This is a genomic window from Mesorhizobium sp. FG116, assembly GCF_057809835.1.
Genome location: NZ_JBMDKS010000004.1, coordinates 1 through 113721, shown reverse-complemented (window position 1 = coordinate 113721; position 113721 = coordinate 1). Strand labels below are relative to the sequence as shown.

Sequence of the window (113721 nt, the reverse complement as noted above, 5' to 3'; positions counted from 1 at the left end):
CGCCGAAAGTGGCGGCGGCACGCCAGCCCCAGCGTGGGTCAGCAAGGAACGCGCGCGCCAGTGCGACCATGTCGGCGCGGCCTTCGGCAATGATCGTATTGGCGAATTGAGGATCGGCAATCAGGCCCACCGCGCGCGTCGGAATATCGGCGCCCTTGCGGATCGCATCAGCAAGATGCACCTGGTAACCGGCTCCGGCAGGCAACTTCTGCAGTGGCGAGTTGCCACCGCTGGAGCAACAGATATACGCGACGCCTTGTGCCTTGAGCGCCTTGGCAACCTCGATGGCCTCCTCGACATCGAAACCGCCATCCACCCATTCCTTGACCGACAGCCGGGCTCCAAGCATGAGGGTAGGGGCGGCCTTGCGCACAGCCTTTGCAACTTCCACGGCAAAGCGCATGCGGTTCTCGAGCGAACCACCCCAGCGGTCCTTGCGCTGGTTGGAAAGCGGAGAAAGGAACTGGAAGATCAGGTACCCGTGCGCGCCGTGCAGTTCGATGAAGTCGAAACCAGCTCGTTCGGCACGCTTTGCCGCATCGGCAAAGTGCTGGATCGTCTCAAGTACTTCATCGTCCGTAAGCGCGTGCGGCGTTTGCCAGCCGCTGTCGTAGGGGATGGCCGAGGCGGAGACGACCTGCCAAGGATCTTCACGCGGTTGCAGCGGGCCACCGCCTTCCCACGGACGTCGGTTGGATGCCTTGCGGCCTGCATGGGCGAGCTGGGTGCCGAATTTGGTGCCAGGCATTGCAACGCGCTTGGCTGCATCGAGCGCGCGCTTGGCGGCCGCCTCGTTGGCTTCCGAATAAAGGCCGAGGCAGCCATGGCTGATGCGCCCGCGCCGCTCGACATCTGTCATCTCCACGGTAACCATCCCGGCACCCGACATGGCAAGGTTCATCCAGTGATGGAGATGCCAGTCACTCGCCGACCCGTCGTCGGCCGAATACTGGCACATCGGCGCAACCGCGATGCGGTTGGGGAAAGTCAGATCGCCAAGCGTGATCGGCTGGAAAAGCGGCGTCGTCATCAAAAATCTCCGGAATGCGAAGTTTGCTAAGTCGAGGCGCAATGTAGTGGGCGAGAAAGTTGGCTGCCACCAATGGCCTGCTAAAACTGTTGGGCCACCCGGCGTGAATTTCCGGGTCGATGAGGCAACAACATGGGCTTGACGCCCGAAGCCTCACGATTGAAAAGGGCCGACAAGCGGACGTGGCGGAACTGGTAGACGCAAGGGACTTAAAATCCCTCGATCCATGATCGTACGGGTTCGATCCCCGTCGTCCGCACCATATTGATAATAATGAATAAAAATTATTCTCGATCTGCTGAGAGTGACCTTCCAATCGGTGGTCAGGGTATCCATGAGGGTATCCGCGAAGGGTTACTCGCGCTGTGGGCCTTGGGTTAGCCGCACGAAGAATGATGACAAATGATGCATCGAGGCTCAACGGTAGGGCAGGGTAAACTGCCTGGATATCACGATGCATTAAATGCGCCTGTAGATCGGCGGGTGCACGTCATGACAACGCAAAATTTAGGCGCATATGCGGCCATGTGAAACCAGACGTCAATCAGTTGCGACGCAGGTGAAGATGACCATATCGACAAGCCAGCGCCCGCCGTCGAGTTCGCGGATGAGGACGGAATTGCTTTCGTCCTTAGTCGAGACGGCCAGACTGTAGGGAAGGTCGGTGGTGCTGGTGGAGCGGAACACGTAATCGGTGGCCAAGCCGCCTTGGTCGACGAGCGTGAAATCTCCCTTCTGCGCCGCCTCGTCCTGATGAAACGTCAGCTTGGCCGCCGGGACGAACTCGGTGGCTTCCCCAACAAAGGCGTTGCAGGCCGCCGCCCCGCAAACGAACAACGCATAGAATGCCGCTGCAAGTTTCAACATAACCTTCCCCCGTGATGATGCAGATACGCCGGCGAAGTGCCCGAAGTACCAGTGGAGAGTTTGATACCCAATTTCCTCCGCCATAGGCATGGCCCCGTCGCTCGATCAAAAAAGCCGACTGTAGTTACATCTCAGCCTGATCGCTCTAATCCATCTCGGTGGGGGCAGACAAAACGCGTTCCGGCAATTGCCCGTTCAAGAGCTTTACTACTGTCCTTGCTGTTTCGATTTCTGTGCGCATGAAATGCTCAGAATGAAAGAAATCGCGGCCATCGGACATCTCGTACCAGTCGAGGGCAACTGTACCCGTCCCATCGCCGTGCACCCAGACCGAGTAGCAGGCGCGTTCAAACGTTCCCGCGCGTGGCGTTCCAGTAACGGGCAAGGTCTGCTGGCAACGAACCTCATCTAAGGCTTTATCGAAGGCAATGTCGAAAGTGTCCCGTGGGCGGCCATCTGCGAGGTCGAGCACCTTCTTGGGCTGCTGTTTGGCCTGTTGCCGACGTCCCGCCCGCGCCGCCAGCCGGTGCAGGTGTGCTGATTTCTCCAACGCCACCTTGCGGTTCGGGTTGGCTTCAATCTTGGCCTGCCTCTCGCGCGCACGGGCCGTCTCCAAGTGCTGCTCTGGGGTATACTTCATCGGACTCTACCATCATCGATGAATGGAACGATCGGCGTCATCCTGATCAATCCTGATTGCTAGGTCCTATCGTGTCGCAATGAGGTATTGCCAAGTGCGCTCAAGCGCATCATCAACTCCTGCCATGCCGCCGGCATCGCGACAACATCCTTTACTGATATGTTGGGCATCGCAGCAATAGGAGAACTGTTGTCACGATTGGTCACGCAGGGGCGGAAAGAAGACGACCCAATCGCTACGACACAGTATGAAGGGATCAGGCTGGCTGGGGTCGATACCAAGGGGAAAGCCCGATCCTTGGGCGCACGCTGGCTGGCGATGGGGTGTTCTATGGAGGACCCGAGGCGCAGCTTGTAGCGATCGTGCCGATCCCGCTAAACAAAGGCGCAGTGGATTGTTCCATTTCAAGGCATGAACACAGTGTCAACGTGCACATAGACCGCCGCGTGCATATATCTAGCGAAAAGAAGGATGCGCGCCATGAACAATCAAACAAAGCCTGCCGTTTTCACCGTCGCCTCTGTTATCGTTGCAGCGCTGATTGCTATTGCTTTGACCGTCGGCGTGTTCGAAATGCTTCTGTTTGCCGCCTTCGCAGCGTTTGTCGCTGTCATGGCAACGATGGTCGCGGTCTCGCTCGACGTGCGCTATCCGGAAGAATATCAGCCGGTTCGTGCGTCACGTCGCGAATACCGGGACAGACAGTAGTGCGGGTCGCCATCTTCATCAGTTCGTCGTCGTTCGACTGCTTCGCGTAGGGCGCGAGCATAGCGGCTTCTTGTTGCTATTGCGCTGGGTGGTGCTAGTCTGGGCTGGTTGCTATGTGCGACAGCGTGAGGCTCAGCCCGTTTATGTCTAAGCTTGCAAACTTCGCAAGGTCGGGCCTCACCGATCCCCCAAAACTCCCCCGCTTCGGCGGGTTTTTTTTAGTCATCAGACCAACCGGCAGGACGCTGTACCGCACAGATCGCCAATGTTGCGCTTGAGAACGCGACGATTTGATCCGCTTGCCTGTCCAACACTGCTTGTGGTTCCATCCGCCCCAGTTCCTAACTCGTTTCCTGAGGCTATCCATGTATACACATATCCTGATACCGACTGACGGCTCGGAATTCGCGCAGGCCGGCGTCGATCACGGTCTATCGTTGGCAAAACTAATTGGGAGCAAGGTTACGATCGTTACGGCCACCGAACCATTTCCAACGCCTACCGGCACCGCTGCCTGGGTAGTAACGCCCAGCGAAATCAAACATTACGAAGCGGACTGCAAGAAAGCCGCCGAGGATATGCTCGCGTCTATTAAAGCGACTGCGGAACGGATGGGGGTCGTCGCTGACACGGTCCATGTGCCTGACGCTAGGGGTGCGGCTGCCATACTGGCAACGGCGCAGGAAGCCGGGTGCAATCTTATTGTAATGGCTTCTCATGGCCGGCGAGGTGTAAAACGGCTGCTCCTTGGAAGTCAGGCTGCAGAGGTGGTGGTTAACAGCCCCGTGCCAGTACTGATCGTTAAATGATTGCCGACCCATCCGAACTCCAAGCCATCGCCGCAACAAAGCCGACGGCAATTGCACAGGCGAGCAAGGGCATTGCCTCACGCCTCGATAGCGGCAATCTTGTCGCCGGCACTCCCAGCGTAGCCGCCGCTTGCGGTGTGTGTTTTCTGTTACAGCACAAAATGAGAGTTTCCGTTACGGTATATGCTCAAAATTGACTAAGGGGGTTTTCATGCGGATTGCAATTGCGCTCGCAATTATTCTTGGGGCATCGAGCACGGCACTGGCAGCCGATCCCGCAGCGGAACTTCCGGTTGCTTCGACCTATAACTGGTCAGGTGCCTATGCCGGCCTTCATGCCGGCCATTCGTGGGGTGACGGCGATGGCGTCTACACGGTAGGCGGTGTTCGCATCGAAACGGCCAACCTGAATGCAGACGGCTTCATGCTTGGTGGCCAAGTCGGGTACAATTGGCAGTTCGGTTCCGTTGTCGCCGGTATCGAAGGCGACCTCGCCTTTTCCAATGCAGATGGAAACGACGATATTTTCAGTTTCCCCGGTGGTGTCGTGCCTGTCGCAACCACCCATGCCGAGATGGACTATCTTGGCAGCATCACCGGCCGTTTGGGTTATGCCGTTGACCGCGCTTTGTTCTATGCCAAGGGCGGCGTTGGCTTCACGCGCCTGGAAATCACGGATATCTCCCTTGGTGGCTTCAACAACGCAAGCGGCAAGGAGTCGGTGGCAGGCTGGACCCTTGGCGCGGGCGTCGAATACGCGCTCAATGACAACTGGACCGTCAAGGGCGAGTATCAGTTCTATCGGTTCTCCCCGAAGCTGACATTGCTGAACCCCGGTGGTACCGAGTTCAGAACGTATGATGACAATTTCGATGTCCATGCGATCAAGATTGGCTTCAACTACAAGTTCTAATCTGCTTCACAGATGAGATGCAAAGCCCCGCTCCGGCGGGGCTTTATTTTTGTGCGAGGCCTATGCCGCTCAGGATGGCAAGGCGAACAGTGTTTTGCTCTGAGGCAGAAGCAAGAGTTGCTGGTTGGCGCAAATCAAGGCAATAATCCTGCGTTCCGGCGCGCAATAACTCGCCCCATAGACACCTTAGCGACTATTGGTTCTGCCAACAGCATTGCCACCTACCTCGTAGTGGGGCTCTCGCCTGTCAGCCGAGGAGTGTCGAATTCTTTCAGGGTCGCCGTTCTGCGCTATTTGAGCGCGAATTCCGGCACCAAGCCGGCTCCCGCTGTTTCGTCCGGGCCTCGTTGTCACCGACCATCTGTGAATAGCATCAACTAAATGCCAGGACGCCGGCCCTACGTGCAGCTACTATGAGAGCACGACGAGCCTCATGAGGTTTTCGCAGACCGTCAAGCGCATCCCGGCAGGCCCGATATGCCGAACGGTATGTACGTCCTCTAGCCCGTTGGGGCCATGCGCCCTGCAATACTTCTATGGCTTCCCATGCGCTCGCGATCATGCGGACGCCAGTCGTCTTGAATTTCAGTCGAACTGGGTCATGAAAAACGGCATCATTCAACACTTCCTCCCGCCTTTTAGGTGTCATCTGAGCAAGCAAGCTGGCACGACAGCACCTCTCTTCCGATGTGGGCCTCCCGTATACAGGTTTCAAGAATAGCTAAAGCAACCTCCCATGCGGCTACCATCGACGGGCGTTCTTTGCAGATGCCTTGGGCATTGGAGCAATTGGAGGCATTATTTTCATTCACAGGCCTACGTCCGCGCAATGGCGGGAGGTAGCATTCAATCGTGAGAAATGACAACTTTTGACAGTATTTGACATCCAGCCGCTAATGCGACGTCAGGCGAGTCGGTGAGGATGATAGCGAAAATGCGACTTGCCGCTTGGAAGCGCTGCGGAGGGAACTGAAAGTCACAAATGATCATCCATCCAGTCACGACACGCCAGGTAAAGGCAGCAAGGGCCTTGCTTCGGTGGTCCCAGGAAACATTGGCCGTCCGCGCAGGAATTTCGCCAACCACTTTGAAACGGCTTGAAGGGCCCGATGGCGAACTTGGAGGAACCTCCCCGATCAAAACGAAGATCGTCGGTGCGCTTGCGGCAGCAGGGATTGAATTCATAGGTGAGCGGGGCGTTGCGCTGTGGAAGGACTAGTCCGTCAGAACCAATGGCGTACGCTGTGTAAGAAGTGTAATGTCCAGTGCCGCTAATGCCCTCTAGCGGCCACTCGGCCGCGACACCCGCCACCATCCCTAACAGCGGCCGGGTCGCAATAGTCGATGCAGCGGTCCCCGACCGGCATTGATAGCGGACCTATTCGGGGTTAATGCACTTGAGCGGTCAAGGCACTTTGGCCGTTCGGCCGACGCGGATAGTTCACCAGACTATTGCACCCGCGCCGGCCAACCTTGTCCAACCTGACAATGATCGCGACCTATCACGGAAAAATTTCTTGGCAGCGATGCTAAGGAGTCTGGAAGCTTGTGCCTGGCTGCCATGTGTGCTTTTCCGGATAACCGACTGAGGCAGTCCATCAGTTATGGCGCTGATTGGTCAACAGCCAGTATGGTCAGCGTGCGGTTGCGACCATCATTGGTAGTCCATCGGATTGACTGTCCAACACCAAGCCCCAGCAGCGCTGTGCCAATTGGCGTAAGGATTGATATTTTGTTCTGTGCAATGTCTGCATCCGCGGGATAAACGAGTGTCACCCGCCGCTGGTGACCGTCGTCGGATCCATATTCGACCGTCGCTCCCATCTGCACTGTGTTCGACGGAGCAGACCCTTCGACACGCGCCCTCTCAAGTTCGCTGAGGAGTTCATCGGCCAGTTCCGGTAGGCGCTCTATCAATCCATTTGCGAGCTGGGACAATTTCTCATGATCTGCTCGTGTGATGGTTATCGTCGGCTTCTTCATTTTTGATCGCCAGGCTTCCTGTTCTTGCCCTCAGACTAGCCCGAGTGCCCTTTTCGAAGCGTCAGTTTTCCAGTTTCGATGCGCTCAAGAACGTCGCAAACCGTTTCGGCCCGTGTCTTTTCCAAGCCGACCAAGGGCCTGTCCCCGATGGCCGCAGGTTCGTCTCTACGGTTGTCCCAAACCATCCAGAGCCCATCTGGCTGGGTCATACAAACAAAACTAGGCATGACTGCCCCCCTTCGCCACAAGAAACCATCTATCGCCGCTCCCGGCAAGGCAACTTTCAACAATGTTGTTAGACAACCGCCCATTGCCGATGCCTTGGGCATCGGAGTAATACAGAGCCACGTTACAATCGTGCAGCCACATAGCGGCGATACTGGCGGAATAATACTCCTGAGAGATGATACTTTTTGATATGTTCGGAGATGTACGAACCTTGGCTCGTGAGGACATCATGAGCGAGATTGCGCTCGTGCCCGAAATCGGGACTTTACTCCACGATTTTCCAGTACGAGTCCTTGCGGATCACTTTGCCGCTTCGAAACGTGTAAAAGTCGCAGCCTCGCACTTCCATTCTCGTTCCCTCGCGGTTAGTGCCTGTGAGGGTCCATTTCGAGATGCCTGTTTCGATCGACGAGTCTACAAAATGCTCGGCATTGCCGTAGTGGACATCAGGCAAGCCTTCAAAGCGCGTCGACAACGCTTCTCGCACATTTCGTTTGCCTTCGAAACGAGCCCCCCATGGCTTGCTTCCCCTCGGCATCTCAAGGACGCAATCATCGGAAAAGAACTCCATGATGCGATCAAGATCGTGTGCGTTAAAGGCCTCGCAAAGTTCCGTCAGTGTCGATCGAATGTCCATTCGTCCGTCTCCTACGGGTCGGCTTTCCATGCGCGCTCAATGCCTGAAATAGGGTCATCGGCGACTGGTCGAGTCAAGGCCTTACCCTTGGAGAGCAAGCGCTTCGCCGATGCCTTGGGCATCGGAGCAATTTGGAGCCATCTTGATGATCGTGCGGCCGCATGACCCACGGCGCGTGCGGGATAGTTGGCCCGACGAAATGATGATTTTTGTTGACATTTGGTGTTGCAGCCGAAATTGAACTCCGGCGGATAAGCGTCCCAGGAATGGCTCGGTCGGCGCAAAAAACAGCCCCGGCGAAAGGCTTGACCGGGGCTGAAGCGTCGTCTTGCACTGCTTCGGGTGGAAACCCGCAGCACGTCAAGGTTATCGTCAAATGATGAAGGGCACGTTGCGCTAGGACAAATACAGCCACACTCCGGAGCTACACCATCTACCGGGTCGGAGACCTGCCCAAGCAGATGAACTGATGAACTAGCCAAGCCAGGGGTAGAACCGGAGATAGTATGACCTGCCATGCCCAATGCGGCAGGCAGGCGGCGGTGTGGCAGTCGCCACCGCCTTGCCCGATATCAGTTACCGCCGAATGTTGGCACGTCTCACAGCGGCATCAACTGCAACTGCTACGGTCATCTTCCCGCCCCAATCAAACCAATCTCGCCTAAAAGAGCGGCCTCCGGACGGCTTTTGGTTGCGCTCCTCCAAAATGCGGCGCATTATTTATCTGCATGCTTCCCCCCGGAACAATGCAAGTCCCTGCTGAAATTTTATGTCTAAGCCGCAGCAGAGCCTTCCCCTTACCCAAGTCCTTTTGGCCCGCTTCGGCGGGCTTTTTCTTTGCGCTTGCGCAAGCTGAAATTCGCAGGCATGCGCCAAGATATGCGTAAGCACCGATGTCCCTCTATTAGGTGCTTGCTGCTCCATTGCCCCGGTTCAGCCGGGGCATTTTTTCACCGGCCCATCGTTTCCATCCTTCAACCAATTGCCCTGAATGCGGCTTTGGACGCGATGCCGACGAAATAATATTCCTGAGAAATGAGTACTTTTTGAGGAGTTTCGGCACAGGGTCGCAATCGAGTGTCCGCCAGGTAAACGCGCCAAAAAAGGCGCGCCAATGCCGCCGGTAAAAAAATTCCGTTAGCGGCTTGCTACCTCCCACACACCTCTCGCAACATGACCTCAGCCTGCGCGAGCACGGTTTGCACCGCCTCCTGCTCCAGATCGGGCGGATAGCCTTATTTCTTCAGGATGCGCTTGACCAGAACGCGCATGCGCGCGCGGGCCGACGCTTTGTGCTGCCAGTCAATGGTTGCCGATCCGCGCATCTGCTCGACCAGTTCATGGGCGATGATGCGCAACTGTTCGCTGCCCATCGCTTCAATCGCGCTGTCGTTTTCTGAAAGCGCGTCATAGAAGGCCAGTTCCTCCGGCGACAGTCCCTGCTCCTCACCGCGTGCGGCGGACGCTTTGATATCCTTCGCAAGCGCGATCAGCTCCTGGATCATCTCGACGGTCGAGATCGCATTGGCATGGTAGCGGGCGACAGCCTCTTCGAGTCGGCGCGAGAATGTTTTGGTTTCAACCACGTTGGATCGCGACCGGCTTTTGATCTCGCCATTGAGCAGCTTCTTCAACGCCTCTAGCGCAAGGTTCTTCTTTTCCAGCTGCCGGATTTCGGCAAGGAACTCGTCCGACAGGATCGATAGGTCTGGCGACTGGATGCCAGCTGCCTTCAGGATGTCGACGATCTCGGCATTGGCTACAGCCTGGTTCAGGAGTTGCTCCACCGCTAGCGACTTCGCCCGATCCGACATCTTGCCGGTGGCCGTGGTCTTGACCAGCGCCGCCCGCACCGCCTGGAAGAAGCCGACCTCATCGCGGATCGTGCGGGCGGCGTCGCTAGCCGAGGCAAGTGCATAGGCTTTGCCCAGTTCCAGTACCGCATCCTGATAGCGTCGGTGCGCCTTCTTCTTGTCGTCCGGTTTTTCGACCTTGGCGGCTTCCTGTTCCTGCCATTGCAATATCCAGTCGATGGCATCCGCCAGGGCTGCCAGGCGTTGCTGTGGCTGGCCGGTGATGCCGAGGCCGTAGTCGTGGCCGTGGAACATGCCGCGCACGATCTCGTATTTCTCCATCAGAACCGCGACGGCTTCTTCCTCGTCGATGCCGGTCTTGTCGCGGTCGGACTTGGTGTAGTCACCAAGCGCCTTCTTCAGGTTTTGGGCGATGCCGATGTAATCGACGATCAGGCCACCCGGCTTGTCCCGGAACACCCGGTTGACACGGGCAATCGCCTGCATCAGCCCATGGCCGCGCATCGGCTTGTCGATATACATCGTGTGCATGCAGGGCGCATCGAAGCCGGTCAGCCACATGTCGCGCACGATCACCAGCTTGAGCGGATCGGATGCCGATCCTGTCATGACGATCTTGATCGCACCTTTGTCGTCATCGTCGGAATGCCAGTCCGGCCTCAGCTTGATGATCTGATCATAGAGGTCGACACAGATGCGACGGCTCATGCACACCGCCATCGCCCATTCATGCCGGCACCACGGAACTAACGGCTCCAGCCTCGAGGCCGACCAGCGCCCAGATTACCAACACGGGTCTTGGCCCGGCTCGCCCGTACCATTTGATCAACGCAGTACCCAAAAACCCCGTCGAGCCTCAATGCCGCTGCACCGGTCTGGTCAAAGGCGCCTGTCATCATCGGCACGCACGATACCGGCCCGCTGATCCGGTCGAAGGATGGCTTGTGGCTGGCGATCTTGGCGCAGGCTGCGAACAAATCCATGCGCAGCGACCGCATCAGCCCCGGCAAATGGGAGCGTCGCATCGGTATGCGACGACATGCTTGAGTGGACGGTGCGCGCCGGAAGCATCAGCGCAAGGGCGGCCGATCGAGGATAATCGCCGCGAGAAGCAGCGCAAAGCTACAGACCGACAACCCTGTACGCAGCACATGCCAGTTCCACCATGTGGCACGTAGGTTCATCCAATTCGCTGGAACTGAGCCCGCGGTCCAGCTCATCACTTCCGCATTGATGGGCTGATTGAATAAGCGGGTCACCACGCCGCCGCAAATCATCAACAGCAAAGCCCACAAGTACAGCCAAAAAGCTACGCCTTTGCCGCGGGCCAACCAACTCAGAGTGAAAGTGAGGATGATCGAGGCAAACGCCAAGCCGGGCAGCAGCACATTCAGGCCACGCACCGCGCCTTGGTGCATTTCGACAAAGGTCGTGGCCGTGAACCCAGTCGGATCATATCCCCGCCAGATGCCGAAAACGCTGCCTGCGACCATCGCGAAGAACAGCGCTGCTAGAAACTGCAGAAGCATGACGACGGGGGCCATCGCAACTTCCACGCCTCACAGCCGGATTGGCTATGCGACCCATGTCCACTCTACTGGAGCCATGTTCGTCGCAGCGTTACTGTACTGGACTCATGCCAATTGTAAAGTCGCGATCACGACCCTACCGATTGCCGAAGCGGAAATCTCAAGCGGCAGAGACGCGCGAAGCGGTGCCTTCGGCCGCTCAGCAGCCGTTTCTGGCGGGAAGCTAGACAAAGATGTCAACGGCGTTAGGCCGCTTCTACCGCCGAACTGGTAAGAAAGCACCATTGCTGCCAACCGACAAGTGGATTAGCTATATGGCCGCCGTCTAACGTGGGCACCAAGCGTTGGCTTCCTTCCACTAGCGCAAGGTCGAACGAAGGATACCGTTTCTTTAGCGGATTGTTTTTCAGGTGGCGTTCCTTCAAGATTATCCCAAACGTGATTTCCTGGTTGGCAGCGAAGTGACATTTCCGGTGAGTCTCGCCCGATTTTTGAACGAGGAACAACGATGAAACGTATGATGATTGTCGCGGCAGCATTTGTGGCGCTGGCTACCGGGAATGCGCTGGCCGCCGATCACCAAGTCCAGATGCTCAATAAGGGCGAAAAGGGAGCCATGGTGTTCCAGCCCGACTTCATCCAAGCGGCCCCCGGCGATACCGTCACATTTGTTCCGACCGACAAGGGCCACGATGCCGAAACTATCAAGGGAATGATACCGGAAGGAGCCGAGGCGTTTAAGGGCAAGATGAACGAGCAGATTACCGTCACGCTGGGCAAGGAAGGCCTCTACGGCGTGAAATGTACGCCGCATTACGGAATGGGAATGGTGGCGCTGATTGTCGTCGGCACGCCGGTTAACGTCGAAGAGGCGAAGACGGCAAAGCATCCGGGAAAGGCAAAGAAAGTGTTCGCGGAGCTCTTGGATCACGCTTCTACAGACTGAACCGGCCGTGTTCCAAGTAAGTGAATTTTTGATGCGAAGCGACAATGGGATGCCAATGCAGGACACATGCAGAATGCGTTCGAAATCAGGGGCTTTTTCTAGGGGCCAGACCACTCATGGAGCCAAGGTGCCAGTGTGGCTCGTGGCGGTCGCCACGATCCTATCGCTGCTCTTCTTTGCCCCGGCATTTGCTCAAACTCACCAGCACGGCACGGCGGCGACCGATACTGCTCAGGCTTCCCCGTCCTCGGCGTCATCTAACGGTTCTCAGCCTGCACCCAGCGCCGATGCGGCCGCATCCTCGAACACCGTCAGTTACCACAATCCAACCACGTTCACCCTCAAGACCGGCATCGCCAACGGACGCATGGTCTATATCGGGGTCGGCGGCGACATCGACGGCCAAGTCAACCCGACCCTGATGGTGCATGAGGGCGAACTGGTGCAGATCAACTTGATCAACGGCGAAGGCGCCGAACACGACGTGGTCATCGACCAATACGCGGCACGCTCGTCGATCGTCGTTGGGAAGAACGCCTCATCCACTTTCTCCTTCACCGCAAGTAAGGTCGGCGAATTCACCTATTTCTGTTCTATCGCCGGACACCGTGCGGCCGGTATGGAAGGGCTGATCCATGTCATGCCCGGTCCGCGCGAGGCGATGGACTCGAATGCCGCCGACATCGTGCGTGACCCTGCCGACCTGCCCGGCCCCATCGGCCAGCGCCCGCCTCAGGTCGTGCGCGTCGACATGGAAACCGTCGAACTGACGGGCAAGCTCGATGATGGCACCACCTATGTCTACTGGACCTTCGAGCGCAAGGTGCCTGGTCCCATGGTGAGGGTTCGTGTCGGCGACACCGTCGAGGTCCACCTGAAGAACGCCGCCGACAGCGTCATGATGCATTCGGTCGATTTCCACGCGGCTACAGGACCTGGCGGCGGTGCCGATTTCACCCAGATCGCCCCCGGCGAAGAGGCGGTGGTAACGTTCAAGGCGCTGAAGCCCGGCATATACGTCTATCATTGCGCGACGCCGAGCGTGGCCCACCATATCACCAGCGGCATGTACGGGCTGATCCTGGTCGAGCCGGAAGGAGGCCTACCGCAGGTCGACCGCGAGTTCTACGTCATGCAGGGCGAGCTTTATACAGTCGAACCCTTTGGTACGCAGGGCGAAATGGAGATGGACTATGACAAACTGATCTCCGAACGGCCGGAATATTTCCTATTCAACGGGTCGGTCGGCGCACTCACCAAGTCGCATCCGCTCTATGCAAATGCCGGTGAAACAGTCCGCATCTTCTTCGGTGTTGGGGGACCCAACTACACCTCGTCGTTCCATGTGATCGGTGAGATTTTCGATCATGTCTATTCGTTGGGCAGCGTAACATCGCCACCGCTGACCAACGTTCAGACCGTAACCGTTCCGCCGGGCGGGGCAACGATCGTCGACTTCAAGATCGATCGAGGTGGACATTACGTGCTGGTTGATCACGCGTTGTCGCGAGCCGAGCGCGGCCTCGCCGGCTATTTGATCGTCGACGGACCGGAAGATGACGAGATAATGCATTCCGGCCCTGCAAAAGAACCGGCGAAATAAGAACTGCGCAGAGCGAGGGCAGAGTAGCGCCCGCGACGGAGGTAATCCCTCGTGGGCGTTGTCATTTCCGCCACCATCGTCATCGTCGAAATCAGCGCCATGCCTTTTCGTCCACCGATCCATCGTCCGCCTGGCCTGAAGCATCACTCCATTTGGACATCCCCACTCGCCAAATGTAGGTGCCCGGGGTGGCACGACATCTGCGAAATCCGGGAAGGCCTTCCAAGCGGGTTCCAGTGGAGGACGGCCTACTATGGGGTTGTAGTGTAGGCGGACGGACCGAGCAATTCCATCTTTGGCAGGTAGTGGAGACGGTATGGGAAGATGGCATCAACGGTAACCCGGACGCCCGACCCGCAACACGGATCGTAGACGCGCCCCCAGTCGGGCTCCAGCATCTAGAAGTGTACGCACGACTGACCGGGGCGTGAAGAACTCGCCGCCGCGCTTGCCTTCGGAACTGGCGAAGCCCGACAGGAAATACTCGTAGACGCGCCCCAGCAGGTCTCTCGCCTTGTCGGTGCTGTCGTGCATGCCGATGTTGGAAAACAGGTCGATCAACTCGCCCAGCATAGTCTTGTTGAGCGTCGGGCGAGCATAGTTCTTCGGCAGGACGCCTTTCAGGCCGTCGTTCGACGGAGCCTTCTCGATGGCCTCCATCGCCTCGTCTATGAGCTTACCAATCTCCGGCCGCTTGGCGTTCGCCTGCAAATGCGACCACCGGGCCTCCTTCGGCACCCAGAACACGTTGTCGGCGAGATATTCCTCCGGGTCTTCCGTGTCGGCGTACTGGTCCTTTGCCAGTTTCGCCCGCTGCGCCTCGAAGGCGTCGGAGATGTACTTCAGGAAGATCAGGCCGAGTGCGACATGCTTGTATTCGGACGGTTCCAGATTGCCTCTTAGCTTATCGGCTGCCTTGAACAATTCCGCCGTAAAGCCCAAGTCCCCGTTGCCGTTCCCGTTCTTGCCTGCCACGTCGTCCCCCAAATCAGTCGGTGGACCGTAGGCCGAGCAATACGCGGCTGTAAAGGACGACGACGCCTGACAAGCTTCTTGGCGCTCCAGAATTGCGGCAAGCCAGCGCGTGGCCTTCACTGTTGTCTGGGCTCGGTCGACCATGCTGCATCCGCCTCCCGGTGGCGCACACAGCAGGCAAGACGCACCATTTCCGCCTGCACGGCGTCGAAGAAAGCTCGGAGTTCGGTTTCGATCTCTCCCTCAGGGATGCCCACGCCGTGCAATTCATTCCGCGTCCGCGTTACAGTTTGCTTCCAGTAGGCGTCAGCCGCGCCACCGTGCTTCCGTAAAAGGTTTTCAGCTATCCACCGGACACGATGGGAGCGACGTGCTGGCGGGAAAGCTATTAGTTTGCACGTTGGCTTCCATGTCAGAAGGTCCATTTGGTCACCAGCCATCGCTTGCCCTCCAATAAGGATTATCTTCCTCCTCAGTGCCATTCTGAGATGAAGGTGTTCTATGAAGGTGTTCGTAGGAACCCGTGTTCCGTGACCGGTAGGAACCCGTGTTCCGTGACATGTCTGCCGCGGGTTGGAACCCATGTTCCGTGACAGTTGCCTTACGCTTTGCCCTTCGCCTGGCTTGTCTCTCTGCTTCCCGTTCGCGATGACGATCGAGATCGATAGTCAGTTGATCGAGCACGGCATTCATTCGATAGTCCTGCACGAGATAGATCGTGGTGCCCCGATTTGATCGGCCATTGATGACGATCCACTTAGCGTCGATCAGCTCTTGGAGGTACTTCCTAATCGTTTTTGTGGACACACCAAGCGACAACGCCAGCATTCCTTCAGAGGGCCATGCTTTTCGTGAATTGATGTTGACGTGATCCATCAATGCAGAAAAGGCGGACGCGGCACCCGGCCTCACCTTGTGGTCTGCCCGAACAGCCCGCTGTAGATCGAGCTTCCATCCGGTGAAAGTGCGGGTATTTTCGCCATCAGCCTGCGTCTCAGCCCCCACTTTGCGCTTTTGTCCTGTCATTGGCGGCCGTAGGTGCAGGGATTGGCATTCGCCATGCGTTTCAAGCTGGCATCGAGTGGCAGACGCCGCCCAGTCCAACCAGCTATTGGCGGCCTCCTGTCGTCTGGTCCGCCGAGCGGGACCAAGGTGAAACCCGCCCGATGTAGCCGAGCTATGGTTTCTTGCAGTGGCTTTTGATAGAGAGGCAGAGCGTTGGACCTTCCGTTGGCGTCGGTCACTGGACCGCCTCACGGGTTACGTGGCCGACTTTCACATACCGCCTCGCTAGCCAGTGGCAGAAGGCAGCGCGCGGGTATCTGACTGCGCGGTCCGAAGTGCGGATAAAATCAGGACCACTGCCCCGATTGCGGTGCTTTTTCAGGGTTGAAAGAATGACGCCCATAATCTCGGCAGCGTCCGCCGGTTCGAAGCTGATCGGAAGCTCATCATCTTCAGCTAGGCGCCTATATACGTCAGCGCCATACAGGCCTTGACCCGTCCAGTAGGCTAGACGGCATGAAAAGAGTTTGGATGCTCTAGGGTACATATCGTCACCATTCGTTGAAGGTGACGACTAGTTAGACCCGATAGGGAGGTCCAAAAAATCGAAAAACTGGACAAGCACTAAAAGAGCTCTTCGACTATCGCGTCACCATAGTATTTGGTGCGTATTGCGGCCTGCACTCCTGCAATTAGCCATTCTTCAATTCGGTCTTTCCATTCAGTGACGTTGCCCCCCGTTTCTAAACGATTATGAAACATGGCCACGGCGATAGTCTGGTTGATTGATTTCCACGCTGGCGCTTGCTCAAGATTATTTCTATTTGCTCCTTGGAATGCGCGTGCAAGTTGCGTGCGGGAAATTCCCGATAGTGCCTCCACATGGGAGATCGCTTTGTTTTTTGAGTATCCCCGCATCATTCGAAGCGCCACGAGGGCCTCGGCAAGGTCGTTGTTCAATCGTTGAGTTGCGTTTCCTCCTGACTTGGGCAGACGTGCAGCTAACGCATCAAGTAACGGAGAACGTGCATTGTTGGCTGCGCCAATCAACATTGAGCCAACTGATATGAAAGCCAACTTTGCCTCATATGAGGGTGCCTCCAGTGACCGATCAAGACATTCGATTGAGAGAACGCGCATGGCGTTCGCAATGGGACTGTCTCTCGCAATAAGAGAAGCGGGTGGTTTGCTTTTCATTTGGCCATCAGCTTTACATCTGCCGACGGCTTTTGAAGTACGTTCATTGCGTCCGCAGCACGTTGCGCGCCCCGACGCGCGAGGCTCTCGGATTTCGAAACATACCGGGCTGTCATCGCCAATGTTTTCCAGCCGAATGCTTCCCTAAGTTCGTGAGCTTCCGCACCATTAATTGCGGCCCACGTCGCTGCCGTATGCCGAAGAACATGCGGGGTAATCGGTTCGATTTCGGCTTTTGCGCACACCTTGTTCAAAACCTCCCGCAGCATCTTGTATGAAATGCCTTGCGAGCCTTTCCGGCTAGAAAAGACGAAGCCAAGGCGATGAGGCTGATGGTCAATGATCGTCGCGGCGTCCGTGGCCAGCGCTCGTAGACTTGCACCGGTCTTAGTGTCGGGAAGCCGAGCTACCAAACGCGACAGGTCAATCATATCCCAAGTCAAATCCAGTGCTTCAGAGACACGCCAACCGGTCACAGTAAGAAACCGGATGCAATCGGCATGGGCTCCTTCAAAGGTCACCAGTGCCTTCAGAAAGGAAGGTAAATCCGTCTCATCAAGCCAACGTTCGCGGGTTGCCTCCTTGTTTTTCGGTAAGCGCGCGCATGGATTGTCTCTCCGCATGTCAAGTTCAATGGCCCGGCTCATCATCTTGGACAGAACGGCAAGGCTACGGTTTGCATCGATCGGGTTCGATTTCTTTTTTCGCATGAACGCGCGGACCATTTCCGGCGTGATATCAGCCACGCGACGACCTTTGAATTCTGGGAGGAGATTTCGCCTTATCCTGCCTTGGTAGTCTTTTTGCGTGGCAGGCTTCTTGTCGGCGATATGGTTTTCTTCGAAGTCGTCGACGAGGTGTTCAAAAAGCGGTTGCGCCTTTTTCGCCGCTCGGGCAGCGGCAGGATCATCGCCGGCCTTTATCGCCTGGAGCATAATTTGTGCGGCCGCTCGTGCTTTCTCTGCCGGGAAAGTAGCATGGTCACCGATGGTGATCTTTCTTCGCCGCCGCTTTCCTGCATCCGAAGGTAGTTCCTGAAAAACAAAAAAGACCTTCGATAGCGAACCATCGGCTTTGCGACGGACTCTGACAGCGAAGCCGGTCAGCTTGCTATCGCGGATTAGTGTCTCATCACGTCCCTTCAACGAAAGGCGGTTTTGCAGAAAGTCATCAGTCAATACTGGCATGAGGTTTTCTATCCGTCGGCTATTCACGGGTATCCGCTAGGGTATCCATTTGATGTCCCCTTGCATCACCCTATAAGGACCTAAGGTAACCGTAAAGTCTCGAAAAATGCTTATTTCACAGGCATCTATAGAAGCTGTTCGCATCTAATAGCAGACGTGGAGGAAATGACTTAAAATCCCTCGATCCATGATCGTACGGGTTCGACCCCCGTCGTCCGCACCACATTGAAAAGCCACGAAAATGCGTCGACTTGCGGCGCAGCTACTTGTGATCTGGTGGGGGGCCTTAGCCGTTGTCCGGTTTCCGTTCAGTGGCCTGCGCGGGTCATCGAAACGGCGACCAGGGTTGTCAACATTGCCGCCGATGCGACAAGCGCCGCACAGATCAACGTCTGAATGAACCCGACGCTGATACCCGCAGCAACAAATGCAACCAACGCCAGAGCCAATATCACCGCAATAGCCATTTCCACGCACCTTCAGTCATAGTTCGGTTTTCAGTGAACTACATGTCGGCGCTGCGTTCAAGAAATCTGCCCGCCATGCGGCGACGCGCCGCTCGCATAAGGGCGTCCGCGTTCGGGCGCACGGACTAACCCCGGTCGTCGCGCCACCTGACCAAGTTGGCGTTCGCGCGGTGGAGACGCAAGGCGGCCGTTGCAAGACCCCATGGCGTTAGCCCTATACCCCTTGCGCCGGCAAGCATGCCCTGCGCCCCCGCCAATCTTGTGTCAGAGTCTCTGGCTGGATGCCACTGTAGTGTGGCCTTAATCTTAGCCGCTAACGTTAATGTTAGCGGAGAGGCCGCGCTTTCAACTCAAAGCGCGGCCCTTGCGTTCAATCTTCCTCGACGAAGACTTCCTCGCGTTTCTTCTTGATGCTGGGCAGGAATACGATGACCAGCACGGCAAGCGAGATCGCCAGCAGGATCGCGCTGATGGGCCGGGTGACGAAGGTGGTCGGATCGCCGCGCGACAGGATCATGGCGCGCCGCAGATTCTCCTCCAGCAACGGACCAAGCACGAAACCGAGCAGCAGAGGTGCCGGTTCGCAGCGCAACTTCAAGAGTACGTAGCCAAGCAGCCCGAAGAACGCGACGGCATAGAGGTCGTAGACGTTGGAGTTCACGCTGTAGACGCCGATCGAGCAGAACGCCATGATGATCGGAAACAGTACGTAGTACGGGATCGTCAGAAGCTTCACCCAAAGGCCGATCAGCGGCAGGTTGAGCACGATCAACATCAGGTTGCCGATCCACATCGAGGCGATGATGCCCCAGAACAGCGCAGGTTGTTCCGTCGCCACGTTGGGGCCGGGGACAATGCCCTGGATGATCATCGCGCCGATCATCAGCGCCATCACCGGATTGGCCGGAATGCCCAGCGTCAGCATCGGGATGAACGATGTCTGCGCGCCGGCATTGTTGGCCGACTCCGGGCCGGCGACGCCTTCGACGGCACCGCGACCGAATTCCTCCGGCGTTTTTGAAACGCGCTTCTCGACGGTGTAGGAGGCAAACGACGCCAGGATCGCGCCGCCGCCCGGCAAGATGCCGAGTGCCGAACCGATCGCGGTGCCGCGCAGGATCGGGCCGACCATGCGCCTGATGTCTTCGCGCGATGGCAGAAGCCCGCTGACCTTGGCCAAGAGCACGTCGCGGCCCTTTTCGTTTTCAAGGTTGCGCAGGATCTCGGCGATGCCGAACACGCCGACCGCGACGGCCACGAAGTTCAGTCCGTCCGCATACTCGCGAATGCCGAGCGTGAAGCGCGGCGTTCCCGAATAGATGTCGGTACCGACCAGCCCGAGCAAAAGGCCGAGAACGACCATGCCCAGTGCCTTGATGATCGAGCCGTGCGCCAGTGCAATTGAGGAAACCAGGCCGACGACCATCAGCGAAAAATACTCGGCCGCGCCGAACTGAAGCGCGATTGCCGTCAATGGCGGTGCGAACAGGGCGACCAGGAAAGTCGAAACTGTTCCGGCGAAGAACGAGCCGATGGCGGCAATTGCAAGTGCCGCACCCGCGCGGCCCTTGCGCGCCATCTGGTATCCGTCGATTGCCGTGACCGCCGAAGAGGATTCGCCGGGCATGTTGATGAGAATGGCAGTCGTCGAGCCGCCATATTGGGCGCCGTAGTAGATGCCCGAAAGCATGATGAGGGCCGAGACCGGGTCGCCGATCTGGAATGTGATCGGCAACAGCATGGCAATGGTCGCGGTCGCACCGATGCCGGGAAGCACGCCGATCAGGGTGCCGAGCAACACGCCGATCAGGCAAAACAGCAAGTTCCAGAGCGTCGAGGCGGTGGCAAAACCGAGAGCTAGATTGTGAAACAGATCCATAGGCTCGTCCTCAGAATCTCGTCCACGGGCCGAACCGCTCGAACGGCAGTCCGAGCGCGTAGCTGAAGACGGCTACCGCAAAGACGGTGAGACCTGCTGACAACAGCAGGGCAGTCAGCGGTTTCATCTTCTGGCTTGCGAAGCCGGCGATCAGGCTGGTCATGAAGATCGAAGGCACGAACCCCAGTCCGCGCACGGTGAGCCCGAAGAAGATCGGTGCCGGCAGGATGAGGAACATGCCCCGCCAGGCGATATGCCCGATCGGTTCGCTTTCTTCCTTGATTGCGCTGATCAGGACGACGATGCCGAGCAGGACCAGGAGCACCGCGAGAATGAATGGGAAATAGCCCGGGCCCATGCGGAATGCGGTGCCGAGGTCGAGATCGAGAGATTGAGCTGCAAAGAAAATGCCAAGGCCGATAAAGAACGCGGCGCAAAGCCCGTTCGTCTTGTCGATGGAATAGGATTTCATGACGGTCCCCGTTCGCCATTCATTGGAAAGGCTCAGAATTTCAGGGGTGGACGAGGGGAGGCTCGACGGAGCCTCCCGCTCTGCGGGCTATCAGTCCGCGTATTGACCCGCAGCCTCAATGACCGGCTTCCAGCGGGCGATTTCGCTTTCCACCTTCGCCTTGAGACCCGCCGGCGTGGCGTCTTCCTGCGAGGAGGGCGCGGTTCCAAGCTCGGCAAAGCGCGCGGTGACGTTCTCATCCTTCAATGCCACCTGCAGCGACTTGGAGAGACGGTCCACGATTTCCGCAGACGTACCCTTCGGTGCATAAAGGCCGTGCCAGATGGAAACTTCCATGCCATCGACGCCGGATTCCTTGGTCGTCGGTACATCGGGCAGCACGGCAAGCCGCTCCGGCGTGGTAACGGCATAAGCCTTGATGGTTCCGGCCTTGATCTGCTTGGTCGTGTTGGTGGTCTGGTCGCACATGATGTCGACCTGTCCGCCGAGCAGGTCAGTCATTGCCGGTCCGGTTCCTTTGTAGGGCACCGTCACGAGAGGCGTGTCGATGGCGCTCATGAACAGCATGCCGCAAAGATGGGACGCCGCGCCAATGCCCGCGTTTGCGACGGTCACGGTGTCCTTGTTGGCCTTCGCATACTCGACCAGCGCCTTGAAATCAGTTGGTTCAAGGTCTTTGCGCGCAACGACCGTCATCGGTACTTCGGTAACGAGGCCGACATATTCGAAGGCATTCAGCGTGTCATATGGCAGCTTGCGGTAGAGCGTGGCGCTTGTCGCCATGCCGATGTGGTGAAGCAGCAGCGTGTAGCCATCCGGGTCGGACTGGGCCACACGCGCGGCTCCGAGCGTACCACCAGCGCCGCCGACATTTTCAACAAGAACCTGTTGGCCGAGGTCTTTCGACATCGCTTCGGCAACGAGGCGGGTCACGGTGTCGGTTGGCCCGCCGGCAGAGAAGGGCACAACAATAGTGATTGGCCGCTCGGGATAAGTTTGCGCGCCGGCAAACGTCGTGCTGAACGAAAGGGCGGCGACCGCGCCAAGCGCGGCAAAGAGCTTCTTCATCTAGATCCTCCCAGGACTTCCATTTGCCATCCGGTGCAAACCTCCTGCATCCATGATGGTTGGTCACATAAGCGAAGCTCATTCGGCTCTGGGCAAACCGAAACAGGCGGCAAATGGATGGTTGCCGCTATTTCTGGGTGGAGATGGGTAGGAAAAGTGACATCGGCGGAAAATGCATGTGTGAGAATCCACACATGTTCGCGATGTGACCGGTTACGGGGGTGGAAGATCGAAATCGGACAGGTTTTTGTCGAGGCCGTAGCGACGCATCTTGTCGTAGAGCGTCTTTCGCGAAATCCCAAGCGATTGATAGACCGCTTTCAGACTGCCCTTATGGGTCAGCAACGCGCCCGAGATGACGCTCTTTTCGAAGTCCGCAACCTGGTCCGCGAGCCATGAAGACGGGGACATCGGTGCGGCTTCTTCACCCGGCTTGAGATCGAGACCGAGCACATACCTGTCCGCCGCATTGCGCAGTTCGCGCACATTTCCCGGCCACTCACGGCGCGAAATGTCGGCGATCACATGCGGCGGCACGTCGATCTCGTTGAAGCGATAGCGCGCTGCCGCCTCGCGTGCGAGCTGGAGGAAGAGCAGGGGAATGTCCTCCCGCCTGGCCATGAGAGAGGGCAGGCGCAAGGTGACGACGTTCAGTCGGTAAAGCAGGTCGGGGCGAAACCGGCCTGCAGCAACCTCCGGCTCCAGGTCTACCTTGCTGGTGGCGATGAACCGCACGTCCAATGGAACAGGCTCATTGGAACCCAGCCGCGTGATCACCCGCTCCTGAATAACCCGCAGAAGCTTGATCTGAAGATCGTCCGGCATCATGCCGATCTCGTCCAGCAGGATGGTGCCGCCGCGTGCATGTTCGAATTTTCCGTAGCGGGAACGGATGGCGCCGGGAAAGGCGCCCGCCTCGTGGCCGAACAATTCGCTTTCAATCAGGTTGGCGGGAAGGGCAGCGCAATTTATCGCCACGAATGGCTTGCCCGCACGCGAGCTGATGTCGTGAAGCGCGCGCGCCGCGACTTCCTTGCCGGTTCCCGTATCTCCGACAATCAGCACATCGGCGTCAGTGGCGGCGACTGCGCGCAGGCGATAGCGGAGATCGACCATCGCGGGCGTGCGGCCGGGCAGTCGTCCCTCAATGTCGTCCCGTTTGCCGGCAACCGCGCGAAGCAGCCGGTTTTCAAGGACAAGGCTTCGCCAGTCGAGCGCACGACCGACGACAGCGCCAAGGTTCTGCGTGGTGAAGGGCTTCTCGATGAAATCGTAGGCGCCTTCACGCATCGCCTTCACGGCCAGTTGGACGTCGCCATGGCCGGTGACGAGAATGACCGGAATGTCCGGATCGATTTCGTGGATGCGGGCCATGAAGGTCATGCCATCCATGCCTGGCATGCGAATGTCGGTGACGACAATGCCGTTGAAGCCCGGATTGACCAGATCGAGTGCGCGTTCAGCGCCAGCCAGATCGCGCACCGCGAAACCTGCAAGGTCAAGCGATTGTGCGGTTGATCTGCGAAGCTCGTCTTCGTCATCCACCAACAGGACTTGTGGCTGCGTCATTCCGCAGCCTCGGAGGCGATGGCTTTCATTGCGGCCAGCTCAATGCGGAATACCGCTCCACCGTCTGCATGATTCTGAACTGAAAGATTCCCACCAAAATCCTTGATAATATTATAGGAAATAGACAACCCGAGACCAAGACCCTTGCCGACGCCCTTGGTGGAAAAGAACGGGTCGAAGATTCGCGACGCTATGGCGTCCGGCACGCCCGGCCCATGATCGCGAACGACGATCTCGACGCTTTCGCCAATCCGGCTGGCAGTCAGCTCGATGGTTCGGTCTTCCAAACCCTCAACCGCATCGGCCGCATTCGAGAGGATGTTGACGAGTACCTGTTGAAGACGGACGCTGCCGGCCCGCACGACCAGCGGTTCCTTGCCCAGATCGATCTTGACGTCCGCGTCCGCCGCCTTGAGCCGCCATGCAACGATTTCCAGTGTGTCGCGAACGACTTCGTCGAGTTCGACCGGTCCCAACCGCTCATTGGGTTTGCGGGCGAAATTCCGCAAATGCCTGCTGATCGACGCCATGCGATCCGTCAGCGCGAGGATACGCGCGACATTGTCGCGCGCCTCGCTGGTTCGCTTGCGGTCGATCAGGATCGCGGCATTGTCGGCATATGTCTTGACGGCTGCCAGCGGCTGGTTGAACTCATGCGACAGCGCTGCCGACATTTGGCCGAGCGCTGCGAGTTTTCCTGCTTGGATCAGGTCCGCCTGTGTCTGGCGAAGTTGCACTTCCGTGGCGCGCCGCTCAGCAACCTCAAGTTCGAGCTGGCTGTTCACGGAGGCAAGATCGGCGGTGCGTTCCTCCACGCGATGCTCCAGCTCTTCCCGCGCCGTGCGCTGCATTTCCATGCGCTCGGCCAGGCGCGCTCGGCGTTGCAGCACGACTGCGCCCAGCAACCCGGCAAGACCGAGCAAGAGCAGCGCGGCAAGTACGCTGGTGAGGGCTTGCGAACGTGCGGAACTGGTATCGAGAAGCACGCTGACGGTCCAGCCGGCCTCCGACATCGGCTCTTCGACGACAAGGTATTCCCGCTCCGATTTCTCCGCCTTGAGGTTCATCATTCGATGTGCGCCTTGCACACCGGCTCGCACGGGCAACTCGCGCAACGTCGCATTGGCGTAGCGGCGGGAGGCGGCCGTTCGGTCCAGCCGCTCTTGGGTAAGCGGCAGGAGGCCGGCGTAGAGCCATTCCGGCCGACCCGACATGAATATGATGCCTTCCGGGTCGGTTACGACGATCTCGTATTCGTCGGATTTCCACGATGCTTCGATTGGCTCGATATCGACCTTGAAGACGACGACGCCACGAATTTCGCCGCCGACATGGACCGGTGCGGAAAAATAGTAACCTCGCTTAAGCGATGTGGTGCCGAGCGCGAAAAAGCGCCCCTGCCTGCCTTCCGCAGCATCCTGATAGTAGGGCCGGTAGCTGAAATTCTGGCCGACGAAGCTCAGCGGCGCATCGTAGTTGCTGGCCGCGATGGTGTCGCCGCCGATCAGCATCACATAGATGTCGGAAGACTTCAGGAGGTGGTTGATTTCCTTCAGATATGCGTTGGCGCGGATGCGCAGCGAGACATTGTCCGGATCGGCGACCAGCGCCACGATGTCGTCGTGATCCGCGATCAGCGCGGGCAATGGTTCGAAGCGGCTCATATGGCCGGTCAGTGCCGCAACGGCCAGCCTCAAGGTCGTTTCGCCGCGCGTCGCAGCCTGATCGAGGTAGGCGCGCGTGGCAAAGGCGTTGCCGAACACGGCGACTACCGTGGCGACTACCGCAAATCCAAGCACGAGCAGCATTGCGCGCGCTTTTGAAACTGGCCTGGTGGCTACTACCATCAACGTGGCTGTCGTGATCCCGTTTAGCCGTACTATACCGGGGTAATGCTTGCGCACAATTAGCGTAAGGCAGGGCTTTGGCTAGTTGCCCTCGACGACCACGTTCAACACCTTGAAGGGCGTGGTGATGATGATATCCGCAACGGAACCAACGGCTTGGCCGATGCCTCTGCCAAGGTTGCTGGCGGGCTGTTCGAAGTCGTCGTCGGCCGAAGCCAGACCGGCAGGCGTCTGCAGCCTGTTTCCAAGCAGTTGCACCAGGATCGGATTGTCCGCGAACTTGGCGTGGTTCAGGCTGTTGCCTGACTTCGCCTGGGTCAGGTCGACGACCACGACACCATAGCTGGCAAGGTCGGCGGCATCTCCATAGTCGCCGACGCGAGGCTTGTCGCCGGAGATCAGGCTGGACAATTTCAGGGCGCGGTCGTCGTCGGAAAGAAGAATGGCAAATGGCTTATCCGGCTTGCCGTAGCGGATCATCTGCTTCTTGAAGACGTCGACGTCGATATCGGGTGAGGCGAGAACGACGTAGCCGAGCTTGCCGCCAAGGTCCCTGTCGCCAGTTATCGCCAGTTGCCGCAGGGCCTCCATCGTCACCCAAGTTCCCATCGAATGGGCGATGATGTCGATGGTTTTTGCCTTGGTTTTTGCAAGCATGCGCAGTGTTGCTTCGAGGTCGTCGCGGGCGGCGTTCGCGCTTTCCTTGTCGTAGATGTAGCCGGTCGTCTTGCCGCTGGAGGCCCATGAAAACAGGACTGGCGTGCCCGAATAATTGGTGTCCTGCGCGATTTGCGTGATGCGATAGACGCCGTCGTCGAAGCCGTTGTTGAAGCCATGCACGAAGACAAGGACACGATCGCCGCGGTGCTGGATGTCAGCGCCGACCGCTTTGGAAAATTCCGGTGCGCCGTCATAGAAGGTAACGCCGGAGGCCGCGAAATGCTTGGCCGGATCGGGCGACGCCGAGCCTTTTGCCCGTTCGATGTTTCCGACCTTGTGGATCTTGGGGACGGTCATTTCAACGCTGGCAAAGGTAGTCGTCAGCGAGCGGTCGCCGTCGAATACCTGACGCGGCTCGGCAGTGGCCTTACGCCTTGTAGTTGCTACGAAAATTTCATGGGTGGCGGCGATTTCGCCGGCGGGGGCGGTAGTCGTCGTCGTGCCGAGGAGATCGTGCGAGCGCGATCCGGCGCACCCGGCGACGAACAAGGCAATGACCAGAATGGAAAATGCCCTCAAACGCACGTTACGTCGCTCCTTGATCGCGGCGCGCGTGCCCAGCGCGTTGCAAACCGAATAACGGCAGAACCGCTGCCGGTCCAGATCAAAGTGCGCGCCCGTGTCGAACTGGCGACCTTAGAGCAGGCCGGCCTGGACCTGCTGGCTTAGCTGGTTGATGCGGTCGGTCACGTCCCGGTCGCTGGCGAAGCCGTCGTCTTCGCGAAGCCTTTGGCCGAGCATCTTAACAAGCACCGGATTGTCGGCAAATTTGGTGTGATTGAAGCTGTCGGTAGCCTTGGCGCTGGAAAGATCGATCACCGTTACGCCGTAGTCGGCGAGGTCGGCGGCGTTCTTGTAGTCGCCGACACGCGGACGCGAGCCTGCGAGGATGCCGGACAAGCGCAGCGCCCGATCGTCTTCGGACAGAAGCAGGATGAAAGGCTTGTCCGGCTTGCCGTAGCGCCGCATCTGGCTCTTGAAGACGTCGACGTCAATGTCGGGCGAAGCCAGCACCACGTCGCCAAGCTTGCCGCTGAGATCGCGGTCGCCGGTGATTGCTAATTGGCGCAGCGTTTCCATGGTCACCCATGTGCCCATGGAGTGGGCAACAATGTCGATGCGGCGTGCGCCGGACTGCGCCAGCAGCCGCAGCGTGACCTCGAGCTGGTCGCGGGCCGCACTGGCGCTTTCCTTGTCGTAGACGTAGCTGGTGGTGGAGCCGCCGGACGCCCAAGAGAACAGCACGGGGGTTCCGGGATAGCCGGAATCGTGCGCGATCTGCGTCAGGCGATAGACGGCCGCGTCGAAGCTGGTGTTGTAGCCATGGACGAACACCATGACACGGCCACCGCGCGCCGCGATATCGGCATTGAGGGCAGACGAGAATTGAGGTGCGGTGTCGTAGCCGATCGCTTCCGAGGCCATGAAGTATTTCGAAGGATCATCGGACTTGCCGCGCTTGCGCCGCTCGATCTGGCCGACCTCGTGTATCTTCGGCACCGTGACGTTGACGCGTGCGTAGTTCAGCGTGGCTGAACGCTCGCCGTCGAACACCTTGCTCGGGTCGCTGGCGCGCTTGCGGGTTGTGGCAATGAAGATGGAATGGTTGCCGGAGATATCCGCGACCGATGCCGTCACCATGGCGCTGCCGAGGATCTCCTGCGGCTGGCGACCGGCGCAACCGGCAACGAGAAGTGCGAGAGCAATTGCAAGGATGGTCTTCAAAGGCACGGCAAATTCCAGTTCGGCGATGGGCTTGGCGATGTAGATCGCACCAGACAATGCCTCACCACGTGCAGAGTGCGGCAGAAGTAAGTCGAGCCGGCTCGAAACCGGCCCGAGAGAGTTAGAGAACTGCTGCGGTGTTGCGCAAATACCAAAATGACGGCAGGAACGATGCCTATCAACCGGAACCAAAAAATGACCAGCTTTGCCGACAGGGTTGCCACCGCCGCGACGGCCATACGCGGGATTTTCCCGGAGACGCCGTTGCAACAGAACGATTATCTGTCGCGAAAGTTCGGCGCGCGAATTTTCCTGAAGCGGGAAGATTTGACCCCCGTGCGCTCCTACAAGATCCGGGGTGCCTTCAACTTTTTCCGCAAGACGCTTGCCGCAGGCAACAAGGCCGAATTGTTTGTTTGCGCTTCGGCAGGGAACCACGCGCAGGGGTTCGCCTTTGTCTGCCGCCACTTTGGCCGAAAGGGCGTGGTTTTCATGCCGGTGACAACCCCGCAGCAGAAGATCGACAAGACCCGCCTGTTTGGTGGCGATTTCGTGGAAATCAGGCTGGTTGGGGATTTTTTCGACGACTGCTACCGTGCGGCGCTGGATTTCACGGAAAGCGCCGGCGCTCACATGGTGCCGCCCTTTGACCATCGTGACATCATCGAGGGGCAGGCGACCGTCGCTCATGAAATCTTTGCGCAGATGGCCGGAGCAAAGGAGCCGGATATCGTCATGCTGCCTGTCGGCGGAGGTGGTCTGGCGGCGGGCATTACCCAGTATTTCAAAGATTTAGATCGACATCCTCGCTTTGTTTTCTGCGAACCGGCAGGCGCGCCAAGCCTCAAGAGCAGCCTGGGTGAAGGCAAGCGCGTCAAGCTGGCCAAGGTCGACAATTTCGTCGACGGTGCGGCTGTGGCCGAGATCGGCCGCGAGAACTTCCGCCTGCTCAAGGATTTTCCTTCCGACGCGATACGCCTGGTGCCGGAAAACAGGCTTTGCGCTACGATGATCGAGATGTTGAACGTGGAAGGCGTTGTGCTGGAACCGGCCGGTGCGCTGGCTATCGACGCGCTCAAGGATTTTCAGAAGAAGGACATCAAGGGCAAGACCGTCATTGCCGTGGTCTCCGGCGGCAATTTCGATTTCGAGCGGCTGCCGGATGTGAAGGAACGAGCACTGCGGTTCGGCGGCCTGAAGAAGTATTTCATCATTCGTTTCCCGCAAAGGCCGGGCGCATTGAGGGATTTTCTCGAAATGCTCGGGCCGGACGACGACATTGCGCGTTTCGAATATCTGAAAAAGTCGGCCAGGAACTTTGGATCGGTGCTGATCGGCATCGAAACCAAGGATCGTCGCAATTTCGACCTGCTCAAGGCGAAGTTTGACGTGGAAGGCGTGCAATATCAGGACATTACGGAAAACGAGACTTTGGCGGCCTTCATCATATGAGCGGCAAGGCAGGGCGAAATGTCTTCATCGTGCTGTTCCGCGGCGTTGGCGGGGCAACGCAACTGCCAACTGCGCCGCTCAGAAAATCGCTGACCGATGCCGGATTTGCGGGTGTTGCGACCTACATCAACAGCGGCAACGCCATATTGTCGTCGTCACTGACGCCCAAGCAAACGAAGGCAGAAATAGCCGCTATCGCCGCACGCGATTTTGGTTTCGAGAAGGATATCATGCTGGTCGAACGCCGCGACTGGCGGCGCATCCTGAAGGGAAATCCTTTTCCCGACGCTGTCGATCGCCCGACCACATTGCATGTGTTCATCCTGGCCAAAAAGCCCGAACAAGCCGCGGTTGACGCTTTGCTTGCCCGTGCGGCCAGCGGGGAACACCTGCTGGTTCGTGACGAGGTTCTCTATCTGCACCTGCCAGACAACTTCAGAACCTCGAAGCTGCCGCCGGTCATCGACCGTATTCTCGGCACGGTTTCCACCGCGCGCAACTGGCGCACGATGGAAGCGCTAGGGAAAATGGCCGAGGCGCTTGGCTAAGCTATCGCGTCTTACCAGCTTCCGGTGTTGGCCATCGAAGCCCATGGCTCGGCCTTAGGTTTGGCGGGGCCCTTTTGCAAAAGCTCAATGGAAATGCCGTCCGGCGATTTGATGAACGCCATGTTGCCATCGCGCGGCGGGCGATTGATGGTGACGCCTTTGTCGATCAACTGTTGGCATGTTGCGTAAATGTCATCGACTTCGTAGGCGAGATGACCGAAATTACGGCCGCCTTTGTATTCTTCCGGGTCCCAGTTGTAGGTAAGCTCGAGCAGTGGCGCCCGGTCGTTGATGCCAGTTGTTTCGTCATTCGCAGCAGCGAGGAAAATCAGCGTATAGCGACCTTGCTCGCTTTCGAAGCGGCGCACTTCCTTGAGGCCCAGCTTGTTGCAGAAAAAGTCGAGTGAGGCATCAATGTCAGTGATACGGATCATGGTGTGCAGATAACGCATTTGGTTCTCCTGGCGAGGTGCCCAACATAGGCAGTGCGCCGGTGGGCTGCAATCGGAACGGTTGGCGACCAAGTCAGCCAAATTGCATGGTCGAGCGGATGAGCCGTGAAAAAAGGCACGTCAGGTCTTGCGCACCATCGAAGTGGCAATGTTATTCTTCTGGCAAGAATCAGTAGCGGTGTTTTCGGCAAGAGGGGGCATTCTTATGGGGGAAAAGGCCTCTATCGCGGGGCGGGATGACATCCTTGGCGATGCCGCCAAGCGCGATGAGAGCGTTGACTCCGTTGACCTCGTTGAGGTTTCGGGCGCTATCAAGTGGTTCGACGTTGCCAAGGGCTATGGCTTTATCCTGCCCGACGACGGCGCGTCCGGCGATATCCTTCTCCATGTGACCTGCCTCAGGCGGGACGGCTTCCAGACTGCTCTTGAGGGCGCGCGCGTGGTTTGCCTGGTGAAGCAGGGCGAGCGTGGCTTGCAGGCATTCCGTGTCCTTTCCATCGATATTTCGACGGCTGTGCATCCAGCGGAAATGCAGGAGCAGCGCACCCACGTTGCTGTCACGCCGGAAAGCGGGCTCGAGCGCGCGCTGGTAAAGTGGTTCAACCGCACCAAGGGTTTCGGCTTCCTGACGCGCGGCGAGGGCACTGAAGATATTTTCGTGCATATGGAGACCCTGCGCCGCTACGGCGTGACCGAGCTTCGGCCGGGGCAGGTCGTCCTTGTTCGCTTCGGTCGCGGCGACAAAGGCCTTATGGCTGCCGAAATTCATCCCGATATGGGTACCTTGCCGGTCTCGCATTAGCGTACCGAACCGAGGATTACCGAATGTTCGTAAAGCGTTGGCCACTGGCGAGCTGGGCCTTGGCCGCATGCGCGACCCTTTTGGCCGTCCTCTTTTTCCTGTTTTCACAACAGCCGGGGGTCGCTGACGGGCAAGCGATGATGCTTCCCGCCGATCCCGCCGCGCTGGTGGCGGTGACGCCGAACGGAGAGCGGACCTTCACCGTTGAAATCGCGGACGAACCGCAGGAGCGTGCGGCAGGCCTGATGTTTCGCGAAACCATGCCCGACGATCGCGGTATGCTTTTCGTTTTCGAGGAAACGCGCCAACTGGCTTTCTGGATGAAGAACACGCCAATGCCGCTCGACCTGCTCTTCATCGGGCCGGACGGCAAGATAAAGGCAATCCTGCCGGGGGAGCCGTATTCGGAGGCAGCCATATCGCCAGACGAGCCGGTGCGTTACGTTCTTGAACTCAAGGCTGGCACCGCCGCAAAACAAGGCATTTCGGACGGCGATCTGATAAAACATCGAATGATCGTTGATGCGCCGATGCCCAGCGAAGCGCCAACCGGCAACTGATCGCTACGGAATATCTCGATGCAGTTCTTCAATCATGACGGTTTTGATTTCGCTTTCCTCGATCGCCAGCCGGCAAAAGGGAAGGGCGATCCCGTGCTGCTCATTCACGGGTTTGCGTCGAGCCACTATGTTAATTGGGTTTCGCCGGGTTGGTTCAAGGCGCTCAACGATACTGGATACCGCGCCATCGCCTTCGACAATCGCGGACATGGCTCTTCATCGAAGAGCTATGAGGAGGCCGACTATACGCCTGACAAGATGGCATCGGATGCGGCAGCGCTGCTTGGACATCTTGGCATCGAACGCGCCCATGTGATGGGTTACTCGATGGGCGCGCGGGTCTCCGCGTTTCTTGCTCTTGCGGAGCCGGACAAGGTGGCGACGCTAGTGTTTGGCGGGTTGGGCATCGGCATGGTGGATGGTGTCGGCGAATGGGACCCCATTGCGGATGCACTTTTGGCCGATGATCCATCGAAAACGACGCACCCGCGCGGGCGCTCGTTCCGCGCATTTGCCGACCAGACCCGGAGCGACCGGCGCGCACTGGCCGCCTGCATAACCACATCGCGGGAATTGCTGACGGAAGACCAGGTTGCGCGGATAACTCAGCCCACATTGATTGCAGTTGGAACCAAGGACGACATTGGCGGCTCACCGGACGAACTCGCCGCTTTGATGCCACGCGCAACGGCGTTCCACATCGACGGTCGCGACCATATGCTCGCGGTGGGCGACAAGAGCTTCAAGCAGCGCGTGTTGGAGTTCTACGCGGAAAATCCGCTTGAGTAGACCGTGGTAAGATACTGAAATTCAGGAGCCTGTACGCTCAAGGGCGGACAGGGACCGGCTGATGTTTTCGCGGGCCTGCGCCTCGAACCGGCCGCGAAATTCCACGCTTAGATAGATAAACGGCCGATCGAGGAAAGAGCGCAAGACAGCACTTCGTCCGGCAGTCCATGCCGCCTCCGGCACCCAGGCATATTCTTTCCGGACTGCCGCCTCATACCTGTCGAAAACGTCAGGCGCGGCGCCGAGGATGGACATGTCCATGTCGAGGAACAGCGCGGCATCTCGCGACGCGGCGGCGCTTTCGAGACGCGGCAACTCGTGTTTTGCCGTGGCACGGATCATCGTGACGATCCGGTCCAGACGCGTCGCTTCCAATTTGCCGGAGAGGCGTAGCCGGGCGAGGTCGGCACTTTGTTCCTCGTTGTCTTTTGCCTGGCTGTCGTAGATCGCATCATGAAACCAGATCGCCGCTTCAACGGCTTGCAGATCCGACAACAGGGGCCGGTATTCCTCTGCCAGTGCCAACAGAGCTTCGATGTGTTCGATGCCGTGGTAGTGCCGGCTGCCGTTCCGATAAAGCGCGGTTAGCTCTCGCTTGAGTGCTTCGTCGACAGGAGGCGCACCGGCTGCCGTCACAGGCCAAGCACTCTGGCGATTTTGGGAGCTGCGTCGTGCCAGTCCTGCACGACGTTGATGTCGCCCGGCAGAGGCGGCAGAAATTCGCGCAGGCTGTTGTCGGCCATCAGGTGGAAGAGATGGGCGTCGGCCACGGCTTCGCGTGCCGAGACAAGATTTGGCGGCTGGTCGTCGACAAAAGCGATCGGGCGTCCGCGCGGGCCGCGCAGCTTGGCCACGGCGGGACCCTTCGCCATTTCGGTGGTGAGCAGCGGGTAGGGCAGGCCGAGCGCATCAAGATGGGCGCGGCGTGTGGCGCGGTGCCTGTGCGGCATGGCCGTCAGCAGGACGATCTCGGCCTGACCGGCAAAGCCCGACAAGGTTTCGGCAGCGCCTTCGGTGATGCCTTGCCATGCGGCCTGGTCTTCGAAGAATTCATCGAGAAGCGCCCAGACTTCGCTCTGGTCGACCAGACGTCCGTTTGCGCGCTCGGCGATATTTCCGGTGAGGCGGAAGGAGGAAAAGGTCAGCCCGAAGCCGCGTTCCTCAAGAAAGCGGGGAAACGGACGGATGAATTCGAGGACGACGTCGTCGACGTCCAGAATGAGCAAGGGCCTGTCGTCGGAAGCCAGTTCTTCAATCTGGCGTGCTGTCTCGGGATCATCGCTCATGTCGAACTCTCATATCTGTCGTCGCCTGCCGGCAGGTGTTTCTGTGCCGCTCCAACGGAAGCTGGAGGGGTTCCGGTTTCCTCTGCGAACCGCAATAACGTCGGCTCATGCGCCAGGATGAACTGCAAGACGCCGGCGAGAAAGCCGGGTTCGGCAGCCGCACGCCTTATCGAAGACGCCTCTATGCCGGTAATGGCAAGGAAACGCGGCAGGAGTTCGGGGTCGGCGGCAATGAAGCCCAGCGCCTTGATGGCGACGGCTTCCGCTTGCTGTTGTCTTGACGCGTTGTCTGGCATCGTTACCTTTCCCATGATCGGGATTGGGAGTCTTGAGTCTCCCGGCAAGTAGTCGCATCTGCCGCCCGCGGCAAGTTGCAGCAAGACCCAAATCAGCGGCCAGCCGGGTGTGGATGTTTTTCGAACGGTTGATTTCCGTTTCGTCAATCATCTTGCGGTAGTGTAGCAACCGGGTTTGGTGCGTTCCGGCTGGACGCATGGCGGTTGCTGCTCTCGCGAATGGCAATCGGGACGGGAAGTCAATGCCGAAAAAAGTGATGATCGTCGAAGACAACGAGCTCAACATGAAGCTCTTTCGCGACCTCATTGAGGCCAGCGGTTACGAGACCGTGCGCACGCGCAATGGCCTTGAAGCGCTGGAATTGGCACGCACCCACAGGCCTGATCTTATCTTGATGGATATCCAGTTGCCCGAGGTGTCGGGGCTGGAAGTTACCAAGTGGCTGAAGGAGGACGACGATCTGCACGTCATCCCGGTCATCGCGGTGACCGCTTTCGCCATGAAGGGCGACGAGGAGCGCATTCGTCAGGGAGGTTGCGAGGCCTACATCTCCAAGCCGATCTCCGTGCCGCGTTTCATCGAGACCATCAAATCCTATCTGGGCGACGCCTGATGATTGCACGTTTCATATTCGAAGGGCGTTTCAGATGACTGCCCGTATTCTTGTGGTTGACGATATTCCGGCGAACGTGAAGCTGCTCGAAGTTCGCTTGCTGGCCGAATATTTCGAGGTCTTGAAGGCAAGCTCCGGACCGGAGGCAATCGAAACCTGCGAGACCAGCAAGGTCGACGTCATCCTGCTGGACGTCATGATGCCGGACATGGACGGCTTCGAAGTCTGCCGCCGCCTGAAGAGCGATCCCGCCACTTCCCACATTCCAATCGTGATGATCACCGCGCTCGACCAGGTGACTGACCGGGTGAGGGGACTGGAAGCGGGAGCTGACGATTTCCTGACGAAGCCAGTCAACGACTTGCAGTTGATGACCCGCGTGAAAAGTCTCGTCAGGCTCAAGATGTTGACCGATGAACTGCGTCTTCGAGCGGCGACGACCCGCAATATCGGCATTGAAGAATTGCTGGGGCGCAATTTCCCTTCGCAAGAAGAGTCTCCGAAGGTGCTTCTGGTGGATGAACGCCGGGCGTCGTTTGAACGCATCCAGGCGATGCTGCGCGGCTCCGTCGAGCTTGATGTCGCGACGGATCCTCACGCCGGCTTCTTCCAGGCGGCGGACTCCAACTACGAATGCGTGATGATCTCGACCGGCTTTGCCGATTTTGATCCGTTGCGTCTTTGCTCGCAGTTGCGCTCGCTCGACAGGACCCGTTTCCTCCCCATCATCCTTGTCGCGGATGCCGGTGAGGAAGACAGGGTCATCCGTGGTCTGGAGCTCGGCATCAACGACTATCTCGTGCGGCCGATCGATCCGCATGAACTGACGGCGCGGCTGCGCACGCAGGTTCGCCGCAAGCGCTACAATGACCAGCTACGCGCCAGCGTCACGCAGACAATCGAGATGGCGGTGACCGATCCGCTGACCGGCCTGCACAACAGGCGATATCTGGATAGCCATCTGCAGACGTTGTTCGACCGCGCGGTTGCGCGCCGCAGACCGTTGTCCGTCATGATAACCGATCTCGACCGCTTCAAATCCGTCAATGATACATACGGCCATGATGGCGGGGATGATGTGCTGAAAGAGTTCGCGCGGCGCTTGCGCCAGAACGTGCGCGGTATCGATCTGGCATGCCGCTTCGGAGGCGAGGAGTTCGTCATCGTCATGCCCGACACTGACGGTCCAGTCGCAGAGAAAGTGGCTGAGCGTATTCGTGCAGAGGTTGCGCATCTGCCTTTCTCGGTAGGCAAGGATGGAAAGTCGATCAATGTCACGGTGAGCGTCGGCGTCTCATCGCTTCTCAAGGGCGCGGACAGCGTCGAGGCTCTGATGAAGCGCGCAGATCTGGCGCTTTACGAAGCCAAGAGCGGCGGTCGCAATCGCGTGGTTGCAAAGGCAGCTTAAAGACTTAAGCCAAGTCAACCGACAGATTTAGCTCGTCAATTCAGAATGGTTATGAATTTACCTTAATCCAAGCGATCCCCGAAGCTTGGTTAAGAAACTGTTGATTTTCCTAAGCTCTTGCGCAACTGTCCATGCCATTGGGAGGACTGTTCCGAGGCGAGGTGAATTCCGGAACTGTTCGAAGAATACCCCATGATGCTCAGGTCCGCCGCATCTCCTGGGTCCGTGGGGTCGGCCGGCCGGCGCTGGCACATAGTGGCCTCCTCGTACCGCTGCCAATCGCCGACCGGCCCCCGTATCACTATTCTCCGCTAGGAATGGAAACGAGGTACCCGCTGCTGCGGATAGCTCGATCCCGGTTTGAGTGACCTTTCGCGCGACAGATTGCCTGTTGCTCGTCGTTCGGCCTGGTGGTTGCCAAGCAGCTTGGCCACAAAAAAACTCAAGCCCGCCGAAGCGGGCTTGAGCTCAATAGTTTTGGCTAACGGTTCGGACTTCTTAGAAATCCATACCGCCCATGCCGCCCATGCCGCCTGGCATACCGCCAGGCATGCCGCCAGCAGCTTCCTTCTTCGGAGCGTCGGCAATCATGGCCTCGGTGGTGACCAGCAGACCGGCAACCGAAGCCGCGTCCTGAAGGGCCGTACGAACGACCTTGACCGGGTCGACGATGCCGAGTGCGATCAGATCGCCGTACTCGTCCTTGGCTGCGTTGTAGCCGAAGGTCGCGCCCTTGTTCTCAAGGATCTTGCCGACAACGATCGAGGCTTCCGCACCGGCGTTGGCTGCGATCTGGCGGGCAGGAGCCTGCAGGGCGCGGCGAACGATGGCGATGCCAGCGGCCTGGTCGGCATTGGCGCCGGTGGCCTTGATCGCGGAGGAAGCGCGCAGAAGAGCAACGCCACCACCGGGGACAATGCCTTCCTCGACCGCGGCGCGGGTTGCGTTGAGCGCGTCGTCAACGCGATCCTTCTTCTCCTTCACTTCCACTTCGGTCGAACCGCCGACGCGGACTACGGCAACGCCACCGGCCAGCTTGGCCAGACGTTCCTGCAGCTTCTCCTTGTCGTAGTCGGAAGTGGTTTCCTCGATCTGCTGCTTGATCTGAGCAACGCGACCCTGGATCTCACCCTTCTTGCCGGCGCCGTCGACGATGGTGGTGTTCTCCTTGGAGATCGACACCTTCTTGGCGCGGCCGAGCATGTTCAGGCCGACGTTCTCGAGCTTGATGCCGAGGTCTTCCGAGATGACCTGGCCACCGGTCAGGATGGCGATGTCTTCCAACATGGCCTTGCGGCGATCGCCGAAGCCCGGAGCCTTGACGGCAGCGATCTTCAGGCCGCCGCGCAGCTTGTTGACGACGAGCGTAGCGAGAGCCTCGCCTTCGACGTCCTCGGAGATGATGACGAGCGGCTTGGAGGTCTGCACAACAGCCTCGAGCACCGGCAGCATGGCCTGGAGGTTCGAAAGCTTCTTCTCGTGCAGGAGGATGTAGGCGTCTTCGAGTTCAGCAACCATCTTGTCGGGGTTGGTGACGAAGTAAGGCGACAGGTAGCCGCGGTCGAACTGCATGCCTTCGACGACTTCCAACTCGGTGTCGGCGGTCTTGGCTTCCTCGACGGTGATGACGCCTTCATTGCCGACCTTCTGCATGGCCTTGGCAATCATTTCGCCGATTTCGGTCTCGCCATTGGCGGAGATCGTGCCGACCTGGGCAACTTCCTCGGAGGTCTTGATCTTCTTGGCCTTCTTGATGAGGTCGGCCACGACTTCGGCCACGGCCAGGTCGATACCGCGCTTCAGGTCCATCGGGTTCATGCCGGCGGCAACGGCCTTGTGGCCTTCCTGAACGATTGCCTGGGCCAGAACCGTAGCAGTCGTGGTGCCGTCACCGGCCTTGTCGTTGGTCTTGGAAGCGACTTCGCGAACGAGCTGGGCGCCCATGTTCTCGAACTTGTCTTCCAGTTCGACTTCCTTGGCGACGGAAACGCCGTCCTTGGTGATGCGCGGAGCGCCGAAGGACTTGTCGATGACGACGTTGCGGCCCTTGGGGCCGAGGGTGACCTTCACCGCGTCGGCGAGGATGTTGACACCGCGCAGCATGCGCTCGCGGGCGTCACGGGAGAATTTTACGTCTTTAGCAGCCATTTCTTACTCCTGGGCTTTGCGCCCGAAATTCTGATTGCCGGTTTCTATTCAAATACGGGCAGGGTGATCAGCCAATGATGCCCATGATGTCGGATTCCTTCATGATCAGAAGGTCTTCGCCATTGAGCTTGACTTCGGTGCCGGACCACTTGCCGAACAGGACGCGGTCGCCGGCCTTGACATCCAGCGGAACGAGCTTGCCGTTTTCGTCACGAGCGCCGGAGCCTACGGCGATGATTTCGCCTTCCTGCGGCTTTTCCTTGGCGGTATCGGGGATGATGATGCCGCCAGCGGTCTTCTCTTCGGATTCGACCCGGCGAACGACCACACGGTCATGAAGCGGGCGGAACTTCGACTTTGCCATTTGATTTCCTCGATGACAGTGATGAGAAACGATTTCCTCCGTCCAGCGAAGCCGGACATTGGTTAGCACTCGCAATAGTCGAGTGCTAACGTGGCGGTGAGATAATCAGGCCCCCGACCAGAGTCAAGGAGCGGCAAGCCGAAGGCGTCGAATTTTAAGCCGAACTTGACTGCCAATCCGCATTTTCGAGGAATGGTGTCCTTGGCATTCCGTTACTACGCAGAAAAATTACGTCCACCAGAGATGCTAGGCGGTGTCGATGGTCACTCCATGTCGGGGCAACGCCGAGTTCGACAGCGCACCGGCCATGCCGACTATTTTTGGAATTGTGCGCCGCAGCATCTTGAAAGATAAGCACGCTTATTATATATCGCGCTCATGGTTACCGAAGGCACAGACAGACTGGGGTTTTTGATCCACGACGCGGCGCGTTTGATGCGCAAGCGATTCGAGGCGCGCGCCAGCAATTTGGGCCTGTCGGCGGCACAATGGCGCTTAATGGTCAGGGTCACGAAGGAAGAAGGCGTTGCCCAGGCAAGGCTGGCCGAACTTCTTGAAATTGAGCCGATCAGCGTCTCGAGGTTGATTGATCGCATGGAAGAGGCGGGCTGGATTGAACGCCGCGCCGACGCATCTGACCGCCGGGTACGTATGATTTTCCCGACGCCCAGGGCGCGCCAGGCCTATGCCCAGGTGAAAAGCCTTGCAGGTGAAGTTTACGAGGAAGCGCTGACCGGCATGTCCGGTGAAGACAGGCGCATTCTTATCCAAGGATTGCGAACGCTGGTCGATAATCTCTCCGACGACGAGACCGCGTTGTGCAGGCAAACAAACAAACTGGAAAGCACCGCACAATGAACGCTGTGACGAAAGTTGACGAGAATGCGACGAAGCTGGAGATGGATGCTCCCGCTAACCAGATTTCCACGACCCCTGCACCACAAGTGCAGGCACAGCCGGCTCCGGCAAAGGCCAAGCGCAGGATGTCCAATCGCTTCGTATTGATGTTCGCGTTGCCTGTGCTGTTGGCTGTGGGCGGCGGCTATGTGTGGGTGACCGGCGGCCGCTATCAGGAAACCGAAAACGCAAATCTGCGGCAGGCGCGCGTGTCCATTGCGGCCGATGCCGCTGGACGCATCGTCAAAGTCGATGTCAACGACAACCAGCCGGTCAAGAAGGGCGACGAACTGTTCACCATCGACCCGGCACCTTACCGTATTGCACTGGCGCAAGCCGAGGCGGCGGTTGCAGGTGCAAGGCTGAACGTCGAGCAGTTGCGTGCCGCCTACAACCAGGCCATGTCGCAGGAGCGTGTCGCTTCGAGCGAGGTGGACTATTTGCAGTCGCAATTCGACCGGGCAACCGATTTGTCGAAGAAGGGCATCAGCGCAATGTCGTCGCTCGATCAGGCGCGCAATGACCTCGACAAGGCGCGTCAGGAGCAGTCTGCTTCAGAGCAGGGTATTGTCAGCGCAAAAGCAGCACTTGGCGGCAATCCCGATATCGAGACCGACCAGCACCCGACGGTACTGGCAGCACTCGCCGCTCGCGACAAAGCTGCTTACGATCTTGCCCAGACAACAGTGCGCGCGCCCGCTGATGGTGTCGTCTATCAGGCGTCGTCTTTCAAGATCGGGCAGTTTGTCGGTACCGGCACGCCCTTGTTTGCGCTGGTTGAAACAGGCGACACATGGATCGATGCGAACTTCAAGGAAACGCAACTTACCCATATGAAGCCGGGCCAGAAGGCCGAAGTTGTGCTGGACACCTATCCCGGCCGCACTTTCGAGGCGACCGTGGAAGCGATTGGCGCGGGCACCGGCGCCGAATTCTCCCTGTTGCCGGCCCAGAACGCCACCGGCAATTGGGTGAAGGTTACCCAGCGTATTCCAGTGCGCATCAAGCTCACGGATGACGATGCCAAGTTGGCGCTTCGAACCGGCATGAGCGCGACGGTCAGCGTTGACACAGGCGTGTCGCGCGGACTTCCGAGTGTCTTCGGACACGCGGTCGCGGCTGAATAACCAACGGCAGGCCGCACCGACCACGGTTCGGCTTGCCTGATTTCATATTCACGTAGTTTCGGAAGCTCGAACCCATGTCACAGGGCGAGACCCATCGCGAAGTGCCGCATCGCGGCCTGATCACCATTTCGATCATGCTGGCGACGATCATGCAGGTGCTCGACACAACGATCGCCAACGTCGCCCTGCCGTCGATGACAGGCGACCTGGGCGCGTCGCAGGATACGATCAACTGGGTTCTTACGTCCTACATCGTGGCGGCCGCCATCATGACGCCGGTCACGGGTTGGCTGTCGGACCGGCTTGGCCGCAAGGAGCTTTTCCTGGTGTCGGTCGTAGGCTTCGTCATCTGTTCGATGCTGTGCGGCGCCGCCTGGAGCCTGGAAAGCATGGTGGCCTTCCGCCTGCTTCAGGGCGTCTTCGGCGCGGCGATCGTGCCGCTTTCCCAGACCTTCCTGCTCGACATCAATCCGCGCGAGCGTCACGGGCAGGCGATGGCCATTTGGGGCGCGGGCATCATGGTGGGGCCGATCATCGGCCCGACCCTTGGCGGCTGGCTGACGGAAAGCTTCAACTGGCGCTGGGTATTCTTCATCAACCTGCCCGTGGGCATTGTCGCTTTTCTCGGCTGTGCGGCCTATCTGCCGAGCGTTGCCAAGCGGCTGCGCGGGTTCGATTTCTTCGGCTTCGCCATGCTCTCGCTTGGCGTCGGCGCGTTGCAGTTGATGCTTGACCGTGGAGCAGAGGTCGATTGGTTCTCATCGATCGAAATCTGGATCGAGTTCGGTCTCGCCTTGACCGGCTTTTGGGTGTTCGTCATTCACACGGTCACGGCTGAGCATCCGTTCATCGATCCGAGGATATTCCTCGACCGCAACTTCGCGACCGGTCTTGTCTTCATCTTCGTGATAGGCGTCATCCTGCTTGCCAGCCTTGCTCTGCTGCCGCCAATGCTTTCCGTCGTGTTCGGCTATCCGACCATCACTACGGGCATGGTGATGGCGCCGCGCGGCGTTGGCACCATGATCTCGATGTTGCTGGTGGGCCGCCTTGTCCGTGTCGTCGACCCGCGCATGCTGGTGGTGACGGGCCTGCTTCTGACGGCCTATTCGCTCTACGATATGTCAGGCTTCTCGCCGCAGATGGATGACTGGCCGATCCTGACCACCGGTGTTATTCAGGGCTTGGGGCTTGGGTTGGTGTTCGTGCCACTGTCCACGGTCGCGTTTGCAACGCTCGATGCACGGTTCCGCACCGATGCCACCGCCTTGTTCAGTCTGGTGCGCAATATCGGATCGTCCATCGGCATCTCGATCGTGACTGTGATGTTGACCCGCAACGCCCAGATCAACCACGGCGAACTGTCGGCTCAGATCAATCCGTACAACCCGAACCTCTGGATCGCGTCACCTGGCGCGGCACAGGGGGATCCCACTGCGCTTTCGCAGCTTAACGGCCTCGTCAACGTGCAGTCGCTGATGATTTCTTATGTCGACGACTTCAAGCTGATGATGCTGGTGACGCTTTTGGCGCTGCCGCTCGTATTCCTGCTGCGCCGTCCGCAATATGCTCCGGCTCCGGGCGCGCAGGCCGCACATATGGATTGATGTAGGAGTAGGGCAGTAGGGCTTGGTGTCCTTACCGTCTTATTTGCCCAGCACCAGCGCCCAATAGCGCCAGTCCGGATTTTTGGCGTTGCTGACATAGGCAAGTCCGAAACGGGTGAAGCGCGCGTCCAGGATGTTGCGACGGTGCGGCGGCGAATTCATCCACATCTCGAACAACCTGTGAATGTCCATGCGCCCCTCGGCGATGTTTTCGGCGGCCGCACCTTCGATATGATTTCCGTTCACTCGCGAGGCAAAATCCTTGCCCCACCCAGTTGTATGGGTCATGCGCTTCGCGCTGGCCATATAGCCCGCCTGCTGCAGCGCTGCCCGCTCCAATTGGCTGTTGGGAGCAAGCCTGGATAAGTTCGCTGCGCTGCGGATGCCGGCTAACGTGCCAACAGCGGAACTGGAGGCGCCGGCACCCGAACCTGTCGACATCGTCGTGCCGCAACCAGCGAGCGCGGACAGGGCCAATAGGCCGCTGCCGGCGATAAACGTGCGGCGATCTCGGCTAAAAGCCGGTTCGGAATCCATAGGTTCAGTATCGAAGCAGTTGATTTTCATCCCGCTTGATAGACAAGCGATCGTGGCTTTTGCCGGGCAGGGCGGAAAGAAGGTAACTGCTCGGCCTATAGTGGCGGCCACCGACGCCAGTTGTCGGCGTTGGGTCAGCTAATGATGCGCAGGTTCGACAGTTCGTTGCCGATTTCTTCGAAATCCTTGGCTAGCGACGCGCCCGTCGCGTTCCAGAATAGCTTTGCAGGTTTGCTTGGATCGGCGGAATCCTTGCGGAACCGCGATTCCGATGAACAGGCTTTCAGCGCTTCGATCGCCTTGTTTTCGCTCGTATTGCTGGTCGAAAGGTCAAGTGCAACGGTCATGACGATGACCTTGCCCGCTTTCGCGTTTTCGCAAAGCTTGGTCATCTGTTCGTTCAGTGCGTTGGTATAGTTGCTACTGGAATAGTTGAGAGCACCGATGGCGCTGGACGTGCCTGAAAACAGACGTGTCGTTGCGGTGCCGTTGTAGCCAACCCCGGTGTAGCCATAGGCAGCATAGGTCGATTTGTTGCCCGCAGGATCGTTACCGGGCGCGGAATAGGTGTTCTCGCCGTCGGTCAGCACGATGACGACCTTGTCGTTACCTTTTTCGGCTTCAGACCGCCCCTGCGTGAACGGCTCGCCATGGGACAAGATGCGCCAACCCCAAGCCATGCCTTCAGGAACATCCGTGTTGCCGTTTGCCGCCATGCCGTCGATTGCAGACTTGATCGTTTCCAGACCCTCGGGCGTGGTGACGTCGGTAAGGGGCGTCAACGGCTTGGTCGTGCAGCTGTAGTTGGGACCTGCGCCCGCTTTCAAGACCGGGGCGTCGTAGGACCGCGACTGGAAATATTTGGCCATGTTGCTTTGGCGCGTTTTGCCGGTGCCGCTGGAAGGGTCATCGTTCCACCAGCTATTGGCCGCGCTATATGTTTTTGGTGTGGCCTCGTCCGGGTCCTGGGTCAGTTTCCAGTGGTTGCCGGGCTCGTCTGGGGCAAACATCGGCACGAACATCGTCGCCGGATCACCAAAGCCGATACCCGTGTTGTTAGGCCCACCGGACGCCGGCGTATCTTCGACATTGTAAGGATAGGGGCGGGCCTCGACGCAGCCCTGCCAACTGGCAAATGGTCCGTAAGTGTCTACGTAGTCATACTCTTTGTGACTGCGCTTGCAGGTGTTGTTCGAGCGATACTCGTCACAGACCACTCGCTCGCTGGCCACGACGCGTTCATGGCTGGTGACCACCTTCATGTCCTTGTAGAGGGAGAAGCGCGTGAGCATTTCTCCTTCTTCGGTACCCCAGCCGGTACCCACCTTGCGCCAGATACCGAAGCCGTCCTTGGATGCGCGCTTGTCCGATGCCGAGAGGGTCGACCAGTCGAAATTCTCGTTATGGACTGGCGACAGGCCGGCAATATCTATCCATGAACTGCTGTCGTTTTGCGGCCCGACATTCACCGACGCGGCAAATGGCACCAGCCCGAATTGTACAGGCTTTTCCACTTGCTTGATCTGGTTTGCCTGTAGCGCCAGCGTGTCGACTAATTGCTTGGCTGCATCCTTCAGCAGGTCGATGCGCCGCTGTCCCGAACCCGTGCCGTAGCTGGTCATGGAGCCGGAGTTGTCGAGAACGAGCGCAACTTCCAGCGTATTTTTCAGGCGCACTTCCGAATCGACGCCGACGGAAATTTTCCGATTCACCGTCTCGGTATCCTCTTTCATCATTTTCGCGAAAGCAGGATAGAAGTAGGGCCTGTAGTTCAGATTGGCGACGAGCTTGAGTGTACCGCCGCCCACGGTGCTGTCGGGCAGCTTGACGCTCAATGTCGTATCGGCCGGATTAACGCCATTAAGGTTCGCGTGAAAGAAGTCGAGCGCGTAGGCGCGCAGCTGATCGTCCGTCGCTCCCTCTACGATACGCCTGGCTGTAGCGATGTTGGCGGCATCGAGCGCATTGGCGACGTGCTGCTTCTGCCGCACCATTTCGCTATAGTCTACCGCAAGGGCAATCCCGCCCATGATAGGAACCATGGCGATTACCGTCATGAGAGCGTAGTGACCGCGCGTGTCGCTCCAGAACGCACGCCAGGATGCAAGCATGATAATCACGGCCCCCGCCGGATGGAGATGTCAGGCATCCATTCTGCCAGCAAATGCTGAAAGACAGGTATTAACGGAGCGTTGATTTGAAGGGCCGTAGTTCAGCGGCCGTTAACCAAAGCCCCGTCTCAGAGAAAAAAGCCCCGCCGGTTGGCGGGGCGATTGGAGGTTCGAACTAATTGATCAGCCTACGATACGCAGGTTGGACAGTTCGTCAGCGATCTTCTTGAAGTCGGCTTCAAGCGTCGAGCTGGTTGCGTTCCAGAACATTTTGTCCGGCTTGCTGGGATCGGTAGGGTCCTTGCGATACCGGGAGTCGGAAGCACACTTCTTCAAAGCGGCAATCTGGGCGGCTTCAGCCGTCTTCTTGGAATCGAGATCCAGGGCCACAGTCATGACAATCAGATTGTTGGCCTTTGCGTTGTCACACAACTTTGCGAACTGCTCGTTCAAAGCCGTCGAGTAGTTGCTCTCCGTGTAAGCGCTGTTGCCTGATTTTACCACGCTGGAACTCGTTCCCATGAAAAGGCGGGTGTCGCCATTCTGGTATTTCGTTCCTGTGTAGCCGTAGGCAGAATAACTGGACTTGTTGCCGGCGTAGTCGTTGTCGCCGAAATAGCCAGGCGTGTAGTAGGTGTTCGCGCCGTCGGTCAGCACGATGACAACCTTGTCGTTGCCCTTTTCTATTTCTGAACGCCCTTCGCTGAACGGCTCGCCATGTGACAAAACTCGCCAGCCCCAAGCCATGCCCTCGGGGACATTTGTAGCACCGAGAGCGGCCATTCCGTCGATTGCCGCATTTATCTTGGTCTTGCCGTCGGTTTTGGTCACGTCCTGCAACGGCGTGATGGCGCTTGTCGTGCACATGTAATTCGGCCCGCCATTGATCGGAGTCGGCAGAGCAGCCAGACTGAGTGGGCCAGGCATTATATATTTGAGGGTGTTTTTCTGCCTTGCGACTTGAACGCTGGCTGTTGTGCTCGTTGACGTATCGCCGTTGTCATCCCACCAACTGTTGTTCATGCCGAAGGTCTTGATCGAGTTGTTCGATTGTTTTGTCCATATATTGCCGGTCTCGTCGGGCGCGAACATCGGCACGAAATAGCTTTCAGGCTTCGACGTCGTCGGCAAGGTATCGTTGATATTGTAGGGTGCCGGCCGCGCCTCCACGCATCCGCCCCAGGATGCCACAGAACCATAGTCAATAATCGTCTTGCCGTTTTCCTTGTGGGAACCGGTCTGCTTTTTCAAAAGCTTGAAAAGCGAAAACCTCGTCAGCGGTTTATCTTTTTGAGCGGCATCCCAAGTGGAGCCGCGGGCCATCCAGATATCTCCAACCTTCTGTGCGTACTGGTTCGCGTCCCTCGTTTGGGTCATGACTGACCAATCAAGATTTTCATGATGGATAGGTGAGGCGCCGGTCGTGTCCATCCAGGCGGAAGTCTCGAATTGCGTGCCGACGTTAACCGATGCTGCGAACGGCACCACCGCGAACTGCACAGGCTTTTCCACCTGCTTCATCATGTCGGCCTGCTTGGAGATCGTGTCGACAAGTTGCTTGGCCGCGGCTTTAAGCAATTCAATGCGGCTCTTCGTCGAAGATGCCACCTTGTCGTCCATAGATCCTGAATTATCGAGAACGAGAGCGACCTCAAGGGAGTTCTTCAGCCGCACTTGTGAGCAAGTCGTGAAACTGAAGTCGCTTGAGGTTTTGCCTATCAGCTTTGCCGCCGCAGGAAGGAAATATGGGGAGTATACCAGGTCCGCACACATTTTCATCTCGCCACCACCAACGGCGTTGCTGGGCAGCGTGACATTCAGTGTCGTTTTACCGGGTTTTACATGGCGAAGATTCGCCAGAAAGAAATCCTGCGCATAGGCTTTAGCCTGAGTTTCCGTAGCCCCCGATTGGAGTTGGCGGGCAGTGGCAATGTTGGCAGCATCAAGCGCATTGCGCGTATCGAGCCGTTGGCGGGACATCTCGGTGTAATCCACCGCAATCGCCAAAGCGCCCATCAAGGGTGCCATTACGAGCGCCGTTACAAGTGCATAGTTGCCGCGTGTGTCTTTTCGGAATTTCAGGAACATCGGCTTCGTGACCCCTGCCAAGCCCAATTCACAGCAACAAAATGACAGAAATGATTAAATTTCGTGTTCGCGGAATCCCATCAAAATGAGGTTTGGCATTTCCCTTCGGTTAACCATGGCTTTTCCAGATCCGAGAGGAAAGCTGGTGACAGTTTCGGACGCATCGGCTAATTCGAGCCTCACAAACGGCTTCCGACCGCGATATTTTCAGCTACAGGTTCGAGAAACAGTATGACGGCCCACCCCGGAATAATTGCCTCGTTCGACAACCTATCGCCCCGCTACGCTGCGATTTTGTGTGATGTGTGGGGTGTCGTGCACAATGGCGAAACGCATTTCCCAGCCGCTGCGGCTGCCCTGGCAAAGGCACGCGCCGAAGGTCTGGCAGTCGTCATGATCACCAATTCACCGCGCCTGAGTGGCGATGTGATCGACCAGATGCGCTTTATTGGCGTGCCGGACGGCAGTTTCGACAAGGTGGTGAGTTCGGGCGATGTAACGCGCGATCTCATCGCGGAAGGGCCGAAGAAAGTGTTTCACCTCGGACCTGATCGTGACGCCAACATCTATGACGGTCTTGGTGTCGAACTGGTCGAGGAGTTCGAGGCTCAGGCGATCGTCTGCACCGGCCTTTTCGACGACGAGACGGAGACGCCGGAAGACTACAAGGATCTGCTTTTCCGCTTCCGTTCCCGCAACCTGCCGTTCATTTGCGCCAACCCGGATATCGTTGTGGAACGCGGCGAACGGCTGATCTGGTGCGCGGGCGCGCTGGCCCGCGACTACAGCCAGCTTGGCGGACGCACGCTGATCGCCGGCAAGCCCCATGCGCCTATCTACACGGCGGCCCTCAAGGCCGCATCGGAGATCGTCGGACGCGAGCTTGATCGCAGCGAGGTGCTCGCAATCGGTGATGGAATGATGACGGACATAAAGGGTGCGGCCGACAATGGTTTCGACGTGCTGTATGTCTCTGGTGGCATCCATGCCCGCGACTATGGTGATCCGCTTGCGCCGGACCCGGAACTGCTGGCCGCGTTCCTCTCAAAATTCGGCTACCGCCCGGTGGCGGTGATGCCCCGGCTTCGCTGAAACGGCTTCGCCAAGATGTGCGTCCGCTTGCCCGGAGACCGACCTCTGCCCGAAAATCTGAGGGGCGGCGTCGTTGCGATAGGCAATTTCGATGGTGTTCACCGCGGTCACCAGGCTGTGCTCGGCCGCGCATTGGACCAAGCGCAGAAGCAGGGCGTGCCTGCCTTGGTGCTGACCTTCGATCCGCACCCGCGCAAGGTATTCCGCCCGGATTTGCCGCTGTTTGTGCTGACACCGCCGGCAATGAAGGCGAAATTGCTATCCAAGCTCGGATTCGCTGCGGTCGTGGAACAAGCATTCACACGCGAGTTTGCGGCAAACTCGGCGGAAACTTTCGTAAATTCAATCCTGGAAGCCAATTTGGGCATCAGCCATGCCGTAACCGGCTTCAACTTCCACTTTGGCAAAGACAGGCAAGGTGGACCAGCCTACCTGATGGAAGCGGGCACGCGAAACGGTTTCGGCGTAACCTTGGTCGATGCGTTTCGCGACGAGGATGCATGCATCGTCTCGTCAAGCCGGATACGTTCGTTGCTGTCCGAAGGCGATGTAGCCCAGGCTGCGGGGTTGCTCGGTTACCGGTTTACCGTCCAGGCTGAGGTGGTTGGTGGCCAGAAGCTTGGCCGCACGCTTGGGTTTCCTACCGCCAATATGCGCTTGCCGGCCGAGACGGCGTTGAAGGAAGGCATCTATGCCGTTCGTTTTCGGCGCGCCGACGGAACGCTTCATGACGCTGTGGCAAGCTTCGGTCGTCGGCCGACGGTCGATGACAACGGCGCGCCGCTGCTTGAGACATTCCTGTTCGACTTCTCGGGTGATCTCTATGGCGAGGTCTGCGATGTCTCGTTCTTCGGATACCTGCGCGGCGAAGTGAAATTCGACGGGCTCGATCTGCTCGTCGCGCAGATGAAGCGCGACGAAGCCGAGGCGAGGGCGCTTCTGGCCGGCGTGCGACCGCTTTCGGAACTGGATGCTGCGGTCGCCTTTTGAGCGCGCGGCTATTTCTTCAGCGCCAGGCCGAACGCGATGAAAGTCCATCCCTGGAAAATCAGGTCGATGGCAAGGAACAGCCCAAGTATCCAAATGCTGTTGACCGGCCAACCCATCGCAATGACGAGGCCGGCAAGCACGGTGACGATACCCGCCGTGATGATCCAGCCCGAGCCGCGCTGTTCGCGGTGTTCGTAGCCGACCCAAGCCCTCAGTGCGCCTGATGCCACGAGCGCGACGGCCAGCATGAACGTCAGCACCGTTGAAGCAAGCAGCGGATTGTAGAAGGCGAAAAAGCCGGCGAAGGCATAGAGCAGGCCGCTGGCCAGCCAGTAGAAGAAGCGGCCCCAGGTTTTGACGCCGAAGGCGTGGACGATCTCGATGACGCCGGAAATCAGCATCAACCAGCCGACGAAAAACACCGACGCGACGGTGGCGACGAAGAGGTTGGCAAATGCGATGCCACCAAGGATCAACAATAGAACACCGAGCGCGACGAACCATCCCCACTTGTCGCGCGCCTGCCCGATGGCGTTCTTGAGCGTGTCGTTCTGAAAAGCCATGTTGCCACTCCAAAGACGTTTCAAACTCACGGGTATGAAACTATCGCGTGTAGCGATGCGGGTCCAGCACCACCGGCATTTGCAGGATCATTGCAGATTTAAATCAAATTTTACCGACCTTCGCGCAAGAGTTGCCTTACTCCCAATGTCCGGCGTAACGGCGAGGCCAGCATAAAATGAAAATGATCCCTGCGTTTGCAACAGCGATGCTGCTGGGTTTCACCACGGTGTCCAATGCGGGCGAGGGGATAGGCGGCTGGCTGTCAGGTGACTGGTACCTGACGCTTGGCGCTACCGGCATGGTCGCGCCAGACTTTGAAGGCAGCAAGAAGTATCTGCTCAGCGCCTCGCCGATCATTTCACTAGGCAAGGCCGGCAATCCGGTTCGCTTTTCATCGCGCAACGACAATATCTCGCTCGCGCTGATCGATGACGGCGGCGTGCGTGCGGGACTAGCCGGCAAACTCCTGTGGGGCCGCGACAATGACGCAGATGAGTTGCGCGGCCTCGACCCAGTGCGCTGGGGCGGCGAGGTCGGCGGGTTCTTCGAAGTCTATCCATTTGACTGGATGCGGCTGCGCGGCGAACTACGGCACGGCATCCGCTCGCACAGCGGCTTTGTCGCAGACGTCGCTGCCGACGCCTTCTATGACGTGACGCCTGCCGTTCGCATATCGGGCGGACCTCGCGTGTCTGTCGCTTCATCGAAGTATTTCGACGCCTACTACGGCGTCAGTGCCGCGGAATCCTTGGCATCGGGGCTTAGCGCATATAATCCGGGCGGCGGCATCAAGTCGGCAGGCGTCGGCGGCGCGATTACGTGGAAGGTCACTGACCCGATCACAGCAAGCTTGTTTGGCGAGTATTCGCGTTTGATGGGGCCGGCAGCCGACTCCAGCCTGGTGCAGGAGCGTGGTTCGCGTGACCAGTTCATGATCGGCGTTTCGACCAGCTACCGTTTCGACTTCTCTATGTGATGTGCTGGCTCGATTTTGGCCGGATCAGGCATAAGGTGGCACTTTATTCTTGGGCGGCCATCGGTTAGAAGCGCTGCCATGACCTGCCTGTTGCGCCAGATCGCGTCCGCGATACGAATTACTAGCCCGGTGTTCCGGGCGGCCTGAGTTGAAACTCGGTCGCCGGTGCAGCCGGGAATTATGGCGCACTTCTCTCGCGCTTTTTCCAGAACATGATAGGTCAACGCCCAAAGCCGGTTTCGGCTCGGCAATCCATATGGCGAACTGATGAACGACACAGCGGAAACGATCGACTATTCCAAGACACTCTACCTGCCGCAGACGGAATTCCCGATGCGTGCGGGTTTGCCCGAAAAGGAACCCTTGCTGGTCAAGCGCTGGCAGGAGATGGATCTCTACAAGAGGCTGCGCGAGGATGCGGCCGGGCGCACAAAATATGTGCTGCACGACGGCCCGCCCTACGCCAACGGCAACATCCATATCGGCCATGCGCTGAACAAGATCCTCAAGGACGTCATCACCCGCTCGTTCCAGATGCGCGGTTACGATTCCAACTACGTGCCGGGCTGGGACTGCCACGGCCTGCCGATCGAATGGAAGATCGAGGAGCAGTACCGCGCCAAGGGCAAGAACAAGGACGAAGTTCCGGTCAACGAGTTCCGCAAGGAATGCCGCGAGTTCGCTGCGAACTGGATCAACGTGCAGGGCGACGAGTTCCAGCGGCTCGGTGTCGTCGGTGATTTCAAGAATCCCTACACGACGATGAATTTTCACGCCGAAGCCCGGATCGCGGGCGAGTTGTTGAAATTCGCCATGTCCGGCCAGCTCTATCGTGGCTCGAAGCCCGTGATGTGGTCGGTGGTTGAACGCACCGCTCTGGCCGAGGCCGAAGTCGAATACCAGGACTACGAGAGCGACACGATCTGGGTGAAGTTCCCGGTGGTTGGCAGCGCCAGTTTGGACGACGCTTGCGTCGTCATCTGGACGACGACTCCCTGGACCATCCCGGGAAACCGCGCCGTCGCCTATTCGCCGCGCGGGTCATATGGCCTCTACGAAGTTACCTCGGCAGAGAATGATTTTGGTCCTCGCCCTGGTGAGAAGCTGATCTTTGCTGACTCACTGGCCGAAGAATCCTTCGCTAAGGCCAAGCTTGAGTACAAGCGCCTGCGTGATGTTTCCAGCGATGAGCTCGGCGCGCTGACGCTTGCCCATCCATTCAAGGGTCTTGGTGGCGGTTATGAATTCCCTGTACCGATGCTTCCCGGTGATCACGTTACCGATGATGCCGGCACGGGCTTTGTCCACACGGCCCCCAGCCACGGCCGCGAGGATTTCGAGGCGTGGATTGATGGCGCTCCGCTTTTAAGGGAACGGGGTATCGACACGACGATCCCGTTCCCGGTTGATGATGCAGGCTACTACACCAAGGACGCGCCTGGGCTCGGTCCCGATCGCGAGGGCGGACCGGCGCGCGTCATCGACGACAATGGCAAGAAGGGTAACGCCAACCAGGCGGTTATCGAGGAACTGATCAAGCGTAACATGCTGTTTGCGCGTGGCCGCTTGAAACACAGCTACCCGCATAGCTGGCGTTCCAAGAAGCCGGTGATCTTCCGCAATACGCCGCAGTGGTTCGTCCATATGGACAAGAAGCTTGACGATGGCACCACGTTGCGCAGCCGCGCTTTGAAGGCGATCGATGACACCCGTTTCGTGCCCGAGGCCGGGCAGACGCGCCTGCGCGCCATGATTGCCGAGCGCCCGGACTGGGTGCTGTCGCGCCAGCGTGCTTGGGGCGTGCCGATCGCCGTGTTCGCGGATGCTGATGGCAATGTTCTGAAGGACGATGCGGTCAATGCCCGCGTTCTTGAGGCGTTTGAAAAGGAAGGCGCAGACGCGTGGTTTGCCGAAGGCGCGCGCGAGCGATTCCTTGGCAGCCGCGCCAACGAACCATGGGTTATGGTCAAGGACATCCTCGATGTCTGGTTCGATTCCGGATCGACCCACACCTTCACGCTGGAAGATCGTCCGGACCTGAAATGGCCGGCAGATGTCTATCTGGAAGGCTCCGACCAGCATCGTGGTTGGTTCCATTCCTCGCTGCTGGAAAGCTGCGGCACGAGGGGCAGGGCCCCCTACGACACGGTCGTCACCCATGGTTTCACCATGGATGAGGAAGGCCGCAAAATGTCGAAATCACTCGGCAACACGGTCGTGCCGCAGGACGTCATGAAGCAGTCCGGGGCCGATATCCTGCGCCTGTGGGTAATGACGACCGACTATTGGGAAGACCAGCGCCTCGGCAAGAATGTGCTGCAGACCAATATCGACGCTTACCGCAAGCTCAGAAACACCATTCGCTGGATGCTGGGCACGCTTGCCCATGACGAGGGCGAGGACGTGCCGCTTGCCGAGATGCCGGAACTGGAGCGGCTGATGCTGCACCGGTTGTCTGAACTCGATGAGGTTGTTCGTACCGGCTACGACGGCTTCGAGTTCAAGCGGGTGACCCGCGCGCTGCTCGATTTCATGGTGGTCGAGCTTTCCGCCTTCTATTTCGATATCCGCAAGGACGCGCTCTATTGCGATGCGCCGTCCAGCGCAAAGCGGAAGGCTTCCGTCCAGGTTGTTCGGCATTTGTTTGAATGTCTGGTGAAGTGGCTGGCGCCAATGCTGCCCTTTACGACCGAGGAGGCTTGGCTCGATCGGCACCCAGACGCGAGATCGGTTCACCTTGAGCAATTCCCGAAGGTGCCCGCCGATTGGCGCAATGAGGCGCTGGCCGAAAAGTGGCGCAAGGTGCGGCAGATGCGGCGCGTGGTCACCGGAGCGCTCGAAATTGCCCGCGCGGGCAAGGTGATCGGATCGTCGCTGGAAGCCGTCCCAGTTGTTTATCTCGACAATTCCTCGCTTGAAAAGGAAGTTGAGGGCGTCGACATGGCCGAGATCAGCATCACCAGCGGGCTCGACTTCTCCTATGGCGGCGCACCTGCCGGCGCGTTTGCTCTGGACGACGTAAAGGGCGTGGCTGTTGTGGTGGAAAAAGCGGCCGATCGCGGTCTGCGCAAATGCGCGCGGTCGTGGCGCTACACTGACGATGTCGGTAACGACAAGGACTTCCCGGACGTCTCGGAACGAGATGCTCTTGTTCTGCATGAATTGCAGTCAACTGGCAGGCTCTAGACGCGGAGTTGTGCAGGAAGGCAACGCGCAAACGGGTGCGCGTTGCCCTTAACGAACGGTTGAGGTAAAGACCTGAAACTGCGGACGACAAATTGTCGCCGAATTTTCCGTTAGAACAGCGTGGCAAGATGCGTGCCGGCGTTCGGTTGGCAGCGATCAAGGGGTCGTCAAGAGTGAAATTTTTAGGCATGACCGAGAAACGCCATGTTCGCCTTGCATTGATGGCGCCGCTTGCCGTTTCGGGACTCGCCCTTTCGGGATGCATGTCGTCACCGACTTATGGCACCGACAAGACAGCGATGGAGCAGCTCGCCGGCGATGTGAGTGGCGCAATTTCGCTCGCTCCGCCCAAGCGGGAAAAGATCGATTACAATCCCCGTCCCACGCTAGTTAAGCCTGCGCCCGGGCAAAAGGGCGTGTTGCCGGCACCTCAGGACAACATTGTCCAGACCGCGAGCACGCAATGGCCGGAATCGCCTGAACAGCGCCGTGCCCGTATCCGGGCTGACGCGAGCGTCAATTTCGACAGCCCCAATTTCAAGGCTGAAGTGGTTGATGACGTCCAGACCGACCCTGTAGCCGTCAAAAAAGCATTGGCGGAGTCGGGCTCGAGCCATCCGCCGCGTTGGACACCGGGTGATTCCGGGATAGGCGCGAAGGCCCGCCGCGATGCCATCAATCGCAAGCTCGCGGAAGGCAGGCAGGGTAGCCCGACGAATCGCCGCTATCTCAGCGAACCGCCGCTGGAATATCGAGTTGCCGCTTCGACCGCGCCTCAGAACGACATTGGCGAGGACGAATACAAAAAGGATCTGCGGCAGAAAAAGATGGCCCGCAAGAAGGACGGCGGTCTGTTTAGCTGGTTGCCCTGGTAGCCAGCATACTGCCAGACGCGCCGTTGCGTTCTACAACTGCCGGCGCGACACGAAGAAATCCTTGAGCAGTACAGCTGATTCTATCTCGCCCAGCCCGGCATATATGTCGGGTACATGGTGGCATGTCGGTGAAGCGAAGAAGCGCACTCCGCTAACCACTGCGCCACCTTTTTCGTCGGCAGCACCGAAATAGAGCCGGCGCAGGCGCGCAAACGAAATGGCCGCCGCGCACATGGTGCAAGGTTCAAGCGTCACGTAGAGATCGCACTCACCTAGCCGTTCGCTCGACAATTTGGCGCAGGCATCGCGAATCGCAAGGATTTCGGCGTGGGCGGTCGGATCGGCAAGCTCGCGCGTGCGATTGCCTGCCGTTGCCACGACCTCGCCGTTCAAGACGATGACCGCGCCAACGGGCACTTCGTCGCGCCCCGCCGCAGCTTGCGCTTCTTTCAGCGCGGTGGCCATGAAGTCAGGCCGCTTCATCGCGGTTTCCCATTATGTCCTCGCAACCCAAGAGCTATCCTGTTATCTAGCCGCGCAAACGAGCAAACACCACATGAGCGACGACGACAAATTCCAGCGCAAGCCCGGCGCAAAACCGGCTGGCTTTCGAGGCCGCAAGGCTGCCGATGGCAAATCCGGCAAGCCTGCCTTTGCCGGCAAGAAAGCTTCGTTCGCCAAAAGGCCCGACAGGGCAACTGATGGCGACCGGCCAAAGCGTGATTTCAAACGCGACGACAAACCGCGCGAAGGCGAAGCACGCGCCGAGCGACCCTTCCGCAAGGGGCCGCGGCCCGAAGGCAGGCCGTTCGAAAAGCGGGAAGGATTTGCCAAGCCTTATCAGCCGCGCGAAGAACGACAGCCGCGCCCCGAAGGTGAAGAGCGGCCCAAGCGCGATTTCAAGCGCGATGGCAGGCCACGCGAAGGCGACGCTCGCACCGAGCGACCGTTCCGCAAGGGGCCTCGCCCTGAGGGCAGGCCTTTCGAAAAGCGTGAGGGTTTCGCAAAACCATATCGCCCACGCGAAGAGCGGCAGGGCCGCCCCGAAGGCGGAGAACGACCGAAACGCGACTTCAAGCGTGATGACAGGCCGCGCGAAGGCGAGGCACGCGCCGAGCGACCGTTCCGCAATGGACCTCGCCCCGAGGGCAGGCCGTTTGAGAAACGTGAGGGTGGTTTCGCGAAACCGTATCGTGCACGCGAAGATCGACAGGCCCGCCCGGAAGGCGGAGAACGTCCCCGTCGTGATTTTGGCGGCGCTGGCAAGCCGGCAGGTGGTTTCAAGCCGCGGCCTCGCCAAAGCGAGGCACCTGAGGAGACCGGTGAACGCATTGCCAAGCGCTTGGCGCGAGTTGGCATTGCTTCGCGCCGCGACGCTGAAGAACTGATCGCCGCCGGCCGTGTCAAGGTCAATGGAAAGATCCTGGAAACGCCGGCGTTCAACGTGTCGCAAAGCGACGTCATCCATCTCGATGGTATGGAAATTCCTCCGATCGAGCGCACCCGGCTGTTTCTCTTCCACAAGCCGGCCGGCGTGGTGACGACCAATCGCGACCCGGAAGGCCGCAAGACCGTATTCGACGTCCTGCCTGCAGACCTGCCGCGTCTGATGACGATTGGCCGGCTGGACATCAACACCGAAGGCCTGCTGCTGCTCACCAACGATGGAGGACTGTCGCGCGTGCTGGAACTTCCGGCAACCGGCTGGCTGCGGCGCTACCGGGTTCGCGTGCATGGCAAAGTCGAGGAAAGTGCGCTTGCCAAGTTGCGCGAAGGCATTGCCGTTGATGGCGTTTTCTACGGCGCGGTGGAAGCGAGCCTCGACAGGGAGCAGGGCTCCAATGCCTGGCTGACAATCGGTCTGCGCGAGGGCAAGAACCGTGAGGTCAAGAATATCCTTGGCGCGCTTGGACTTGATGTCACGCGATTGATCCGCATTTCATACGGGCCATTTCAGCTGAACGAGTTGCCGGAAGGGCATGTCCTCGAGATCAAGGGCCGCATGTTGCGCGAGCAGCTTGGCGAAAGGCTGATCGAGGAATCCGGTGCGAATTTCGACGCCGAGATCGTCAAACCGTTCTCGAACAAGCCGGTGCGGCGCGTAGAGCAACTGGAAGAAGCAGCACCACGTGCAAGGCCGGCACGCTCCGAAATCGGAGAGGGCGGCCTGATAAAGCGGCGCAAGTTCCGCGAAAACAGTCGCGACGAAGCGCTGGGCAAATTGTCGACGCGCCCGGAGCGGGGTTTTGGCGAGCGTGGTGGCAAGCCGGAACGGTCCGGATTTGGCGGTAAGCCGGGATTCAAGAAGGGTGATCGGGAGCGACCGCCAATCGATCCGCCAGGGCAGCGCAAAGCCAATGTATGGATGGCGCCAGGTGCTCGTCCGCTTGGAAAGGACAAGGCGGACCAGGAGAAGTCGGACACCGATTTCCGTAAAGCTGGCACGCAGGGCCGAGGAAGGCCGCAAGGCGACCGCCCATTTGGCAAGCCACGCGGTGACCGTCCGGATCGGAGTGGCGGCGGACCTTTCCGCAAAGGACCGGGCAAGGGCCCGAAGGCGCGCTAGATGCGCATTGTGGGAGGCGATTTTCGCGGCCGCCCGCTGGCCACGCCGAACACTCACGCGATCCGTCCGACGACGGATCGGACACGTGAGGCCGTTTTCAACGTCTTGGCACATCGATTTCCCGACAATCTTGAAGGTGCAAGGGTACTGGATCTTTTTGCCGGAACCGGTGCGCTTGGCCTGGAAGCATTATCCCGTGGCGCGGGCTATGCCGTGTTCATCGAGGAATCGACGGAAGGGCGCGGCCTGATCCGCAGCAATGTCGAAGCCTTTGGCTTGACCGGAAAGACCAAGATATTCCGCCGCGACGCAACCGCGCTTGGCGAGGCTGGAACGCTTGCCCCTTTCAACCTGCTGTTCGCTGACCCTCCCTATGGCAAAGGTTTGGGCGAACGGGCCCTACAATCGGCGCAGCAAGGCGGTTGGCTGGCACAAGGCGCGCTGTGCGTCGTCGAGGAAGCCGCCTCCGCCCCGTTCGAGCCGGGCTCCGGATTTTCGATTGTCGATGAGCGCAGCTACGGCGAGACGGTGATCCGCTTTATCGAGCTGGCCTGACTTTAGCCGCGTTCAGGCGTCAAATGACGAACAATTCACTTTTAACGTAGCACATGCCTGCCTATCGTCCATCGCATGACCTCCGGAGCCAGCAATGAAATCTGATGCCCATTGGCTCCTCCGGATCGCGCTTGCCCTGGCTTTACTAGTTGTAGCAGCCGGTCCGGCAGCGTCGGAAACTGCCCCCAACGAATGGAAAGTGACCGATTTCCTGCTCGACAACGGCATGGAGGTGGTGGTCATACCCGACAGGCGTGCGCCGATCGTCACCCATATGGTCTGGTACAAGGTCGGCAGTGCCGACGAATTGCCCGGAAAGTCCGGCATTGCCCATTTCTTCGAACACCTGATGTTCAAGGCAACCAGCAATCACGCCGCAGGTGAGTTTGATCGCGCGGTGGCGGCCATCGGCGGCAGCAACAACGCTTTCACATCCTACGACTACACGGTTTTTCACGAGACGGTGGCGCCTGAAGCCCTTGAGCAGATGATGGGGTTCGAGGCCGATCGCATGCGCAATCTCGTCCTCAACGACGAGGTGATTGCGACCGAACGTGACGTAGTGCTGGAGGAACGCCGCTCGCGCGTCGACAGCGATCCTGGATCTCTGCTGGAAGAAGAAGTCAACGCAACACTTTACCAGAACCAGCCTTATCGAATCCCGGTCATCGGCTGGATGCAGGAGATAGAAAAACTAAATCAAACCGATGCCAGGGCATTCTACGACCGCTATTACACGCCGAACAACGCCGTTCTTGTGGTGGCCGGCGACGTGGAGCCCGATGCCGTCAAGGCGATGGCCGAACGCACTTACGGAAAAGTGGCGCGCGGTCCAAATCTTCCACCACGGGTGAGGCCTTCAGAACCTGAGCAGAATTCCAGGCGGACGGTCACTTTGACCGATGCAAGAGTGAGTGTGCCGAGCTTTTCAACGCAATGGGTGGTGCCGTCCTACCACACCGCCAAGCCGGGTGAAGCCGAAGCGCTTGATCTCCTGGCCGAAATTCTTGGTGGAGGGCCGCGCAGCCGGCTCTATCAGGAACTAGTGGTCAAGAAGGGCATTGCAGCAAATTCCGGCGCGTCGTTTTCCGGAACAATGTTGGATGACACGAACTTTTCGGTTTATGGCGCGCCACGCGGCAAAGCCACGCTTGCCGAGGTTGAAGGCGCGGTAAGTTCCGAAGTATCGCGCATTGCCCGCGACGGAGTGTCTGACGATGAGTTGGAGCAGGCCAAGGACCGCTTTGTGCGCTCGATGATCTTCGCACGCGACCGCCAATCGAGCATGGCAAACATCTATGGCAGCACGCTCGCGACCGGTGGAACAGTTGAAGATATCGAACAATGGCCGCAGCGTATCCGGAACGTCACGGTGCAGGATGTAAAGTCTGTGGCCGGGCGCTATCTAGTGCCAGAGCATGCGACGAGCGGATATCTGTTGCCCGAAGCGCGTGCGGGGAACTGAGCTGATGGCTTCTTTTAGAATTTCTGGCAAAATATTGATTTCACAGACGATTGTCTTCTTGTTGTCTGCACTTTTTCTGATCCTGCCGGCGCTCACCGCGCATGCTGCGATGACCATCCAGGAAGTGAAGTCTTCGAAAGGCATCACCGCCTGGCTTGTGGAGGACTATTCGGTACCGATTATCACGCTGCGCTTTGATTTCGATGGCGGAAGCACGCAGGATCCAGCTGGCAAGGAAGGCCTTGCCAACCTTATGACGGGCCTTTTCGACGAGGGCGCAGGTGATCTGGACAGCAATGCGTTTCAGGCGCAGCTGGACGATTCAGGTGCTGAAATGGGAATTTCAGAAGGCCGCGACAGCATTTCCGGCGCCATGCGGACGCTGGCAGAGCGCAAGGACGAGGCGTTTGAACTGTTACGACTGGCCATTGAAAAGCCCCGTTTCGATCAGGCGCCGATAGACCGCATTCGCGGTCAGATACTGGCAGGTATCGTCGCCGGCGAGCGCGACCCTAATACCGCAGCGGAGACAAAGTGGCTGCGCGCGGTATACGGCAACCACCCTTATTCGCGCCCGGACGAAGGTACCAAGGAAAGTCTCGATAATATAACGGCGAACGATCTCAGGGCATTTCACAAGGCAACTTTTGCGCTTAGCGGTCTACACGTTGCAGTCGTGGGGGCGATAGATGCAAAGACGTTGCAACGTGAGTTGGACAAGCTTTTCGGCGGACTTCCGTTGCAACAGTCATTGCGTCCTGTAGCTGACACGGAACTCAACCTCGATCAGCAGCTCCAGGTAGAATACGATCTGCCGCAGACCTCCGTGCAGATGGCTTTTCCAGGCATCAAGCGATCATCGCCCGAGTTCTATGCGGCAACGCTTATGAATGAGATTCTAGGTGGTGGAACCTTCACCTCACGTCTGTTCGAAGAAGTGCGGGAAAAGCGCGGGCTTGCCTATTCGGTCGATTCCGGGCTCTCCAATCGAGCGCATGCCTCAGCGCTTGTCGTGACAACCGCTACGCGATCCGACAGGGTAGGTGAAACACTTGAGGTTTTGCGCGACACCATAAAGCGCATGGCTGAGGAAGGGCCCACGGAAGCCGAGCTTGCCGCCGCCAAAAAGTACATGGTCGGAGCTTATGCAATCAACAATCTCGATTCATCGAGCGCGATCGCCGGCACTCTCGTCGATTTGCAGGTAAACAAGTTGGGAATCGACTACATGGCCCGGAGATCGGATCTGATCAACGGCGTGACGCTGGACGAGGTCAAGGCGGTGGCCAAAAAGCTTCTTTCGGTGAATCCGGCGGTCATGATCGTTGGCCCGGCTTTGGCAGATGGAAGCAAGGGGTGACACCAAGTTTCGGCATAGCATTCGGTGGCGGTGGCGCACGCGGACTGGCGCATATTCACGTCATCGAGGCTCTTGACGAGATGGGTATCCGTCCCGTCGCCATTTCGGGCTCGTCTATCGGTGCAATCATGGGCGCCGGCATGGCGGCCGGAATGACTGGAAAGGAAATCCACGAACACGCTCGCTCGATCCTCTCCCGACGGACTGAAATCGCAAGCCGAATGTGGAAGGCGCGCCCCGGTAGTCTGGCAGAAGTGATGAAGGGCGGGTTGCACGTCAGCCAGTTCAATGTCGAGCGCATTTTGAAAGCTTTTCTTCCGAGCGCGGTTCCTGAAAGTTTTGCCGACCTCAAAATTCCGCTTAAGGTGACAGCGACCGATTTCTTCGGCCACAAGCTTGCTGTGTTCAGCAACGGTGATCTTCACTCGGCACTTGCAGCGTCGGCGGCGATCCCGGCCGTATTCCGACCGGTCGTCCGAGACGGGCGTATTCTGATCGACGGCGGAATCTACAATCCCGTGCCGTTCGATCTTATCGAGCACGATGCCGACATCATCATCGCCGTCGATGTCGTGGGAGCCCCCACGGAAGCCGAGAGCAGGCGGCCGAGTTCCGTAGATCTGATGTTCGGGGCAACCCAACTGATGATGCAATCCATCATCGTCAACAAGTTGAGCCAATGCCGGCCCGATATTCTGATCAGGCCCCCCGTCTCTCGCTTCCGCGTCCTAGACTTCATGAAGATCGAAAGCGTGATGAGCGAAACGGCGTCGGTGAAGGGCGAAGTGAAGCGCGCCGTCGAGGCTGCGTTGAAATCACACTACGAGCCCCACAAGCATTAGTTCGGAAATTCGAGGCTGTTGTGCGCGCTCCGAACAACGGTCGCGCCAGACGGACACATTAAAGCCAGCATATTGGCCAGTTTGGCCAAACGGCTTTAGCCTTCATCTTTCCGCCCATTGCACAAGCAATGGCGGAACAATAGATGGTGCCATGTATGATCCATTTCACTGTTGGGTCGATTCACGGGATTTCGAAATGGCGAATTCAATCGACACGGGCAAACTGACTGATCGTGTCGCCGCATTGGTAGACGCGGCCAAACGGGCTGGGGCGGATGCGACTGATGCAGTCGTCGTCGTTGGCCGCTCCAAGGGCGTTTCGGTCCGTTTGGGAAAGGTCGAGAGCACCGAAGCCTCGGAAAGCGAGGATGTGTCGCTGCGCGTATTCGTTGGTAAGCGCGTGGCAAGCGTTTCGGCAACGACCGGGTCTGACCCCAAGGCATTGGCCGAACGGGCCGTGGCAATGGCGAAGGTCTCGCCGGAGGACCCGTACCAGGGGTTGGCCGACCCGGCACTTTTGGCCAAGGGACCACGCGACCTCGATCTGTTCGACGAGACAGAGGTTTCCGCGGACCAGCTGAAGGAAGACGCGCTTGCTGCGGAGGAAGCCGCGCTTGCCGTCAAAGGCGTGACCAACTCATCCGGCAGCGGAGCAAGCTCTGGTTTCGGCGGTTTGGTTCTTGCAACTTCGAGCGGGTTCCTCGGTCAGTATGTCGCCACGCGCTTTTCGCGCTCGGCCAGCGCCATCGCGGGCGAGGGCACCGGCATGGAGCGTGACTACGATTACTCCTCAAGACAGCATTTTTCCGACCTGGATTCAGCACAGGACATTGGCCGTAAGGCTGGTGAGCGCGCCGTGAAGCGCCTAGGCGCGCGGAAGGCGGCGACAGGGTCTGTTACGGTCATATTTGATCCTCGCGTGGCGCGAGGTATTGCAGGCCATTTGGCCGGCGCAATCAATGGCGCATCCGTCGCGCGCAAGACCAGCTTCCTGCGCGACATGATGGGCAAGCAGGTGGCTGCCAATTCCATCACCGTTACCGACGAGCCACTTCGTCGACGTGGCCAGGCCTCCAGGCCATTTGACGGTGAAGGCGTCGAGGGCGAGAAGTTGACGATGGTAGAAAAGGGCGTTTTGAGCCATTGGTTCCTGTCGACCTCGGCGGCGCGTGAACTCGGACTGACGACCAATGGGCGCGGCTCACGCAGCGGCTCGTCCGTTTCGCCCTCATCCACCAACCTTGCGATCGAAGCAGGCGAGCGGCCACCGGAGGAATTGATAAAGAGCCTCAGGTCCGGCTTCTACGTCACCGAGGTGTTCGGGCAGGGCGTCAACATGATAACCGGGGAATACAGTCGCGGCGCATCCGGGTTCTGGATTGAAAATGGCGAACTCGCCTATCCCGTCTCGGAAGTCACCATCGCTTCCAACCTGAAGACGATGTTCCTCAACATGGTGCCTGCCAGCGATCTTGACCGCAACTTCGGAACGGCGGCCCCGACATTGCTTATCGAAGGAATGACCCTTGCCGGTAGCTGATACAGCCGGCCTTGCCACGGCCCAAGAAGACCTGGAATTGCTGCGCGACGCCGCACGTGAAGCCGGGGCAATTGCCATGCAATACTTTGGCAAGAGCCCGGAAGTGTGGATGAAAGGCGGAACCTCTCCGGTCAGCGAAGCCGACTATGCCGCTGATGCCTATCTCCGGGAAACATTGCTTAAGGCTCGTCCCGACTATGGCTGGCTATCCGAGGAAACGGCTGACGATCTCGCCCGGTTGAATGCGCGCCGCACATTCGTCGTTGACCCGATAGACGGAACGCGCGCCTTTCTGGAAGGCAACAGTACGTGGTGCGTCAGCGTCGCCGTGGTGGAGCGGGGAAAATCGCTGGCAGGTGTCCTCGATTGTCCGGCCAAAAAAGAAGTCTATTGGGCCGTTCCGGGATCCGGCGCGTTTTGCAACGGCATCCCTATCGCGGTTCGGCCGGTTGCCGATCAACCTGAAATCGCCGGCCCGAGGGCATTGATAGATCATCTCCCGGCCGATTTGTTGGAAAGGGTGCGCCGAGTGGCTTATGTCCCATCGCTTGCCTACCGGCTGGCGATGATTGCGTCGGGAGCTATCGATGCGAGTTTCGTGAAACCGAATTCGCATGATTGGGATATTGCAGCTGCGGGGTTGATCCTGAACGAAGCCGGCGGTGGGCTGGTTGACACCGAGGGACTTACCCCCTTGTTCGCTCGCGAAAAGATCAAGCACAGCGCGCTTGCAGCCGGCAGCGGGGAGTTGCTTCGTACGCTGGCAGCGGTCATCGCCGGTACGAAAATCCCGTAAGGATACTCATAGGTTTAAATGTTAGCAGGTTTGCATTAGACCAAGCGGCGATCTTCGAAGATTCAAAGGACAAACATGAGCGGTACTGAAGGAAAGCAGCAGCTTCTACACTTGGTATTCGGTGGTGAGCTTACAAAGCTGGGCAGCACTGAATTCCGTGACCTCGATGCGCTCGACATAGTCGGCATCTACCCGGACTATCAGTCGGCGTCGACGGCCTGGAAGGCCAAGGCCCAGGCAAGTGTCGACAATGCACACATGCGCTACTTCGTGGTACACCTGCACCGCCTCTTGGATCCGCAAAGCAAGGCTGACGCTTGACAATGGAGCAGGAATTGGCGCCGCCACGGGCCGAAAGCACCCTGGCAGGCCACAAACGCAACAGGCCGCTCAAGAAGGCTTGGAGGAAGATTCGCCAGCCATTGGCCGAGTCGCGTTTTGCCAAAGGCGCGATCGCCAGTCTGTTTGCGCAAGCCTTGCGCTTCATTCGCCTGACAAATCCGCCTGCGAAGGGGTCCGCTTCCATTTCCGGCGGCGAGTATGCTGATCTTGAGCCGGGCATCATCGCGCTATGGCATGGTCAGCACATTCTGGCGCCGGTATTTTATCCGAAGGGCCGTCCGCTAGTCGCGATGGTGTCACGCAGCGCCGACGCCGAACTCAACGCATTGATGGTCGAAAAATTCGGCATCGAGGCCGTGCGAGGATCAGGCGGCCGCGAAAATGCCCGCCATCTCGACAAGGGTGGGGCCAAGGCCCTGATCGCATTGAAGAAGGCCCTCGTTGCCGGCAAGAATGTCGCGATGATCGCCGACATTCCGCACGGGACACCGCGCGACGCGGGTTTGGGCATTGTACTCCTGGCAAGATTGTCTGGACGTCCGATCCTGCCCGCGGCCATCACCACCAGCCGGCGTAAGGTGCTGGAGCGTAGCTGGGACAAGACCACCATCAATCTGCCCTTTGGGCGGTCGTCGATCGTCGTGGGAACGCCGGTGTTCGTACCCGTGGATGCTGACGACGCGGAAATGGAACGCAAACGTCAGGAAGTTACCGAGTCGCTCAATGCGGCCACTGAACAGGCCTACAAGCTGGCGGATGCCGGCAAATGAGCGAACGCAGCGCGCGCATGATGTTGTCGGCATACCGCTATATCGGCGCTGCCGCCTATCCCCTGATAGGGCCATACGTGGCCTGGCGCGCGTCGAAGGGCAAGGAAGATCGCAGCAGAGCCCGCGAGCGCTATGGTGTAGCGGGCCGTGAGCGTCCGGATGGACCGGTAATCTGGGTGCACGCGGCAAGCGTCGGTGAGACTATCGCTGTCGTGCCGATGGTGCAGAATATTCTGGGCTATGGCGTCAACGTCGTGCTGACTACCGGCACGGTTACATCGGCCAAGGTGGTGCAGGAGCGGTTGCCGGATCGCGTCATCCACCAGTATGTTCCGCTCGATCTGAAACCTGCGGTCAGCCGTTTTCTCGATCATTGGCAACCGGATCTGGCAATTATCGCCGAATCCGAAATCTGGCCGATGACGATCCTTGAGCTTGGCGCACGACGCGTCCCGCAAGTGCTGGTCAACGGCCGCATGTCGGATCGCTCGTTTGCGTCCTGGAAGAAACGCGCGAGCCTGGCCGAGGCGCTGTTTGAGAACTTGGCGCATGTCATTGCCCAATCGGACGTCGATGGAGAGCGCTTCAGGGCGTTGGGGGCAAGGCCGGTCACCGTATCGGGCAACCTTAAGGTGGACACTGCGCCTCCACCGGCAGACGAAAAGGTCTTGCATTCTCTGATGCGCCAGATTGACGGGCGCCCAACCTGGGCCGCCGTCTCGACCCATGACGGTGAAGAAGCCATGGCCGCCGAGGTTCATGTAACGTTGCGCGGGCGTCACCGGGGGCTGCTTACCATCATAGTTCCACGCCACCCCGAGCGCGGTGAAGCATTGGCGGCCCAAATGGAGGGCATGGGCCTCAAGGTGGCGCGCCGCAGCCTTGGCGGAAAGATTTCGCCTGATACCGACATCTTGCTGGGCGACACTATTGGGGAGATGGGGCTTTATCTGAGATTGACGGAGATTGCCTTTGTCGGCCGCTCGCTGACCTCGACCGGGGGCCAGAACCCGCTCGAGCCAGCCATGCTGGATACGGCCGTTCTGTCGGGGCGCAACGTGCAGAATTTTCGCGAGTCCTATCAGCGGCTGCTTGAAAGCGGTGGCGCGAAGCTGGTCAAGGACCGCAATATGTTGGCGGGAGCCGTCAATTACCTGCTCAGCAACGAGATTGCGCGCCACGACATGATGGCGGCAGCAGCGGCAACCGTGGAAGAAATGCGCGGTGCGCTTGCCGCGACAATGAAGGCGCTGGAGCCTTACATTCAGCCGCTGGTGGTCAAGGCGCGCCTGTGGCGCGCGGGCAGCCAGTAGAATGGCGAGTGAGTCGCCGCCGTTCTGGTGGGAGAAGCCGGATTGGCGCGCCTTTGCACTCTCGCCGCTGTCTTTCACTTACGGTTTTGTTGCCGGGCGGCGCATGCACACGGCGAAGCGGGAAAAGATTGCCGCTCCGGTGCTGTGTGTCGGCAACTTCACGGTTGGAGGAACCGGCAAGACCCCGGTGGCCATCGCCTTGGCGCGGCAGGCCAAGCGGATGCAACTGAATCCCGGCATTCTGTCACGCGGCCACGGTGGCGGCTTTTCCAGTCCGCATATCGTCGATCCATCCCACGACAGCGCCAAGCATGTCGGCGATGAGCCGCTGCTTTTGGCCGAACATGCACCAGTTGCAGTGACACCCAATCGTGCTGCAGGAGCACAGTTACTGATCGACAGGCATGGTTGCGATTTCCTCATCATGGATGATGGCTTTCAAAGCGCGCGCATCCATATCGACTATGCGCTTGTCGTAGTTGATGCGCGTTACGGGCTGGGTAATGGCAGGGTCATTCCTGCAGGGCCGTTGCGGGCCAGGGTGGTCGACCAACTCGTCTACACGAGTTCGTTGCTGAAAATGGGGGAGGGAACGGCCGCCGACCGGGTCGTCCGTCAGGCCGCTCGTGCCGGCAAGCCGATCTACGAGGCGCGAACGCGTCCGCGCGGCAAGAAAGCTTTTGCAGGCAAGCGGTTCCTGGCCTTTGCCGGCATAGGTCATCCGGACAAATTCTTCGATACCGTGGCCGAGACTGGCGCGATTGTGGCGCTGTCGCGCTCCTTTCCTGACCATCATGTCTATGGCGAGGACGAACTTGCCGAGTTGTTGAAGACCGCGCGAGACAACGACGTGCGCTTGATCACGACAGCCAAGGATGCAGCGCGCCTTCGCCACGGAGCAGCGTCTGCTGATTTTCTGGAACAGCTGGATGTTATCGAGATCGACGCGGTGTTCGAGCAGGATTACGCGCCGACCCGCATTATCAATGAAACGGTTGACGCATGGCGGCTACGCCGGCTTAAGGGCTAGTGCTGCCTGGTCCGGAATAAGGTTGCGGACGGCTTTTACCGGCGGCTCCGCCACTCCGGATGCGTCTCCAATTCCCGATTGAAAGACACATTGGCGCTAACGTAGGGCTCCTGCCTTGCAACGCTCCAGTATTTGAGTTCGTCGAGAGGTATGGCTTCACCAGTAACGGCGCAGCGCACGAATGCGCCGGGGCTTGTCACCTGGAAATCCCCATCGAGGTAACGAATACGAGCTTCCCGGCTACCCGGTCCTTCAAAGCGGTTCATCATGTGAGCGTACCAAACCTCATGTGCATGTCATCGCCATAAATCGGCATCGAGGTCAAGCGTCGCCGGGTTGCATACCCGCGTGGTCCGCCACAAGGAAGGTGTCGATCTGTTGAGGATCAACCCCAGCCTGTTTGCCGATACGGCGCGCCAGTTCGACGGCCGCTTTCCTGGGGCGGCCAATCGGGCGGTCCAGCCAATAGGATACCGGGTTGAGGGCACTGCGTTCATCGGCGGCTACGATACGCCCGCTTTCCAGTTGCTGTACTGTGAGAGGAGGGCGTGCCAGCGCGATGCCAAGGCCATGGGCTGCCGCATCCAGCACCAGATTGTAGTCCTCGAAACGGCGGTCATGGGGGCGCGGCCGGTAGTCAATGCCTTGCGAGGCGAACCATGCGCGCCATGCAGAGGCGTCGGAATCATGCACGATCGGATATTTCAGAAGCCGGGCGGCACAGCCCTTGCCAATTTCTTTGGCGAGGGCAGGCGAAGCGATAGGAAAGCAATGCTCCTCGAACAGTTGCAGCGAAACGCGCCCCGGGATTCGGCCGCGTCCGCAACGGATCGACAGATCAATGCCTTCATCGGCGAGATCCGCCTGGCGGATATCGACATCGAGGACAATCCGAAGACGTGGGTCGCCACTCTCAAGAGCGGAAAGGCGAGGCATCAACCACAACCCGCTGATCGAGGGGATCGACGTGAGGCGAACCACCGCCGCACCACGCGGCTCGACCCATCGGTCAGACGTGTCAGCGATCAGGGCAAAGGCTTCGCTTGTGCGAATGTGCAGGCGCTGACCCTCAAGGGTAAGCGAAACGCCGCGCGCGCCGCGCTCGAACAGCTTGAGGCCGAGCCAGCCTTCCAGCTTGGCAATCTGCCGGCTAATTGCGCCATGCGTGATGTTCAGTTTTTCGGCCGCATTCGAAAAGCTGCCGGTTCGCGCGGCGGCGTCGAAGGCACGCAGCGTTTCCAACGGCAGCATCGCATCTAAGCTGTGATCCATAGTCACAGCTCATCCTTCAATTGTTCGTTTGTCAACAGGTGCCAAGCGGTGCTCATTAAGCGGAAGGAATCGGAAGGAAATGACATGAACTCGGCAGCCGACATTCGGGATACCCGCAAGAAGACGGATGCTATCGCAGGCGTTGCTGTCGCACTCACGGTTGTCGGTTGGGCATCGGCATTTCCCGCGATCCGGGCGGGATTGGAAGCATTCGGCCCGCTTGAACTCGGCGCATTGCGCTTTGCAATCGCGGCGGTTCCGGCTGCGATATATCTTGCTATTGCCAGACCCGCGCTTCCCAAGTTGAACGAGTTCTGGCGGTTTGCCTTCGGCGGCGTCGTCTTCGTTGCGCTCTATACGGCCATGCTCAACATTGGCGAGCAGACCGTGACCGCAGGGGCCGCAAGCTTCATCATCAATGTCAGCCCCATCTTCACCGCGATCATGGCAATGTTGGTGTTGGGCGAGCGGTTTCCGCCTGTCGCCTGGGCCGGAACATTTGTCTCTTTTGCAGGTATCGGCATCATCGCAATGGGAGAAAGCAAGGGTATCCAATTCAATACCGGGACGCTGCTGGTGCTGGGGGCGGCCCTATGCTCGGCCACCAACACAATTGTCCAGAAACCCTTGTTTTCACATCATCATCCGCTGAGCGTCGCGGCATGGAACATAGTTCTGGGTGCATTGTGCCTGGCGCCATTCCTGCCAAATGGGCTGGCTGAGATGCAGGTCGCCGATACAGCCGGATTGGGTGCAGTTATATACCTCGCCATCGTGCCAAGCCTGATCGCCTATGCCGCATGGGCAACAGCCCTGTCACGTTTGCCGGCTGCCCGGGCTACGAACTTTCTCTACTGCATCTCGCCGGTTGCGACGGTGATCGGCTTCTTCTGGCTTGGTGAAGTGCCGACGTTACTGGGTATCATAGGAGGGGTTTTGGCCCTGGGCGGCGTGGCAATCGTCAATTTCAAGCGCTAGGCGATAGAATATCTCGCCCTACATCAACGTCTGCCGAACAACCTCTCGATATCGGCAAGCTTGAGCTCGACATAGGTGGGTCGGCCATGATTGCAGGTGCCGGACCCCGGCGTTGCCTCCATCTGGCGCAACAAGGCGTTCATCTCGTCCGGCTTCATCAAGCGACCGGAGCGCACGGAACCGTGGCAGGCCATAGTTGCTGCAATGTAGTGGAGGCGTTCCTTCAGCGTATCTGTTGTGTCGTTGTCGGCAATCTCGTCGGCAAGGTCGCGAACCAACTGCTGGGTGTTCACTTCTCCCAGCATTGCAGGTGTCTCGCGAACAGCCACTGCTCCTGGCCCGAAGCGCTCGATGCCCAACCCGAAACGGGCAAGGGTTTCGGTGTGAAGGGCAAGCCGCTCGACATCTTCTTCCGGCAGATCGACTATTTCGGGTAGAAGCAACATTTGCGAGGGCAGGGGCCGCGAATGCAGCGCGTTCTTGAGTGCCTCGTAGACGAGCCTTTCATGCGCCGCGTGTTGGTCGACAATAACCAGCGAGTCGCTGGTCTGCGCTACGATGTAATTCTGATGCACCTGAGCGCGGGCTGCGCCAAGTTGAGTACCGAGCAGGGCGTCCGGCGCTTCGCTTTGCCCCGCGCGGGCGTCCGCGCTAAGGGATACACCCGCATCGAAACTGGGTTGCGAACTTTCCGCAAAGCCGCCACGGAAATCCATATCAAGCGGCCGTTGGGGTGAGCGGTCAGGATCGAAGCCTGCTGAAGCCTGGCGGAACGACGCTTCATAATTTCGGTAGCCGTTCGATGTGCTGCCGCGATCATATGCAGATCCTTCCGTGCGAAATGCAGCCATCATGCCAGTTGCGCCCGTTGTGGCCGCACGAATACCGGCGCTCGCCAAGGCCTCTCGGATGGCGCCGACGATCAGGCCCCGCACGAGGCCGGGATCGCGGAAGCGCACGTCTGCCTTAGCCGGGTGAACATTTACGTCGACGGTGGCCGGATCGAGCGTCAGGAACAACACCGTGACGGCGTGACGATCCCGGGGCAGGACATCTGAAAATGCTCCGCGTATGGCCCCTGCGATCAGCTTGTCGCGAACCGGTCGGCCGTTGACATAGGCGTACTGCTGCAAGGCATTGGCCCGCGTGAATGACGGAATGGAGACGTGCCCTCGCAACCGCACGCCCTCGCGCTCGGCATCGATCTCAATCGAGTTCTTAGGAAAATCTGCACCCATAACCTGAGCTATACGCCGCAGGCTACCGTCAGAAGTATTGTCAGCGGCTGCGAGTTCCAACGTCGTGCGGTCCGCACCGGCCAGCGTGAAGCGCACGGCGGGGAAGGCAATGGCAATGCGCTTGATCACGTCGCTGGTGGCTGCGGTTTCAGCGCGTTCGCCCTTCATGAACTTCAATCGGGCGGGTGTGGCGAAAAACAGGTCCCGCACCTCGACCGTCGTGCCACGGTTGGCAGCCGCCGGCCTGACAGGCGCGACACGTCCACCTTCAATCCCGATTTCTGCAGCACTTTCACTGCTGGCGGTTCGGGAGCGGATGGACAACCGGGCAACCGAGCCGATCGAGGGCAGGGCCTCGCCCCGAAAGCCGAGCGAACGGATATCGTTGATGTCTTCAGACAGTTTTGAGGTGCAATGCCGGGCCACCGCCAGCGCCAATTCCTTATCCGGAATGCCGGCACCGTCGTCTGTCACGCGGATGAGGTTCAGGCCGCCGCCGGCGGTAACGATCTCGACACGAGAGGCATTGGCATCAAGTGCGTTCTCAACCAGTTCCTTGACCACGCTGGCGGGACGCTCGATCACCTCGCCAGCCGCGATCTGGTTGATCATCGTTTCGGATAGCTGATGGATTGGCATGGCGCGACATTAGCCGGATTCTGCCGGATGATGGAAGCTGCTGGCGCCTCAGCCGAGCCCCCATCCCCGCCCTTTTCGTTCAGGAGCAAATTTCGACGGGCGCGTTTCAATGTTTCTGCAAAGCGCCTTTCGCGAAGAGCGGGCTGTTGAGACGCTTCGCATAAGAAAAGCTCATGGCAATCATCATGATTTTCTCACGTTACAACCCTCATTCATCTGGCTAGCATGACGGGAGGGTATCTACAGGATCGGCCTCAACATGAACGCTCCAACTGCTTCCACAGCCGAACAACCTGCTCGACGTGAGCGGGGCGGACGCAGTGCCCGCCGGGAACTGCGCTCACATGGCCAGCAAGGGCATGGTCGGCCCTACATCATCCGGAACATTCCAACCTACGATATCCTTTCAGAAGAAAATCTGCTCCGCATTGAGCACACGGCAGACCGTATCCTTGCCGAGATCGGCATCGAATTCCGGGATGATCCGGTGGCGCTTGACCATTGGAAACGGGCAGGGGCGGATATTGATGGCGTGCTGGTCAAGTTCGAGCCGGGCATGCTGCGCGAAATTCTGAAGACCGCGCCTGCCAGTTTCACGCAGCATGCGCGCAATCCGGCAAATTCTGTCGAGATCGGCGGCAAGAATGTGGTGTTTTCCCCAGCCTACGGCTCGCCTTTCGTCATGGATCTCGACAAGGGCCGTCGCTACGGCACCATCGAGGATTTCCGCAATTTCGTGAAATTGGCGCAGTCGTCTCCGTGGTTGCATCATTCCGGTGGCACGATCTGCGAACCGGTCGACGTGCCCGTCAACAAGCGCCACCTCGACATGGTCTACGCCCATGTAAAATATTCGGACCGCGCCTTTATGGGGTCGGTGACGGCCGAAAGCCGGGCTGAAGACTCGATCGATATGGCGCGTATCGTCTTCGGGCGCGATTTTGTCGACCGCAACTGCGTCATTCTTGGCAACGTCAATGTCAATTCGCCGCTGGTATGGGACGCGACGATGACGACTGCGCTGCGCGCCTATGCTCGCGCCAACCAGGCTGCAGTGATCGTGCCGTTCATCCTTGGCGGTGCGATGGGTCCGGTAACCAATGCAGGCGCCATCGCGCAATCCCTGGCCGAGACGATGGCTGGCTGCGCGCTGACGCAACTTGAGCGCCCCGGCGCACCGGTAATCTTCGGCAATTTCCTGTCTTCGATGTCGCTGCGTTCAGGTTCGCCGACGTTCGGAACACCGGAACCGGCAATAGGCTCGATGGTGATTGGCCAACTAGCCCGTAGGCTGAAACTGCCGCTTCGGTGCTCGGGCAACTTCACCACATCGAAATTGCCGGATGCGCATGCAATGAATGAAGGCACGATGTCGATGCTGGCAGCGGTCCATTGTGGCGCCAACTTCATCTTGCATTCGGCCGGCTTCCTCGATGGACTTTTGTCGATGTCCTACGAGAAATTCGTGATGGACGCCGATTTCTGTGGTGCTCTGCACACCTATCTCGACGGGGTAAAAATCGACGCCAATCAGTTGGCGCTCGACGCCTTCCGGGAAATCGGCCCGGGCAGCCACTTCTTCGGCAGCGCTCATACACTGGCGAACTATGAGACGGCGTTCTGGGATTCCGAGATTGCCGACAACGAACCATTCGAGAAATGGGAAGCGGCTGGCTCGGAGGATGCCGCCAAGCGCGCCAATCGCCGCTGGAAGAAAGCTCTGGCCGATTACGAGCCGCCGCCGCTCGATGAAGCTGTTGACGATGCGCTAAAGGATTTCATTGGCCGCAAAAAAGCCGAGATGCAGGACGCGTGGTACTGACGGAGTTGCTTCATCATCGAGGGGATAAAGATGAAACTGCCGTTGATCGCCACCGCTGCTTTGCTTTCCATGTCGGCGGGTGCGGTAGCCGGGCCGGCGTCCGATGCAGTGAAGTTCTTCTATTCCTCCGAAAGGTTCGTGGCAGACGCCAAGTATCGGGACCGGTTTGTAGAACCTGTAACGAGGCTCTTCGACCAGAACGACAAGGCATTGCAAAGCCCAGACTCCATGCCATGTATCGATGCCGATCCGGCGCTGGACGCGCAAGATTTCGACCAGGACCAACTGACAAAGACCCTGAAGCTTTCGGAGGTGGTGAACGGAGACGCGGCGGAGGTTACCGCCACGTTCAAGCTGTTTGCGGAAGGCGAAGGGTCAGATCGAGAAATGGTCTGGTCACTGACGAAAGTCGACGGCAAGTGGAAGATTGCCGATATCGCCTCGAAGACCAATGGCTGGCGGTTGAGCGAACTGGAATGCGTTTCGGGCCAAACGGAATAAGCCGTACTTCATCGGGCACGAGTTCTGCCCGGCCTCACCCGTTACCCCCGGCCCCGATAGGGAGCGACGCCGGTTTCTGGCAGCCACGCTCCTTCGGGCGGCGCGCCTGTTTGCCAGAACACATCGATAGGGATGCCACCGCGCGGGTACCAGTATCCGCCGATGCGCAGCCAAAGCGGCTTTGTTGCGGCGACGATGCGCCTGCCGATCATGACCGTGCATTCTTCGTGGAAAGCGCCGTGGTTGCGAAACGAAACCATGAACAGCTTCAGGGATTTCGATTCCACCAGCATGGCATCCGGTGCGTAGTCGATCACGATATGAGCGAAGTCCGGCTGTCCGGTGACAGGGCACAGCGAGGTAAACTCCGGACATGTGAAGCGCACGATGGCGGGCGGGCCGTCGCCTCTTGCGAATGGAACAGTTTCCAGGACCGCTTGTTCAGGACTGTCTGGCGTCACGACTCTGGCGCCAAGTTGGGTAAGGTGTTCGCTCTCTGTCATGGGATGCTCTGAAGTTTCGGGGCATGCAGGGGATGGCACAGCCAGCATCGATCATAAAGTGGGAAAACGATGGCCAGCAACGATCCGCTCCTCCAACCCTATCAGTTGAAACACCTGACGCTGAAGAATCGCGTCATGTCGACCAGCCACGAGCCGGCATACTCCGAGGACGGGATGCCGAAGGAGCGTTATCGCCTCTATCACGCCGAGAAGGCCAAGGGCGGGATGGCGCTGACAATGACCGCTGGATCGGCAATCGTTTCACGCGACAGCCCGGCCGCATTCGGCAATTTGCACGTCTACGACGATGCGATCGTTCCGTGGCTCTCGGAACTTGCCGACGCCTGCCACGAACACGACTGCAAGGTGATGATCCAGATCACGCATCTTGGCCGTCGCACCGGTTGGAACAAGGCGGATTGGCTGCCCGTTTTGTCAGCTTCACCAGTGCGAGAGCCTGCGCATCGGGCATTTCCGAAAACGATCGAAGATTGGGATATCGAACGCATCGTCAAGGACTATGCGTCCGCCGCCCAGCGCTGTCAGGCCGCAGGCCTGGATGGTATCGAGTTCGAAGCCTATGGCCATCTGATAGACGGGTTCTGGTCACCGGCTACCAACCATCGCGATGATGAATTCGGCGGCCCATTGATCAACCGGCTGCGCTTTACGGACATGGTTCTGGATGCGGTCCGTGCCGCTGTCGGCGACAAGTTCGTCGTCGGCATCCGGCTGGTTGCAGACGAAGATTTCGCAGCCGGCCTGTCGAAACAGGAAGGCGTGGAAATCGCGCAGCAACTGGCCAAGTCCGGAAAGGTCGATTTCCTCAACATCATCCGTGGTTCGATCGAGACGGATGCGGCACTGACCAAGGTCATCCCGGTCACCGGCATGCGTTCCTCCCCACATCTTGACTTTGCCAGCGAGGTGAGGGCGGCGACCAAATTCCCCACGTTCCACGCGGCACGCATTTCCGACGTCGCTACGGCCAGGCATGCAATCGCGAACGGCAAGCTCGACATGGTCGGCATGACGCGCGCGCATATTGCAGATCCTCACATCATCCGCAAAGTGATGGAGGGGCGCGAGCACGAGATCAGGCCATGTGTGGGTGCAACCTATTGCCTCGACCGCATTTATGAAGGCGGCGAGGCGCTGTGCGTTCACAACGCTGCAACGGGGCGCGAGGCATCCATTCCCCATACAATCCAGAAGGTAGGCGGCCCACACAGGAAGATCGTTGTGATAGGCGCGGGTGCCGCCGGCCTGGAGGCAGCGCGGGTGACAGCCGAACGGGGCCACGAGGTGGTCGTGCTGGAGGCATCCGGGCAGGCTGGTGGGCAGATACGCCTCGCCGCTCAAAACCCGCGCAGAAAAGAGCTTATCGGTATAGTCGACTGGCGACTGGCAGAGTTGGAGCGTCTCGGCGTCGATATCCGCTACGATACCTGGGCGGAAGCGGACGACGTGTTGGCGCTTGCTCCGGATGTCGTGGTGGTTGCAACCGGTGGTTTGCCACAGAATCCGCCGCTTGCCGCAGGTGATGACCTTGTCACATCGAGTTGGGACATAATGGCCGGCTCGGTCAAGCCGGCAGAGAATGTCCTGCTCTATGACGACAATGGTGGCCACCAGGGCATGGGAGCGGCTGAGTTGATAGCCGGTGCGGGCTCAAAACTGGAGCTTGTATCGCCTGAACGCTTTTTCGCGCCGGAAATGGGGGGCATGAACCATGTGCCCTATATGCGTTCGTTCCACGAGAAGGGCGTTACCATCACCATCAATACGCGGCTGCGCGCCGTGAGGCGCGACGGCAATCAACTGGTCGCGACGCTGGCTTCCGATTTCGCGGAAGGCTGGAGTGCTGAGCGCCGCGTCGACCAGATCGTTGTCGAGCATGGCACGGCGCCGCTGGACGATCTCTATCTTGCCCTTAAGCCGTTGTCTCGGAACCTTGGCGCCATCGACTATGAGCACCTCGTCAAGGGCGGTGACATCTTTCCCACGGGCAATCCCGACGGTAAATTTATCGTTTTCCGCATTGGCGACGCAGTGGCGTCGCGCAACATCCATGCGTCGATCTATGACGGGATTCGATACGGGATTCGCATCTAGCAGACGCGCAACAGGTTTCCGACGCTCATTCCTACCGAGCGCTAGGCAATGTGGCTCTTGACGACCTTGAGCTTTTGCGGGGCCGGCCGACGAGCTTCCAGCCATTTGCGCGCTTGCTCCTGCGGCATCGGGAAGGCGATGGAGTAGCCTTGCACCTGGTCGCAGCCGATTGCCATCAGTGAGTTCAGTTCGGCTTCCGTCTCCGCACCCTCGGCGACTATGGAAATGCCAAGCCCGCGCGCCAATTCGGTAATTGCACGCACGATCTTGGAGTTGTCGCCGTTTTCATTGATGCGCTGGACAAAGCGGCGATCAATCTTGAGACGGTCGATCTCGTTCGGATTGACGTGGCTGAGCGAAGCGTATCCCGTACCGAAGTCATCGAGTTCGAGATGGACGCCGGCGGCACGGATATGGCGCAGCTTTGCGGCAATACCCGTCTTTTCATCGTCAAGTATGACGGACTCGACGATCTCCAGCGACAGCTTTTGCGGTGGTAAGCCAGCCCGTTCGAGCGTGTCGAAAAGGAAGGCATCGAAGTCGATTTCCCGCAATTCCCCGCCTGAAACGTTGACGGCAAGGCGACCGAAAGGGATGCCTGCTCGGTACCACTCGGCTGCCTCACCGATCGCCTTGGTGATGACGATGCGGCCGACGCCGGACATATAGCCGCATTTCTCAGCGATCGGGATGAATTCGCCGGGCGAGATCATGCCGCGCGTCGGGTGCTGCCAGCGGACCAACGCTTCCACACCGGTGATGCGGCCGTCGGTGAGCGAGACTTGCGGCTGGAAATAGACCTGGAACGCCTTTTCAGCGATGGCGACGCGGATGTCCTGTTCAAGCTGCTTGCGATTTTCGAGTTCGCACCGCAATTCCTCCGAAAAGAAGGAGAAGGCGCCGCCGCCTTGCTTCTTGGCGCAGTAAAGCGCCAGGTCGGCATGAACCATGAGATCCTGGGCGTTGTCGGCGTCGACCGGGTACACGGCAATACCGGCGCTGGCACCCGGGAAAATGGTCACGCCCTGGAAGACCACTGGCTCATTGATGTTGGCGAGGATGCGGGTTGCCAGCATGTCGATGTCTTGCGTCGTGCCGGCGCCATTCAGCACCATGACGAATTCGTCGCCGCCGAGCCGCACGCACAGGTCGGAAGCTCGGCAGGAGTCGCGCATGCGCTGTGCGGTAACCACCAGAACATAGTCGCCGGCGGCATGTCCGAGCGTGTCGTTGATCTGCTTGAAGCGATCAAGGTCGAACTGGATTACTGCGATGCGCTCGCGCCGCCGCTTGGCTCCCTTGATGAGGGTATCGAAATGATCAGTCAGGAAGCTGCGGTTGTGCAGGCCGGTCAACCCATCATGGACGGCGATGAACGCCATAGAGTTGCGTGCATCGACCAGTTCGTGGGTCTTGCGCAGGATCGCATTGGACATCGGCCGGAAGATAAACAACGCAACCATGACCAACACGCCAAGGGTAGCGAAGAACAGCTTGCGGTGAAGATCGAGGAGGCTTTGCGAACGGACGTTGGCCTGCTCGTAAAGTCGATTCCCAAGCTCCGCATAGCCGGCGAGGGTGGCGTTGGCGACCGAAGCATCGAGCGGCACGTTGCCGTTCCCACCCTTATAGCCTTCGCCGGCAGGGCCGATATTCAGCGCCGTCTCGAATGCGGAGACCAAACGACGACCGTTCGCGGCAAGACTGACGGTGAAGTAGTCGAGATGAAACGGCTTGGCAAAAAGCACGTCTTCTATCGAGCCGGGGTCGATGCGAGCCGTGGCTTCCTGGTTCACGCCGGTCTGGTCGAGCAAAAGATCATAGTTGGTTTCGAACTGGTTGGTCGCATCCTTGAGAGATGCGACAAGCGCTGGCTGCTTGTCACGGGTCGATGTCTCGGTAGCGCCGGCAAGGAAGACGATACGCTGCGATAGCGTCTTCTGTGTCGCGACGATATCGAGCAGCGCCTTGTCGTGCTGCTGCGCGGTCATCATCTGCTGCAGGAGGATGAACGAAGCAAGCGCCATTGCCGCTATGATCAGCAGGGCGATCCAATATGCGCTTTTTATGAGGAAGACGAGCCTGCCTGAGACGGCTTGAACTGGCTGCTGCGACATGCTCCGGAACGCTTTCAATCACACGGATTCCACTAGCCGGCACCGTTGCAGAAAACAGGTTAACAGGACGAGAAACCGCAGCGTTTGCGGGCCAAACGTAACCAGAAGCTGACGGAATGGTTATCGTCTGCTTTCCATGCTCGATTCACTTTTCATTTGTTTGCCAAATTGGTCGCCGAGGCCTACTGCAAGGACAGAGTTTCACGTCGCATTCGCCGCTCATCGCAGGCGCATTTCGAGTGGATTTTTCATTCGGGCGGCGCGACAGTCGTGCCGTCAATCAGGATAAGATCATGACAGCTGCATTCCTTTCCCATCTCGATGGCGAGCTCGAGGCGTTGAAAGACGCTGGGCTCTACAAGTCCGAGCGGGTCATCACCTCGATGCAATCTGCCGAGATCGCCGTGTCGGGCGGGGGCAAGGTGCTTAATTTCTGCGCCAACAACTACCTCGGCCTTGCCGATAACGAGGACCTGCGCGAAGCGGCGTCAAAGGCGCTCGATCGGTATGGCTACGGCATGGCCTCAGTGCGCTTCATCTGCGGCACGCAGGAAGAACACAAGCAACTGGAAGCGCGCATTTCCAGCTTCCTCGGCATGGAGGACACGATCCTCTACGGCTCCTGCTTCGACGCCAATGGCGGCCTGTTCGAAACGCTGCTGGGCGAAGAAGATGCGGTTATCTCCGATGCGCTCAACCACGCTTCAATCATCGATGGGGTGCGGCTTTCCAAAGCCAAGCGTTTTCGCTACGCCAACAACGACATGGCGGCTCTTGAAGAAGAGCTGAAGAAGGCCGAGGGCAGCCGCTTCAAGCTGATCGCCACCGATGGCGTCTTCTCCATGGATGGCATCATCGCCAACCTGAAAGGTGTCTGCGATCTAGCCGAGAAGTATGGCGCAATGGTCATGGTCGACGACAGCCACGCTGTCGGTTTTGTCGGCAAGAGCGGGCGCGGATCGGCCGAGCATTGCGGCGTCGAGGGCAGGGTGGACATTATCACCGGCACGCTCGGCAAGGCGCTCGGCGGGGCGTCTGGCGGCTACACATCCGGCAAACGGCAGGTGGTGGACTGGCTGCGCCAGCGTTCGCGACCTTACCTTTTTTCGAACACGCTGATGCCGGCGATAGCGGGCGCTTCGCTGACGGTGTTCGATATCGTCGAACAGGGAGACGCGTTGCGGCAGCAGCTCGTCGCCAACGCTGCCCGCTTTCGTTCTTCCATGGGCAAGCTCGGATTTACGCTTGCCGGTGCCGATCACCCCATCATTCCGGTGATGCTGGGCGATGCGGCCCTCGCGCAGGAAATGGCGGCGCAGATGTTGAAGCGCGGCATCTATGTCATCGGCTTCTCGTTCCCGGTCGTGCCGAAGGGACAGGCGCGTATCCGCACGCAGATGTCCGCAGCACATTCGAGTGCCGATATCGACCGCGCCGTCGAGGCATTCGCAGCAGTCGGCCGCGAACTTGGCGTGATTGCCTGATCCAATTCAACAACTTGCAGGACCAATAAAATGTCGAACATGATGCGGGCACTGGTGAAGGCAAAGGCCGAACCGGGCATCTGGATGGAACAGGTTCCGGTTCCGGAAATCGGACCGAACGACGTTCTGATCAAGGTGAAGAAAACCGCGATCTGCGGCACCGACGTGCATATCTACAACTGGGACCAGTGGGCGCAAAAGACGGTACCGGTGCCGATGGTGACCGGGCACGAGTTCGTCGGCACGGTGGCGGATTTCGGCGCGGCGGTGACCGAATACAAGATCGGGCAGCGCGTTTCAGGCGAAGGCCATATCGTCTGCGGTCATTGCCGCAACTGCCGCGCGGGCAGGGGCCATCTGTGCCGCAATACGCTCGGCGTCGGCGTCAACCGGCCGGGTGCGTTCGGCGAATATCTCGCCATTCCGCAGCACAATGTCGTGCCGATCCCCGACGACGTGCCCGACGAGATCGCGGCGATCTTCGATCCGCTCGGCAATGCGGTTCATACGGCACTTTCCTTCGACCTCGTTGGCGAGGACGTGCTGGTGACGGGTGCCGGACCAATCGGCATCATGGGCGCGCTGGTGGCGCAGTGCGTCGGCGCGCGCAAGGTGGTGATTACCGACATCAATCCGGTTCGCCTCGAACTGGCCCGCAAGCTTGGCGTCCAACACGTCGTGGACGCTTCGAGGGAGAAGCTGAGGGACGTCATGCCATCGCTCGGCATGACCGAAGGTTTTGACGTGGGCCTCGAAATGTCGGGCGCCGCTCCCGCTTTCCGGGACATGATCGACACCATGAACAATGGCGGCAAGATCGCTATTCTCGGTATTGCGCCTACGGGCTTCGAGATCGACTGGAACAAGGTCATCTTCAAGATGCTGCATCTCAAGGGCATCTACGGCCGCGAGATGTTCGAAACCTGGTACAAGATGATCGCGCTCGTGCAGGGGCCGCTTGATGTGTCGGGGCTGATCACGCATCGCATCGGCATCGACGACTACATCAGCGGCTTCGAGGCGATGCGAAACGGCAGCGCCGGCAAAGTGGTGATGGACTGGTGAGGCACATCTATTCATTGCCACGCCCGGCTAACGGTTTCTTCCGAATCGCCGGCGCACTTCCGCATGACCACGGAATGGATCCCGGACAGCATCGCCATCGCTTTGCTCGGCTCGCTTCCGGGATGACGCGATGGGTGGGGATCGCCTCGCTGTAGGCGAACCGGTGAGGGGGCATATCTATTCATTGCCACGCTGCCTTTCGGCCCTGGCCATTGTCAAAGAACTGACCTCTGATAGGTCGGGAGGACGGGCGGCCGTTCGGTCGCTCGTTTAGTTAAGTAGTGCGGCCTTGCGGCCGCCCGTCCGGTGGCTTCCCTCAACCGGTGCAACGGCCATGCAGCGAGTAACCGCCGGCAACACGATGCCCGGTTCGAGGGCCGAACTTAGGGGTTCATCACCCAGCCGCCTACCGCAGACGACCAGCCCGGCACCGTCGCCCTTCCCTGATACCCGGTGCGCACCAGGTCTCCCGCAAGGGCGATGGGGATGAGTATGCGGGAAGGTGCTGAAGGTGGGGAAAAATGGAGCGATGGTTTTTTGCGGAGGTGAGTAGGATCAAGGGGTTGGCATCGGGTGTGGATAGGGAATCGGGTCGTTCGATCCACGGCCTCGCACGAGCCTTAACTCCTCCTCGATGGGGGAGGCCGCAGCGAAGCGGCGGGTGGGGGTGACAGGCTGCTCACCCACCCCACCCCTGCGGCGCGACCCTCCCCATCAAGGGGAGGGTAAAGCGCTTGCACGCTGCTGAGCTGGCCATATGCCTAAGCTGAAATCAAGAAGGTGCAGAATGGTCGGCGTCCAGTGCTCACGGTCGATGCTTTTCTGATTGAATTGCCCCGGTAGAGTGGAACTTATGAAAGCGTCAGATCGGCCAACGCCGCTTTACATACGGGTTGCTTGGCGCATCCTTGATGTGCTTGGCCGGGTTACCAGCAAATATGGTGTTGGGTGGGACGTTGCTGACAACCACGGCGCCCGCGCCGATTATGCATCCACTGCCAATTTCGACGGCGTCTACAATGCAGCAATTCGGCCCGATATAGACATTATCTCCTATCTTTGCCGGAGTGTTATTGTTTGACCCGATGGTGGTGAACTGGCTCAAATTGCAGTTGTTGCCTATCACCGTGTAGGGATGAACAACGAGGTTCATCTGGTGGCCGATGTATAGGCCGTAACCGATCTTGGTTCCCGCGGGAATTTGTATGCCTGTCTTCTTGGAAAGGCGATCGCGTGCAACCTTTGCAGCGAAACGGACCAATCCCTGCTTACTTTCGCACAACCTGAACCAGAAGCTGTATCTGAACGACCGATTTCGGACATACTGCCGCAAGAACGATCGCGCGGTGGTGTTCCCGCAATATCGATACAAGTCGCTTTTGATGTAATTGATTATGCTCATGCTCATGCTCATCTCGCTAGAGCAGTGACATTGCGCGTTTTGGCTGCGATCTCAAGTTTCAATCTGAAGCCATAGCTGTTCCGTCGTAAGACAGCTTGCCAAGCCTGACCGCGCTAGCAATTCCTGACATCAAGGAAGCCATATCATGGCTGGTCGGTCGGCTGGCACTCCGGGTCGGAGGCTCTCTTGCTAAAGGTGGCGAAGCCGGTCGCTTCTTGGGCATTTTATCCAAACTTCCGTTCCAGCGCGGCAAGGCCGGTCGTCAGCGCCGCCTGTTCGGATGTCGTAAGCCTGCCGAGCATCTGTTGCTCGAACGCCTTCGCCAGCGGCACCATGTTCCGATAGGCGTCGGAACCGGCCTTAGTCAGCGTGAGATGCTCGAGACGCCGGTCTGCATCGTCCTGCCGGCGTGTCAGCCAGCGCCGCCGTTCCAGTTCCGCAACGGCCCGCGATACCATCGTCTTGTGCATGGCGGACTGCTCTCCGAGTGCGGACGCGGTCATGGTGCCGTGCTGGCCAAGCCCCGCCAGCACGCGCCATTCGGGACGGGTGAGCCCGAAGTGATCCTTGTAAAGCCTTGAAAAATCGCGGCTGACAAGGTCGGCGAGGTGGTAGAGCCGATAGGGCAGGAAAGTTTCCAGATCGAGAATTTCAACTGTCATATGATGCCCTGCCTTCCAATGGGAAACTCGCGATGGCCATGCCGTTGATAGTTACAAAATAGATAGTTACGAATGCAACCAGTTTGGTGAGAACCTTGATCGCCACGGAGGATGCAATGGCTTTTTCCTACATGCCCGGTTTCGGCAACGATTTCGAAACGGAGACGCTGGCCGGTTCATTGCCGCAAGGCATGAACTCGCCGCAGCGGCCTGCCTACGGCCTCTACGCTGAGCAATTGTCTGGTTCGCCGTTTACGGCCCCGCGCGGCACCAATGAGCGCTCCTGGCTGTATCGCATTCGCCCGAGCGTGAAGCACACCGGGCGCTTCAAGGGCGTGAGCTACCCGCATTGGAAAACAGCGCCGAATGTCGGCGACCATGAGCTCGCACTTGGCCAATATCGCTGGAACCCGGTGCCGATGCCGGCAGAGCCGACCGATTTCATTTCCGGTATGCGCTCGATCACCACGGCAGGCGACGCGCTCGGTCAATCCGGCATGGCAGCACACATCTATGTCGCCAACAAATCGATGGTGGACGACCATTTCTTCAACGCAGACGGCGAGTTGCTTGTCGTGCCCCAGGTTGGGCGGCTGAACTTCGTCACCGAAATGGGCGTGATCGAGATGAAGCCCGGTGAAATCTGCGTATTGCCGCGCGGCCTCGTGTTCAAGGTCGAGTTGGTGGACAAGGAGGTTCGCGGCTATGTTTGTGAGAACTACGGCGCCAAGTTCACCATGCCAGACCGCGGACCGATCGGCGCGAACTGCCTTGCCAATCCGCGTGACTTCAAGACGCCTTGCGCGTGGTACGAGGAAAAGGAAACGCCTTGCCGTCTGATCGTGAAATGGTGCGGCTCATTCCACATTACCGAACTTGGTCAATCGCCGCTGGATGTGGTGGCGTGGCACGGGAACTATGCGCCGTATAAATATGATCTTGCTACGTTTTCTCCGGTCGGAGCAATCCTCTTCGATCACCCCGATCCGTCGATATTCACCGTGCTGACCGCGCCAAGCGGCGAGGACGGCACGGCCAATGTCGATTTTGTGATTTTCCCGCCGCGCTGGCTGGTTGCTGAAAACACCTTCCGGCCGCCGTGGTATCACCGCAACATCATGAGCGAGTTCATGGGTCTGATCCATGGCCAATACGACGCCAAGGAAGAGGGGTTTGTTCCGGGCGGCATGAGCCTGCACAACATGATGCTGGCGCACGGCCCGGATGCACCCGGATTCGAGAAGGCATCGCAGGCGGAATTGAAGCCGGTGAAGCTCGACAACACCATGGCGTTCATGTTCGAGACCCGCTTCCCGCAGATGTTGACGCGCTACGGCGCGGAACTGCCAACGCTGCAGGACAACTACATCGACTGCTGGAGTGACCTGAAGAAGCGCTTCAACGGAACGCCGGAAGGCGACTGGAGCTGACGCCCACGCCGGTTGTCTGCGCGAAACGAAAATCGACAGCTTGACGGCGACGCCCGCGGGGCGTTGTCATGGATTCTCGCGGAAGCCGCGAATGGGAGAGGAGCCCTTATGAAGCTTGCAACGTTGAAAGACGGGTCGCGCGACGGAAAACTGGTCGTCGTTTCCCGTGATCTGACGCGCTATACGGATGCGTCTTATCTGGTTCGAACGCTGCAAGCCGCATTGGACGATTGGGCCCGCATAGCGCCGCATCTCGAAACGCTTTCGGAATCGCTGGAAAACGGCGCGGTGCCTTCTTCTCGGTTTCACGAGCATGAGGCGCATTCGCCTCTGCCGCGTGCCTACCAGTGGGCTGACGGTTCGGCCTATGTCAACCATGTCGAGCTGGTGCGCAAGGCGCGCAACGCCGAGATGCCGGCCAGCTTCTGGACCGACCCGCTGATGTATCAGGGCGGTTCGGACAGCTTCATTGCACCGCGCGACAGTATTCGCATGGCGGACGAGGCGTGGGGCATCGACATGGAGGCTGAGATTGCGGTCATCGTCGACGATGTGCCGATGGACGCGAGCGTTGCTCAGGCGCGCGATGCGATCCGCCTCGTGATGCTGGTCAATGACGTCTCGCTGCGGAGCCTGATCCCGGCGGAGCTCGGCAAGGGTTTTGGCTTCTTCCAGTCCAAGCCGTCGTCGGCCTTTTCGCCTGTTGCGGTGACGCCGGACGAACTTGGCGATGCGTGGGACGGGGGCAAGGTTCACCTGCCGCTGGCCGTCGATCTGAATGGCAAGGCGTTCGGCCGCGCCAATGCCGGCGTGGACATGACCTTTGATTTCCCGACGCTGATTGCCCATGCGGCAAAGACGAGGCCGCTGGTCGCCGGCACAATCATCGGGTCGGGAACGGTTTCCAACAAGCTCGATGGCGGCGCGGGCAAGCCGGTGAGCGCCGGCGGCGCCGGCTATTCCTGCATCGCCGAGATGCGCATGGTGGAAACGATCGAAGGCGGGCAAGCCAAGACGCCTTTCCTGCATTTTGGCGACACGGTGCGCATCGAGATGAAGGATGCGTCCGGCCGCTCAATCTTCGGTGCGATCGAACAGAAGGTGGAGAAATACGAAAGCTGATTTGCAACAGCAGGCGGGGCGGGTTTCAGAGGGACGATCCGTGACCTTGATCGACCATTTCCGCCAGATGGCGCGCAACAATCTGTGGTCGAACGACCGTATGTACCGCGCTGTCCTGGCGCTTGCGCCGGGCGAGTTCGAAGCCGAGCGCACCAGCTTCTTTCCCTCCATCAGCGAAACGCTGAACCACATCCTCGCGGTCGATCTTCTCTATCTGGATTTCCTGGAGGAGGGGCCGCTTGGCGCTGCCGCATACGATGACTTTGTTCCGTTTGCGGATGCAAAGGCGCTGGGTGATGCGCAAGCTACAACTGACCGCCGACTGCTGAAATTCTGCGAGCGGATCGATGAGGCGGCGCTTGATCGGCAAGTTTCCACCGACCGGCGCGAGGACGGAAAAATCCCGGAGCGTATCGGCGATTTGCTGGCGCACCTGTTCATCCACCAGATCCACCATCGCGGACAGGTGCACGCCATGCTGTCCGGGACGTCGGTTAAGCCGCCGCAACTGGATGAATTCTTCCTCGACTATGACCTGAAGCTGAGGCGAGGAGAGGTCGAGCGGCTCGATTTGTGAGCCGCCCGAAAGGTCGGCGGCCTACTCTGCGGCCTGAACCTTGATGACGCCGCGGCGGATCTGGTCTTCCTCGATCGACTCGAACAGGGCGCGAAAATTGCCTTCGCCGAAGCCTTCGTCGCCCTTGCGTTGGATGAACTCGAAGAAGATCGGACCGATGACGGTCTTCGAGAATATCTGCAGCAGGATCTTGGTCATGCCGCCGTCAACGACGCCTTCGCCGTCGATGAGGATACCGTGCTTCTTCATGCGCTCGATCGGCTCATCGTGGCCGGTAACGCGGTCGAGGCTCTTCTCATAGTAGGTGTCGGGCGGGCCGGGCATGAATTTCAGCCCGTTGGTGTCCAGCCTGTCGGTGGCATCGTAGATTCCGTCAGTGCCGACGGCGATGTGCTGGATGCCTTCGCCCTTGTACTTCTTCAGGTACTCGACGATCTGGCTCGTCTCATCCTTGGATTCGTTGAGCGGGATGCGGATCTTGCCGCAAGGCGAGGTGATGGCGCGGCTGACCAGGCCGGTGATGCGGCCGTCGATGTCGAAATAGTGGATCTGCCTGAAACCGAACAGGTCGCGGTAGAAATCCCACCACTTGTCCATGTTGCCGCGATAGACGTTGTGGGTGAGGTGGTCGAGGTAATAGAAGCCGACGCCGGCCGGCTTTGCGTTGCGTGCGCCGAGCCATTCGAATTCGTCGTCATAGGCGGAGCCCTTGGCGCCATATTTCTCGACGAAATAGATCAGCGAGCCGCCGATACCGACGATGGCGGGCACGTCCAGCGCCTTGTCGTCGGCCAGGTAGGGCGTTGCGCCCTTGGAGACGGCGTGATCGAAGGCATGTTTTGCATCGACAACGCGCCAGGCCATCGAGGCGGCGCATGGGCCATGCTCGTCCACGAACTTCATCGCGTGCGAACCGGGTTCGGCGTTCACGATGTAGTTGATGTCGCCCTGCCGCCAGACGGTGATGTTCTTCGTCTTGTGCTTTGCAACGGGCGTGTAGCCCATGCGGGTGAACAGCTCGGCGAGCTTTTCCGGCTCGGGGTGGGCGAACTCGACGAACTCGAAGCCGTCGGTGCCAGCAGGGTTCGCTTCGCTGATCTTTGCGGGCGGGGCGTCGTGCGGGAAGGGACCCATGGCATTTCCTCCAATGCGGATACGGCCCGAAAGGACCATTTCACGCATTGTAGTCCCAAGATGGCGCACGGTGCTTGCATTCGCACGCCTCAAATGGTGATACTGCGCACGGAGTGTGTATATATGGCGGGTAATGCGCGATGGATGAGCGGATCGATCAGTTTGATCGCAAGATATTGGCGCTTTTGCAGGAAGACGCGCGGCTGACCAACAACGACCTGTCGGAGCGGGTGAACCTGTCGCCGTCGCAGTGCTCGAGGCGACGGCAGCGGCTGGAAGAGGATGGCTATATTCGCGGATACCGCGCCACGCTCGACCGCGACAAGCTGGGCTTTTCGCTGGTCAACGTGATCTCGGTGACGCTTGCCACTCACAACCGCGACAATGCAAGGCGCTTTGGGGAATTGCTGGCGCGGCTGCCCGAGGTGCAGGAAGCGCATGCGCTGACCGGCGAGATGGATTACATCCTCAAGGTCGTGACGCCGGACCTGAAGTCGCTATCGGAATTCGTCAACGGCGTGCTTCTGCCGCACGAATCCGTGCAGCATGTAAAGACCGCGATCGTTCTGGAAACATTGAAGGAAACCGGCGCGCTGCCGATTTGAAGCGCTGCGAGGACCTCGCGTCAGGCGAAGCCCACCGAGACGCCCTTCTTCCTGAAGTAGGACTGCATCAGCTTGCGGCCCTGACGGTTCGGCTGGACAAGCTTGCTTGTCTCGAACGTCGCTTCCTTGACGCCCTCGCGCGCCATTGCGCCCTTGAGGGTGGCGATGTGGGTGTCGAGTTCCTCGTTGTCGTTGCGGATGGAGGTGTAGATAGCCTCGATAGCCTCGGCGACGGTCGTGTCAGTCATCATTCAATTCCTGGGTCTTGCCAGCAAAAATCGGGTAGTGGGAGAGCGCCTGTCCGCGCTCAGCTCTTCATCTGCTGGATCGCGATGAACAGGTTGCCGCTGCGCGTTCCCGAGCGGCAAAAGGCGAACACGGGCCCTGGAAGTTCATCGAGCGCTGCAGCCTGGTCCACGACATTTTCGGCGGTCATCTGGCCGCTGATGACCGGAATGTAACGAAAGGTCAGGCCAGCCGCCTCGACGGCCGATTGGATGGCCTCATGCGATGGCTGTCCGGGCTGTTCGTTGTCCGGGCGGTTGCAGATGACGCTCTTGAAGCCGGCGGCCTTGATGGTGGCAACCTCGTCCAGAGAGATCTGGCCGGACACCGAATAGTCTTCACTGATCTGGCGGATATCCATGTTCGTCCTCATGATGCTTCGCCTGCGCGCGTTCCGGCGCAGTCTTGCCACTCCCTTTCGCATGGAGCAATGACGAAATCCGGGCCGTGGAAAACTTTGCTGCCGCAGCAGGCTACGGCAGCAAATGGTGCTCAGCTTCCGGCAATCGCGCCTTTGATCTCACTGATGTTGTTTTGCATCATGTCGATATAGGTGGCGGCGGGGCCATCTGCCGGCGACAGGGCGTCGGAATAGAGCGTGCCGCCAACCTTGATGCCGGTTTCGCTTGCGATCTGCTCGATAAGGCGCGGGTTCGAGATGTTCTCGACAAAGATCGCCGCCGCGTGCTGCTGCTTCACCTGTTCAATCAGCCTGGCGACATCGGCTGCGGAAGGCTCGGCATCGGTCGAAATGCCTTGCGGCGCGAGGAAGGTGAGGCCGTATTCGTGCTCGAAGTAGCCGAAGGCGTCATGCGAGGTGATCACGACGCGCTTAGCCTGGGGGATCGCATCAATGGTCTGCCGGATTTCCGCATCAAGTGCATTCAGCTTCGCCGTGTAAGTGTCTGCATTGGCTTTATAAATGTCGCAGCCGGCCGCATCCGCGGCACAGAACGCATCGGCGATATTCTTGACGTAGATCGTGGCGTTGCGCGCGGACTGGAATGCATGGGGATCGACGGGACCGTGGTCGTGGCCTTCGTGGGTTTCTTCATGCGTATGGTCTTCGTGCGTTTCGGCGGCTTCGCCAGCCTCTTCCTCGGCAAATTCAGGTTTGAATTCGATGGAAGTGACGCCCTTGGTCAGTTCGACAACGGCGGCTTTGGTGGCGCTGGCATCGACAAGGCGCTCCAGGAAACCTTCGAAATGCAGGCCGTTGACAAGTACGACATCGGCCTTTGCCATGGCGACAGCATCCGCAGGCTTGGGTTCATAGACGTGCGCATCGCCGTCCGGGCCGACAAGCGTAGTGACCTCGACCCTGTCTCCACCGACATTCCTGGCGAAGTCGCCGATGATGGAAAAGCTTGCCACCACCTTGAGCGGATCCGCCAAGGCGAGCGACGGTGCAGTCGCAATAAATGTTATAACGCTCATGGCCAGAGCGGCACGGAGAGTGTTGTGCATTGGCAAAACTCCTTCTGGATCAGGCTGTTCTGTGGCGGTGGTGAACGATGCGGGCACGCAGCGCGCCGCGTGTCCCAAACAGGACGGATATGAAATAGACGACGCCGGCGGCGAGGATGATGGCGGGGCCTGACGGCAACGAGGCATGGTAGGACAACAGCAGGCCTGCAACACAGGAAACAAAGCCTATGACCACTGCCAGAACGCACATCGGTTCTACGCGGCTTGCCCAGAAGCGGGCGGCGGCGGCAGGCAGCATCATCAGGCCGACTGAAAGCAGCGTGCCGAGCGCCTGAAAGCCGCCGACCAGATTGAGGACGACCAGACCGAGAAACACGAAATGAACGGGAGTGCCAAACCGGCTGACAGAGCGCAGGAACAGCGGATCAAGGCATTCAGCCACCAAGGCGCGCCAGAAGACGGCCAACCCAACAAACGTGACAAAGACGATGCCGCCTATCAACGCTATGGCCTCGTCGTTAAGGGCGAGTACGGTGCCGAACAAGACGTGCATGAGATCAACGCTTGAGCCCCGGATCGAAACCATCAGCACGCCAACGGCGAGCGAGATGAGATAGAACGCAGCCATCGAGGCGTCTTCGCGCTGGATGGTGAAGCGGGAGACGGCACCTGCGCCCAAGGCGACGATAGCGCCTGCAATCAGTCCTCCGATGGTCATCGGCAGGATTTCGAGCCCGAACAGCAGGAAGCCAGCGGCAGCACCCGGCAGGATGGCATGAGCCATGGCGTCACCGGTCAGGCTCATGCGCCGCAGCATGAGAAAGACGCCGACCGGGCAGGCCCCGAGCGACAACATCAGCGAGCCGAGCAGGGCGCGCTGCATGAACGCGAAATCGATAAAGGGCGCGAGCAGCAGGTCATATAGCGCACTCATGATGCCGCCTTGACGTCGTCGTGATGATGGCCAGCATGGTCATGGTCATGGTCATGGTCATGGTCATGGTCATGGTCATGCGAATGCCCGTGTTCGGACGGCTCGCACCAGGGCGCATCTTCTTCCCACGCCTCGTGGAAGCGGCGGGCGCGCAACAGGTTTTCCGGGTGCAGTGTTTCAAGAGTGCTGCCCCATGCCACCGGCTTGCGGGCAAGCAGCAAGGTGTCAGGAAAATTCTGCCGCACAAGGTCGAGATCGTGGGCCACAACAAGGATGGTGCGCTGTTCGCCATGCCATTGCTTGATGAGAGCAATGAGGTCGCCAACGGTCTTGGTATCGACCGCATTGAACGGCTCGTCGAGCAGGATCAGATCGGCATCTTGAACCAGCACGCGAGCAAACAGCGCCCGCTGCAACTGACCGCCGGACAAGGTGTCGATCGGACGCTTCTCGAAGCCGGCAAGGCCGACTGCATTCAAGGCACGGCTTACCGAGGCCCGATCCTCGGATGTATGCCTGCCAAGAAGGCCGCGCTTCGGCCACAGGCCGAGCGAAACAAGATCGACAACGCGGGCAGGGAAGGACCGGTCGAGTTCGGACTGTTGCGGTAGGTAGGCGATGCGCGTTCCTTCCGCCTTGGAGACGCTGCCGGCCATTGGCTTCAGTACGCCGATAATACCCTTCATCAGCGTGGATTTGCCGGAACCGTTCGCACCGACGACCGCCAACAGCGAACCCTTTTCCACGACGCCATCAAGATGATGCACCGCCGGGTGACTGCCGTAGCCCAGGGTAAGGTCGTGAAAGGTGAGGCAGGCCTGTGTCATCGGGTCCAGCAGATATATTGAGGTGGGCATTGGGTATGTGATGTTATTACATTTGTCAACGACGCCGGCATCGAACCATGAGCGGAATCACAGGAAACCCGTCATCCAATCGGAATGGTCACTACGGCATTCGGGACTTGCCCCACGGCGATGCAGTATCTACACAGGCGCTTCCTGAAGCCTGACCGGGCACAAACAAGTGAAGAGGGAAGAAGCATGAGCATTCGCCGCATCGAAGTTGGCCCGCGCATGAGCCAGGCCGTTGTCCACGGCAACACCGTTTACCTTGCCGGTCAGGTCGGCGAAGGCGACGGCGTCGAGGCCCAGACCAAGGATATCCTGGCTTCGATCGACAAGCTGCTGGCAGAGGCTGGCACCGACAAGACCAAGATCGTTCAGGCGATCATCTGGCTGGCGGACATGAACGAATTCGCCGCGATGAACAAGGCTTGGGATGCCTGGGTTCCGCAGGGCCACACGCCTGCACGCGCGACCGGCGAAGCCAAGCTCGCCGCTCCGAAGTACAAGGTGGAAATCATCGTCACCGCCGCAATCTGACCCAATTTTCGGACCGAGGCCGGAAACCGGCTTTCGGTCCGAAATTCGTTCGACGTCGGCTTCCCGCGCGTGCCCCGTGCATGCAAATGGGAGCGCGGGGTGAAACTCAGCTCTGCGAGGGCGTAAACCTCGCCACCAGCGTGTGATTGTCCGCCGCATAGGTGAAACGAACGTGGGTGACCGGTTGGCCGGCACTCCATGTTCGGCGTTCGACGACTAGGCACGGTGAACCGGCGGCGATGTCGAGCGCTGCGGCAGTCGCCTTGTCAGCCGCTGTTGCACGTATGCGGTGTTCTGCACTGTTCCATGGAACCCGCGCCACCAGCCAAGGGCCGGGCGCGACATCGCTGAAGCTTTCATCCGCGGCTTCAGGGACCGATTGCAGGTTGATGACGCGATCTTCGAGGCAGAACGGACGCTTGCCGGCGAAATGCAGGCATTCCAGCACAAGAACCTGTTCCGGCGTATCCAGGCCCAGGAGCGCCCGGTCGCTCTGGTTGCCTTTTCTTTCCCGCCTCGACACGCGCTGGTATCGGTACGGCAGGCCGAGCGCTTCGACCTCAACCCGGATGTCGTGGATTTCCAGAACGGCGGCCTGTGACTGCGGGCGGCGCACGAAACTTCCCGAGCGACGCCTGCGTTCGATCAGGCCGGCCTTGGCAAGCTGCGAAAGCGCCTTGTTCACCGTCATTCGGGAGCAATCATATTGCTCGGTCAGCTCGTGCTCGAACGGAATGCGATGGCCCGGCGGCCATTCACCCGACAGGATGCGTTCGCTGATGTCTGCAAGGATGCGCTGGTGAAGCGATGTGACTTCGCCGCCGGTCTCTTCTGTTTCAGATAGGGCCATTGCGCATCCTGGGTTCAATTACCCTGCCGAGAGTTTCTTCATGACATCGCCAAAGCGCGCCGCAATCGCATCGCGCCGCACGTGCCTGCCGTTACTAACCTGCTTTTTGCCATGAACCCAGACGCAATCGACCTTGGTGGCATTGGCGAAGATCCAGGCGTCCAGAATGGCATCACCTGTTTTTCCAGCCAGCGACACCGAACCGGCATCGAGTGAGATGAAATCCGCCGGGCCGCCGACGGCGAGTTGCCCCGGCGCGGCACCAAGCGCTGCCGCGCCGCCATCCAAGGCGGCATCGAAAAGCGCTCGGCCGTTCGACTGGCCCGGCGCGGCCAGCACGTTGCGGGCGCGGTGGAACAGGCGCTGCGAATATTCTAGCTGGCGCAACTCGTCGGGTAGGCCGATCAGGACATTGGAATCGGACCCGACACCAAAACGGCCGCCATGTTCCATGAACAAAGGCGCTGGAAAGGTGCCGTCGCCAAGATTGGCTTCGGTGATCGGGCAAAGGCCGGCTATGGCCCCGGTCTTCGCCATGCCTGTCGTTTCCGCCTCGGTCATGTGGGTGGCGTGAATGGGGCACCAGCGCGAATCCATATCGGCGTTGGCAAGCAGCCACTCAACGGGACGCGCACCGCTCCAGGCAACGCAATCGTCGACCTCCTTGGTTTGCTCGGCCACATGGATGTGGATCGGTGTTTTGGGCGAGAGGTTGGCCACTTCTGCAAGTTCCGCCGGAGTGGCGGCGCGCAGGCTGTGGGGTGCAACGCCGACGACGGCGCGGTCCAACGGCTTGACCGCCTCTTTCGCTTTTTCAAAAAGATGACGGAATTGACTGATATCATTGATGAAACGTCGCTGCCCATCGTTTGGCACCGTGCCACCGAATCCTGAATGCGCGTAGAATACCGGCAACAAGGTCAAGCCTATGCCGGTTTCGGAAGCGGCTGCTGCGACGCGCTCGGCCATTTCAGCGATGTTCGCATAAGGCCGGCCATCGAGGTCGTGGTGCAGGTAGTGGAACTCGCCGACACGGGAGAAACCGGCTTCGAGCATCTCGACATAAAGCTGGGCCGCGACCGCTTCGACCTGATCCGGCGTCATCGACAATGCGAAGCGGTACATGACTTCGCGCCAGCTCCAGAAACTGTCCGCGCCCGGGCCGCGGGTTTCGGCAAGACCGGCCATGCCCCGCTGGAAGGCGTGGCTGTGCAGGTTCGGCATGCCGGGCAGGACAATGGCGTGGAGCTCGTCTGACGGGGCGGGGTTGGCGTCAACCTCAATGCCGGCCAGACTGCCGTCCGCGATGCTGAGGCGGACATTGTGTTGCCAGCCATCCGCCAGCAGGGCCTGTTCCGCAAAAATCGACGTCGCCATTCCGTCTCCCCGAATCTTCACAGTGTGTCACGATACCACTTGCGTGTCGCTTCGATATGTATATACATAACGACTGAGGAAAGAAATGGGAAAGATGATGAGCGGCAAGGAGAAATCAGGCGAGCATGCGCTTATCTGGCGAAATGCACGTCTGGCGACCATGGCCGGATCTTCAAGCGGACTTGGCATCATCGAGCACGGTGCAATCTCCGTCGCCAACGGGCGCATTGTCTATGCCGGTCCGGAAGCCGAGATGCCCGCTGCACCGGCACATGCGGAAACGATCGATTGTGAAGGTCGCTGGATCACGCCCGGCCTGATCGACTGCCACACCCACCTTGTCTATGCGGGAAACCGCGCCAACGAATTCGAGATGCGGCTGGCCGGTGCGACCTATGAGGAAGTTGCGCGGGCAGGGGGCGGCATCGTGTCTTCGGTCAAGGCACTGCGCGCCGCAAGCGAAGACGAATTGGTGGCGCAATCGCTGCCACGCCTCGACGCTTTGATGGCTGAAGGCGTGACAACCGTCGAAATCAAGTCGGGCTACGGCCTTGACCGGGACAACGAAGCCAAGGCGCTGCGGGCTGCGCGCCGGCTTGGCGGGCAACGTGCGGTTACCGTCAAGACGAGTTTCCTTGGCGCGCATGCGCTGCCGCCGGAATTTGCCGGCAATAAGGATGGCTATATCGACAGCGTCGTGAAGGACATGCTGCCTGCAATTGCGGCGGAAGGCCTGGCCGACGCGGTGGATGGGTTTTGCGAAGGGCTCGCCTTCTCGCCGGATCAGATCACGCGCGTATTCGATGCTGCCAGGGCAGCCGGACTTCCGGTCAAGCTACATGCTGACCAGCTTTCGAACCTGCACGGCGCGGAACTTGCGGCGCGCTACGGCGCGCTGTCGGCGGACCATCTGGAGTATACCGACGAGGCCGGCGCCGCCGCCATGGCCAAGGCGGGGACGGTGGCCGTCATCCTGCCGGGAGCGTATTATTTCATTCGCGAGACGAAGAAGCCGCCAATCGACCTGTTCCGCGCTCATGGAACGAAAATGGCGGTGGCGACCGACAGCAATCCGGGCACCTCGCCGCTGACATCGCTTTTGCTGACCATGAACATGGCCGCGACACTGTTTGGCATGACGGTTGACGAATGCATTGCAGGCGTGACGCGCGAAGCGGCAAGGGCGCTCGGCCTGCTTGGCGAAACCGGCACGCTGGAAGCCGGCAAATGGGCCGATCTTGCCATCTGGGACATCGAGCGGCCAGCGGAACTCGTTTATCGCATGGGGTTCAACCCGCTTCATGCGCGCATCTGGAGGGGACAATGACGGAACTTATGTTGAAACCGGGCAGTGCAACGCTTGGCGACTGGCGCGCGATCTATCGCGGCGCAGTGCCGAAGCTCGACCCGGCCTGCAAGCCGAAGATCGAGGCGAGCGCGCAGGCCGTGGCGCGCATCATCGCCAAGGGCGAGCCGGTCTATGGCATCAATACGGGCTTCGGCAAGCTGGCCAGCGTGCGCATACCGGCTTCCGACCTCGAAACCCTGCAGCGCAACATCGTGCTGTCTCATGCCGCCGGCGTTGGCGAACCTATGCCGGTTGCCGTGGTGCGGCTGATGATGGCGTTGAAGCTCGCCAGCCTCGCGCAGGGCGCTTCTGGTGTGCGCCCCAAGACGGTCGAGTTGCTCGAGGCGATGCTGGCGAACGATGTCATCCCGGTGGTGCCGTCGCAGGGGTCGGTCGGCGCATCGGGCGATCTCGCGCCCTTGTCGCATATGACCGCCGCGATGATCGGCGTCGGTGACTGCTTCACACCGCATGGCCGGTTTCCGGCACAGGTCGCGTTCGTATCGCACGGGCTTGAACCGGCGGTGCTGGGCGCAAAGGAAGGGCTGGCGCTGCTTAACGGCACACAGTTCTCGACGGCGTTTGCGCTGGCCGGGTTGTTCGAGGCTGAAGTGCTCTACCAGTCGGCTCTGGTGGCTGGCGCGCTCTCGACGGATGCCGCGCGCGGCTCCGACGCACCGTTCGATCCGCGTATCCATCTTTTGCGCAAGCATCGCGGACAGATCGAAACGGCCGACACACTGCGCAACCTGATGGCAGGAAGCGCGATCCGTGAATCGCACCGCGTCGGCGACGAACGCGTGCAGGACCCTTATTGCCTGCGCTGCCAACCGCAGGTGATGGGTGCCGCGCTCGATGTTCTGCGCAAGGCAGCCGACACGCTTGAAACGGAAGCCAATGGCGTTACCGACAACCCGCTGATCTTCGCTGAGGACGATACCGCGCTTTCAGGCGGCAATTTCCACGCCGAGCCGGTGGCATTCGCCGCCGACATGATCGCGCTTGCCGTGTGCGAGATCGGTTCGCTTTCGGAACGGCGCATCGCCATGCTGGTCGATCCGGCGCTGTCGGGCATGCCGGCGTTCCTGACACCGAAGCCCGGCCTCAACTCCGGCTTCATGATCCCGCAGGTAACAGCGGCAGCACTTGTCTCGGAGAACAAGCAGAAAGCCTATCCGGCAAGTGTGGATTCGATTCCGACCTCGGCCAATCAGGAAGACCACGTCTCGATGGCCGCACATGGCGCACGCCGTCTGATCGGCATGATCGAGAACGCGACGGCTGTCATCGGCATCGAACTTCTGGCCGCTGCGCAGGGCTGCGATTTCCACCAGCCGCTGGCATCGAGTGGACCGCTGGAAGCCGTACGTAAACTGGTTCGCGCCGAGGTGCCGCATCTCGACACCGACCGCCATTTCCATCCCGACATGGAAAAGGCGATTGCGATGGTGCGCAGCGAAGCGGTCATCAAGGCGGCAAGCTCGGTTGCGCTGCCGACGATTTCGGGGGCTCGTCAATGACCAACCCGAACTGGCTGACCGTCAGGCGCGGTGACGCGCCACTGGTGGTCAGCATGCCACACACCGGAACAGACCTGGCGGACCTCGACAAAAAGCTGGTCTCGCCGTGGCTGGCGCGGCGCGATGCCGACTGGTGGATCGACAGGCTCTATGATTTTGCGGCGAACCTCGGCGCGACGGTGGTGCATACCGCGATTTCGCGCACGGTGATCGACGTCAATCGCGATCCGTCAGGAGCATCGCTCTATCCGGGGCAGGCGACGACCGAGCTTTGCCCGACGACGACATTCGACGGCGACCGGCTCTACAAGGCAGGTCAGGAACCGGACGAGGCCGAAATCGCGCAACGCCGCTCAACCTACTACGACCCCTATCACGCTGCACTTGAAGCGGAGATTGCGCGGCTGCGTGCGCTGCATCCCCGCATCGTGCTTTACGATTGCCATTCGATCCGCTCGGTAATTCCCCGGCTGTTCGAAGGGCGTTTGCCGCTGTTCAACCTCGGCACCAACAGCGGCAAGAGCGCCGACGCAAAGTTGCAGGACGGCGTCGCGGCCATCATGGCAGAGACAGGGCGACCTTCGGTGGTCAACGGCCGTTTCAAGGGCGGCTGGATCACCCGCCACCATGGCCGCCCCGAAGACGGCGTCCACGCGCTTCAAATGGAACTGGCCTGCCGGGGCTACATGCTCGAGCCCAACGGACGCGTCGATGCGTCCAACTGGCCGACCCGTTACGATTCGGAATTCGCTGCGCCGATGCGCGCCACACTCACCAAGATACTCGAAGCCGCGCTTGCCTGGGCGCGTGGCTGAGAAACCCATTTTATCGGAGGCATCCATGACCACGCACACCCGTATCGACAATGCCCGTGTAATTCGCGCTGCCACCGGCACCGATCTTTCGGCCAAGAGCTGGCTGACGGAAGCGCCATTGCGCATGCTCATGAACAACCTCGATCCGATGGTTGCCGAAAAGCCGGGTGAACTGGTTGTCTATGGCGGCATCGGCCGCGCCGCGCGCGATTGGGAAAGTTTCGACCGTATCGTCGCTGCACTGAGGACACTGGAAGAGGACCAGACGTTGCTGGTCCAGTCCGGCAAGCCGGTCGGCGTCTTCCGCACCCACAAGGACGCGCCGCGCGTGCTGATCGCCAATTCCAACCTCGTGCCGCACTGGGCCAATTGGGACCACTTCAACGCCCTCGATAAGAAGGGCTTGATGATGTACGGCCAGATGACCGCCGGTTCATGGATCTACATCGGATCGCAAGGCATCGTGCAGGGCACTTACGAAACCTTCGTCGAGCTTGGCCGCCAGCACTACAACGGCAGCCTTGCCGGCCGCTGGATCCTTACAGCCGGCCTCGGCGGCATGGGCGGTGCGCAACCGCTAGCCGCAACCATGGCCGGAGCTTCGTGCCTTGCCGTCGAATGCCAGCCAAGCCGAATCGAGATGCGCCTCAAGACCGGTTATGTCGACGTCCAGGCCAAGGACCTCGACGACGCGCTGGCGATCATCGACAAGGCCTGCAAGGAAAAGAAGGCTATTTCCGTTGCTCTGCTGGGCAACGCCGCCGATATCTTCCCGGAACTGGTCAGGCGTGGCGTCAAGCCGGATGCGGTGACTGACCAGACGTCCGCCCACGATCCGGTCAACGGCTATCTGCCGCAAGGCTGGACGGTGGCCGAGTGGGAAGCAAAGCGCGAGCGCGATCCGAAGTCAGTTACGAGCGCAGCCAAGAAGTCGATGGCTGCCCATGTGCGCGCCATGCTCGACTTCCACAAGATGGGCATTCCGACCGTCGACTACGGCAACAACATCCGCCAGATGGCGCTGGAGGAGGGGGTCGAGAACGCCTTCGATTTCCCCGGCTTCGTTCCGGCCTATATCCGCCCGTTGTTCTGCCGCGGCATCGGCCCGTTCCGTTGGGCTGCTCTTTCGGGCGATCCGGAAGACATCTACAAGACCGACGCCAAGGTGAAGGAGCTGCTGCCCGACAACAAGCACCTGCACAACTGGCTGGACATGGCCAAGGAGCGCATCCACTTCCAGGGCCTGCCGGCGCGCATCTGCTGGGTTGGACTGGGCGACCGCCACCGCCTCGGCCTTGCCTTCAACGAAATGGTCGCAAAGGGTGAATTGAAGGCGCCGGTTGTGATCGGTCGCGATCATCTGGACTCCGGTTCGGTGGCTTCGCCCAACCGCGAGACAGAAGCGATGAAGGATGGCTCCGACGCCGTGTCGGACTGGCCGCTGCTCAATGCACTTCTGAACACTGCTTCGGGCGCGACATGGGTGTCGCTGCATCATGGCGGCGGCGTTGGCATGGGCTTTTCCCAGCACTCGGGCATGGTCATCGTCTGTGACGGTTCGCAAGACGCGGCACGCCGAATCGAGCGCGTTTTGTGGAACGATCCGGCGACCGGCGTCATGCGCCACGCGGATGCCGGCTACGACATCGCCATCGAGTGCGCAAAAGAGCATCAGCTCAACCTGCCGGGCATACTGGGCTGACAAGATGCAGGTTCTGCGCGCGAACAGCTATCGTTCGATGCCGTGGAAGAACGGCGGCGGCGTGACGACGGAAATCATCGTCTCGCCCGCCGGTGCCGCGCTGGACGACTTTGACTGGCGCATATCGATGGCCAAGGTCGAAAGCGGCGGCCCTTTCTCGTCTTTTGCCGGTATCGATCGCACGCTGTCCGTGCTGGAGGGTGAGGGGATCATCCTCTCGATAGCAGACAAGGCACCTGCCAGGCTGGACAAGGCATCGCCTCCGTTGCCATTTCCGGCAGACGTTTCGACCGATGCCACCCTCATCGACGGTCCGATCGTCGATCTCAACGTGATGACGCGCCGAGGGCGTTGCAGTCATTCGGTTGAAAGAATTGAACTTTTCGGGGTGAAGGATATCGACCCCCGCGCCGAAACCATTCTCCTGTTCAGCCTTCACGGGGGTGTTGAGGTTGACGCCTCGGGCCATATCCAGCTCGGCCCTCGCGATACAGCCATCCTGACGCCTGCCGATGCGCCCGTACGGCTTGAATCACCCAAAGCCTCGACACTTTTTGTGATCCGGATTCACGAAAACTCGGGCGATCATTAACGCCTGTAGCCAAGCGTCACTGCAATAGGGCGAAATAGCCCGCCTGACGCTGCATCGAACACGAAAAAGCCCCAATCCTTTCCTTTCGATCCGCCCGGTTCGTGCAGAAAGCGCGTGCTCAATGGTTGTCGGGGGGACAACGCCTGCTATTGTCTGTCAGGATGCTGATACGACCTCATTCGGCTTTTGCTGCGATGCAACCAATCGCATTTGAACCGGTTTTATGAACGCGATTGCGCCGCAAGGTCGCAATCGCGTTCCCGCCCGCATGGATTTTTAATGAATATTCAGACCGCCCCAGACCGTTTGCAACGAACAAGCTCGATGTTTCCAGCCGCTCCGGAAGCACCGATCCGTTCGCAATTTTTTCAGGAAGACCGCCTGCGCGTCCTTGGTGAGAGCATCGCCAAGGGAATGGTCGATGATTTTGCCGGCATTGCAACCTTTGATTTCCAGGCACGCATCCGCGAAAGCGCCAAGAAAATCCTCGAAGTCTATCGCTCCACCAATGCCGCGCAGGCCAAGGGTGAAACGATTACGCCGGCCGCGCAATGGCTGCTCGACAACAATTACCTGGTCGAAGAGACGATCTACCAGATCAAGCGCGACCTGCCGCGCCGCTTCTACCGGCAACTGCCAACGCTGAAGCTGCCCGATGGCACCAGCGTGCCGCGGGCGCTGGTCCTCGCATGGGCCTATGTCGCGCATTCCGACAGTTCAGTCTCGGCGCATATGTTCAAGTCGATCGTAGAGGGCTTTCAATCCGTGGAGCCGATGAAGATCGGCGAGCTATGGGCTCTGCCGTCGCTGTTGCGCTTCGTGCTTGTGGAGAACCTGCGGCGGCTGGCCGTGCGCGTCAGCAGGGCGCGCGACATGCGTCTCGTTGCCAATGAAGTGGCGGACCGCGTGCTGGCTTCCGCCGACGGCGGCGCGCGCCAGGACCTTCTCGCCAAGTACGGCGCCCATGCGCAGGACACTACTTTCGCGACCCAGCTTCTCTATCGCTTGCGCGACGGCTCGCAAAATGCGGGCAGGGCGCTGGAATGGCTGGAAGGTGAGTTGGAAAAATCCGGCTCGGACGCCGAAGAAATCATCATTGCCGAACACCAGACTTTGTCGAGCGGCAACGTCACCACCGGCAACATCATTCGCGGCCTGCGCTTGATCAACGACGTCGACTGGACCGTCTGGTTCGAGGACGTCAGCAAGATCGACGTGCTGTTGCGCGAGCGCACCGACTTCGCTGCGCTCGACTTCGCTTCACGCGACCAATATCGCACGGCAATCGAGGAACTCGCGCGACGGTCCGACAAATCGGAATACAGCGTGGCTGAAACCGCCACGGACATGGCCAAATACTCGCCTCACGCAACCGCCTCCACAGCCGGTCAGGAGACGTCTACCGACGTCGGCTTCTATCTGGTCGGCCCGCACCGGGCGGAACTGGAAAGCGCCATCGGATATCGTCCAGGCTTCGGCCAATGGCTGAAGAGAGCGTTTCGCAAGACAGGGTGGCTGGGCATTTTCGTCCCCGTTTTTGCGCTTACGGCACTGCTTCTCTATGTGACCGGTAACGCTCTGGCAGCACTTGGCCTGCCCGTTGCGGCCATCGCCTTGATGCTGGTGCTGTTCGCAGTGCCGGCAAGCGAAGGCGCGTTGGCATTCTTCAACACGGTCGTGCTGTTGTTCCTAAAGCCGACGCGGCTAATCGGCTACGAATACAAGGACGGCATTCCGGCAGGTGCACGCACGCTCGTTGTCGTACCCTCGCTGATCGGCTCGCGCGACGATGTCGAAGAAAATATCCGCAACATCGAGGTCCACTACCTCGCTAATACCTCGGATGAACTCTACTTCGCCTTGCTGTCGGACTGGCCGGACAGCAATAGCGAGATTGCGTCGGGCGACATGGAAATCCTCGATTTCGCGCGCGCGCAGATAGGCAAGCTGAACCAGCGCTACCCGTCGCAGGGCGTGGCCCGTTTCCACCTGTTGCACCGACGCCGGCTGTTTAACCCGGGGCAGGGCAAATGGATGGGTTGGGAGCGCAAGCGCGGCAAGCTGCACGAGCTGAATCTGTTGTTGCGCGGCGACAGCGACACCACGTTCATGCCGCTCGATGCGCCGCTGCCCGAAAACGTCGTCTATGTAATGACGCTGGATGCAGACACGCGCACGACGCGCGATGCCATTGCCAAGCTGATCGGCAAGCTTTGCCACCCGCTCAACCTGCCGCATTTCGATGCTTCGAAGCGGAGAGTTTCTGCTGGCTACACCATCCTGCAACCGCGCATCACGCCCTCGCTGACGACGGGCGATGAAGCCTCGTTCTTCCAACGGGTGTTCTCGGCGAACCGCGGCCTTGATCCATATGTCTTTGCCGTGTCCGACCTTTATCAGGACGTGTTTGGAGCGGGCTCCTTCACCGGCAAGGGGCTTTACCACATCGATGCTTTCGAGGCGGCGTTGAAGGACCGCTTCGAGGAAAACACCATCCTTAGCCACGACCTGATCGAGGGATCGCTGGCGCGTTCGGCGCTGGTGACCGATGTCGAACTGGTCGAGGATTATCCGACCCGCTATTCGGTCGATGCCTCGCGCCAGCATCGCTGGGCTCGCGGCGACTGGCAGTTGCTGAACTTCATCCTCGATCCGCGGTCCGGCGTGCCGGCACTGTCGCGCTGGAAGATGGTCGACAATCTGCGCCGGACTCTGACGCCGATCTTCTGGGTGATGGCTGCCATTGCCGGCTGGACCTTGCTGCCGTTCACGCAAGCGGCGCAATGGCAGGCGCTTTTGATCCTCAGCCTGTTCATGGCGCCGACCTTCGATATCGTCAACGCGATCCTGCCCAAGAACCGCGATGCGACGCCGCGCGGCCATTTCTCCGCGCTGGCGCACGACGTTGCGTTCGGGACAGCGCTGGTGGCGCTGAAGATCGTGTTGATGGCGCATACCGCCTGGATGATGGGCGATGCGGTGGTGCGCACGCTCTACCGGCTGTTCGTAAGCCGCAAGAACCTGCTTGAATGGCGTACTGCCTCGCAGGCCCACAAGGGCGGCGGCAACGACCTCGGCTCCTACTACAGTTCGATGTACGGCGCGGTCATCGTCGGCGTCGTTGGCCTCGCCATTCCGGTTTTCGATGACTCGACGGGTGCGTTCGTCGCCTTCTTCTTCGCCCTGTTCTGGATCGGCTCGCCCGCATTCGCCTGGGTCATCAGCCGCTCGGCGGAAACCGAGGACCGCCTGCACCTGTCAGCGCGCGACATGCATGCCTTGCGTATCGCGGCGCGCCGCACCTGGCACTATTTCGAGAACTTCGTTACCGACGAACACCACGACCTGCCGCCGGACAATTTCCAGGAAAGCCCGGCTCCGGTCGTGGCGCCGCGCACCTCGCCAACCAATATCGGCGTCTACCTGTTGTCGGTTGTCTCCGCGCGCGATTTCGGCTGGATCAGCCTCGCCGATACCATCAATCGCATCGAAATGACGATGACGACGATCGAGAACATGCCGCGCAATCGCGGGCATCTGTTCAACTGGTACGACACCAAGACGCTGAAGCCGCTGCATCCGCTCTATATTTCAAGCGTCGACAGCGGCAATCTGGCCGGCCATCTGGTTGCGGTTGCCGCGACCTGCGCTGAATGGGCAGAGGCCCCCTCGGTGCATCTGCAGGGCGATTTCGGAGGCGTGCTCGACGTTGTCGCGATCCTTTCGGAAAGCCTCGATGAATTGCCCGACGACCGCCGCCAGTTGCGCCCGTTGCGGCAAAGGCTGGCGGACCGACTCGACGGAATGGAGCGCGCCGTTCGCACCATCAAGGCGCAGCCTGAGATGGCGTCCATCCGCACCATCAACCTTTCGGTGCTTGCCGGTGAAATCCGCAAGCTGGCGGCTGCGATCCACACCGAGGTCGGCTCGACACAAAGCGACATCATCGTCGATTGGGCGGCGCGGCTGGAGGCGACTTGCGAAGCGCACGTTCATGACTCGCACAGCGACGAAAAGGCCGTGGAACTGCTGCGCGGCAGATTGCAGAAACTGCGCGAGCGCACCCGCCGCTTTGCCTTCGAGATGGACTTTTCGTTCCTGATGCGCACGGAGCGCAAGCTGCTCTCCATCGGCTACCGGGTGGAGGAACACCAGCTTGACGAAAGCTGCTACGACCTGCTGGCGTCGGAAGCACGCCTGACCAGCCTTTTCGCCATCGCCAAGGGCGACCTGCCGACCGAACACTGGTTCAAGCTCGGACGGCCGATCGTGGAGATTGGCTTTCGTGGCGCGCTGATCTCGTGGTCGGGATCGATGTTCGAATACCTGATGCCGCCGCTGGTCATGAAGGAGCCGCACGGCAGCTTGCTCAACCAGACGAGCAAGCTCGTCATCAAGCGGCAGATGCAATATGCGCGCTCGAAGAATATCCCGTGGGGCATTTCAGAGGCGGCCTACAACGCCCGCGACCGGGAACTGACCTACCAATACACCAATTTCGGCGTGCCGGGCCTTGGCCTGAAACGCGGCCTTGGCCAGAACACGGTGATCGCGCCCTACGCGACGATCCTGGCTGCGCAATTCATGCCGCGAGAAGCGGTCGAAAACCTTCGACGGTTGAAAGGCATCGGTGCCTTGGGCCGGCATGGCTATTACGACTCGGTGGATTTCACGCCGCAGCGCGTGCCGGAAGGTTCGGACCATGCCGTGGTCCTGAACTATTTCGCGCACCATTCGGGCATGTCCATCGCTGCCGTTGCCGACGCGGTATTTGAAGGCCGGCTGCGCGACAGGTTCCATAGCGACCCGGTCATCGAATCCGCCGAACTGCTTCTGCAGGAAAAAGCGCCACGCGAAATCCCCGCGGATACCGTACGCACGGAGGCCGAGGAACGGCCGGCGCTGGACGAACCCGAAACGCAAAGCCTCGATACCCGCATTATCCTGGATCCGGCATGGGCGCTTCGCTCGACCAGCCTGATGTCGAACGGCCACTATTCGGTGATGCTGGCTGCGACCGGTTCCGGATCTAGCCGCCTGGGCGAACTCGCCGTGACGCGCTGGCAACCCGATCCGACAGAGGACCGGCTGGGCTCTTATATCTTCCTGCGCGATGCCGATACTGGAGACTGGTGGTCGGCGACCGTCGAGCCGAAACAGGCTCCCGGCGAGGTGGCGCAGACCCTTTTCTCCGACGACAAGGCAAGCTTCATCAAGACCGTGCGCTCGCTACGTTCGGAGGTCGAATGCATCGTCATTTCCGAAGGCAATGGCGAGGGCAGGCGCGTCACGCTCTATAATGACGGCGCGACCGACAGGCATATCGAGGTGACGTCTTTCGCCGAACTGGTGCTGGGGTCCGAAGCTGCCGACAACGCCCATCCGGCGTTTTCAAAAATGTTCATCGAAACAGAGATTGCGCCGAACAACGGCGCAATCTTTGCCACGCGCCGCAAGCGCGACCAGAAGGAGCCGGATTTCGCGGCCGTTCATTTCGTCACCGATCCATCAGGTTTGGCACGGGACACTGAAGCAGAAACCGATCGGCGCGCGTTCATCGGACGCGGCCGCACCATTGCCAACCCTGCGGCGATGGATACCGGCGTTCGCCTGAGCGGCAGCACCGGCTTTACGCTTGACCCGATCGCGGCGTTGCGCCGCCGGGTTCGCGTACCAGCCAACAAGAAGATCTCGCTGACGTTCTGGACTTGCGTCGGTGCGAACCGGACTGAACTCGAGGATGCGGTAAACCGGCTCGATCATCCGGAAAGTTTCGCCAGGCAAGCGATGCTGGCCTGGACGCGTTCGCAAGTGCAGACCCGGCACCTGGGGCTGAGCCTTGCAGACGCTGCTATTGGGCAGCAGCTTGCGCGCTATCTGATCTACCCGGATTCCAATTTGCGCCTGCCTTCCGAGGCGATCATCTCCGGCCTCGGCAAGCAATCCAGCCTGTGGCCAACCAGCATTTCCGGCGACTACCCGATCTTCGCGCTGCGCATCGACGACGTGGCCGATCTTGAGATCGTGGCGCAGGCCTTGCGCTTCCAGGAATACATGCGCGCCCGCGGTATGATGGCAGACCTCGTCATCGTGAACGAGCAGGCATCTTCCTACGTTCAGGACCTACAACAAGCTATTGATTCATTGTGTGAAAATAGCCGTCTGCGTGGTACGGAACTCGGCCCTCGCCAGCACATCTTCGCCGTTCGACGGGATTTGATGGACGAGCCGACCTACCGGACGTTGCTTGCCTCGGCGCGAGTGGTCCTGCACACGCGCAATGGCAAGATCGCCGACCAGATCGAGCGCGCCGAGACAACGGCGCTGCAGGCGCGGGATGCGCTTCGTGCAGGAAAACCAGCCATTTCCCGCGACCTTGCAACGACTTCATCCGGCACGTCCTCGCTCTCGCGAGACATTCCGGCTGACGGAAACGGCCTTTCAAACTGGAACGGTTTTGGCGGATTCAACGATGACGGACGCCACTATGTCGTGCGTTTGACCGGCAACAAGACCACGCCGCAACCGTGGATCAACGTCATTTCCAATGAAAGCTTCGGTTTCCATACCTCGGCCGAAGGGGCTGCCTTTACGTGGAGCCGCAACAGCCGCGACTACCAGTTGACGCCGTGGTCGAACGACCCGGTGACCAACCGGCCGGGCGAGGGCATCTATATCTACGATCATTCGAGCGGCAGGGCGTTCTCGCCGATGGCGGCCGTGGTCCGCGATCCTTCCATGACCTATGAAGCATGGCACGGACAGGGCTTCTCGACTTTCCGGTCGCAGCGTGGGCCCTTGTCCATGGACCTGACCCACATCGTCGATCCGGTCGATCCTATCAAGCTCTCGAGACTTCGTATCCAGAATTCCGGCTCAAGTGCCGTGCGGCTGCGCATCTACGCTTATGCAGAATGGGTTCTGGGGACACACCGTTCCCGCACTGCCGGCACCATCGTTCCATCGCAGGACGCCGCGACCGGCGCGCTTTTCGCCACCAATCCGTACAATCTGGATTTTGGCGGGCGCGTTGCGTTCCTGGCCAGCGATGCCAAGCCTCAATCGGTAACCGCAGACAGGCAGGAATTCCTTGGCTCCGGCGGCACGACCGTGGAGCCCTATGCGGTTATGGCAGGCGCGGCATTGTCGGGGCGGGTCGAGGCTGGGGACGACCCTTGTGCCGCGATCGCTCGTGATATCGAAGTGCCGGCCAATGGTGACGTCACGCTGATATGGCTTCTCGGCGATGCCGCATCGGCCGATGAGGCTTCTGAACTTATCAAGCGACACCGCGACAAGGACTTCGACAAAAGGCTTGCGGACAACGAGGCTACCTGGCGCGGCTTCCTCGACACCATTCAGGTGGAGACACCGGACAAGTCGCTGGATGCCATGGTCAACCACTGGCTGCCATACCAGAGCGTAGCCTGCCGCATCCGCGCCCGCTCGGCATTCTATCAGGCAAGCGGCGCATTCGGCTTCCGCGACCAGTTGCAGGACACGCTTGCGCTTTTGGCACACGATCCGAGCCTTGCTAGGGACCAGATCCTGAATGCCGCCCGGCGGCAGTTCCCGGAAGGCGACGTGCAGCACTGGTGGCTGCCGCGCACCGGGGCAGGGGTGCGCACGATGATTTCGGACGATGTCGTGTGGTTGGCCTACGCCGTTGCCTACTACATCGCCGTGACGGGTGACCGCACCATCCTCAAGGAAAGCCTGCCGTTCATCGATGGCGAGCAGCTTGCCGAAGGCGAGCACGACGCTTTCTTCACGCCGGAACCGACCAAGACCACGGTGCCGCTTTATGAGCACTGTGCCCGCGCACTCGATCTCGCCATCAAACGCAGCAGTGCAAGCGGCCTGCCGTTGATCCTTGGCGGCGACTGGAACGACGGCATGAACAGCGTTGGCGACGAGGGCAAGGGCGAGAGTGTTTGGCTGGGCTGGTTCCTGCTGAAGACGCTCGGCGACTTCGCAGCCGTTGCCAAGGCCGAAGGCGACACCAAGCATGCCCAAGCCTGGCAGAAACACGCGAGCGTGCTGAAGCGCGCCTTGGAAAACACCGCCTGGGATGGTCAGTGGTATCGGCGCGGCAGCTTCGACGATGGCACACCGCTTGGATCGAGAAGCTCCGAGGAATGCAAGATCGACTCCATTGCGCAATCGTGGAGCGTACTTTCGGGCGAGGGCGATCCGGCCCGTTCGAAGACGGCGATGGATCAGGCTCTCGATCTGCTTGTAGACGACGAGTTGAAGATCGTGAAACTGTTCACGCCACCCTTCTCGAAGACCGATAAGGACCCGGGGTATATCAAGAGCTATCCGCCCGGCGTGCGTGAGAACGGCGGCCAATACACCCATGCCGCGACGTGGTTCGTGATCGCGCTCGCAGAAATGGGGCGCGTTGACGATGCCTATCGCTGCTTCTCCATGCTCAACCCCGCCATGCATTCGACAGACGAGGCAATGGCCGAGCACTACCGCGTCGAGCCTTATGTGGTGGCGGCCGATATCTACTCCGGCGACAAAGGCGGGCGAGGCGGCTGGACGTGGTACACGGGCTCTGCCGGATGGCTCTATCGTGCCGCAGTCGAGGCGATCTTGGGCATACAGCGGCACGGCACGCGCGTTGAAGTAAACCCACGTATCCCAAGCCATTGGGATGGCTATACGGCGACACTCAACATGTTGGGCTCTCGCCAGAAGATCCGTGTCGTGCGAACGAAGGGCGCCAAAACCGTCTCGCTCGAGGTGGACGGCGCCAAGGTGAAAGGCACATCGTTCGACGTGGGCAAGGCCGCGGAGATGGAGATCGTGGTCCGTATTCCATCGTGAGTTCACGGGCTCCTCATCAAATGTGACTAAAATTGTGGCAGCGGCGCGCCGCTGCCATTATTTTGCCGCATGATGGGCATTTCACCTTTTTTCTCAAACCGTTAGGTGATCACGCCAGATTTCTGTCCGTAGCCATCTTTTGTTCGCGAAATCGGAACCGAAGGGATATGGAGGCATTGTTTTGCGGCGCATCGATCGATACGTGTTTCGGAAATGGTGCATTGCACAATGAGCGATTTCGCGGAGTAAGCGAGTGTCCCTTCTGCAAGTCTACTGGCGTGCTCTCGGCTATCTTGCCGCCGACAAGAAGCGGGTTGCCCTGATCTGCGGCGCCAACGTCACCCTGGCAATCGTCGCAATCCTTGAGCCCATCCTGTTCGGCCGGGTCATCGATTCCATCTCGGAACACATGAATGTGGTTCCGGCCCTCGTCATGTGGGCAGGGCTGGGAGCATTCAACATCGTTGCTTTCGTGCTGGTCGCGCGGGGCGCCGACCGTTTCGCGCATCGGCTGCGCAGCGATGTGCTTTGCGAGTCTTTCGAGCGCGTGATCACAATGCCGCTTGCCTGGCATCATGAGCGCGGAACCTCCAATTCGCTGCATACGCTTCTGCGTGCGGTAGAGTCCCTTTTCAGCCTGTGGCTGGAATTCATGCGCCAGCACCTTTCGACGGCGGTGGCGCTGATGCTGCTGGTTCCGACCGCTCTGACGCTGGACCTGCGCATGTCGATGGTGCTGTTGGTTCTCGGTGCGCTGTATTTCTGCATTGGTCGGCTGGTCATGCGCAAGACCAAGCAAGGGCAGGCGAGCGTAGAGCAGCACTATCACACGGTGTTCGCCCATGTGACTGACTCCGTCAGCAATGTCGCCGTTCTGCAGAGCTACAACCGCATCGGTCACGAGACCGAGGCGTTGAAGCGCTACGTGCGCAACCTGTTGAATGCCCAGTATCCGGTGCTGGACTGGTGGGCACTTGCAAGCGCGTTGCACAGGCTTTCGTCCACGATCTCGATGATGGTGGTGTTGCTGATCGGCTCCTACCTCGTTATGCGCGGGCAGTTGCGCATCGGCGATGTCATTGCCTTCACCGGTTTCGCGACGCTCCTCATTTCGAAGCTCGACCAGATTTCCGCTTTCGTGAACCAGATTTCCGAGGCGCGGGCGAAGCTTGAGGATTTCTATCGCATGGAAGATTCCTCCCGCGAGGTTTCGGAACCTGCGGGCTTGCGCGAGCTTGGCGGAATTACCGGCCATGTGCGTTTTGAAAACGTCGGCTTCGAGTTCGCAAATTCCGGGCAGGGCGTCGATGAAGTCTCGTTCGAGGTTCATGCTGGCCAGACTGTTGCGATCGTGGGGCCGACAGGTGCCGGCAAGACGACGCTCATCAACCTGCTGCAGCGCGTGTTCACGCCGCAGCGTGGCCGCATCCTTATCGATGGCGTCGATACGCGCACCGTGACCAGCCGCTCGCTGCGCCATTCGATTGCGACCGTGTTCCAGGATGCCGGGCTGCTTAACCGGTCGATCGAGGACAATATCCGCATCGGCAGAGCGGAAGCGACCTATGACGAGATCCACGCGGCGGCAGACGCCGCGGTTGCGCAGGATTTTATCCTGTCGAAGTGCGGCGGCTACAACACGGTCGTGGGCGAGCGCGGCGGGCAGTTGTCCGGCGGCGAGCGCCAGCGCATCGCCATTGCGCGCGCCGTGCTCAAGAATGCGCCGATCCTTGTTCTGGACGAAGCGACGAGCGCGCTCGACGTCGAGACCGAAGATCGCGTCAAGCAGGCGATCGATGATCTGCGTCGTGACCGCACCACCTTCATCATCGCTCACCGCCTGACCACAGTGCGCGACGCCGACCTCGTCGTGTTCATGGACAAGGGCAGGGTGGTCGAGATGGGCGGCTTTGCCGAGCTTTCCCTGCGCAATGGCCGCTTTGCCGCGCTGCTGCGCGCCGGCGGCTTGCTCAATGACGAGGAAGTTCGTCGCCTCAGCCGCATTTCTTCGGTCACGGAAGACGCTGCCGCCTGACAGGCTTGTGATCGGGAAAGTTCCCGCCCGCTGATTGCTCGAATCCCATGCTGGGTCTATTAAGCAAGGGACCATGAGCAATACACGTACGCGCTTCGCAAACTGGATCGACCTCGCCAATCCCACACGCTTCGTCGCGTTTGCTGACCGGATCGTGCCTTGGCTGTCAGGTTTAGCCTGCCTGCTGCTGGTCGCCGGCCTCTATATGAGCTTTGCAGCACCTGAGGACTATCAGCAGGGATCGACGGTGCGCATCATGTATATCCATGTGCCGTTCGCGTGGCTGGCGATGATGTGCTACGGCCTGATGGCTGTTTCCGCGCTCGGTACGCTGGTCTGGCGCCATCCGCTGGCCGACGTCGCTCTGAAGTCGGCAGCGCCGATAGGGGCTGCCTTTACCGCGCTTGCGCTCATCACCGGTTCGATCTGGGGCAAACCGATGTGGGGCACCTGGTGGGTGTGGGACGCGCGCCTGACTTCGGTTTTTGTGCTGTTCCTCATGTATCTCGGCATCATTGCGCTGACCCGCGCGCTGGACGATGTCAGCCGCTCCGCATGGGCGGCCGCAATCATCACGCTTGTCGGCTTCATCAACATCCCGATCATCAAATTCTCGGTCGAGTGGTGGAACACCCTGCATCAGCCGGCCTCGGTCTTGCGCATGGGTGGACCGACCATCGATCCAAGCATGCTGTGGCCGCTGCTGATCATGGCGCTAGGCTTCACCGTTCTCTTCTTTGCACTGCACCTGACTGCAATGCGTACCGAGATCAGCCGGCGCCGCATTGCCTCAATGCGCAGGCTGGCCGCCCGCAACAGCGACGCCTGAGATAGAATTTCACTTTTTTGTAGCCGTCCGAACTCTGGCGAAGGCGCGGAAGCACTCATGAAACGATCGACGATCAACTCCATCATCCGCGATGCGGACGCGTTCATCCGCTCCTTCGGCTACATCATGCCGCCATTTGCCTACTGGACGCCGGAGCAGATGAAGGAACGCCGGCAAAGCTCATCCGGTATCTTCGACGCGCGGCTAGGCTGGGATATCACGGACTACGGGCAGGGCAAGTTCGACGATCTGGGCCTTTTCCTGTTTACCGTGCGCAACGGTCGCTTCGAAGACATGAAGAAAGGCGCCGGCATGCTCTATGCCGAGAAAATCATGATCTCGCGCAAGGATCAGCTTTCCCCGATGCACAGGCATGCCATCAAGGCTGAGGACATCATCAACCGCGGCGGCGGCAAGCTGGTGCTAGAACTGTTCATGCCGGATGCGGAAGGCGGCATCGATCCGAAAGCGGAGGTTTCGGTGCCAGTGGACGGCACGATCCGCAAGCTGCCGGCGGGCGGTCTGCTGAAGCTCGATCCAGGCGAAAGCGTGACGCTTTTGCCCGGCGTCTGGCATGCGTTCTGGGGCGAGGGCAAGGACGTGCTGATCGGTGAGGTCTCGACTGTCAATGACGACCTGACCGACAACATCTTCAGGGAGCCGATTGGCCGTTTTTCCGATGTCGAGGAAGATACCGCACCGCTGCACCTGTTGGTGTCGGACTACGAGCGCTGGGTCGGATAGGGAACTTACCGCCCCGTCCGGACTACCCTGAAAATCACAACCGCTGACCGCGCGAGCTTAGATGGACGATATTCTGGAAGGATATGCGTCCGCCGCCACGCCTTCGCTGATTGAGCGGTATGAATCATTCGACTTCGAGAAGCTCTACGCGCCCGTCCTGGACCTCATGTCGAAATCACCGGTGCGAGTTGCAGACATAGGCGCGGGAACGGGCAGGGACGCTGCGTGGCTGGCTGATCGTGGCCACACGGTTGTCGCAGTTGAGCCGGTTCGTGAGCTGCGTGAAGCGGGCGCGGGGCGACATAGGTCGGCCAACATAACATGGTTGGACGACAGGCTTCCCGAACTGGCAAAGCTGCAATCCCAAGAACCGTTTGGCATGATCCTGTTGTGCGGCGTATGGCAACACATAGAAGAGGATGCGCGGCAAGTCGCAATGGCCGCTTTAGGCCATATCGCTGCGGACAATGGCCTTCTGATCATGTCGCTGCGTCATGGGCCGGGAGCACCGGGCAGGCGCGTTTTCCCCATATCGCCTGAATGCACTATTGCAGCGGCCAAACGCTCGGGCTTCGATATTGTTCGCCAATTGAAGGCCGACTCCATCCAGCCTGAAAATCGCGCTGCTGGCGTTTGCTGGACGTGGCTTGCATTCAGGAAAGACGGATAGCGGTCTTCCGAGATGCCCGACGACAGTTCATTGTAGACACGCCGAGCTGATTTGGAGGAGCCACGCATGGACCGATTTGCAGGCGGCTGTCAGTGCGGCAGTGTCCGATTTGTAGCGTATGGAAAGCCGTACAGGGTCGGCATTTGCCATTGCCTCGATTGCCGTAAGCACCACGGAGCCTTGTTTCACGCTTCGGCAATTTTCCCTGAGAGCGCGGTCAAGGTGGACGGCGAGACGCACCAATATAAAGGACGCCATTTCTGCCCGATGTGCGGCTCGTCGGTCTTTGGACGCAGCGAAGACGAAATCGAGGTGAACCTCGGCTCGCTGGACGAGCCCGACCAATTGAAGCCAACCTACGAGCTATGGACCATCAGGCGAGAGTCCTGGCTGCCGCCATTTCCACTGGCGAGACATTATGATCGCGACCGCGACGCGTCAGGGCGCACAGAGGAGTAGGCAGTTGAGCAGATAGAACGGTGCCGGCGCTGTGAGTTCTCGCTGAAGTGCGACCGGCAGCCTGGCGAAGCTAACGCGATC

General features: G+C 59.5%; 103 protein-coding genes and 1 tRNA gene (1 of these 104 only partly in view). 56 read left to right on the top strand and 48 right to left on the bottom strand.

The genetic code is table 11. The annotated features are described in order from the left end of the window. Nucleotides 1–1030: the 5' portion of an NADH:flavin oxidoreductase/NADH oxidase gene (locus tag ACODTY_RS05460; RefSeq protein ID WP_488993269.1), read on the bottom strand. The gene continues 74 nt to the left of window position 1, outside the view; 1030 of the gene's 1104 nt are visible here — the first part of the coding sequence; the start codon lies at nt 1028–1030; its stop codon lies beyond the left edge, outside the window. Nucleotides 1031–1206: 176 nt separating this feature from the next. Between ACODTY_RS05460 and ACODTY_RS05455 the strand changes: the two genes are divergently transcribed. Next, a tRNA-Leu gene (locus ACODTY_RS05455) sits at nt 1207–1292 on the top strand. A gap of 278 nt (nt 1293–1570) precedes the next feature. Here the strand turns inward: ACODTY_RS05455 and ACODTY_RS05450 are convergent. Both ACODTY_RS05450 and ACODTY_RS05445 read right to left on the bottom strand, forming a co-directional pair. After that, nucleotides 1571–1981 (bottom strand): hypothetical protein, encoded by a 411-nt coding sequence (locus ACODTY_RS05450; RefSeq protein WP_488993268.1) that lies wholly within the window; start codon nt 1979–1981, stop codon nt 1571–1573. A gap of 61 nt (nt 1982–2042) precedes the next feature. After that, entirely contained in the window at nt 2043–2537 is a 495-nt protein-coding gene (locus tag ACODTY_RS05445; RefSeq protein WP_488993267.1) for a hypothetical protein, read from the bottom strand. Between the two features lie 480 nt (nt 2538–3017). Here ACODTY_RS05445 and ACODTY_RS05440 point away from each other — a divergent pair, with 480 nt between their 5' ends. The 3 genes from ACODTY_RS05440 (at nt 3018) to ACODTY_RS05430 (ending at nt 4967) form a co-directional block, all read left to right on the top strand. Continuing rightward, nucleotides 3018–3245, top strand: coding sequence for a hypothetical protein (locus ACODTY_RS05440; RefSeq protein ID WP_488993266.1), 228 nt, complete (start codon nt 3018–3020; stop codon nt 3243–3245). Nucleotides 3246–3610: 365 nt separating this feature from the next. Further along, entirely contained in the window at nt 3611–4054 is a 444-nt protein-coding gene (locus ACODTY_RS05435) for a universal stress protein (RefSeq protein ID WP_488993265.1), read from the top strand. 211 nt (nt 4055–4265) lie between these two features. Then, nucleotides 4266–4967 carry an outer membrane protein gene (locus tag ACODTY_RS05430; RefSeq protein ID WP_488993264.1) on the top strand — a complete coding sequence of 234 codons (702 nt, stop codon included), beginning with the start codon at nt 4266–4268 and terminating at the stop codon, nt 4965–4967. Between the two features lie 373 nt (nt 4968–5340). On the opposite strand, the gene ACODTY_RS05425 is transcribed toward ACODTY_RS05430, so the two are convergent. Continuing rightward, nucleotides 5341–5616, bottom strand: a complete 276-nt coding sequence (locus ACODTY_RS05425; RefSeq protein ID WP_488993382.1) for a DUF982 domain-containing protein — start codon at nt 5614–5616, stop codon at nt 5341–5343. Between the two features lie 333 nt (nt 5617–5949). Here ACODTY_RS05425 and ACODTY_RS05420 point away from each other — a divergent pair, with 333 nt between their 5' ends. Then, a complete protein-coding gene (locus ACODTY_RS05420; RefSeq protein ID WP_488993263.1) occupies nt 5950–6186 on the top strand; it encodes a helix-turn-helix domain-containing protein in 237 nt (78 codons plus the stop codon). Nucleotides 6187–6569: 383 nt separating this feature from the next. Here the strand turns inward: ACODTY_RS05420 and rnk are convergent, their stop codons facing one another. The 3 genes from rnk to ACODTY_RS05405 form a co-directional block, all read right to left on the bottom strand. After that, nucleotides 6570–6950 (bottom strand): nucleoside diphosphate kinase regulator, encoded by a 381-nt coding sequence (rnk, locus tag ACODTY_RS05415; protein WP_488993262.1) that lies wholly within the window; start codon nt 6948–6950, stop codon nt 6570–6572. A 493-nt stretch (nt 6951–7443) separates the two neighbouring features. Continuing rightward, nucleotides 7444–7815: a nuclear transport factor 2 family protein gene (locus ACODTY_RS05410; RefSeq protein WP_488993261.1), complete on the bottom strand. Its 372-nt coding sequence runs from the start codon at nt 7813–7815 to the stop codon at nt 7444–7446. Between the two features lie 1235 nt (nt 7816–9050). Beyond that, complete coding sequence (locus ACODTY_RS05405) at nt 9051–10337, bottom strand: DUF3387 domain-containing protein (RefSeq protein ID WP_488993260.1); 1287 nt, start codon at nt 10335–10337, stop codon at nt 9051–9053. Between the two features lie 186 nt (nt 10338–10523). On the opposite strand from ACODTY_RS05405, the gene ACODTY_RS05400 reads away from it, so the two are divergent. Then, nucleotides 10524–10676, top strand: a complete 153-nt coding sequence (locus ACODTY_RS05400) for a hypothetical protein (protein ID WP_488993381.1) — start codon at nt 10524–10526, stop codon at nt 10674–10676. A 23-nt stretch (nt 10677–10699) separates the two neighbouring features. Here ACODTY_RS05400 and ACODTY_RS05395 read toward each other — a convergent pair whose 3' ends face one another. Continuing rightward, nucleotides 10700–11173, bottom strand: coding sequence for an anthrone oxygenase family protein (locus tag ACODTY_RS05395; protein WP_488993259.1), 474 nt, complete (start codon nt 11171–11173; stop codon nt 10700–10702). 493 nt (nt 11174–11666) lie between these two features. Here ACODTY_RS05395 and ACODTY_RS05390 point away from each other — a divergent pair, with 493 nt between their 5' ends. Beyond that, the gene (locus tag ACODTY_RS05390) at nt 11667–12104 is read left to right on the top strand and encodes a pseudoazurin (RefSeq protein ID WP_488993258.1); all 438 of its coding nucleotides are present in this window, start codon (nt 11667–11669) and stop codon (nt 12102–12104) included. 127 nt (nt 12105–12231) lie between these two features. Beyond that, nucleotides 12232–13707 (top strand): copper-containing nitrite reductase, encoded by a 1476-nt coding sequence (gene nirK / locus ACODTY_RS05385; RefSeq protein WP_488993257.1) that lies wholly within the window; start codon nt 12232–12234, stop codon nt 13705–13707. Between the two features lie 330 nt (nt 13708–14037). Here nirK and ACODTY_RS05380 read toward each other — a convergent pair whose 3' ends face one another. From ACODTY_RS05380 to ACODTY_RS05320, 13 genes are all read right to left on the bottom strand, one after another. Then, complete coding sequence (locus ACODTY_RS05380) at nt 14038–14682, bottom strand: type I restriction-modification system subunit M N-terminal domain-containing protein (RefSeq protein ID WP_488993256.1); 645 nt, start codon at nt 14680–14682, stop codon at nt 14038–14040. A 116-nt stretch (nt 14683–14798) separates the two neighbouring features. Continuing rightward, a complete protein-coding gene (locus tag ACODTY_RS05375) occupies nt 14799–15107 on the bottom strand; it encodes a DUF6074 family protein (RefSeq protein ID WP_488993380.1) in 309 nt (102 codons plus the stop codon). A gap of 4 nt (nt 15108–15111) precedes the next feature. Further along, nucleotides 15112–15708, bottom strand: a complete 597-nt coding sequence (locus ACODTY_RS05370) for a helix-turn-helix domain-containing protein (RefSeq protein WP_488993255.1) — start codon at nt 15706–15708, stop codon at nt 15112–15114. 603 nt (nt 15709–16311) lie between these two features. After that, nucleotides 16312–16884: a hypothetical protein gene (locus ACODTY_RS05365; RefSeq protein ID WP_488993254.1), complete on the bottom strand. Its 573-nt coding sequence runs from the start codon at nt 16882–16884 to the stop codon at nt 16312–16314. Continuing rightward, nucleotides 16881–18071, bottom strand: coding sequence for a tyrosine-type recombinase/integrase (locus ACODTY_RS05360; protein WP_488993253.1), 1191 nt, complete (start codon nt 18069–18071; stop codon nt 16881–16883). The genes ACODTY_RS05365 and ACODTY_RS05360 overlap by 4 nt, the downstream gene beginning before the upstream one ends. Nucleotides 18072–18379: 308 nt before the next feature. Further along, on the bottom strand, nt 18380–18538 hold the full coding sequence (locus tag ACODTY_RS05355) for a hypothetical protein (protein WP_488993252.1): 159 nt from the start codon (nt 18536–18538) through the stop codon (nt 18380–18382). Nucleotides 18539–18908: 370 nt separating this feature from the next. After that, nucleotides 18909–20417 carry a tripartite tricarboxylate transporter permease gene (locus tag ACODTY_RS05350; protein WP_488993251.1) on the bottom strand — a complete coding sequence of 503 codons (1509 nt, stop codon included), beginning with the start codon at nt 20415–20417 and terminating at the stop codon, nt 18909–18911. A 10-nt stretch (nt 20418–20427) separates the two neighbouring features. Further along, nucleotides 20428–20889, bottom strand: coding sequence for a tripartite tricarboxylate transporter TctB family protein (locus ACODTY_RS05345; protein ID WP_488993250.1), 462 nt, complete (start codon nt 20887–20889; stop codon nt 20428–20430). Nucleotides 20890–20979: 90 nt separating this feature from the next. Continuing rightward, the gene (locus tag ACODTY_RS05340; protein WP_488993249.1) at nt 20980–21957 is read right to left on the bottom strand and encodes a tripartite tricarboxylate transporter substrate-binding protein; all 978 of its coding nucleotides are present in this window, start codon (nt 21955–21957) and stop codon (nt 20980–20982) included. A 213-nt stretch (nt 21958–22170) separates the two neighbouring features. Continuing rightward, the gene (locus ACODTY_RS05335; protein WP_488993248.1) at nt 22171–23526 is read right to left on the bottom strand and encodes a sigma-54-dependent transcriptional regulator; all 1356 of its coding nucleotides are present in this window, start codon (nt 23524–23526) and stop codon (nt 22171–22173) included. Beyond that, nucleotides 23523–25334, bottom strand: coding sequence for a sensor histidine kinase (locus ACODTY_RS05330; RefSeq protein WP_488993247.1), 1812 nt, complete (start codon nt 25332–25334; stop codon nt 23523–23525). The genes ACODTY_RS05335 and ACODTY_RS05330 overlap by 4 nt, the downstream gene beginning before the upstream one ends. 120 nt (nt 25335–25454) lie before the next feature. Beyond that, entirely contained in the window at nt 25455–26618 is a 1164-nt protein-coding gene (locus ACODTY_RS05325) for an alpha/beta hydrolase (RefSeq protein WP_488993246.1), read from the bottom strand. A gap of 111 nt (nt 26619–26729) precedes the next feature. Continuing rightward, on the bottom strand, nt 26730–27824 hold the full coding sequence (locus tag ACODTY_RS05320) for an alpha/beta hydrolase (protein WP_488993379.1): 1095 nt from the start codon (nt 27822–27824) through the stop codon (nt 26730–26732). 189 nt (nt 27825–28013) lie between these two features. On the opposite strand from ACODTY_RS05320, the gene ilvA reads away from it, so the two are divergent. Beyond that, entirely contained in the window at nt 28014–29270 is a 1257-nt protein-coding gene (gene ilvA, locus ACODTY_RS05315) for a threonine ammonia-lyase IlvA (protein WP_488993245.1), read from the top strand. After that, nucleotides 29267–29818, top strand: coding sequence for a DUF1697 domain-containing protein (locus ACODTY_RS05310; protein WP_488993244.1), 552 nt, complete (start codon nt 29267–29269; stop codon nt 29816–29818). Before ilvA ends, ACODTY_RS05310 begins: the two co-directional genes overlap by 4 nt. An 11-nt stretch (nt 29819–29829) precedes the next feature. On the opposite strand, the gene ACODTY_RS05305 is transcribed toward ACODTY_RS05310, so the two are convergent. After that, the gene (locus tag ACODTY_RS05305) at nt 29830–30270 is read right to left on the bottom strand and encodes a VOC family protein (protein ID WP_488993243.1); all 441 of its coding nucleotides are present in this window, start codon (nt 30268–30270) and stop codon (nt 29830–29832) included. Nucleotides 30271–30475: 205 nt separating this feature from the next. On the opposite strand from ACODTY_RS05305, the gene ACODTY_RS05300 reads away from it, so the two are divergent. From ACODTY_RS05300 to ACODTY_RS05290, 3 genes are read left to right on the top strand one after another with little or no spacing between them, the layout of a single operon-like run. Further along, nucleotides 30476–31072: a cold-shock protein gene (locus ACODTY_RS05300; RefSeq protein ID WP_488993242.1), complete on the top strand. Its 597-nt coding sequence runs from the start codon at nt 30476–30478 to the stop codon at nt 31070–31072. Between the two features lie 23 nt (nt 31073–31095). Beyond that, nucleotides 31096–31632 carry a DUF192 domain-containing protein gene (locus ACODTY_RS05295; RefSeq protein WP_488993241.1) on the top strand — a complete coding sequence of 179 codons (537 nt, stop codon included), beginning with the start codon at nt 31096–31098 and terminating at the stop codon, nt 31630–31632. A gap of 18 nt (nt 31633–31650) precedes the next feature. Further along, nucleotides 31651–32421, top strand: a complete 771-nt coding sequence (locus ACODTY_RS05290) for an alpha/beta fold hydrolase (RefSeq protein ID WP_488993240.1) — start codon at nt 31651–31653, stop codon at nt 32419–32421. Between the two features lie 21 nt (nt 32422–32442). Here ACODTY_RS05290 and ACODTY_RS05285 read toward each other — a convergent pair whose 3' ends face one another. Genes ACODTY_RS05285 through ACODTY_RS05275 form a run of 3 tightly spaced genes read right to left on the bottom strand, consistent with a single transcriptional unit; the run spans nt 32443 to nt 34003 of the window. After that, nucleotides 32443–33057 carry an HD domain-containing protein gene (locus ACODTY_RS05285; protein WP_488993239.1) on the bottom strand — a complete coding sequence of 205 codons (615 nt, stop codon included), beginning with the start codon at nt 33055–33057 and terminating at the stop codon, nt 32443–32445. Beyond that, entirely contained in the window at nt 33054–33707 is a 654-nt protein-coding gene (locus ACODTY_RS05280) for a hypothetical protein (RefSeq protein ID WP_488993238.1), read from the bottom strand. The genes ACODTY_RS05285 and ACODTY_RS05280 overlap by 4 nt, the downstream gene beginning before the upstream one ends. Next, nucleotides 33704–34003: a DUF3572 domain-containing protein gene (locus tag ACODTY_RS05275; RefSeq protein WP_488993237.1), complete on the bottom strand. Its 300-nt coding sequence runs from the start codon at nt 34001–34003 to the stop codon at nt 33704–33706. The genes ACODTY_RS05280 and ACODTY_RS05275 overlap by 4 nt, the downstream gene beginning before the upstream one ends. A 257-nt stretch (nt 34004–34260) precedes the next feature. Here ACODTY_RS05275 and ACODTY_RS05270 point away from each other — a divergent pair, with 257 nt between their 5' ends. Both ACODTY_RS05270 and ACODTY_RS05265 read left to right on the top strand, forming a co-directional pair. Next, entirely contained in the window at nt 34261–34617 is a 357-nt protein-coding gene (locus tag ACODTY_RS05270; RefSeq protein ID WP_082549745.1) for a response regulator, read from the top strand. Nucleotides 34618–34651: 34 nt separating this feature from the next. Further along, a complete protein-coding gene (locus tag ACODTY_RS05265) occupies nt 34652–36025 on the top strand; it encodes a PleD family two-component system response regulator (protein ID WP_488993236.1) in 1374 nt (457 codons plus the stop codon). Between the two features lie 498 nt (nt 36026–36523). On the opposite strand, the gene groL is transcribed toward ACODTY_RS05265, so the two are convergent. Together groL and groES are read right to left on the bottom strand one after the other, a co-directional pair. Beyond that, nucleotides 36524–38173: a chaperonin GroEL gene (groL, locus tag ACODTY_RS05260; RefSeq protein WP_488993235.1), complete on the bottom strand. Its 1650-nt coding sequence runs from the start codon at nt 38171–38173 to the stop codon at nt 36524–36526. Between the two features lie 67 nt (nt 38174–38240). Continuing rightward, the gene (gene groES / locus ACODTY_RS05255; RefSeq protein WP_056244141.1) at nt 38241–38537 is read right to left on the bottom strand and encodes a co-chaperone GroES; all 297 of its coding nucleotides are present in this window, start codon (nt 38535–38537) and stop codon (nt 38241–38243) included. A gap of 378 nt (nt 38538–38915) precedes the next feature. Here groES and ACODTY_RS05250 point away from each other — a divergent pair, with 378 nt between their 5' ends. The 3 genes from ACODTY_RS05250 to ACODTY_RS05240 all read left to right on the top strand — a co-directional run bounded on the left by ACODTY_RS05250 (nt 38916) and on the right by ACODTY_RS05240 (nt 42168). Then, nucleotides 38916–39395, top strand: a complete 480-nt coding sequence (locus tag ACODTY_RS05250) for a MarR family winged helix-turn-helix transcriptional regulator (protein WP_488993234.1) — start codon at nt 38916–38918, stop codon at nt 39393–39395. Then, nucleotides 39392–40561 carry an HlyD family secretion protein gene (locus tag ACODTY_RS05245; RefSeq protein WP_488993233.1) on the top strand — a complete coding sequence of 390 codons (1170 nt, stop codon included), beginning with the start codon at nt 39392–39394 and terminating at the stop codon, nt 40559–40561. Before ACODTY_RS05250 ends, ACODTY_RS05245 begins: the two co-directional genes overlap by 4 nt. Before the next feature lie 74 nt (nt 40562–40635). Continuing rightward, the gene (locus tag ACODTY_RS05240) at nt 40636–42168 is read left to right on the top strand and encodes a DHA2 family efflux MFS transporter permease subunit (protein ID WP_488993232.1); all 1533 of its coding nucleotides are present in this window, start codon (nt 40636–40638) and stop codon (nt 42166–42168) included. A 39-nt stretch (nt 42169–42207) separates the two neighbouring features. Here the strand turns inward: ACODTY_RS05240 and ACODTY_RS05235 are convergent, their stop codons facing one another. The 3 genes from ACODTY_RS05235 to ACODTY_RS05225 all read right to left on the bottom strand — a co-directional run bounded on the left by ACODTY_RS05235 (nt 42208) and on the right by ACODTY_RS05225 (nt 46904). Continuing rightward, nucleotides 42208–42705, bottom strand: a complete 498-nt coding sequence (locus ACODTY_RS05235; RefSeq protein WP_488993231.1) for a CAP domain-containing protein — start codon at nt 42703–42705, stop codon at nt 42208–42210. Nucleotides 42706–42839: 134 nt separating this feature from the next. Beyond that, entirely contained in the window at nt 42840–44816 is a 1977-nt protein-coding gene (locus tag ACODTY_RS05230) for a TadE/TadG family type IV pilus assembly protein (protein WP_488993230.1), read from the bottom strand. Between the two features lie 183 nt (nt 44817–44999). Next, nucleotides 45000–46904, bottom strand: a complete 1905-nt coding sequence (locus ACODTY_RS05225; protein WP_488993229.1) for a pilus assembly protein TadG-related protein — start codon at nt 46902–46904, stop codon at nt 45000–45002. Nucleotides 46905–47135: 231 nt separating this feature from the next. Between ACODTY_RS05225 and ACODTY_RS05220 the strand changes: the two genes are divergently transcribed. Both ACODTY_RS05220 and ACODTY_RS05215 read left to right on the top strand, forming a co-directional pair. Beyond that, nucleotides 47136–47996 (top strand): TIGR01459 family HAD-type hydrolase, encoded by an 861-nt coding sequence (locus tag ACODTY_RS05220; RefSeq protein ID WP_488993228.1) that lies wholly within the window; start codon nt 47136–47138, stop codon nt 47994–47996. A gap of 15 nt (nt 47997–48011) precedes the next feature. After that, nucleotides 48012–48986 (top strand): bifunctional riboflavin kinase/FAD synthetase, encoded by a 975-nt coding sequence (locus ACODTY_RS05215; RefSeq protein WP_488993227.1) that lies wholly within the window; start codon nt 48012–48014, stop codon nt 48984–48986. Nucleotides 48987–48994: 8 nt separating this feature from the next. On the opposite strand, the gene ACODTY_RS05210 is transcribed toward ACODTY_RS05215, so the two are convergent. Next, nucleotides 48995–49549: an HdeD family acid-resistance protein gene (locus ACODTY_RS05210; protein WP_488993226.1), complete on the bottom strand. Its 555-nt coding sequence runs from the start codon at nt 49547–49549 to the stop codon at nt 48995–48997. Between the two features lie 176 nt (nt 49550–49725). Between ACODTY_RS05210 and ACODTY_RS05205 the strand changes: the two genes are divergently transcribed. The 3 genes from ACODTY_RS05205 to ACODTY_RS05195 all read left to right on the top strand — a co-directional run bounded on the left by ACODTY_RS05205 (nt 49726) and on the right by ACODTY_RS05195 (nt 54587). Next, nucleotides 49726–50526, top strand: coding sequence for a MipA/OmpV family protein (locus ACODTY_RS05205; RefSeq protein WP_488993225.1), 801 nt, complete (start codon nt 49726–49728; stop codon nt 50524–50526). Nucleotides 50527–50793: 267 nt separating this feature from the next. Beyond that, on the top strand, nt 50794–53712 hold the full coding sequence (gene ileS, locus ACODTY_RS05200) for an isoleucine--tRNA ligase (protein WP_488993224.1): 2919 nt from the start codon (nt 50794–50796) through the stop codon (nt 53710–53712). Between the two features lie 188 nt (nt 53713–53900). Beyond that, the gene (locus tag ACODTY_RS05195; protein ID WP_488993378.1) at nt 53901–54587 is read left to right on the top strand and encodes a hypothetical protein; all 687 of its coding nucleotides are present in this window, start codon (nt 53901–53903) and stop codon (nt 54585–54587) included. Nucleotides 54588–54617: 30 nt separating this feature from the next. On the opposite strand, the gene ACODTY_RS05190 is transcribed toward ACODTY_RS05195, so the two are convergent. Further along, complete coding sequence (locus ACODTY_RS05190; protein ID WP_488993223.1) at nt 54618–55070, bottom strand: nucleoside deaminase; 453 nt, start codon at nt 55068–55070, stop codon at nt 54618–54620. A 73-nt stretch (nt 55071–55143) separates the two neighbouring features. On the opposite strand from ACODTY_RS05190, the gene ACODTY_RS05185 reads away from it, so the two are divergent. The 11 genes from ACODTY_RS05185 (at nt 55144) to lpxK (ending at nt 67166) form a co-directional block, all read left to right on the top strand. Further along, on the top strand, nt 55144–57153 hold the full coding sequence (locus tag ACODTY_RS05185) for a pseudouridine synthase (RefSeq protein WP_488993222.1): 2010 nt from the start codon (nt 55144–55146) through the stop codon (nt 57151–57153). Further along, nucleotides 57154–57708: a 16S rRNA (guanine(966)-N(2))-methyltransferase RsmD gene (gene rsmD / locus ACODTY_RS05180; RefSeq protein WP_488993221.1), complete on the top strand. Its 555-nt coding sequence runs from the start codon at nt 57154–57156 to the stop codon at nt 57706–57708. 94 nt (nt 57709–57802) lie between these two features. Beyond that, the gene (locus ACODTY_RS05175; protein ID WP_488993220.1) at nt 57803–59173 is read left to right on the top strand and encodes a M16 family metallopeptidase; all 1371 of its coding nucleotides are present in this window, start codon (nt 57803–57805) and stop codon (nt 59171–59173) included. Between the two features lie 4 nt (nt 59174–59177). Further along, entirely contained in the window at nt 59178–60533 is a 1356-nt protein-coding gene (locus ACODTY_RS05170) for a M16 family metallopeptidase (protein WP_488993219.1), read from the top strand. Beyond that, nucleotides 60530–61375 (top strand): patatin-like phospholipase family protein, encoded by an 846-nt coding sequence (locus ACODTY_RS05165; RefSeq protein WP_488993218.1) that lies wholly within the window; start codon nt 60530–60532, stop codon nt 61373–61375. The genes ACODTY_RS05170 and ACODTY_RS05165 overlap by 4 nt, the downstream gene beginning before the upstream one ends. 196 nt (nt 61376–61571) lie before the next feature. Next, entirely contained in the window at nt 61572–62915 is a 1344-nt protein-coding gene (locus tag ACODTY_RS05160) for a TldD/PmbA family protein (protein ID WP_488993217.1), read from the top strand. Beyond that, nucleotides 62902–63711, top strand: a complete 810-nt coding sequence (locus tag ACODTY_RS05155; RefSeq protein ID WP_488993216.1) for a 3'(2'),5'-bisphosphate nucleotidase CysQ — start codon at nt 62902–62904, stop codon at nt 63709–63711. Before ACODTY_RS05160 ends, ACODTY_RS05155 begins: the two co-directional genes overlap by 14 nt. A 75-nt stretch (nt 63712–63786) precedes the next feature. After that, nucleotides 63787–64032, top strand: a complete 246-nt coding sequence (locus ACODTY_RS05150) for a DUF4170 domain-containing protein (protein ID WP_488993215.1) — start codon at nt 63787–63789, stop codon at nt 64030–64032. 2 nt (nt 64033–64034) lie between these two features. Beyond that, nucleotides 64035–64823: a lysophospholipid acyltransferase family protein gene (locus ACODTY_RS05145; protein ID WP_488993214.1), complete on the top strand. Its 789-nt coding sequence runs from the start codon at nt 64035–64037 to the stop codon at nt 64821–64823. Next, nucleotides 64820–66136, top strand: coding sequence for a lipid IV(A) 3-deoxy-D-manno-octulosonic acid transferase (gene waaA / locus ACODTY_RS05140; RefSeq protein WP_488993213.1), 1317 nt, complete (start codon nt 64820–64822; stop codon nt 66134–66136). The genes ACODTY_RS05145 and waaA overlap by 4 nt, the downstream gene beginning before the upstream one ends. A 1-nt stretch (nt 66137) precedes the next feature. After that, nucleotides 66138–67166 (top strand): tetraacyldisaccharide 4'-kinase, encoded by a 1029-nt coding sequence (gene lpxK, locus ACODTY_RS05135; RefSeq protein WP_488993212.1) that lies wholly within the window; start codon nt 66138–66140, stop codon nt 67164–67166. Between the two features lie 35 nt (nt 67167–67201). Here the strand turns inward: lpxK and ACODTY_RS05130 are convergent, their stop codons facing one another. Both ACODTY_RS05130 and ACODTY_RS05125 read right to left on the bottom strand, forming a co-directional pair. Then, nucleotides 67202–67435, bottom strand: a complete 234-nt coding sequence (locus ACODTY_RS05130; RefSeq protein WP_488993211.1) for a DUF2093 domain-containing protein — start codon at nt 67433–67435, stop codon at nt 67202–67204. A 52-nt stretch (nt 67436–67487) separates the two neighbouring features. Further along, entirely contained in the window at nt 67488–68438 is a 951-nt protein-coding gene (locus ACODTY_RS05125) for a LysR family transcriptional regulator (RefSeq protein WP_488993210.1), read from the bottom strand. An 84-nt stretch (nt 68439–68522) separates the two neighbouring features. Between ACODTY_RS05125 and ACODTY_RS05120 the strand changes: the two genes are divergently transcribed. Then, nucleotides 68523–69416 carry a DMT family transporter gene (locus ACODTY_RS05120; protein WP_488993209.1) on the top strand — a complete coding sequence of 298 codons (894 nt, stop codon included), beginning with the start codon at nt 68523–68525 and terminating at the stop codon, nt 69414–69416. Between the two features lie 23 nt (nt 69417–69439). Here the strand turns inward: ACODTY_RS05120 and mutL are convergent, their stop codons facing one another. After that, nucleotides 69440–71293 carry a DNA mismatch repair endonuclease MutL gene (gene mutL / locus ACODTY_RS05115; protein ID WP_488993208.1) on the bottom strand — a complete coding sequence of 618 codons (1854 nt, stop codon included), beginning with the start codon at nt 71291–71293 and terminating at the stop codon, nt 69440–69442. Between the two features lie 259 nt (nt 71294–71552). Here mutL and ACODTY_RS05110 point away from each other — a divergent pair, with 259 nt between their 5' ends. Continuing rightward, complete coding sequence (locus tag ACODTY_RS05110; RefSeq protein WP_488993207.1) at nt 71553–73115, top strand: trimethylamine methyltransferase family protein; 1563 nt, start codon at nt 71553–71555, stop codon at nt 73113–73115. 30 nt (nt 73116–73145) lie between these two features. Next, the gene (locus ACODTY_RS05105) at nt 73146–73616 is read left to right on the top strand and encodes a DUF3828 domain-containing protein (protein ID WP_488993206.1); all 471 of its coding nucleotides are present in this window, start codon (nt 73146–73148) and stop codon (nt 73614–73616) included. Between the two features lie 41 nt (nt 73617–73657). Here the strand turns inward: ACODTY_RS05105 and queF are convergent, their stop codons facing one another. Continuing rightward, nucleotides 73658–74119, bottom strand: coding sequence for a preQ(1) synthase (gene queF, locus ACODTY_RS05100; RefSeq protein ID WP_488993205.1), 462 nt, complete (start codon nt 74117–74119; stop codon nt 73658–73660). Between the two features lie 69 nt (nt 74120–74188). Between queF and ACODTY_RS05095 the strand changes: the two genes are divergently transcribed. Next, nucleotides 74189–76234, top strand: coding sequence for an oxidoreductase (locus ACODTY_RS05095; RefSeq protein ID WP_488993204.1), 2046 nt, complete (start codon nt 74189–74191; stop codon nt 76232–76234). Between the two features lie 41 nt (nt 76235–76275). On the opposite strand, the gene ACODTY_RS05090 is transcribed toward ACODTY_RS05095, so the two are convergent. Next, nucleotides 76276–78351 (bottom strand): putative bifunctional diguanylate cyclase/phosphodiesterase, encoded by a 2076-nt coding sequence (locus tag ACODTY_RS05090; RefSeq protein ID WP_488993203.1) that lies wholly within the window; start codon nt 78349–78351, stop codon nt 76276–76278. Nucleotides 78352–78644: 293 nt separating this feature from the next. Here ACODTY_RS05090 and ACODTY_RS05085 point away from each other — a divergent pair, with 293 nt between their 5' ends. Both ACODTY_RS05085 and tdh read left to right on the top strand, forming a co-directional pair. Further along, nucleotides 78645–79835: a glycine C-acetyltransferase gene (locus ACODTY_RS05085; protein ID WP_488993202.1), complete on the top strand. Its 1191-nt coding sequence runs from the start codon at nt 78645–78647 to the stop codon at nt 79833–79835. Between the two features lie 30 nt (nt 79836–79865). After that, a complete protein-coding gene (gene tdh / locus ACODTY_RS05080; protein ID WP_056244063.1) occupies nt 79866–80900 on the top strand; it encodes an L-threonine 3-dehydrogenase in 1035 nt (344 codons plus the stop codon). A gap of 862 nt (nt 80901–81762) precedes the next feature. Here the strand turns inward: tdh and ACODTY_RS05075 are convergent. Together ACODTY_RS05075 and ACODTY_RS05070 are read right to left on the bottom strand one after the other, a co-directional pair. After that, nucleotides 81763–82308, bottom strand: a complete 546-nt coding sequence (locus ACODTY_RS05075; protein WP_488993201.1) for a serine O-acetyltransferase — start codon at nt 82306–82308, stop codon at nt 81763–81765. A 218-nt stretch (nt 82309–82526) separates the two neighbouring features. Next, nucleotides 82527–82964: a MarR family winged helix-turn-helix transcriptional regulator gene (locus ACODTY_RS05070; RefSeq protein ID WP_488993200.1), complete on the bottom strand. Its 438-nt coding sequence runs from the start codon at nt 82962–82964 to the stop codon at nt 82527–82529. 116 nt (nt 82965–83080) lie between these two features. On the opposite strand from ACODTY_RS05070, the gene hmgA reads away from it, so the two are divergent. The 3 genes from hmgA (at nt 83081) to ACODTY_RS05055 (ending at nt 86093) form a co-directional block, all read left to right on the top strand. Next, nucleotides 83081–84394, top strand: coding sequence for a homogentisate 1,2-dioxygenase (gene hmgA, locus ACODTY_RS05065; protein WP_488993199.1), 1314 nt, complete (start codon nt 83081–83083; stop codon nt 84392–84394). 108 nt (nt 84395–84502) lie between these two features. Further along, a complete protein-coding gene (locus ACODTY_RS05060) occupies nt 84503–85516 on the top strand; it encodes a fumarylacetoacetate hydrolase family protein (RefSeq protein WP_488993198.1) in 1014 nt (337 codons plus the stop codon). 40 nt (nt 85517–85556) lie between these two features. Further along, the gene (locus ACODTY_RS05055) at nt 85557–86093 is read left to right on the top strand and encodes a DinB family protein (RefSeq protein ID WP_488993197.1); all 537 of its coding nucleotides are present in this window, start codon (nt 85557–85559) and stop codon (nt 86091–86093) included. A 21-nt stretch (nt 86094–86114) separates the two neighbouring features. Here the strand turns inward: ACODTY_RS05055 and hppD are convergent, their stop codons facing one another. Then, entirely contained in the window at nt 86115–87227 is a 1113-nt protein-coding gene (gene hppD, locus ACODTY_RS05050; protein ID WP_488993377.1) for a 4-hydroxyphenylpyruvate dioxygenase, read from the bottom strand. A gap of 140 nt (nt 87228–87367) precedes the next feature. Between hppD and ACODTY_RS05045 the strand changes: the two genes are divergently transcribed. Further along, the gene (locus ACODTY_RS05045; RefSeq protein WP_488993196.1) at nt 87368–87832 is read left to right on the top strand and encodes an Lrp/AsnC family transcriptional regulator; all 465 of its coding nucleotides are present in this window, start codon (nt 87368–87370) and stop codon (nt 87830–87832) included. Between the two features lie 20 nt (nt 87833–87852). Here ACODTY_RS05045 and ACODTY_RS05040 read toward each other — a convergent pair whose 3' ends face one another. The 5 genes from ACODTY_RS05040 to aztA form a co-directional block, all read right to left on the bottom strand. Continuing rightward, nucleotides 87853–88080, bottom strand: coding sequence for a hypothetical protein (locus ACODTY_RS05040; RefSeq protein ID WP_488993195.1), 228 nt, complete (start codon nt 88078–88080; stop codon nt 87853–87855). A gap of 59 nt (nt 88081–88139) precedes the next feature. Beyond that, complete coding sequence (locus tag ACODTY_RS05035; RefSeq protein ID WP_488993376.1) at nt 88140–88478, bottom strand: protein tyrosine phosphatase family protein; 339 nt, start codon at nt 88476–88478, stop codon at nt 88140–88142. Between the two features lie 131 nt (nt 88479–88609). Further along, nucleotides 88610–89584, bottom strand: a complete 975-nt coding sequence (gene aztC, locus ACODTY_RS05030; protein ID WP_488993194.1) for a zinc ABC transporter substrate-binding protein AztC — start codon at nt 89582–89584, stop codon at nt 88610–88612. Between the two features lie 19 nt (nt 89585–89603). Continuing rightward, a complete protein-coding gene (gene aztB, locus ACODTY_RS05025; protein ID WP_488993193.1) occupies nt 89604–90479 on the bottom strand; it encodes a zinc ABC transporter permease AztB in 876 nt (291 codons plus the stop codon). Next, complete coding sequence (gene aztA / locus ACODTY_RS05020; protein ID WP_488993375.1) at nt 90476–91306, bottom strand: zinc ABC transporter ATP-binding protein AztA; 831 nt, start codon at nt 91304–91306, stop codon at nt 90476–90478. Before aztA ends, aztB begins: the two co-directional genes overlap by 4 nt. Before the next feature lie 216 nt (nt 91307–91522). Between aztA and ACODTY_RS05015 the strand changes: the two genes are divergently transcribed. Then, nucleotides 91523–91864 carry a RidA family protein gene (locus ACODTY_RS05015; protein ID WP_488993192.1) on the top strand — a complete coding sequence of 114 codons (342 nt, stop codon included), beginning with the start codon at nt 91523–91525 and terminating at the stop codon, nt 91862–91864. A 106-nt stretch (nt 91865–91970) separates the two neighbouring features. On the opposite strand, the gene hutC is transcribed toward ACODTY_RS05015, so the two are convergent. Next, the gene (hutC, locus tag ACODTY_RS05010) at nt 91971–92714 is read right to left on the bottom strand and encodes a histidine utilization transcriptional repressor HutC (RefSeq protein WP_488993191.1); all 744 of its coding nucleotides are present in this window, start codon (nt 92712–92714) and stop codon (nt 91971–91973) included. 18 nt (nt 92715–92732) lie between these two features. Further along, complete coding sequence (locus tag ACODTY_RS05005; protein ID WP_488993190.1) at nt 92733–94091, bottom strand: formimidoylglutamate deiminase; 1359 nt, start codon at nt 94089–94091, stop codon at nt 92733–92735. Nucleotides 94092–94176: 85 nt separating this feature from the next. Here ACODTY_RS05005 and hutI point away from each other — a divergent pair, with 85 nt between their 5' ends. The 5 genes from hutI to ACODTY_RS04980 are packed head-to-tail and all read left to right on the top strand — an operon-like array spanning nt 94177 to nt 100068. After that, on the top strand, nt 94177–95418 hold the full coding sequence (gene hutI, locus ACODTY_RS05000) for an imidazolonepropionase (protein ID WP_488993189.1): 1242 nt from the start codon (nt 94177–94179) through the stop codon (nt 95416–95418). Then, nucleotides 95415–96959, top strand: coding sequence for a histidine ammonia-lyase (gene hutH, locus ACODTY_RS04995; protein ID WP_488993188.1), 1545 nt, complete (start codon nt 95415–95417; stop codon nt 96957–96959). The genes hutI and hutH overlap by 4 nt, the downstream gene beginning before the upstream one ends. Continuing rightward, complete coding sequence (gene hutG, locus ACODTY_RS04990) at nt 96956–97774, top strand: N-formylglutamate deformylase (protein ID WP_488993187.1); 819 nt, start codon at nt 96956–96958, stop codon at nt 97772–97774. The genes hutH and hutG overlap by 4 nt, the downstream gene beginning before the upstream one ends. Nucleotides 97775–97799: 25 nt before the next feature. Then, nucleotides 97800–99476, top strand: coding sequence for a urocanate hydratase (hutU, locus tag ACODTY_RS04985; RefSeq protein ID WP_488993186.1), 1677 nt, complete (start codon nt 97800–97802; stop codon nt 99474–99476). A 4-nt stretch (nt 99477–99480) separates the two neighbouring features. Continuing rightward, a complete protein-coding gene (locus tag ACODTY_RS04980) occupies nt 99481–100068 on the top strand; it encodes a HutD/Ves family protein (protein WP_488993185.1) in 588 nt (195 codons plus the stop codon). A gap of 175 nt (nt 100069–100243) precedes the next feature. Here the strand turns inward: ACODTY_RS04980 and ACODTY_RS04975 are convergent, their stop codons facing one another. Continuing rightward, entirely contained in the window at nt 100244–100387 is a 144-nt protein-coding gene (locus ACODTY_RS04975) for a hypothetical protein (protein WP_488993387.1), read from the bottom strand. On the opposite strand from ACODTY_RS04975, the gene ACODTY_RS04970 reads away from it, so the two are divergent. The 6 genes from ACODTY_RS04970 to ACODTY_RS04945 all read left to right on the top strand — a co-directional run bounded on the left by ACODTY_RS04970 (nt 100348) and on the right by ACODTY_RS04945 (nt 113640). Then, entirely contained in the window at nt 100348–108903 is an 8556-nt protein-coding gene (locus ACODTY_RS04970) for a glycoside hydrolase family 94 protein (RefSeq protein WP_488993184.1), read from the top strand. The two genes, ACODTY_RS04975 and ACODTY_RS04970, sit on opposite strands and share 40 nt — an antisense overlap. Nucleotides 108904–109156: 253 nt before the next feature. Then, nucleotides 109157–110938 carry a glucan ABC transporter ATP-binding protein/ permease gene (locus ACODTY_RS04965; protein WP_488993183.1) on the top strand — a complete coding sequence of 594 codons (1782 nt, stop codon included), beginning with the start codon at nt 109157–109159 and terminating at the stop codon, nt 110936–110938. Between the two features lie 73 nt (nt 110939–111011). Further along, complete coding sequence (locus ACODTY_RS04960; RefSeq protein WP_488993182.1) at nt 111012–111767, top strand: heme ABC transporter permease; 756 nt, start codon at nt 111012–111014, stop codon at nt 111765–111767. A gap of 57 nt (nt 111768–111824) precedes the next feature. Next, entirely contained in the window at nt 111825–112511 is a 687-nt protein-coding gene (locus ACODTY_RS04955; RefSeq protein ID WP_488993181.1) for a D-lyxose/D-mannose family sugar isomerase, read from the top strand. Nucleotides 112512–112572: 61 nt separating this feature from the next. Further along, a complete protein-coding gene (locus tag ACODTY_RS04950) occupies nt 112573–113181 on the top strand; it encodes a class I SAM-dependent methyltransferase (RefSeq protein WP_488993180.1) in 609 nt (202 codons plus the stop codon). 66 nt (nt 113182–113247) lie between these two features. Next, on the top strand, nt 113248–113640 hold the full coding sequence (locus tag ACODTY_RS04945; RefSeq protein ID WP_488993179.1) for a GFA family protein: 393 nt from the start codon (nt 113248–113250) through the stop codon (nt 113638–113640). Nucleotides 113641–113721: the final 81 nt, after the last annotated feature.

Excerpts from the sequence above, each read along its gene's own strand:
- ACODTY_RS05450 (WP_488993268.1), bottom strand. The coding sequence starts at position 1,981 with ATGGCGGAGGAAATTGGGTATCAAACTCTCCACTGGTACTTCGGGCAC.
- ACODTY_RS05445 (WP_488993267.1), bottom strand. The coding sequence starts at position 2,537 with ATGAAGTATACCCCAGAGCAGCACTTGGAGACGGCCCGTGCGCGCGAG.
- ACODTY_RS05440 (WP_488993266.1), top strand. The coding sequence starts at position 3,018 with ATGAACAATCAAACAAAGCCTGCCGTTTTCACCGTCGCCTCTGTTATC.
- ACODTY_RS05435 (WP_488993265.1), top strand. The coding sequence starts at position 3,611 with ATGTATACACATATCCTGATACCGACTGACGGCTCGGAATTCGCGCAG.
- ACODTY_RS05430 (WP_488993264.1), top strand. The coding sequence starts at position 4,266 with ATGCGGATTGCAATTGCGCTCGCAATTATTCTTGGGGCATCGAGCACG.
- ACODTY_RS05425 (WP_488993382.1), bottom strand. The coding sequence starts at position 5,616 with ATGACACCTAAAAGGCGGGAGGAAGTGTTGAATGATGCCGTTTTTCAT.
- ACODTY_RS05420 (WP_488993263.1), top strand. The coding sequence starts at position 5,950 with ATGATCATCCATCCAGTCACGACACGCCAGGTAAAGGCAGCAAGGGCC.
- rnk (WP_488993262.1), bottom strand. The coding sequence starts at position 6,950 with ATGAAGAAGCCGACGATAACCATCACACGAGCAGATCATGAGAAATTG.
- ACODTY_RS05410 (WP_488993261.1), bottom strand. The coding sequence starts at position 7,815 with ATGGACATTCGATCGACACTGACGGAACTTTGCGAGGCCTTTAACGCA.
- ACODTY_RS05405 (WP_488993260.1), bottom strand. The coding sequence starts at position 10,337 with ATGAGCCGTCGCATCTGTGTCGACCTCTATGATCAGATCATCAAGCTG.
- ACODTY_RS05395 (WP_488993259.1), bottom strand. The coding sequence starts at position 11,173 with ATGGCCCCCGTCGTCATGCTTCTGCAGTTTCTAGCAGCGCTGTTCTTC.
- ACODTY_RS05390 (WP_488993258.1), top strand. The coding sequence starts at position 11,667 with ATGAAACGTATGATGATTGTCGCGGCAGCATTTGTGGCGCTGGCTACC.
- ACODTY_RS05375 (WP_488993380.1), bottom strand. The coding sequence starts at position 15,107 with ATGGACCTTCTGACATGGAAGCCAACGTGCAAACTAATAGCTTTCCCG.
- ACODTY_RS05370 (WP_488993255.1), bottom strand. The coding sequence starts at position 15,708 with ATGACAGGACAAAAGCGCAAAGTGGGGGCTGAGACGCAGGCTGATGGC.
- ACODTY_RS05365 (WP_488993254.1), bottom strand. The coding sequence starts at position 16,884 with ATGAAAAGCAAACCACCCGCTTCTCTTATTGCGAGAGACAGTCCCATT.
- ACODTY_RS05360 (WP_488993253.1), bottom strand. The coding sequence starts at position 18,071 with ATGCCAGTATTGACTGATGACTTTCTGCAAAACCGCCTTTCGTTGAAG.
- ACODTY_RS05355 (WP_488993252.1), bottom strand. The coding sequence starts at position 18,538 with ATGGCTATTGCGGTGATATTGGCTCTGGCGTTGGTTGCATTTGTTGCT.
- ACODTY_RS05350 (WP_488993251.1), bottom strand. The coding sequence starts at position 20,417 with ATGGATCTGTTTCACAATCTAGCTCTCGGTTTTGCCACCGCCTCGACG.
- ACODTY_RS05345 (WP_488993250.1), bottom strand. The coding sequence starts at position 20,889 with ATGAAATCCTATTCCATCGACAAGACGAACGGGCTTTGCGCCGCGTTC.
- ACODTY_RS05340 (WP_488993249.1), bottom strand. The coding sequence starts at position 21,957 with ATGAAGAAGCTCTTTGCCGCGCTTGGCGCGGTCGCCGCCCTTTCGTTC.
- ACODTY_RS05335 (WP_488993248.1), bottom strand. The coding sequence starts at position 23,526 with ATGACGCAGCCACAAGTCCTGTTGGTGGATGACGAAGACGAGCTTCGC.
- ACODTY_RS05330 (WP_488993247.1), bottom strand. The coding sequence starts at position 25,334 with ATGCTGCTCGTGCTTGGATTTGCGGTAGTCGCCACGGTAGTCGCCGTG.
- ilvA (WP_488993245.1), top strand. The coding sequence starts at position 28,014 with ATGACCAGCTTTGCCGACAGGGTTGCCACCGCCGCGACGGCCATACGC.
- ACODTY_RS05310 (WP_488993244.1), top strand. The coding sequence starts at position 29,267 with ATGAGCGGCAAGGCAGGGCGAAATGTCTTCATCGTGCTGTTCCGCGGC.
- ACODTY_RS05305 (WP_488993243.1), bottom strand. The coding sequence starts at position 30,270 with ATGCGTTATCTGCACACCATGATCCGTATCACTGACATTGATGCCTCA.
- ACODTY_RS05300 (WP_488993242.1), top strand. The coding sequence starts at position 30,476 with ATGGGGGAAAAGGCCTCTATCGCGGGGCGGGATGACATCCTTGGCGAT.
- ACODTY_RS05295 (WP_488993241.1), top strand. The coding sequence starts at position 31,096 with ATGTTCGTAAAGCGTTGGCCACTGGCGAGCTGGGCCTTGGCCGCATGC.
- ACODTY_RS05290 (WP_488993240.1), top strand. The coding sequence starts at position 31,651 with ATGCAGTTCTTCAATCATGACGGTTTTGATTTCGCTTTCCTCGATCGC.
- ACODTY_RS05280 (WP_488993238.1), bottom strand. The coding sequence starts at position 33,707 with ATGAGCGATGATCCCGAGACAGCACGCCAGATTGAAGAACTGGCTTCC.
- ACODTY_RS05275 (WP_488993237.1), bottom strand. The coding sequence starts at position 34,003 with ATGCCAGACAACGCGTCAAGACAACAGCAAGCGGAAGCCGTCGCCATC.
- ACODTY_RS05270 (WP_082549745.1), top strand. The coding sequence starts at position 34,261 with ATGATCGTCGAAGACAACGAGCTCAACATGAAGCTCTTTCGCGACCTC.
- ACODTY_RS05265 (WP_488993236.1), top strand. The coding sequence starts at position 34,652 with ATGACTGCCCGTATTCTTGTGGTTGACGATATTCCGGCGAACGTGAAG.
- groL (WP_488993235.1), bottom strand. The coding sequence starts at position 38,173 with ATGGCTGCTAAAGACGTAAAATTCTCCCGTGACGCCCGCGAGCGCATG.
- groES (WP_056244141.1), bottom strand. The coding sequence starts at position 38,537 with ATGGCAAAGTCGAAGTTCCGCCCGCTTCATGACCGTGTGGTCGTTCGC.
- ACODTY_RS05250 (WP_488993234.1), top strand. The coding sequence starts at position 38,916 with ATGGTTACCGAAGGCACAGACAGACTGGGGTTTTTGATCCACGACGCG.
- ACODTY_RS05245 (WP_488993233.1), top strand. The coding sequence starts at position 39,392 with ATGAACGCTGTGACGAAAGTTGACGAGAATGCGACGAAGCTGGAGATG.
- ACODTY_RS05240 (WP_488993232.1), top strand. The coding sequence starts at position 40,636 with ATGTCACAGGGCGAGACCCATCGCGAAGTGCCGCATCGCGGCCTGATC.
- ACODTY_RS05235 (WP_488993231.1), bottom strand. The coding sequence starts at position 42,705 with ATGGATTCCGAACCGGCTTTTAGCCGAGATCGCCGCACGTTTATCGCC.
- ACODTY_RS05230 (WP_488993230.1), bottom strand. The coding sequence starts at position 44,816 with ATGCTTGCATCCTGGCGTGCGTTCTGGAGCGACACGCGCGGTCACTAC.
- ACODTY_RS05225 (WP_488993229.1), bottom strand. The coding sequence starts at position 46,904 with ATGTTCCTGAAATTCCGAAAAGACACACGCGGCAACTATGCACTTGTA.
- ACODTY_RS05220 (WP_488993228.1), top strand. The coding sequence starts at position 47,136 with ATGACGGCCCACCCCGGAATAATTGCCTCGTTCGACAACCTATCGCCC.
- ACODTY_RS05215 (WP_488993227.1), top strand. The coding sequence starts at position 48,012 with ATGTGCGTCCGCTTGCCCGGAGACCGACCTCTGCCCGAAAATCTGAGG.
- ACODTY_RS05210 (WP_488993226.1), bottom strand. The coding sequence starts at position 49,549 with ATGGCTTTTCAGAACGACACGCTCAAGAACGCCATCGGGCAGGCGCGC.
- ACODTY_RS05205 (WP_488993225.1), top strand. The coding sequence starts at position 49,726 with ATGAAAATGATCCCTGCGTTTGCAACAGCGATGCTGCTGGGTTTCACC.
- ileS (WP_488993224.1), top strand. The coding sequence starts at position 50,794 with ATGAACGACACAGCGGAAACGATCGACTATTCCAAGACACTCTACCTG.
- ACODTY_RS05195 (WP_488993378.1), top strand. The coding sequence starts at position 53,901 with ATGACCGAGAAACGCCATGTTCGCCTTGCATTGATGGCGCCGCTTGCC.
- ACODTY_RS05190 (WP_488993223.1), bottom strand. The coding sequence starts at position 55,070 with ATGAAGCGGCCTGACTTCATGGCCACCGCGCTGAAAGAAGCGCAAGCT.
- ACODTY_RS05185 (WP_488993222.1), top strand. The coding sequence starts at position 55,144 with ATGAGCGACGACGACAAATTCCAGCGCAAGCCCGGCGCAAAACCGGCT.
- rsmD (WP_488993221.1), top strand. The coding sequence starts at position 57,154 with ATGCGCATTGTGGGAGGCGATTTTCGCGGCCGCCCGCTGGCCACGCCG.
- ACODTY_RS05175 (WP_488993220.1), top strand. The coding sequence starts at position 57,803 with ATGAAATCTGATGCCCATTGGCTCCTCCGGATCGCGCTTGCCCTGGCT.
- ACODTY_RS05170 (WP_488993219.1), top strand. The coding sequence starts at position 59,178 with ATGGCTTCTTTTAGAATTTCTGGCAAAATATTGATTTCACAGACGATT.
- ACODTY_RS05160 (WP_488993217.1), top strand. The coding sequence starts at position 61,572 with ATGGCGAATTCAATCGACACGGGCAAACTGACTGATCGTGTCGCCGCA.
- ACODTY_RS05150 (WP_488993215.1), top strand. The coding sequence starts at position 63,787 with ATGAGCGGTACTGAAGGAAAGCAGCAGCTTCTACACTTGGTATTCGGT.
- ACODTY_RS05145 (WP_488993214.1), top strand. The coding sequence starts at position 64,035 with ATGGAGCAGGAATTGGCGCCGCCACGGGCCGAAAGCACCCTGGCAGGC.
- waaA (WP_488993213.1), top strand. The coding sequence starts at position 64,820 with ATGAGCGAACGCAGCGCGCGCATGATGTTGTCGGCATACCGCTATATC.
- lpxK (WP_488993212.1), top strand. The coding sequence starts at position 66,138 with ATGGCGAGTGAGTCGCCGCCGTTCTGGTGGGAGAAGCCGGATTGGCGC.
- ACODTY_RS05130 (WP_488993211.1), bottom strand. The coding sequence starts at position 67,435 with ATGATGAACCGCTTTGAAGGACCGGGTAGCCGGGAAGCTCGTATTCGT.
- ACODTY_RS05125 (WP_488993210.1), bottom strand. The coding sequence starts at position 68,438 with ATGGATCACAGCTTAGATGCGATGCTGCCGTTGGAAACGCTGCGTGCC.
- ACODTY_RS05120 (WP_488993209.1), top strand. The coding sequence starts at position 68,523 with ATGAACTCGGCAGCCGACATTCGGGATACCCGCAAGAAGACGGATGCT.
- mutL (WP_488993208.1), bottom strand. The coding sequence starts at position 71,293 with ATGCCAATCCATCAGCTATCCGAAACGATGATCAACCAGATCGCGGCT.
- ACODTY_RS05110 (WP_488993207.1), top strand. The coding sequence starts at position 71,553 with ATGAACGCTCCAACTGCTTCCACAGCCGAACAACCTGCTCGACGTGAG.
- ACODTY_RS05105 (WP_488993206.1), top strand. The coding sequence starts at position 73,146 with ATGAAACTGCCGTTGATCGCCACCGCTGCTTTGCTTTCCATGTCGGCG.
- queF (WP_488993205.1), bottom strand. The coding sequence starts at position 74,119 with ATGACAGAGAGCGAACACCTTACCCAACTTGGCGCCAGAGTCGTGACG.
- ACODTY_RS05095 (WP_488993204.1), top strand. The coding sequence starts at position 74,189 with ATGGCCAGCAACGATCCGCTCCTCCAACCCTATCAGTTGAAACACCTG.
- ACODTY_RS05090 (WP_488993203.1), bottom strand. The coding sequence starts at position 78,351 with ATGTCGCAGCAGCCAGTTCAAGCCGTCTCAGGCAGGCTCGTCTTCCTC.
- ACODTY_RS05085 (WP_488993202.1), top strand. The coding sequence starts at position 78,645 with ATGACAGCTGCATTCCTTTCCCATCTCGATGGCGAGCTCGAGGCGTTG.
- tdh (WP_056244063.1), top strand. The coding sequence starts at position 79,866 with ATGTCGAACATGATGCGGGCACTGGTGAAGGCAAAGGCCGAACCGGGC.
- ACODTY_RS05075 (WP_488993201.1), bottom strand. The coding sequence starts at position 82,308 with ATGAGCATGAGCATAATCAATTACATCAAAAGCGACTTGTATCGATAT.
- ACODTY_RS05070 (WP_488993200.1), bottom strand. The coding sequence starts at position 82,964 with ATGACAGTTGAAATTCTCGATCTGGAAACTTTCCTGCCCTATCGGCTC.
- hmgA (WP_488993199.1), top strand. The coding sequence starts at position 83,081 with ATGGCTTTTTCCTACATGCCCGGTTTCGGCAACGATTTCGAAACGGAG.
- ACODTY_RS05060 (WP_488993198.1), top strand. The coding sequence starts at position 84,503 with ATGAAGCTTGCAACGTTGAAAGACGGGTCGCGCGACGGAAAACTGGTC.
- hppD (WP_488993377.1), bottom strand. The coding sequence starts at position 87,227 with ATGGGTCCCTTCCCGCACGACGCCCCGCCCGCAAAGATCAGCGAAGCG.
- ACODTY_RS05045 (WP_488993196.1), top strand. The coding sequence starts at position 87,368 with ATGGATGAGCGGATCGATCAGTTTGATCGCAAGATATTGGCGCTTTTG.
- ACODTY_RS05040 (WP_488993195.1), bottom strand. The coding sequence starts at position 88,080 with ATGACTGACACGACCGTCGCCGAGGCTATCGAGGCTATCTACACCTCC.
- ACODTY_RS05035 (WP_488993376.1), bottom strand. The coding sequence starts at position 88,478 with ATGGATATCCGCCAGATCAGTGAAGACTATTCGGTGTCCGGCCAGATC.
- aztC (WP_488993194.1), bottom strand. The coding sequence starts at position 89,584 with ATGCACAACACTCTCCGTGCCGCTCTGGCCATGAGCGTTATAACATTT.
- aztB (WP_488993193.1), bottom strand. The coding sequence starts at position 90,479 with ATGAGTGCGCTATATGACCTGCTGCTCGCGCCCTTTATCGATTTCGCG.
- aztA (WP_488993375.1), bottom strand. The coding sequence starts at position 91,306 with ATGACACAGGCCTGCCTCACCTTTCACGACCTTACCCTGGGCTACGGC.
- ACODTY_RS05015 (WP_488993192.1), top strand. The coding sequence starts at position 91,523 with ATGAGCATTCGCCGCATCGAAGTTGGCCCGCGCATGAGCCAGGCCGTT.
- hutC (WP_488993191.1), bottom strand. The coding sequence starts at position 92,714 with ATGGCCCTATCTGAAACAGAAGAGACCGGCGGCGAAGTCACATCGCTT.
- ACODTY_RS05005 (WP_488993190.1), bottom strand. The coding sequence starts at position 94,091 with ATGGCGACGTCGATTTTTGCGGAACAGGCCCTGCTGGCGGATGGCTGG.
- hutI (WP_488993189.1), top strand. The coding sequence starts at position 94,177 with ATGGGAAAGATGATGAGCGGCAAGGAGAAATCAGGCGAGCATGCGCTT.
- hutH (WP_488993188.1), top strand. The coding sequence starts at position 95,415 with ATGACGGAACTTATGTTGAAACCGGGCAGTGCAACGCTTGGCGACTGG.
- hutG (WP_488993187.1), top strand. The coding sequence starts at position 96,956 with ATGACCAACCCGAACTGGCTGACCGTCAGGCGCGGTGACGCGCCACTG.
- hutU (WP_488993186.1), top strand. The coding sequence starts at position 97,800 with ATGACCACGCACACCCGTATCGACAATGCCCGTGTAATTCGCGCTGCC.
- ACODTY_RS04980 (WP_488993185.1), top strand. The coding sequence starts at position 99,481 with ATGCAGGTTCTGCGCGCGAACAGCTATCGTTCGATGCCGTGGAAGAAC.
- ACODTY_RS04970 (WP_488993184.1), top strand. The coding sequence starts at position 100,348 with ATGAATATTCAGACCGCCCCAGACCGTTTGCAACGAACAAGCTCGATG.
- ACODTY_RS04960 (WP_488993182.1), top strand. The coding sequence starts at position 111,012 with ATGAGCAATACACGTACGCGCTTCGCAAACTGGATCGACCTCGCCAAT.
- ACODTY_RS04955 (WP_488993181.1), top strand. The coding sequence starts at position 111,825 with ATGAAACGATCGACGATCAACTCCATCATCCGCGATGCGGACGCGTTC.
- ACODTY_RS04950 (WP_488993180.1), top strand. The coding sequence starts at position 112,573 with ATGGACGATATTCTGGAAGGATATGCGTCCGCCGCCACGCCTTCGCTG.
- ACODTY_RS04945 (WP_488993179.1), top strand. The coding sequence starts at position 113,248 with ATGGACCGATTTGCAGGCGGCTGTCAGTGCGGCAGTGTCCGATTTGTA.